This window comes from Mesorhizobium sp. P2_H9, assembly GCF_056403215.1.
The window spans coordinates 228,211-342,191 of the sequence record NZ_JBFUFX010000004.1; the positions used below are offsets into that span (position 1 = coordinate 228,211).

General features: G+C 62.9%; 101 protein-coding genes, 1 tRNA gene and 3 pseudogenes (1 of these 105 running past the window's edge). 58 read left to right on the top strand and 47 right to left on the bottom strand.

Annotated features, from left to right (window positions below; all coding sequences use genetic code 11):
- From AC1DXN_RS09345 to AC1DXN_RS09365, 5 genes are all read left to right on the top strand, one after another.
- A protein-coding gene (locus tag AC1DXN_RS09345) for a [protein-PII] uridylyltransferase (RefSeq protein WP_477275678.1) crosses the window boundary here: on the top strand, positions 1-2,003 show its 3' portion. It extends 799 nt beyond the left edge of the window; 2,003 of the gene's 2,802 nt are visible here — the last part of the coding sequence; its start codon lies beyond the left edge, outside the window; it ends in the stop codon at positions 2,001-2,003.
- A 46-nt stretch (positions 2,004-2,049) separates the two neighbouring features.
- On the top strand, positions 2,050-3,657 hold the full coding sequence (murJ, locus tag AC1DXN_RS09350) for a murein biosynthesis integral membrane protein MurJ (RefSeq protein WP_477275680.1): 1,608 nt from the start codon (positions 2,050-2,052) through the stop codon (positions 3,655-3,657).
- A gap of 118 nt (positions 3,658-3,775) precedes the next feature.
- Positions 3,776-4,843 carry a tryptophan--tRNA ligase gene (gene trpS / locus AC1DXN_RS09355; RefSeq protein ID WP_477241269.1) on the top strand — a complete coding sequence of 356 codons (1,068 nt, stop codon included), beginning with the start codon at positions 3,776-3,778 and terminating at the stop codon, positions 4,841-4,843.
- A gap of 104 nt (positions 4,844-4,947) precedes the next feature.
- Complete coding sequence (locus AC1DXN_RS09360; RefSeq protein WP_477241267.1) at positions 4,948-5,439, top strand: universal stress protein; 492 nt, start codon at positions 4,948-4,950, stop codon at positions 5,437-5,439.
- 279 nt (positions 5,440-5,718) lie between these two features.
- On the top strand, positions 5,719-6,288 hold the full coding sequence (locus AC1DXN_RS09365) for a NifU family protein (protein ID WP_477241265.1): 570 nt from the start codon (positions 5,719-5,721) through the stop codon (positions 6,286-6,288).
- Between the two features lie 242 nt (positions 6,289-6,530).
- On the opposite strand, the gene AC1DXN_RS09370 is transcribed toward AC1DXN_RS09365, so the two are convergent.
- Entirely contained in the window at positions 6,531-7,148 is a 618-nt protein-coding gene (locus AC1DXN_RS09370) for a L,D-transpeptidase (protein WP_477275682.1), read from the bottom strand.
- Positions 7,149-7,373: 225 nt separating this feature from the next.
- Between AC1DXN_RS09370 and cueR the strand changes: the two are divergent.
- Positions 7,374-7,798 (top strand): annotated as a pseudogene (gene cueR, locus AC1DXN_RS09375) (Cu(I)-responsive transcriptional regulator).
- A 712-nt stretch (positions 7,799-8,510) separates the two neighbouring features.
- Here cueR and AC1DXN_RS09380 read toward each other — a convergent pair.
- A complete protein-coding gene (locus AC1DXN_RS09380; RefSeq protein ID WP_477275684.1) occupies positions 8,511-8,753 on the bottom strand; it encodes a hypothetical protein in 243 nt (80 codons plus the stop codon).
- Between the two features lie 117 nt (positions 8,754-8,870).
- Between AC1DXN_RS09380 and AC1DXN_RS09385 the strand changes: the two genes are divergently transcribed.
- From AC1DXN_RS09385 to AC1DXN_RS09395, 3 genes are all read left to right on the top strand, one after another.
- On the top strand, positions 8,871-9,371 hold the full coding sequence (locus AC1DXN_RS09385; protein ID WP_477241258.1) for an MmcB family DNA repair protein: 501 nt from the start codon (positions 8,871-8,873) through the stop codon (positions 9,369-9,371).
- A gap of 468 nt (positions 9,372-9,839) precedes the next feature.
- Positions 9,840-10,586, top strand: a complete 747-nt coding sequence (locus tag AC1DXN_RS09390; protein WP_477275686.1) for an SDR family NAD(P)-dependent oxidoreductase — start codon at positions 9,840-9,842, stop codon at positions 10,584-10,586.
- Positions 10,587-10,628: 42 nt separating this feature from the next.
- A complete protein-coding gene (locus AC1DXN_RS09395) occupies positions 10,629-11,672 on the top strand; it encodes an RNA polymerase subunit sigma-70 (protein WP_477275688.1) in 1,044 nt (347 codons plus the stop codon).
- Here AC1DXN_RS09395 and nhaA read toward each other — a convergent pair.
- From nhaA to AC1DXN_RS09420, 5 genes are all read right to left on the bottom strand, one after another.
- A complete protein-coding gene (gene nhaA / locus AC1DXN_RS09400; RefSeq protein ID WP_477275690.1) occupies positions 11,656-12,843 on the bottom strand; it encodes a Na+/H+ antiporter NhaA in 1,188 nt (395 codons plus the stop codon). The two genes, AC1DXN_RS09395 and nhaA, sit on opposite strands and share 17 nt — an antisense overlap.
- A 309-nt stretch (positions 12,844-13,152) precedes the next feature.
- Complete coding sequence (locus AC1DXN_RS09405) at positions 13,153-13,716, bottom strand: ActR/PrrA/RegA family redox response regulator transcription factor (protein WP_477275692.1); 564 nt, start codon at positions 13,714-13,716, stop codon at positions 13,153-13,155.
- Positions 13,717-13,780: 64 nt separating this feature from the next.
- Positions 13,781-15,106 (bottom strand): ActS/PrrB/RegB family redox-sensitive histidine kinase, encoded by a 1,326-nt coding sequence (locus AC1DXN_RS09410; protein ID WP_477275943.1) that lies wholly within the window; start codon positions 15,104-15,106, stop codon positions 13,781-13,783.
- A gap of 32 nt (positions 15,107-15,138) precedes the next feature.
- Positions 15,139-17,703 (bottom strand): ATP-dependent helicase HrpB, encoded by a 2,565-nt coding sequence (hrpB, locus tag AC1DXN_RS09415; RefSeq protein WP_477275694.1) that lies wholly within the window; start codon positions 17,701-17,703, stop codon positions 15,139-15,141.
- A gap of 93 nt (positions 17,704-17,796) precedes the next feature.
- Complete coding sequence (locus tag AC1DXN_RS09420) at positions 17,797-18,687, bottom strand: DMT family transporter (protein WP_477275696.1); 891 nt, start codon at positions 18,685-18,687, stop codon at positions 17,797-17,799.
- A 26-nt stretch (positions 18,688-18,713) separates the two neighbouring features.
- On the opposite strand from AC1DXN_RS09420, the gene AC1DXN_RS09425 reads away from it, so the two are divergent.
- The 16 genes from AC1DXN_RS09425 (at position 18,714) to AC1DXN_RS09500 (ending at position 33,697) form a co-directional block, all read left to right on the top strand.
- Entirely contained in the window at positions 18,714-19,403 is a 690-nt protein-coding gene (locus tag AC1DXN_RS09425) for a PIG-L deacetylase family protein (RefSeq protein ID WP_477275698.1), read from the top strand.
- Between the two features lie 278 nt (positions 19,404-19,681).
- Positions 19,682-21,013, top strand: coding sequence for an ABC transporter substrate-binding protein (locus tag AC1DXN_RS09430; protein WP_477275700.1), 1,332 nt, complete (start codon positions 19,682-19,684; stop codon positions 21,011-21,013).
- A 107-nt stretch (positions 21,014-21,120) separates the two neighbouring features.
- Complete coding sequence (locus AC1DXN_RS09435) at positions 21,121-22,068, top strand: carbohydrate ABC transporter permease (RefSeq protein WP_477275945.1); 948 nt, start codon at positions 21,121-21,123, stop codon at positions 22,066-22,068.
- Positions 22,065-23,015: a carbohydrate ABC transporter permease gene (locus tag AC1DXN_RS09440; RefSeq protein ID WP_477241238.1), complete on the top strand. Its 951-nt coding sequence runs from the start codon at positions 22,065-22,067 to the stop codon at positions 23,013-23,015. The genes AC1DXN_RS09435 and AC1DXN_RS09440 overlap by 4 nt, the downstream gene beginning before the upstream one ends.
- Positions 23,012-23,218, top strand: a complete 207-nt coding sequence (locus AC1DXN_RS09445) for a hypothetical protein (RefSeq protein WP_477241236.1) — start codon at positions 23,012-23,014, stop codon at positions 23,216-23,218. The genes AC1DXN_RS09440 and AC1DXN_RS09445 overlap by 4 nt, the downstream gene beginning before the upstream one ends.
- Positions 23,219-23,221: 3 nt before the next feature.
- Positions 23,222-24,334, top strand: a complete 1,113-nt coding sequence (locus tag AC1DXN_RS09450; RefSeq protein WP_477241235.1) for an ABC transporter ATP-binding protein — start codon at positions 23,222-23,224, stop codon at positions 24,332-24,334.
- Positions 24,327-25,340: an ABC transporter ATP-binding protein gene (locus AC1DXN_RS09455; RefSeq protein ID WP_477275703.1), complete on the top strand. Its 1,014-nt coding sequence runs from the start codon at positions 24,327-24,329 to the stop codon at positions 25,338-25,340. Before AC1DXN_RS09450 ends, AC1DXN_RS09455 begins: the two co-directional genes overlap by 8 nt.
- 70 nt (positions 25,341-25,410) lie before the next feature.
- Positions 25,411-27,054 carry a dihydroxyacetone kinase subunit DhaK gene (locus tag AC1DXN_RS09460; protein ID WP_477275705.1) on the top strand — a complete coding sequence of 548 codons (1,644 nt, stop codon included), beginning with the start codon at positions 25,411-25,413 and terminating at the stop codon, positions 27,052-27,054.
- Between the two features lie 79 nt (positions 27,055-27,133).
- Positions 27,134-27,733, top strand: a complete 600-nt coding sequence (gene dhaL / locus AC1DXN_RS09465; RefSeq protein ID WP_477275707.1) for a dihydroxyacetone kinase subunit DhaL — start codon at positions 27,134-27,136, stop codon at positions 27,731-27,733.
- Positions 27,730-28,119 carry a dihydroxyacetone kinase phosphoryl donor subunit DhaM gene (dhaM, locus tag AC1DXN_RS09470; RefSeq protein WP_477241227.1) on the top strand — a complete coding sequence of 130 codons (390 nt, stop codon included), beginning with the start codon at positions 27,730-27,732 and terminating at the stop codon, positions 28,117-28,119. Before dhaL ends, dhaM begins: the two co-directional genes overlap by 4 nt.
- 21 nt (positions 28,120-28,140) lie before the next feature.
- On the top strand, positions 28,141-28,443 hold the full coding sequence (locus AC1DXN_RS09475) for an HPr family phosphocarrier protein (RefSeq protein WP_477241225.1): 303 nt from the start codon (positions 28,141-28,143) through the stop codon (positions 28,441-28,443).
- Positions 28,427-30,013 carry a phosphoenolpyruvate--protein phosphotransferase gene (ptsP, locus tag AC1DXN_RS09480; protein ID WP_477241224.1) on the top strand — a complete coding sequence of 529 codons (1,587 nt, stop codon included), beginning with the start codon at positions 28,427-28,429 and terminating at the stop codon, positions 30,011-30,013. Before AC1DXN_RS09475 ends, ptsP begins: the two co-directional genes overlap by 17 nt.
- A gap of 8 nt (positions 30,014-30,021) precedes the next feature.
- A complete protein-coding gene (locus AC1DXN_RS09485) occupies positions 30,022-30,447 on the top strand; it encodes a hypothetical protein (protein ID WP_477241222.1) in 426 nt (141 codons plus the stop codon).
- 33 nt (positions 30,448-30,480) lie between these two features.
- Positions 30,481-31,467: a dihydroxyacetone kinase subunit DhaK gene (dhaK, locus tag AC1DXN_RS09490; RefSeq protein WP_477241220.1), complete on the top strand. Its 987-nt coding sequence runs from the start codon at positions 30,481-30,483 to the stop codon at positions 31,465-31,467.
- A 263-nt stretch (positions 31,468-31,730) separates the two neighbouring features.
- Entirely contained in the window at positions 31,731-32,753 is a 1,023-nt protein-coding gene (locus AC1DXN_RS09495) for a nucleotidyltransferase family protein (protein WP_477241218.1), read from the top strand.
- Positions 32,750-33,697 (top strand): formyltransferase family protein, encoded by a 948-nt coding sequence (locus AC1DXN_RS09500; protein ID WP_477275709.1) that lies wholly within the window; start codon positions 32,750-32,752, stop codon positions 33,695-33,697. The genes AC1DXN_RS09495 and AC1DXN_RS09500 overlap by 4 nt, the downstream gene beginning before the upstream one ends.
- Before the next feature lie 48 nt (positions 33,698-33,745).
- Here the strand turns inward: AC1DXN_RS09500 and AC1DXN_RS09505 are convergent, their stop codons facing one another.
- The 5 genes from AC1DXN_RS09505 to AC1DXN_RS09525 all read right to left on the bottom strand — a co-directional run bounded on the left by AC1DXN_RS09505 (position 33,746) and on the right by AC1DXN_RS09525 (position 37,726).
- Positions 33,746-34,732 carry a serine kinase gene (locus AC1DXN_RS09505; RefSeq protein WP_477275711.1) on the bottom strand — a complete coding sequence of 329 codons (987 nt, stop codon included), beginning with the start codon at positions 34,730-34,732 and terminating at the stop codon, positions 33,746-33,748.
- Complete coding sequence (locus AC1DXN_RS09510; RefSeq protein ID WP_477275713.1) at positions 34,729-35,163, bottom strand: lasso peptide biosynthesis B2 protein; 435 nt, start codon at positions 35,161-35,163, stop codon at positions 34,729-34,731. Before AC1DXN_RS09510 ends, AC1DXN_RS09505 begins: the two co-directional genes overlap by 4 nt.
- Positions 35,163-35,450 (bottom strand): PqqD family protein, encoded by a 288-nt coding sequence (locus tag AC1DXN_RS09515; protein WP_477241212.1) that lies wholly within the window; start codon positions 35,448-35,450, stop codon positions 35,163-35,165. Before AC1DXN_RS09515 ends, AC1DXN_RS09510 begins: the two co-directional genes overlap by 1 nt.
- Before the next feature lie 615 nt (positions 35,451-36,065).
- The gene (locus tag AC1DXN_RS09520; RefSeq protein ID WP_477275715.1) at positions 36,066-36,893 is read right to left on the bottom strand and encodes a DUF2259 domain-containing protein; all 828 of its coding nucleotides are present in this window, start codon (positions 36,891-36,893) and stop codon (positions 36,066-36,068) included.
- Positions 36,894-36,907: 14 nt separating this feature from the next.
- On the bottom strand, positions 36,908-37,726 hold the full coding sequence (locus AC1DXN_RS09525; RefSeq protein ID WP_477275717.1) for a DUF2259 domain-containing protein: 819 nt from the start codon (positions 37,724-37,726) through the stop codon (positions 36,908-36,910).
- A gap of 146 nt (positions 37,727-37,872) precedes the next feature.
- Here AC1DXN_RS09525 and AC1DXN_RS09530 point away from each other — a divergent pair, with 146 nt between their 5' ends.
- Both AC1DXN_RS09530 and AC1DXN_RS09535 read left to right on the top strand, forming a co-directional pair.
- On the top strand, positions 37,873-39,780 hold the full coding sequence (locus AC1DXN_RS09530; protein WP_477275719.1) for a propionyl-CoA synthetase: 1,908 nt from the start codon (positions 37,873-37,875) through the stop codon (positions 39,778-39,780).
- 225 nt (positions 39,781-40,005) lie between these two features.
- Complete coding sequence (locus AC1DXN_RS09535) at positions 40,006-40,707, top strand: metallophosphoesterase family protein (protein WP_477241204.1); 702 nt, start codon at positions 40,006-40,008, stop codon at positions 40,705-40,707.
- A 53-nt stretch (positions 40,708-40,760) separates the two neighbouring features.
- Here AC1DXN_RS09535 and AC1DXN_RS09540 read toward each other — a convergent pair whose 3' ends face one another.
- From AC1DXN_RS09540 to AC1DXN_RS09565, 6 genes are all read right to left on the bottom strand, one after another.
- A complete protein-coding gene (locus AC1DXN_RS09540; protein ID WP_477275721.1) occupies positions 40,761-43,139 on the bottom strand; it encodes a polysaccharide biosynthesis tyrosine autokinase in 2,379 nt (792 codons plus the stop codon).
- A gap of 176 nt (positions 43,140-43,315) precedes the next feature.
- Entirely contained in the window at positions 43,316-44,212 is an 897-nt protein-coding gene (locus tag AC1DXN_RS09545) for a UTP--glucose-1-phosphate uridylyltransferase (protein WP_477241200.1), read from the bottom strand.
- Positions 44,213-44,288: 76 nt separating this feature from the next.
- The gene (locus AC1DXN_RS09550; RefSeq protein ID WP_477275723.1) at positions 44,289-45,242 is read right to left on the bottom strand and encodes a glycosyltransferase family 2 protein; all 954 of its coding nucleotides are present in this window, start codon (positions 45,240-45,242) and stop codon (positions 44,289-44,291) included.
- On the bottom strand, positions 45,232-46,176 hold the full coding sequence (locus tag AC1DXN_RS09555) for a glycosyltransferase family 2 protein (protein ID WP_477275725.1): 945 nt from the start codon (positions 46,174-46,176) through the stop codon (positions 45,232-45,234). Before AC1DXN_RS09555 ends, AC1DXN_RS09550 begins: the two co-directional genes overlap by 11 nt.
- Positions 46,176-47,156 carry a glycosyltransferase family 2 protein gene (locus AC1DXN_RS09560; protein ID WP_477275727.1) on the bottom strand — a complete coding sequence of 327 codons (981 nt, stop codon included), beginning with the start codon at positions 47,154-47,156 and terminating at the stop codon, positions 46,176-46,178. The genes AC1DXN_RS09555 and AC1DXN_RS09560 overlap by 1 nt, the downstream gene beginning before the upstream one ends.
- 13 nt (positions 47,157-47,169) lie before the next feature.
- Positions 47,170-48,342, bottom strand: coding sequence for a glycosyltransferase family protein (locus AC1DXN_RS09565; protein WP_477275947.1), 1,173 nt, complete (start codon positions 48,340-48,342; stop codon positions 47,170-47,172).
- A 304-nt stretch (positions 48,343-48,646) separates the two neighbouring features.
- Between AC1DXN_RS09565 and AC1DXN_RS09570 the strand changes: the two are divergent.
- Positions 48,647-49,648 (top strand): annotated as a pseudogene (locus AC1DXN_RS09570) (polysaccharide pyruvyl transferase family protein); the annotation flags it as partial.
- 273 nt (positions 49,649-49,921) lie between these two features.
- Here AC1DXN_RS09570 and AC1DXN_RS09575 read toward each other — a convergent pair.
- The 9 genes from AC1DXN_RS09575 to AC1DXN_RS09615 form a co-directional block, all read right to left on the bottom strand.
- Positions 49,922-51,385: a lipopolysaccharide biosynthesis protein gene (locus tag AC1DXN_RS09575; RefSeq protein WP_477275729.1), complete on the bottom strand. Its 1,464-nt coding sequence runs from the start codon at positions 51,383-51,385 to the stop codon at positions 49,922-49,924.
- Positions 51,382-52,551: a glycosyltransferase gene (locus AC1DXN_RS09580; protein ID WP_477275949.1), complete on the bottom strand. Its 1,170-nt coding sequence runs from the start codon at positions 52,549-52,551 to the stop codon at positions 51,382-51,384. Before AC1DXN_RS09580 ends, AC1DXN_RS09575 begins: the two co-directional genes overlap by 4 nt.
- A 220-nt stretch (positions 52,552-52,771) precedes the next feature.
- On the bottom strand, positions 52,772-54,013 hold the full coding sequence (locus AC1DXN_RS09585; RefSeq protein WP_477275731.1) for a glycosyltransferase: 1,242 nt from the start codon (positions 54,011-54,013) through the stop codon (positions 52,772-52,774).
- 224 nt (positions 54,014-54,237) lie between these two features.
- Positions 54,238-55,317, bottom strand: a complete 1,080-nt coding sequence (locus tag AC1DXN_RS09590; RefSeq protein WP_477241188.1) for a glycosyltransferase — start codon at positions 55,315-55,317, stop codon at positions 54,238-54,240.
- A gap of 30 nt (positions 55,318-55,347) precedes the next feature.
- Entirely contained in the window at positions 55,348-56,679 is a 1,332-nt protein-coding gene (locus AC1DXN_RS09595; protein WP_477241186.1) for a UDP-glucose dehydrogenase family protein, read from the bottom strand.
- 60 nt (positions 56,680-56,739) lie between these two features.
- The gene (exoK, locus tag AC1DXN_RS09600) at positions 56,740-57,609 is read right to left on the bottom strand and encodes an endo-1,3-1,4-beta-glycanase ExoK (protein WP_477241184.1); all 870 of its coding nucleotides are present in this window, start codon (positions 57,607-57,609) and stop codon (positions 56,740-56,742) included.
- A 156-nt stretch (positions 57,610-57,765) separates the two neighbouring features.
- Positions 57,766-58,167: a hypothetical protein gene (locus AC1DXN_RS09605; protein ID WP_477275733.1), complete on the bottom strand. Its 402-nt coding sequence runs from the start codon at positions 58,165-58,167 to the stop codon at positions 57,766-57,768.
- 127 nt (positions 58,168-58,294) lie between these two features.
- Positions 58,295-59,317: a glycosyltransferase family 2 protein gene (locus AC1DXN_RS09610; protein ID WP_477241180.1), complete on the bottom strand. Its 1,023-nt coding sequence runs from the start codon at positions 59,315-59,317 to the stop codon at positions 58,295-58,297.
- Positions 59,318-59,358: 41 nt separating this feature from the next.
- A complete protein-coding gene (locus tag AC1DXN_RS09615) occupies positions 59,359-60,486 on the bottom strand; it encodes a nucleotidyltransferase family protein (protein ID WP_477275735.1) in 1,128 nt (375 codons plus the stop codon).
- 521 nt (positions 60,487-61,007) lie between these two features.
- On the opposite strand from AC1DXN_RS09615, the gene AC1DXN_RS09620 reads away from it, so the two are divergent.
- The 6 genes from AC1DXN_RS09620 to AC1DXN_RS09645 all read left to right on the top strand — a co-directional run bounded on the left by AC1DXN_RS09620 (position 61,008) and on the right by AC1DXN_RS09645 (position 66,743).
- Complete coding sequence (locus AC1DXN_RS09620) at positions 61,008-61,160, top strand: lasso peptide (protein WP_477241176.1); 153 nt, start codon at positions 61,008-61,010, stop codon at positions 61,158-61,160.
- 131 nt (positions 61,161-61,291) lie between these two features.
- Positions 61,292-61,591 (top strand): PqqD family protein, encoded by a 300-nt coding sequence (locus AC1DXN_RS09625; protein ID WP_477275737.1) that lies wholly within the window; start codon positions 61,292-61,294, stop codon positions 61,589-61,591.
- The gene (locus tag AC1DXN_RS09630; protein ID WP_477275739.1) at positions 61,575-61,991 is read left to right on the top strand and encodes a lasso peptide biosynthesis B2 protein; all 417 of its coding nucleotides are present in this window, start codon (positions 61,575-61,577) and stop codon (positions 61,989-61,991) included. Before AC1DXN_RS09625 ends, AC1DXN_RS09630 begins: the two co-directional genes overlap by 17 nt.
- Before the next feature lie 3 nt (positions 61,992-61,994).
- Positions 61,995-63,911, top strand: coding sequence for a lasso peptide isopeptide bond-forming cyclase (locus AC1DXN_RS09635; protein ID WP_477275741.1), 1,917 nt, complete (start codon positions 61,995-61,997; stop codon positions 63,909-63,911).
- Positions 63,908-64,891 carry a phosphoenolpyruvate carboxykinase (ATP) gene (locus tag AC1DXN_RS09640; protein ID WP_477275743.1) on the top strand — a complete coding sequence of 328 codons (984 nt, stop codon included), beginning with the start codon at positions 63,908-63,910 and terminating at the stop codon, positions 64,889-64,891. The genes AC1DXN_RS09635 and AC1DXN_RS09640 overlap by 4 nt, the downstream gene beginning before the upstream one ends.
- Before the next feature lie 7 nt (positions 64,892-64,898).
- Entirely contained in the window at positions 64,899-66,743 is a 1,845-nt protein-coding gene (locus AC1DXN_RS09645; protein WP_477275745.1) for an ABC transporter ATP-binding protein, read from the top strand.
- A 26-nt stretch (positions 66,744-66,769) separates the two neighbouring features.
- On the opposite strand, the gene AC1DXN_RS09650 is transcribed toward AC1DXN_RS09645, so the two are convergent.
- The gene (locus AC1DXN_RS09650; RefSeq protein ID WP_477241164.1) at positions 66,770-67,117 is read right to left on the bottom strand and encodes an exopolysaccharide production repressor protein; all 348 of its coding nucleotides are present in this window, start codon (positions 67,115-67,117) and stop codon (positions 66,770-66,772) included.
- Positions 67,118-67,650: 533 nt separating this feature from the next.
- On the opposite strand from AC1DXN_RS09650, the gene AC1DXN_RS09655 reads away from it, so the two are divergent.
- The 3 genes from AC1DXN_RS09655 (at position 67,651) to AC1DXN_RS09665 (ending at position 70,960) form a co-directional block, all read left to right on the top strand.
- Positions 67,651-68,328 carry a sugar transferase gene (locus AC1DXN_RS09655; protein ID WP_477275747.1) on the top strand — a complete coding sequence of 226 codons (678 nt, stop codon included), beginning with the start codon at positions 67,651-67,653 and terminating at the stop codon, positions 68,326-68,328.
- Between the two features lie 204 nt (positions 68,329-68,532).
- On the top strand, positions 68,533-69,702 hold the full coding sequence (locus tag AC1DXN_RS09660; RefSeq protein WP_477275951.1) for a polysaccharide biosynthesis/export family protein: 1,170 nt from the start codon (positions 68,533-68,535) through the stop codon (positions 69,700-69,702).
- Positions 69,703-69,871: 169 nt separating this feature from the next.
- Entirely contained in the window at positions 69,872-70,960 is a 1,089-nt protein-coding gene (locus AC1DXN_RS09665; RefSeq protein ID WP_477275749.1) for an acyltransferase family protein, read from the top strand.
- A gap of 19 nt (positions 70,961-70,979) precedes the next feature.
- On the opposite strand, the gene AC1DXN_RS09670 is transcribed toward AC1DXN_RS09665, so the two are convergent.
- On the bottom strand, positions 70,980-72,257 hold the full coding sequence (locus tag AC1DXN_RS09670; protein WP_477275751.1) for an O-antigen ligase family protein: 1,278 nt from the start codon (positions 72,255-72,257) through the stop codon (positions 70,980-70,982).
- 353 nt (positions 72,258-72,610) lie between these two features.
- On the opposite strand from AC1DXN_RS09670, the gene AC1DXN_RS09675 reads away from it, so the two are divergent.
- The 3 genes from AC1DXN_RS09675 (at position 72,611) to AC1DXN_RS09685 (ending at position 75,858) form a co-directional block, all read left to right on the top strand.
- Complete coding sequence (locus tag AC1DXN_RS09675; RefSeq protein ID WP_477275753.1) at positions 72,611-73,534, top strand: TIR domain-containing protein; 924 nt, start codon at positions 72,611-72,613, stop codon at positions 73,532-73,534.
- 185 nt (positions 73,535-73,719) lie between these two features.
- Complete coding sequence (locus AC1DXN_RS09680; protein ID WP_477241152.1) at positions 73,720-74,466, top strand: SDR family NAD(P)-dependent oxidoreductase; 747 nt, start codon at positions 73,720-73,722, stop codon at positions 74,464-74,466.
- A gap of 81 nt (positions 74,467-74,547) precedes the next feature.
- On the top strand, positions 74,548-75,858 hold the full coding sequence (locus AC1DXN_RS09685) for a glucoamylase family protein (RefSeq protein WP_477275755.1): 1,311 nt from the start codon (positions 74,548-74,550) through the stop codon (positions 75,856-75,858).
- On the opposite strand, the gene AC1DXN_RS09690 is transcribed toward AC1DXN_RS09685, so the two are convergent.
- The 4 genes from AC1DXN_RS09690 to AC1DXN_RS09705 all read right to left on the bottom strand — a co-directional run bounded on the left by AC1DXN_RS09690 (position 75,849) and on the right by AC1DXN_RS09705 (position 79,173).
- On the bottom strand, positions 75,849-76,433 hold the full coding sequence (locus AC1DXN_RS09690) for a DUF1349 domain-containing protein (protein ID WP_477241148.1): 585 nt from the start codon (positions 76,431-76,433) through the stop codon (positions 75,849-75,851). The genes AC1DXN_RS09685 and AC1DXN_RS09690 overlap by 10 nt on opposite strands.
- A gap of 40 nt (positions 76,434-76,473) precedes the next feature.
- Positions 76,474-77,913 (bottom strand): aldehyde dehydrogenase family protein, encoded by a 1,440-nt coding sequence (locus AC1DXN_RS09695; RefSeq protein WP_477275757.1) that lies wholly within the window; start codon positions 77,911-77,913, stop codon positions 76,474-76,476.
- A gap of 192 nt (positions 77,914-78,105) precedes the next feature.
- Positions 78,106-78,591, bottom strand: a complete 486-nt coding sequence (locus tag AC1DXN_RS09700) for a hypothetical protein (RefSeq protein WP_477275759.1) — start codon at positions 78,589-78,591, stop codon at positions 78,106-78,108.
- Positions 78,592-78,873: 282 nt separating this feature from the next.
- Positions 78,874-79,173: a DUF1236 domain-containing protein gene (locus tag AC1DXN_RS09705; RefSeq protein WP_477275761.1), complete on the bottom strand. Its 300-nt coding sequence runs from the start codon at positions 79,171-79,173 to the stop codon at positions 78,874-78,876.
- Positions 79,174-80,418: 1,245 nt separating this feature from the next.
- Between AC1DXN_RS09705 and AC1DXN_RS09710 the strand changes: the two genes are divergently transcribed.
- Positions 80,419-80,895: an Hsp20 family protein gene (locus AC1DXN_RS09710; RefSeq protein ID WP_477275763.1), complete on the top strand. Its 477-nt coding sequence runs from the start codon at positions 80,419-80,421 to the stop codon at positions 80,893-80,895.
- A gap of 69 nt (positions 80,896-80,964) precedes the next feature.
- A complete protein-coding gene (locus AC1DXN_RS09715; RefSeq protein ID WP_477275765.1) occupies positions 80,965-81,429 on the top strand; it encodes a hypothetical protein in 465 nt (154 codons plus the stop codon).
- A 336-nt stretch (positions 81,430-81,765) separates the two neighbouring features.
- Here AC1DXN_RS09715 and AC1DXN_RS09720 read toward each other — a convergent pair whose 3' ends face one another.
- The 3 genes from AC1DXN_RS09720 to AC1DXN_RS09730 form a co-directional block, all read right to left on the bottom strand.
- On the bottom strand, positions 81,766-81,954 hold the full coding sequence (locus AC1DXN_RS09720; protein WP_477275767.1) for a hypothetical protein: 189 nt from the start codon (positions 81,952-81,954) through the stop codon (positions 81,766-81,768).
- Between the two features lie 1,067 nt (positions 81,955-83,021).
- On the bottom strand, positions 83,022-83,885 hold the full coding sequence (locus AC1DXN_RS09725) for a class I SAM-dependent methyltransferase (RefSeq protein WP_477275769.1): 864 nt from the start codon (positions 83,883-83,885) through the stop codon (positions 83,022-83,024).
- A 34-nt stretch (positions 83,886-83,919) separates the two neighbouring features.
- Complete coding sequence (locus AC1DXN_RS09730; RefSeq protein ID WP_477275771.1) at positions 83,920-84,567, bottom strand: TetR/AcrR family transcriptional regulator; 648 nt, start codon at positions 84,565-84,567, stop codon at positions 83,920-83,922.
- Between the two features lie 280 nt (positions 84,568-84,847).
- On the opposite strand from AC1DXN_RS09730, the gene AC1DXN_RS09735 reads away from it, so the two are divergent.
- Both AC1DXN_RS09735 and AC1DXN_RS09740 read left to right on the top strand, forming a co-directional pair.
- Positions 84,848-85,741: an NAD(P)/FAD-dependent oxidoreductase gene (locus AC1DXN_RS09735; protein WP_477275773.1), complete on the top strand. Its 894-nt coding sequence runs from the start codon at positions 84,848-84,850 to the stop codon at positions 85,739-85,741.
- A 22-nt stretch (positions 85,742-85,763) separates the two neighbouring features.
- A pseudogene (locus tag AC1DXN_RS09740) lies at positions 85,764-85,885 on the top strand (isoprenylcysteine carboxylmethyltransferase family protein); the annotation flags it as partial.
- Between the two features lie 112 nt (positions 85,886-85,997).
- On the opposite strand, the gene AC1DXN_RS09745 reads toward AC1DXN_RS09740, so the two are convergent.
- Positions 85,998-86,073 (bottom strand) — tRNA-Ala (locus AC1DXN_RS09745).
- A 165-nt stretch (positions 86,074-86,238) separates the two neighbouring features.
- Positions 86,239-86,628: a TIGR02300 family protein gene (locus tag AC1DXN_RS09750; RefSeq protein ID WP_477275775.1), complete on the bottom strand. Its 390-nt coding sequence runs from the start codon at positions 86,626-86,628 to the stop codon at positions 86,239-86,241.
- Between the two features lie 195 nt (positions 86,629-86,823).
- Here AC1DXN_RS09750 and aroA point away from each other — a divergent pair, with 195 nt between their 5' ends.
- The 3 genes from aroA (at position 86,824) to rpsA (ending at position 91,011) form a co-directional block, all read left to right on the top strand.
- Positions 86,824-88,182 carry a 3-phosphoshikimate 1-carboxyvinyltransferase gene (gene aroA / locus AC1DXN_RS09755; RefSeq protein WP_477275777.1) on the top strand — a complete coding sequence of 453 codons (1,359 nt, stop codon included), beginning with the start codon at positions 86,824-86,826 and terminating at the stop codon, positions 88,180-88,182.
- A 281-nt stretch (positions 88,183-88,463) separates the two neighbouring features.
- Positions 88,464-89,108: a (d)CMP kinase gene (cmk, locus tag AC1DXN_RS09760; protein WP_477275779.1), complete on the top strand. Its 645-nt coding sequence runs from the start codon at positions 88,464-88,466 to the stop codon at positions 89,106-89,108.
- A gap of 205 nt (positions 89,109-89,313) precedes the next feature.
- A complete protein-coding gene (gene rpsA / locus AC1DXN_RS09765; RefSeq protein ID WP_127259581.1) occupies positions 89,314-91,011 on the top strand; it encodes a 30S ribosomal protein S1 in 1,698 nt (565 codons plus the stop codon).
- Positions 91,012-91,110: 99 nt separating this feature from the next.
- Here rpsA and AC1DXN_RS09770 read toward each other — a convergent pair whose 3' ends face one another.
- The 4 genes from AC1DXN_RS09770 to AC1DXN_RS09785 all read right to left on the bottom strand — a co-directional run bounded on the left by AC1DXN_RS09770 (position 91,111) and on the right by AC1DXN_RS09785 (position 95,335).
- The gene (locus tag AC1DXN_RS09770) at positions 91,111-91,818 is read right to left on the bottom strand and encodes an SDR family NAD(P)-dependent oxidoreductase (RefSeq protein WP_477241090.1); all 708 of its coding nucleotides are present in this window, start codon (positions 91,816-91,818) and stop codon (positions 91,111-91,113) included.
- A 117-nt stretch (positions 91,819-91,935) separates the two neighbouring features.
- Positions 91,936-92,733, bottom strand: a complete 798-nt coding sequence (locus AC1DXN_RS09775) for a capsular polysaccharide synthesis protein (protein WP_477275781.1) — start codon at positions 92,731-92,733, stop codon at positions 91,936-91,938.
- Between the two features lie 164 nt (positions 92,734-92,897).
- The gene (locus AC1DXN_RS09780) at positions 92,898-94,490 is read right to left on the bottom strand and encodes a 5-guanidino-2-oxopentanoate decarboxylase (protein WP_477275783.1); all 1,593 of its coding nucleotides are present in this window, start codon (positions 94,488-94,490) and stop codon (positions 92,898-92,900) included.
- Positions 94,487-95,335: a dimethylarginine dimethylaminohydrolase family protein gene (locus AC1DXN_RS09785; RefSeq protein ID WP_477275953.1), complete on the bottom strand. Its 849-nt coding sequence runs from the start codon at positions 95,333-95,335 to the stop codon at positions 94,487-94,489. Before AC1DXN_RS09785 ends, AC1DXN_RS09780 begins: the two co-directional genes overlap by 4 nt.
- Positions 95,336-95,555: 220 nt before the next feature.
- Between AC1DXN_RS09785 and AC1DXN_RS09790 the strand changes: the two genes are divergently transcribed.
- From AC1DXN_RS09790 to AC1DXN_RS09810, 5 genes are all read left to right on the top strand, one after another.
- The gene (locus tag AC1DXN_RS09790) at positions 95,556-96,368 is read left to right on the top strand and encodes an ABC transporter ATP-binding protein (protein WP_477275955.1); all 813 of its coding nucleotides are present in this window, start codon (positions 95,556-95,558) and stop codon (positions 96,366-96,368) included.
- Between the two features lie 53 nt (positions 96,369-96,421).
- Positions 96,422-97,216, top strand: coding sequence for a transporter substrate-binding domain-containing protein (locus AC1DXN_RS09795; RefSeq protein WP_477241082.1), 795 nt, complete (start codon positions 96,422-96,424; stop codon positions 97,214-97,216).
- A 139-nt stretch (positions 97,217-97,355) separates the two neighbouring features.
- Positions 97,356-98,069 (top strand): ABC transporter permease, encoded by a 714-nt coding sequence (locus AC1DXN_RS09800; RefSeq protein ID WP_477275957.1) that lies wholly within the window; start codon positions 97,356-97,358, stop codon positions 98,067-98,069.
- Positions 98,069-98,878: an ABC transporter permease gene (locus tag AC1DXN_RS09805; RefSeq protein WP_477275784.1), complete on the top strand. Its 810-nt coding sequence runs from the start codon at positions 98,069-98,071 to the stop codon at positions 98,876-98,878. Before AC1DXN_RS09800 ends, AC1DXN_RS09805 begins: the two co-directional genes overlap by 1 nt.
- Positions 98,879-99,022: 144 nt before the next feature.
- Entirely contained in the window at positions 99,023-100,024 is a 1,002-nt protein-coding gene (locus AC1DXN_RS09810) for an Ldh family oxidoreductase (RefSeq protein WP_477275959.1), read from the top strand.
- A 53-nt stretch (positions 100,025-100,077) separates the two neighbouring features.
- Here AC1DXN_RS09810 and AC1DXN_RS09815 read toward each other — a convergent pair whose 3' ends face one another.
- Positions 100,078-100,530: a hypothetical protein gene (locus AC1DXN_RS09815; RefSeq protein WP_477275786.1), complete on the bottom strand. Its 453-nt coding sequence runs from the start codon at positions 100,528-100,530 to the stop codon at positions 100,078-100,080.
- Positions 100,531-100,668: 138 nt separating this feature from the next.
- Here AC1DXN_RS09815 and AC1DXN_RS09820 point away from each other — a divergent pair, with 138 nt between their 5' ends.
- Positions 100,669-100,950: a hypothetical protein gene (locus AC1DXN_RS09820; RefSeq protein ID WP_477275788.1), complete on the top strand. Its 282-nt coding sequence runs from the start codon at positions 100,669-100,671 to the stop codon at positions 100,948-100,950.
- Positions 100,951-101,157: 207 nt separating this feature from the next.
- A complete protein-coding gene (locus AC1DXN_RS09825; protein WP_477275790.1) occupies positions 101,158-102,132 on the top strand; it encodes a complex I NDUFA9 subunit family protein in 975 nt (324 codons plus the stop codon).
- 59 nt (positions 102,133-102,191) lie between these two features.
- On the opposite strand, the gene AC1DXN_RS09830 is transcribed toward AC1DXN_RS09825, so the two are convergent.
- A complete protein-coding gene (locus AC1DXN_RS09830; RefSeq protein ID WP_477275792.1) occupies positions 102,192-103,568 on the bottom strand; it encodes a cytochrome P450 in 1,377 nt (458 codons plus the stop codon).
- A gap of 168 nt (positions 103,569-103,736) precedes the next feature.
- Between AC1DXN_RS09830 and AC1DXN_RS09835 the strand changes: the two genes are divergently transcribed.
- From AC1DXN_RS09835 to AC1DXN_RS09850, 4 genes are all read left to right on the top strand, one after another.
- Positions 103,737-104,306 (top strand): NADPH-dependent FMN reductase, encoded by a 570-nt coding sequence (locus tag AC1DXN_RS09835; protein ID WP_477275794.1) that lies wholly within the window; start codon positions 103,737-103,739, stop codon positions 104,304-104,306.
- A 90-nt stretch (positions 104,307-104,396) separates the two neighbouring features.
- Complete coding sequence (locus AC1DXN_RS09840) at positions 104,397-107,027, top strand: caspase family protein (RefSeq protein WP_477275796.1); 2,631 nt, start codon at positions 104,397-104,399, stop codon at positions 107,025-107,027.
- Between the two features lie 145 nt (positions 107,028-107,172).
- Entirely contained in the window at positions 107,173-109,644 is a 2,472-nt protein-coding gene (gene gyrB / locus AC1DXN_RS09845) for a DNA topoisomerase (ATP-hydrolyzing) subunit B (protein WP_477275799.1), read from the top strand.
- Positions 109,645-109,865: 221 nt separating this feature from the next.
- The gene (locus AC1DXN_RS09850; RefSeq protein WP_477275801.1) at positions 109,866-110,771 is read left to right on the top strand and encodes a hypothetical protein; all 906 of its coding nucleotides are present in this window, start codon (positions 109,866-109,868) and stop codon (positions 110,769-110,771) included.
- Positions 110,772-110,853: 82 nt separating this feature from the next.
- Here AC1DXN_RS09850 and AC1DXN_RS09855 read toward each other — a convergent pair whose 3' ends face one another.
- Genes AC1DXN_RS09855 through AC1DXN_RS09865 form a run of 3 tightly spaced genes read right to left on the bottom strand, consistent with a single transcriptional unit; the run spans position 110,854 to position 113,963 of the window.
- Positions 110,854-112,260, bottom strand: a complete 1,407-nt coding sequence (locus AC1DXN_RS09855; RefSeq protein WP_477275803.1) for an NAD(P)(+) transhydrogenase (Re/Si-specific) subunit beta — start codon at positions 112,258-112,260, stop codon at positions 110,854-110,856.
- A gap of 6 nt (positions 112,261-112,266) precedes the next feature.
- Positions 112,267-112,692: an NAD(P) transhydrogenase subunit alpha part 2 gene (locus AC1DXN_RS09860; protein WP_477241060.1), complete on the bottom strand. Its 426-nt coding sequence runs from the start codon at positions 112,690-112,692 to the stop codon at positions 112,267-112,269.
- Entirely contained in the window at positions 112,692-113,963 is a 1,272-nt protein-coding gene (locus AC1DXN_RS09865; RefSeq protein ID WP_477241058.1) for a Re/Si-specific NAD(P)(+) transhydrogenase subunit alpha, read from the bottom strand. Before AC1DXN_RS09865 ends, AC1DXN_RS09860 begins: the two co-directional genes overlap by 1 nt.
- Positions 113,964-113,981: the final 18 nt, after the last annotated feature.

Sequence of the window (113,981 nt, forward strand, 5' to 3'; positions counted from 1 at the left end):
TCGACAAGGGCGTCTTCACGGAAGGCGAATACCGGGAATTCCAGAAGGCCGAGGATTTCCTGTGGGCGGTGCGCTGCCACATGCATTTCCTCACCGGCAAGCCTGAGGAGAGGCTGCATTTCGACATCCAGCGTGAGATCGCCGAACGGCTGGGCTACACCACCCATCCGGGCCTGTCGGCGGTCGAGCGCTTCATGAAGCACTACTTCCTCGTCGCCAAGGATGTCGGCGACCTGACCCGCATCTTCTGCGCCGCGCTCGAGGAGGAGCAGGCCAAGCATGTGCCGGGCTTCAACCGTATCTTCCTGACTTTCTCCAGGCGCAAGCGCAAGCTGGCCGGCACCTCCGATTTCATTGTCGACAATCACCGCATCAACATTGCCGACGACACTGTGTTCGAGCGCGACCCGGTCAATCTGCTCAGGCTGTTCTGGTTTGCCGACAAGCATGGGCTGGAATTCCATCCCGACGCGCTGAAGCTGCTGACCCGTTCGCTCGGCCTGGTCAACAAGTCGCTGCGGCGCGATGAGGAAGCCAACCGGCTGTTCCTCGACATCTTGACCTCGGACCGCAACGCCGAGCTCAACCTGCGGCGCATGAACGAGGCCGGATTGCTGGGCAGGCTGATCCCGGATTTCGGCAAGATCGTCGCCATGATGCAGTTCTCGATGTACCACCACTACACGGTGGACGAGCACCTGATCCGCTGCATCGGCGTGCTGGCCGAGATCGAGCGCGGCGACGGCGAAAAAATCCATCCGCTTTCCCACACGCTGATGCCGGGGCTGAAGAAGAGCCGCGAGGCGCTCTATGTCGCGGTGCTGCTGCACGACATCGCCAAGGGACGGCTGGAGGACCATTCCGAAGCCGGCGCCCGCATCGCGCGGCGCATCTGCCCGCATATGGGACTGTCGCCGGCCGACACCGAAACCGTCGCCTGGTTGGTCGAGAACCACCTCGTCATGTCGATGACGGCGCAGACCCGCGATCTCAACGACCGCAAGACGATCGAGGATTTTGCCGCGATCGTGCAGTCGGTCGAACGGCTGAAGCTGCTGCTCATCCTCACCGTCTGCGACATCAGAGGCGTCGGGCCGGGCGTCTGGAACGGCTGGAAAGGCCAGTTGCTGCGCACGCTCTACTACGAAACCGAACTGCTGTTGACCGGCGGGTTTTCGGAAGTGTCGCGCGCGACGCGCACGGCGGCTGCCCGCGAGCGACTGGCCGAGGCGCTGTCCGCTTGGCCGGAAAAGGCTCGCAAGCGCTATGTCGGCCAGCATTACGAGAACTATTTGCTGACGGTCGATCTCCCCGACCAGCTTCGCCATGCCGAATTCATTCGCGAGGCGGATGTGGCCGGCAAGAAGCTCGCGACCATGGTCAAGACCCACCAGTTCGAGGGGGTGACCGAGATCACCGTGCTGGCGCAGGACCATCCGCGCCTGCTCTCGGTCATCGCCGGTGCCTGTGCGGGAGCCGGCGGCAACATCGTCGATGCGCAGATCTTCACCACCTCCGATGGCCGGGCGCTGGACACCATCCTGATCTCGCGGGAGTTCGACCGCGACGAGGATGAGCGCCGCCGCGCCGAGCGCGTCGGCAAGCTGATCGAGGACGTGCTGTCGGGCAAGAGCTGGCTGCCGGAGATGATCGAGAAGCGCACCAAGCCGCGGCGCGGCGCCAAAGTGTTCAAAATTCCGCCGCGCGCCGAAATCCGCAACACGCTGTCGAACCGGTTCTCGGTGATCGAGGTCGAGGGGCTGGACCGGCCGGGCCTGCTGTCCGAGATCACCGGCGCGCTGTCCGATCTGTCGCTCGACATCGCCTCGGCCCACATCACCACGTTTGGCGAAAAGGTCATCGACACCTTCTATGTCACCGACCTGACCGGCCAGAAGATCGACAGCCCGGCGCGCATTACGGCCATCCACAACCGGCTGATCGCGGCGCTTGAAGGCATCGCGCCCGAGCGCGGCGGCAAGGCCAAGGCGGCCGCCGAGTGATCGTCACCATCACTTTGTCCCAATCCCACAGGCAGTCTTCACCCGCATGAGCCTTGTCAGAAAATTCGCGACGGTCGCTTCCGGCACGCTGATGAGCCGTGCGCTCGGTTTTGGCCGCGAGATGCTGATGGCCGCCGCACTCGGCACCGGGCCGATCGCCGACGCCTTCAACGCCGCCTTCCAGTTTCCCAACACCTTTCGCCGGCTGTTCGCCGAAGGCGCCTTCAACGCCGCCTTCGTGCCGCTGTTTGCGAAGGAGATCGAAACCCACGGCACCGAGGGCGCCAAGCGCTTTTCGGAAGAAGTGTTCGGCGTGCTGTTTACCGCACTTTTGGCGCTGACCATTGCCATGGAACTGGCGATGCCGCTGATCGTGCGTTACCTGGTGGCGCCCGGCTTTGCCGACACGCCGGGAAAATTCGAGATGACGGTCACGCTTGCGACCATCATGTTCCCCTACCTGATCTGCATGTCGCTCGGTGCCATGATGGCCGGCATGCTGAACTCGCTGCGCCGCTACTTTGCCGCCGCGGTGGCGCCGGTGTTCCTGAACGTCATCCTGATCGGCGTGCTCGGCTATTCCTGGTACAAGGGGTTGGATGCCCGCGCGGTCGGTTTTGGCCTGTCCTGGGGCGTGCTGGCGGCGGGGCTGGTGCAATTGGCGATCGTCTGGGTGGCGGTGCGCCATGCCGGCATATCGATCGGCTTTCGCCGGCCGAAGATGACGCCCAGCGTCAAGCGGCTGTTGATCCTGGCGCTGCCGGCGGCGATTACCGGCGGCATCACCCAGATCAACCAGCTGATCGGCACGGCGATCGCCTCGGCGCAGGACAGCGCGGTCTCCTCGCTCGCCTACGCCGACCGCATCTATCAATTGCCGCTCGGCGTCGTCGGCGTCGCTGTCGCCATCGTGCTGTTGCCGGAACTGTCGCGGGCGCTGAAATCGGGCAATCTGATCGAGGCGGCCAATCTGCAGAACCGCTCGGTCGAATTCACGCTGTTCCTGACCTTGCCGGCGGCCGCCGCACTTTGGGTGATGTCCGAGCCGATCGTGCGGCTGGTCTATGAGCGCGGCGCCTTTGCCGCCAACCACTCTACACCGACCGTGGCAGCGATCCTGGCGATCTTCGGCCTCGGCCTGCCGGCCTTCGTGCTGATCAAGGCGTTCACCCCCGGCTATTTCGCCCGCGAGGACACCCGCACGCCAATGATCTTCGCCGCCATCTCGGTGGCGGTGAACGTCACCACGGCGCTGACGCTGTTTCCGTCGATGGGCGCGCCGGGCATCGCGGTGGCTTCGGCAGTCGCCGGCTGGGTCAACGCGATGATGCTGCTTGCCGTGCTGATCCGGCGCGGCCATTGGGGCCGCGACGTGCCGCTGATGAAACGCATTCCAAGGCTGGCGCTGTCGGCGGCGGTGATGGGCGTCGCGCTCTATTTTGCCGAGCACTGGTTCGCGGTCAGGCTCGGCCCCGGCTCGCCGCTGGTGATCAAGGCGGCGACGCTGCTGTCGCTGGTTGCCGGCGGTGCGGCGCTCTATTTCGCCACCGCTTTCGCCACCGGCGGCGCCGATTTCGGCATGATCCGGCGCAATGCCATGCGGGGCGCCGCGAAGGCACCGCCCTCCGCCGCAAAATCCGATCTCGACGAATAGGTCCCGCAACCTCACGGCGAAGGCGGTCTTGATCAGATCGCCGCCTTCGTCCATAAGCGCGCCGTCGAAAGACTTTCGCCGCGCGCGAAACGGCCCTCCACAAGCCAAGGGAACAAAAATGACCGCCTTCAAGCCACTCGTTTTTTCCGGGGTACAGCCGACCGGCAATCTGCATCTCGGCAACTATCTCGGCGCCATCAAGAAATTCGTCGCGCTGCAGGACACCTCCGACTGCATCTATTGCGTCGTCGACCTGCATTCGCTGACCGCCCAGCTCGTCCATGAAGATCTCGCCGACCAGACGCGTTCGATCACCGCGGCGTTTCTGGCCTCCGGCATCGACCCGAAGAAGCACATCGTCTTCAACCAGTCGCGGGTGATGCAGCATGCCGAGCTCGCCTGGGTCTTCAATTGCGTGGCGCGCATCGGCTGGATGAACCGCATGACGCAGTTCAAGGACAAGGCCGGCAAGGACCGCGAGAATGCCTCGCTCGGCCTGCTCGCCTATCCCTCGCTGATGGCGGCCGACATCCTCGTCTACCGTGCCACTCATGTGCCGGTGGGCGACGACCAGAAGCAGCATCTGGAGCTGACCCGCGACATCGCGCAAAAATTCAACAATGACTTTTCGGACCGGATCGCCGGCCTTGGCGTCGGCGTCGAGATGCAAATCGGCGAGGAGACGGTGAACGGCTATTTCCCGCTGACGGAGCCGATCATTGGTGGACCGGCGGCGCGCATCATGTCGTTGCGCGACGGCTCGAAGAAGATGTCGAAGTCGGACCCGTCGGACCTGTCGCGCATCAATTTGACCGACGATGCCGACACCATTTCGAAGAAGATCCGCAAGGCCAAGACTGACCCGGAAGCGTTGCCAAGCGAGCTGGACGGTCTAGCCACAAGGCCCGAGGCGGAGAACCTGGTCGGTATCTACGCCGGCCTCGCCGAGATCTCGAAGGCCGACGTGCTGAAGGCGTTCGGCGGCCAGCAGTTTTCCGTGTTCAAGCCGGCGCTCGCCGACCTGGCGGTGGAGAAGCTGGCGCCGATTGCCGGCGAGATGCGCCGCATTTCCGATGACCGCGCCTATGTCGACGCGGTGCTGAAGGATGGCGGCGAACGCGCCGGCGTGTTGGCCGAGGCGACGATGAAGACCGTGCGCGACATTATCGGCCTGCTGCAGGGCTGATCTGCATTGACTTGACCTGCACCAACACCAGAACACCGGCCGGCCGCTTGCAGCCAGCCTGTGCGGGTGGCAGATTGCGGACCGAAACCATCGACAGGTAGAATATGGTCTCCAAACGCCTTAGTCGCGAAGCCGGCCATCGCCGCAAGTTCCTGGCGATCATCGACGACACGCCGGAATGCGAGCGCGCCGTCGCCTACGCCTCGAAGCGGGCGCAGAGCACCAGCGGCGTGCTGGTGCTGCTCTATGTGATCGAGCCTGACGATTTCCAGCACTGGCTGGGCGTCGAAAAGATCATGCGCGAGGAGGCCAACGCCACGGCGCGTACCGCGCTCGACAGCTACGCCAACAAGGTACGCCAGAAGCTCGGCATCGAGCCGGAACTGGTGGTGCGCGAAGGCAAGCCGACCGAAGAAATCCACAAGCTGATCGAGGAAGACCAGGACATCGCCATCCTGGTGCTGGCGGCCGGCGCGGGCAAGGAAGGCCCAGGACCGCTGGTCGGCGCCGTCGCCGGCAAGGGCGCCGCTTTCCCGATCCCCGTCACCGTGGTGCCGCAGAACCTGTCAGATGAGGAGATCGACAGCCTCGCCTGAGGTGTGCTGATATTCAGGTGAGGCCAGCCTGCAAATGGCGGCTTCCTGTGCTTCCGGTGCTCACGTGCTTCAAGTACGCTCCGCTCCGGTTCTCGGAAGCCGCCATTCTCGGCGTGGCCTGACCCGAATCTCAACACACCTCAAAGTGCGTTGCAGAGCGCGCAAAAACATTCCGCCAGCCAGCCCATTCCGGCGACGCGTTTCGCTTGAATGTCCAGCCAATAGAGCCTATTTAGAACTATTCCAAACTAGCTGCCCGGCATGGGCACGGAGACGGCCATGTTCATCCAGACCGAATCGACACCAAACCCGGCAACCCTGAAGTTCCTGCCCGGCAAGGAAGTGCTTCTCGAAGGCACAGCCGATTTCCGCGATGCGGACAGTGCGGCAATCGCTTCGCCGCTGGCCGGACGGCTGTTCGAGATCCCCGGCGTGACCGGTGTGTTCTTCGGCTATGATTTCATCACCGTGACCAAGGACGGCCCCGACTGGCAGCATTTGAAGCCGGCAATCCTCGGCGCCATCATGGAGCATTTCATGTCGGGCGCGCCCGTCATGGCCAAGGCCGGACCCGCCGCCGAGACTAGCCAGACCGGCGAGTTCTACGACAAGGCCGACGAGGAACTGGTCATCACCATCAAGGAGCTGCTCGACACCAGGGTGCGCCCGGCCGTTGCCCAGGATGGCGGCGACATCACCTTCCGCGGCTTCGAGAACGGCACCGTGTTCCTGCATATGAAGGGCGCCTGCGCCGGCTGCCCATCTTCGACGGCGACGCTGAAGCACGGCATCCAGAACCTGCTCCGCCATTTCGTGCCGGAAGTGCAGGCGGTCGAACAGGTTTCTTAAGACCCTTTGTTTCTTACGCAATTCCGGACGGAAAACCGCTGCACACTTTTCCTGGAATTGCTCCAATCACCTTCGAGCAGACAACAAAAAACCGGGCCGAATTGCCCGGTTTTCTGTTTGGGACGTCCGTTGTTGCCTAGACGGTCCGCGTACGAAGGTAATCTTCTACTTTGACCAAGATCTTGCCCGAAAACCGGTTTCCACTTTTCGCTTACGCGGACCTCCGGTTCGGGATCATGGTCCTACATCACAATGACCTTGGCGCCGACCGAGGCGCGGTCATAGAGGTCGATAATGTCCTGGTTCATCAGCCGGATGCAGCCTGACGACATTGCCTTGCCGATCGAGTTCCACTCCGGGCTGCCATGCAGGCGGTAGCCCATGTCGCCGCCCTTGTTGAACAGGTACATGGCGCGTGCGCCGAGCGGGTTCTTCAGGCCAGGCTCCATGCCATCGGCAAACTTGGCCAGTTCCGGCTGGCGCTGAATCATCTGCTTCGGCGGCGTCCAGGTCGGCCATTCGCGCTTCAGCGCGATGTGGGCGGTGCCGTGCCATTCAAAGCCTTCGCGGCCGACGCCGATGCCGTAGCGTATCGCCCGGCCGTCGCCCTCGACGAAGTACAGGAACTTGTTCTGCGTATCGACGATGATGGTGCCCGGCTTTTCCGAGGTGTCGTAGTTGACCTCCTGCCGGTGATACTTCAGCGGCACCTTTTCGATCGGGATGCGCGGCAATTGATAGCCGGCATCGGTGACTGCGCCGTAGTTGTTGGTGAACAGCTGCGCACCGATGGTGCTGCAACCCGAGATCGCGGTCGACAACGCAAGAGCGGCAACGATTGCAAGTGACTTCATGCGCATGAAAATGTCCGATGCCCGACCCTGATGTAGCGGCACGAGTCGGCCGCTTTTGTCAGGAACATTCATGCTGGCATTTGCTTTGCTTGCCAAGCGCGCGATGCCCATATGCAAGAGCTTACGTGCCGGTAAGCTCACAACTATGGCATTTTGGCAACAGGCCTCACAGGATTGTGAAGGAAATTCAATGGGTGGTCCCGCCAGACACCTGAGAATTGAGGAACCACTATGAATGTCGGTGGTGCCGCGCAACGTTCCGGACTGCCGGCCAAGACCATCCGCTACTACGAAGAGATCGGCCTGATCGCGCCGGCGCGATCAGGCAATGGCTACCGCGATTAATTCAGGCGACGACATCCATCGACTGGCCTTTTTGCGCCGCGCCCCGCAATCTCGGCTTTTCAATCGACGATTGCCGCCAGCTGATGGCGCTCTACCAGGACCGCAGCTGCGCCAGCCACGACGTGCGCGAAATCGCCGCCGCCCATGTCAGCGCCATCGAGGAAAAGGTGCGCGAATTGCAGCCGATGCGCGTGACCTTACAAAAACGGATCCACGCCTGCCACGGCGACGACAGGCCGGATTGTCCGATTTTGGACGATATGGCGGGGGCGGTGTTGCTCAACGAAAAAGGTGCTTCGGCATCGGCATAGGACCGCGTCGACGCGTCTGAGCACCGCCGATTGACTTAATTGCGCAATTGCTAATATGCCTATAGTTTAATCAACGCGGGGGGCGGCCCAACCCCAACCCGCAGTGGCCGGTGCGGCCTCCGCACCCCCGAGGTAAACCGCACCGGCCATTACCCTAAAGATTGGATTGGTGGAGTAGGCTGGCAAACCCAACGCCTTCGCCGGAGCAGAGTCGTCGACGAACCGACGCGTAGATGTTGGAATCAAAACCCGAGAGCGACTGCCACCTTCACTTCCCAGCAAAAGAACGCGCACGATAGTTGCGACGCCTGCTGAAACCATAGTTCTCCTCCCCCAAGAGTAGGAACTTCCATAGCGCAAACGGCCCACTTCTCGGAAGGCGAGCCGCTGCATGAAGCCTTAGCGCGCGCCAACCGTATATGACAATTGACTAAAATGCGGAACGTCCAATGGACATTCGCGGAACCAAAGCGGTAACGTCAGACCTTTGCGGGTAGAGCGCAAGACTTTAGCCCCCTGCCGTCTCCTAGTGAAGAACGGAAGCTGATCGGCACGACACAGGGTCGCTCCGGGATCAATACCAGACTGGACCCAGCCGAGTATGGTGCGATCACGGAAGGTCGAACCGGAGCCGGGTTTGTCAAGTATTTAAAGACGCGCCGTTCATCCGGTGGAACGGTACGGGACCGGTTCGGCCGTGATTGATTGTCCACTAGGTGCGAAGCTGCGCCTTCGCTTCCAAGGCGGCTTCAACAAAGCGATCAAGCTCGTCTGGCTGCATCGAAAAGCTGTATGATTCTGACGACGTATTGAGAGCCAAACGGAGTATTCGTTCGCCTTCATCATGCTCGTAGATTTTGAATGAGAAGGTGAAGTAGCGGCCCTTAACGTCTAACCGCTTAATGAGCTTGGCCGACCAGAACCGCCGCCAACTCCTTGCCAGTGATACAAACAAGCCCACCGTCCTCGTTCGGAGATTGAACCTAACGATCGGCGGTGGGGTCTGTCAAATATACAATCGCCGCTACAGAAGGGGTTCAAACCGTGAACAAACTCTGGCATGATGCCGGCCATGCCGATCATTTCCCCGATTCCGCTCAACCCTCTGATCGATGGCCGCCAATCGGAACGCGCCATGCTGGTGCGGCGCGGCGTGCAGCGGCTGCTCATGCAAATGGGCATGCATGTGCTGCCGGAACTGTCGCTGGCCACCGGCCGCCGCGCCGACCTCGTGGCGCTGACCCGCCAGGGCGACATCTGGATCATCGAGATCAAGTCGTCGATCGAGGATTTCAGGGTCGACCGCAAATGGCCCGACTACCGGTTGCATTCCGACCGCTTCTTTTTCGCCACCCATCCCGGCGTGCCCGCCGAGATCTTCCCGGAGGAATGCGGTTTCATTCTCTCCGACGGTTACGGCGCCGAGATCATGCGCGATGCGCCGGAGCACCGCATGGCGGCCGCAACGCGCAAGGCGCTGATGCTGCGGATTGCGCGGGCCGGTGCGTCGCGGCTGCTGGCGGCGGAACTCGCCGGCGTTTCGGTGCCGGCGCTGGAGGGTGAGAGCGAATAGGTTTCATGCTGTCTCCAGCCGTGATCCCAACCACCGCAACTAAATCCGGCCTTCTCCGTTAGATCAATGTCGGTTCAGTCTGCCTTCGAGCCAAGGTCCGCTCGTAAGATACCTGCCGGCAGGTTTTCTTCGCTCGTAGGAACGGAACTGCTTTTGAAACGACCTGCTCTGACGCGAACACTGCTGGAATACGCTATCCTCGCGACCCTGATCGGGATGGCAATATGGTTCGGTCTTTCGTATTTTCCATCCGCCTATAGCTGGATGTGACGCCAGCACCCGACGCGAAAGGCCCACCTTGCAGGAGTGAGCAGGTTTCGCTGCCGATATCCGCCGCACTGGCCGATGCTCCGCCGCCTGCCGATAACCGCGAAAAATATTTTATCCCGCACCGATGATTTCCGCTCCCCTGCGCTGTCCTGATCAATAGGCGCTGGATGGTCCAGCGGCCGGAAAGCGAGGTGATCCATGCGATCGTTACAAGGTCAAAATGTCGTCGTCGTCGGAGGCAGCCGGGGTGTCGGCCGCTCAATCGTGGAGGCAGCACTTGGCGAGGGCGCGACGGTGCTTGCCGTTGCCCGCGGCGCAGCCGCCCTGAAAGAACTCTCCTGGGAAAGACCCGGCGTGAAGACTCTTGCGGTCGACGCGACGAAGGAGGTCGCGCCCGAAGTGGTTTTCGACACGTTTGCGCCGGATGTGCTGGTGATCTGCGCAGGCGCCCTTGCACCCTCCACGCCTTTGCAGGAGCAGAGCTGGGAGGTCTTCTCCGCAAACTGGGAAACTGACGTCAAGGCGGCATTCCTGTTCTGCAAGGCTGCGCTCAACGATCCGCTCAAACCGGGGACCCGAATTGTGCTGATCTCCAGTGGCGCAGCCTTGAGCGGCGGACCACCGTTCGCCGGCGGCTATGCCGGCGCAAAACGCATGCAGATGTTCCTGGCCGGTCATTGCCAGAAGGAATCGGATCGGCTTGGACTGGGCCTGCGCTTCATGGCGCTCGCACCGGCTCGCATCATGCCAGGGACCGGCGTCGGCGATGCCGGCCTCGATGGCTTTGCTGCGTATCTGGGCATCCAGCCTGCAGAAATCCTCGCCAGCATGACCGACATGCAGACGCCGGCCGATGTGGGACGCGCGGTGGTCGCGCTCGCCACCGGGAAATCGGAAGGAAGTTCCTTCACGGTCAGCGGCAGCGGACTTGCGGCAGCGGCCTGAGGCGCTCAGGATGCAAGGCAATTTCAGCACCGCAGGCTGCCTATGACAGATGCTCCTGGCCCTGTTGAGCCACTGGGCCGACCGATCCTCGATCGGCCGGCCTTCGAGCGTCTCACGGCTGCCCACCGCCGCGAGCTCAAGCTCCATTGCTACCGGATGATGGGTTCGCTGCACGAGGCGGACGACCTTGTCCAGGATACGTTTCTGCGGGCCTGGCGCGGGCGGGCGCAGTTCGACGCGCGCGGCTCGCTGCGCGGCTGGCTCTACACGATCGCCACCAACAGCTGCCTCAACGCGCTCAAGGCGAGGTCGACGGCGCAGCGCCTTCTCCAGCAGCCCGAACGGTCGCCCTCGCGCGGACCGGCCACAGGCGGGCCGGCGCCAGAGCTCACCTGGCTGGAGCCCTATCCGGACGCGGAGCTTCCGGACCTCGTTGACGGCGAGCCCGGTCCGGAAGCGCGCTATGAAACGCGCGAGGCCGTGCAACTGGCCTTCGTCGCCGCGATCCAGCTGCTGCCACCCAGGCAGCGGGCCGCCCTTTTGCTGTGCGACGTGCTGGGGTGGTCGGCGCTCGAGACGGCACAATTGCTCGGCGGGTCGACCGCGTCGATCAACAGCGCCCTGCAGCGGGCTCGCGCGACGCTTGGCGCGCGATATCCTCGGGGACGTCCCCTGCATCGATCGCAGCCCAGCCGCCAGGAGGCGCTGCTGCTCGAACGCTACATGCGGGCCTGGCAGGCCGCCAGTCTCGACGGCTTGATCGAACTGCTGCGCGAGGATGCCAGCTATCACATGCCGCCGTGGCGGGACTGGTACCAGGGACGCGAGGCAATCCGAGGTTTCTTCGAGACCGTCTGGGGCAATTTCACCGGCTACCATGCTGTCGCCACCGGCGCCAACGGCCAGCCCGCGGTTGCGGTCTACGCGCGCCGCCACGGGGATTTCGTGTGGCGAGCCCAGTCCCTGCACGTCATCGAGCCTGCCGACGACAGGATCGCCTTGCTGACGGTCTATGTCGGTCCGCTCGGCCAAGACTTGTTTACGGCCTTCGGCCTGCCGCTTGTCTGGCCTAATCCTCGTCGGTAGCCTCGCCCGCGGCCGGCGCCAGGAGCAGCATGGCGGCGCCGAGGAGGGCGGCGATGAAGGAGCCGGCGAGGATGCCGACCTTGACCGCGTCCTGCAGCGCCAAATCATTGGCGAAGGCGAGCAGGCCGATGAACAGGCTCATGGTGAAGCCGATGCCGCACAGCAGCGAAATGCCCACCATGTGCAACCAGCCGGCGTTGGCCGGCAGGTCGGCGACACCAAGGCGGATGGCAATCGCGGAGGAGCCGAAGACGCCGACCAGCTTGCCGGCGACGAGGCCGGCGGCGACGCCGAGCGTCAGCGGCTCGACCAGGGCGGCAGCGCTCAAGCCGGCGAGCGAAACACCGGCATTGGCAAAGCCAAAGATCGGGATGACGAAGAAGGGCACTAGTCTGTGCAGGCCGTGCTCGAGCCGATGCAGCGGCGAATGGTCGAGGTCATGGCCGCTGCCGGGGAAAACCTTGAGCGGGATAGTCAGCGCCAGCGCCACGCCGGCCAGTGTGGCGTGCACCCCTGATTTCAGCACCAGCACCCACAAAACAATGCCGAGCACGATATAGGGCAGCAAGATGAGTACACGCATGCGGTTGAGCACGACGAGCACGGCGATGACGGCGAAGGCAGCGCCGAGATAGGCGAGCGACAGGCCGTTGGTGTAGAAGATGGCGATGATGATGACGGCGCCGAGATCGTCGATGATGGCAAGCGCGGTGAGGAAGATTTTCAGCGACGCCGGCACGCGGCTGCCGAGCAGCGACAGCACGCCAAGCGCAAAGGCGATGTCGGTGGCGGTCGGGATCGCCCAGCCGGAGAGTGCTGCTGAATTGTTGCGGTTGATGGCGACATAGACCAGGGCCGGCACAACCATGCCGCCGGCTGCCGCAACGCCCGGCAGGACACGCCGCGGCCAGGTCGAGAGCTGGCCATCGAGCATCTCTCGCTTGATCTCCAGGCCGACCAGCAGGAAAAACACCGCCATCAGCCCGTCATTGATCCAGTGCGAGACGCTGAGCGGCCCGACATAGGCATGGAGAGCGGCAAAGTAGGTCTCGGCCAGCGGCGAATTGGCGACGATCAGGGCGAGCGCCGCGGCCACCATCAGAACGATGCCGCCGGCCGCCTCGCCATCGAGGAACTCGCGAAGGATGGATTTTGGCCGCTCGTCGCGCATGTGTTCTCCGTTGCCGGGTCGGCGTTGTTGGCGATGATGCGCAGGCGCCGCTGTCGACGCAAGGCGCCTGTTTCACGTCGCAGATCGCAAACCTTGGAGACTGGCTGAAACGTTTATCACTTCGTCATTCTATGGCGGAGCAAGGAGCGAAGCGACGCGGCGCAGACCATAGAATCCATGCCGGGGCCCCCGAGCGCCGCTTCGGTACAGAATTCTGCTCCGTGGCACTCCACGGCTGACGTCGCGGCATGGATCCTAGGGTCTGCGCTCCGCTTCGCGTCGCTCCGCCCTAGGATGACGACACTGGTCTCAGCGCGGTGCGCGCTTGGCCAGTATCCGCTGCAGCGTGCGGCGATGCATGTTGAGGCGGCGCGCGGTTTCCGAGACGTTGCGGTCGCACATTTCGTAGACGCGCTGGATGTGTTCCCAGCGCACGCGGTCGGCCGACATCGGATTTTCGGGCGGCGCGGCGCGTTCGCCGGCGGTGCGGGTGAGTGCTGCAAAAATGTCGTCGGCATCGGCCGGCTTCGACAGATAGTCGATGGCGCCGAGCTTGACCGCCGTCACCGCGGTGGCGATGTTGCCATAGCCGGTGAGGATGATGGCGCGGGCGTCGTCGCGCTTCTCGCGGATGGCGGCAACGACATCGAGACCGTTGCCGTCGCCGAGCCGCATGTCGACCACCGCATAGGCGGGCGGATTGGCGCGCGCCTTGGCCACCGCCTCCTCGACGCTCTCGGCGGTGTCGACCACGAAACCCCTGGTTTCCATGGCGCGGGCAAGGCGCGTGAGGAATGGCTTGTCGTCGTCGACGATCAGCAGCGAGGTGTCCTCGCCCTCAACCATTGCACCAATTGTCTCGTCGCCTGTCATCGTCTTTGAAAATCCTGCTGCCTTAATTTTACGCAGATATCGTTCCGAAGCGCCATTGTCCAATTTACGCTGTATCAAACATGCTGGCCGAAGCCGATTCAGGATTGAGGAAGACGCTGCGCGGCCACGCTATATGCACGACGGCGCCCTCGCCCAGCCCGCTCGAATTGCGGAAATCGAGCGTAGCACCCGAGCGTTCGAGCAAGGTCTTGGCGATGAAAAGCCCGAGGCCGAGGCCGCCGCCAGCCTCGGTGCCCTGGCGCGTCGACATATAGGGCTCGCCGATGCGGTCAATGATTTCGGGCGGAAAGCCCGGCCCGTCGTCGATGATCGAGAAGGTGACAGCAGCCTCGTCCCAATCCCAGCGCACGGTGACGGTCTTGCGGGCGAAATCGACGGCATTCTCGACGAGATTGCCGAGGCCGTAGATGACGCCGGGATTACGCTGGCCGACCGGTTCCGGGCCGATGCGCTCGCCCGGCCGCAGTTTGATCGAAATGCCGAAATCGCGGTGTGGGGCGGTCACCTCCTCGACCAGCGAGGTCAGCGGCAGCCGGGAAAGATGCGCCTCGCCTTCCGATGACAGGCTGGTCAGGCGCTTGAGTATTTCGCGGCAGCGCTCGCTCTGCGAACGCAGCAGCGTCACGTCCTCACGGTATTTCGGGTCATTGCCAAGCGCCTTTTCCATCTCCTTGGCGACCAGCGTAATGGTGGCGAGCGGCGTGCCAAGCTCGTGTGCGGCGGCGGCGGCGAGACCGTCGAGAGCCGACAGATGCTGCTCGCGCTGCAGCACCAGCTCGGTGGCGGCGAGCGCGTTGGCGAGCAGGCGGGCTTCCTCGGCGACGCGGAAGGCGTAGATCGCGGTGAAGGCGATCGAGGAAAACACGGCCATCCAGATGCCGGCGACATAGACGAACGGCATCGCCAGCGGCACGTCCTCGTGCCAGGGCAGCGGCGAATGGAAGAAGACAAGCAGGCTCGCCGCCGCGATCACCAGTGCGCCGAGGACGGCGGTAAGGCGCAGCGGCAGCGACGCCGCCGAGATGACGACCGGCACGGTCAGCAGCACCGAAAACGGATTGGTGAGGCCGCCGGTCATGTAGAGCAGGCCGGCAAGCTGCAGGCTGTCGAAGGTCAGGATGCCGAACGCCGAGAGCGGGGTCAGCCGATGCGCCGCCGGATAGCGGAAGGTCAAGAGCAGGTTCATCCAGGCCGAGCAGGCGATCAGCGCAAAGCAGATGCTGACCGGCAGCGGGAATTTCAAGCCGTAGGCGACGACAAGCACCGCCAGGCTCTGACCGACGATGGCCAGCCAGCGCAGCCGGATCAGTGTGTTGAGGCGCAGCCGCTGGCTTTGCTGGAAGTCGGGTGTGCGCAGGATCTTGATCATCGCCAAGGATTATAGCCGGGAAAGGACAAACGCTAGGTGCCACGCGGTTTTGCGCGGGCGGTGGCGGTGGCAAGCAGCGGATTTTCCGGCCAGACATGCCTGGGGTAGCGGCCGCGCATGTCGGCGCGCACGTCGGCCCAGGAGCCGCGCCAGAAGCCGGGCAGGTCGCGCGTGGTCTGGATCGGCCGGTGCGCCGGCGACAGCAGTTCGAGCGTCATCGGCACGGTGCCGTTGGCTATTGCCGGATGCCGGTCGAGGCCGAACAACTCCTGGACGCGGACCGCCAGCACCGGCCATTCGCCGTCATAGCGGATCGGCACATGGCTGCCGGACGGGGCGTCGAAATGGGTCGGCGCCAGCGTGTCGATCTTGCGCTGCAAGTCGTGCGGCACCAAGGCCATCAAGCCCGACGAAAGCGCACCCGAATTGATCGCGGAAAATGACGCTGCGCCGGAGAGAAACGGCAGCAACCAGTCGTCGATACGGTCGATAAGGGCTGTGTCCGAAACATCGGGCCAGGGCGCACCGAGGCCGCGATGCAGCCAGCCGAGCCGCTGCCGCAGCGTCTCGGCCTCCTTGCCCCATTCGAGCAGTGACAGCCCATGCTGGCGCAAGGCGTCGAGGATGGCGCGGTCGGCGTCGGCACCGGACGGCGCCGGCAGCATGCGTTCGGACAGTGCGATGGCGCCGAGACGAACGGTCTCGCGCACGCGCACCGCGCGCTTTTCACGGTCGAAACTTGCTTCGCGGCGGGTCTCAACCTTGTCCGCGAGCGCGGCGCGAATGTCGGTCTCATCGACCGGAGCGGCCGCGGTGATGCGCGCATTCTGTGCCTTGCCTTGCAGGTCAGCGACGACGAGCCAGGTCTCGCCGGCCAGCGAATCGGCGGCGTCGAGCATGGCGCCCGAGCCATTGGCCAGCACGAAACGGCCGCGCTCGCCACGCGCTTTGGCGATACGGTCCGGCCAGGCATGGATCAGGAGGGAGCCGGCTCCACCCTCCGGAGGGTCGGCGAGCGAGCCTTGCACGGCAAGGCGACGGGGTGGGGTCGCCGGTGGCGTGCCCGAACCGACCCCACCCCGATCCGCTTCGCGGATCGACCCTCCCTTCGAGGGGGAGGGTAAAGCCTGTTTGGCCAGCCGCTCGGCAAGCTGGCGCGCGGCGGTGGCGCGTGGCGATCTCTCGGAGCGAAACCGCATCAGCCGGCGTTCGAGGTCGGCGCCGTCGCCACCAAGGCCGCGCTCGGTGAGCAGCACGGCGAGCATGGCCGCCTCGAAAGCATGGCCGGCCTTCGCCGCTTCGGCGACCATATGCGCCAGCCGCACCGGCAGTGCCAGTCTGCGCATCGCAGCGCCTTGCTCGGTCAGGCGCCCTGCTCCGTCGACCGCGTCAAGCGCGACAAGCAGCGCGGCTGCCTCGTTGAGTGCCGGAGTTGGCGGCGGGTCGAGGAAGGCAAGGCTGGCCGGATCGGCGACGCCAAAGGCAGCGCAATCGAGCACCAGCCCGGAGAGGTCGGCCTCGAGGATTTCCGGCGGCGTAAAGGCGGGCAGTGCCGCCGTCTGCTCGGAACGCCACAGGCGGACGGCAACACCGGGCTGCGTGCGCCCGGCACGACCGGCACGCTGGTCGGCGGAGGCTCTGCTGACCCGCACTGTCTCCAGCCGCGTCAGGCCGCTGGCCGGCTCGTAGCGCGGCAGCCGCGACAGGCCGGAATCGATGACGACGCGCACGCCGTCGATGGTGATCGAAGTCTCGGCGATCGATGTCGCCAGCACCACCTTGCGGCGACCGGGCGGCGGCGGCTTGATCGCCGCGTCCTGCGCCTTGCCGTCGAGCAAGCCGTAGAGCGGCACGATGTCGGTGTCGGCGCCAATGCGTCCCAGCAAGCGCTCGGCGGTGCGCTCAATCTCGCGTTGGCCGGGCAGGAAGGCAAGCACGCTGCCGCTCTCGTCGGCGAGAGCGGAGCGGATCGCCTTGGCCATGGCGTCTTCGATGGGGATGCCTGCCGGGCGCTCGTCGTAACGTATGTCAACCGGAAAGGCGCGACCCTCGCTCTCGATCACCGGCGCGCCGGAAAGCAGTTTGCCGACACGCGCACCGTCGAGCGTCGCCGACATGACCAGCAAGCGCAGATCGGGCCGCAACGCGCCTTGCACATCGAGCGCCAGCGCCAGGCCGAAATCGCCGTCGAGCGAGCGCTCGTGGAACTCGTCGAAGAGCACCGCCGAGACACCCGGTAACTCGGGGTCGTCGAGAAGCATCCGCGCGAGCACGCCTTCGGTGACGACGAGGATTTTCGTCCGCGCCGAAGTGCGGTTTTCCATGCGCATGGCGTAGCCGACGGTGTCGCCGGGCTCCTCGCCGAGCAACTCGGCCATGCGCCGCGCCGCAGCGCGGGCGGCAAGCCGGCGCGGCTCGAGCAGGATGATCTTGCCGGTGCCAAGCCAAGGCGCGTCGAGCAGCGCCAGCGGCACCAGCGTCGTCTTGCCAGCACCCGGCGGCGCCACCAGCACTGCGCTGTTGCCGCGACCAAGCGCTTCGCTCAACGCCGGTAGGACGGCGGAAACCGGAAGTTCTGGCAGAGGTTTTCTGGTCATCGTCCCACGGACGTGTTCATCCAATCGCGGCACATAAGCAGCGTCCGCATATCAGCGGCGATGGCTGCCGCGCAACTGATCGAGCTGGCTGGATCAAAGCCGGGTCCGCGAAAACGGGTTCCAGCGCACCGTGCCCAGCCTCGCCTCCTCGCGCACCATGGTCAGCAGGCCGGAACCGCCGACGACCGCGAGGCCGACCAGCGACAGAAAATCCGGATATTCCTGGAAGAACAGCGCGCCGAGGATGACCGCCCAGACGATCTGCGAATAATGCGTTGGCGCGACCCGGTTGGCCGGGGCGTATTTCATGGCCAGCAACTGCAGCAATTGTCCGCCGGCGGTAAAGGCGCCGGCCATCACCAGCCACACCAACTGTCTTCCATCCGGAATGGTGAACGAGGTGGCGGCGGCACCGATACCGTTGAACAGCAACCCATAGCCGATCAATACGCCCAGCATGGTCGTGCGCTTTTCCTGCTGGGCGAGCGAGCGCATCAGGATGACGCTGGTGGCGGCGAGGAAGGCGATGGTGAAGGCGGCTAGATGGCCGAGATGCAGTTCGCGAAAACCCGGCCTGACGACCAGCATGACACCGGCAAAGCCGGCGACGACCGCCAGCCATCGCCACGGGCCGACCTTCTCTTTCAGGATCAGCGTGGAAAGAATTGTGACGAACAGCGGCGCCAGGAAGATCAGCGCATAGACTTCGGCCAGCGGGATGGTGGTGAAGGCATAGACGCTGAGCACGCCGGACGCGATGCCCGCCCAGGCGCGCGCCTGCACCGCCCAGGGCCGTTTGGTGCGCCAGAAATCGCGCCAGCGTTCGCCGTTCGGCCGGGTGAAGAGCAGGAAACAGCCGGAAAACAGCGTCGAGAAGAAGCCGATCTCGAACACCGTGAACTGCCCACCCAGACTTTTGACAACGGCATCGCTGCACGAATAGCTTGCATAGGCGATGAGGGCGAGCAGGATTCCGTTCGTCACGATTTTCCATTTCCGGGGAGAGCAGTGTGAAGGTACTGGCGCTCGGTGCGCATCCTGACGACATCGAGATTTTCATGTTCGGTACGATGGCCGCCTATGCCACGCAAGGCGCAGAACTGATTTTTGCCATAGCCACGGACGGCGCCAAGGGCGGCAAAGGCGCTCCCGGCTCACTCGTCCGCGCGCGCCGTGAAGAGGCGACCGCGGCGGCAGCCTTGCTTGGCGTGACGCCGCACTTTCTCGACTTTCCGGACGGCGAACTGGTTGCGGATTCGGCATTGATCGGCGCTCTCAAGGCGCTGATCGGCGCGGTGCAACCAAACCTGGCGATCACCCATGCGCCGAACGACTATCATGGCGACCATCGCGCGCTGTCGGATGGCGTGCGCATCGCGACGTCTTTCGCGGTGCCGGTGCTGCATGCCGACACGCTCGGCGGCACCGGTTTTTCGCCGACGCACTATGTCGATATCTCCACCCATTTCGATCTCAAGGCGAAGGCGATCCGGGCGCACCAGTCGCAGGATCCCGAGCGCTTCGTCGATGCGGCGCGCGTGCAGAACGCCTTTCGTGCCGGCCAATGCAATGGCGCGGCAGGCTCTTTTGCGGAAGCTTTTCGCTTCGAACCGGTGTTCCCCTTCGCCGACATCCGTGCCCTGTTGCCGCCGGCACCGCCGGTCCGGACGGTGATGGTCAGCACCAAAACGGTCACGTGATCGGTTCGCAAGCGCGCCGAGACCTCTGACCGACCCTTCGATTCTCATCGAACCCTGCCTTGTAAAACTTAGGCTTTTTCCGGTCGGCAGCCGGCCTCGCCGTATCATGTTGCGGTGCAGCGACGAATTCGCTTGCGTTGTTTAGTAAAAATTGCATCACTAAACAAATTACTAAACATCTGCCGCGCCGCTGCGTCGCCATGTTTGGGCCCCGGAGGAGAGGGGTTGAAGGCTCTTGAAACCGTCATCCGGACGCGTTTCGCAAATGGGAGGAAGGCATGAAATCGACTTTGAAACTGGCGTTGGGACTGGCCTCGGCGATGTCTGCCTCGGCGGGCTTTTCGAACGCCGCGCATGCAGAAGATCTGACGCTTTGCTGGGCCGCCTGGGATCCGGCAAACGCACTTGTGGAACTGTCCAAGGACTTTACCAAGGAAACCGGCATCGGCATGAAGTTCGAATTCGTGCCATGGACCAACTATGCCGACCGCTTCCTCAACGAACTGAATTCGCACGGCAAATTGTGCGACCTGATCATCGGCGACAGCCAGTGGATCGGCGGCTCGGCCGAGAACGGCCACTACGTCAAGCTGAACGACTTCTTCGACAAGGAGAAGATCAGCATGGACGACTTCGTGCCGGCCACCGTCGTCGGCTATTCGGAATGGCCGAAGAACACGCCGAACTACTGGGCGCTGCCGGCCATGGGCGACGTCGTCGGCTGGACTTATCGCAAGGACTGGTTCTCCAAGCCGGAACTGCAGAAGGAATTCAAGGAAAAGTATGGCTGGGATCTCGGCCCGCCGACGACCTTCGACCAGCTGAAGCAGATCGCCGAATTCTTCCAGAAGCGCGAGATCGACGGCAAGACCGTCTATGGCGCCTCGATCTATACCGAGCGCGGCTCCGAAGGCATCACCATGGGCGCCATGGACGTGCTCTACAGCTTCGGTTTCAAATACGAGAACCCCGACAAGCCCTACGAGATGGAAGGCTTCGTCAACTCCGACAAATCGGTCAAGGGCCTGGAATTCTACAAGGCGCTTTATGACTGCTGCACCCCTCCCGGCGCTTCGAACAGCTACATGGGCGAAGGCGTCGATGCCTTCAAATCAGGCCAGGTGGCGATGCACATGAACTTTGCGTTCACGTGGCCGGGCCTGCAGAAGGACGAGAATGTCGGCGGCGACAAGATCGGCTATTTCGTCAATCCCAAGGGTCCCGATGGCGACCAGTTCGCCCAGCTCGGCGGCCAGGGCATCTCGGTGGTGTCCTATTCCGACAAGCAGGAATCGGCGCTCAAATACATCAAGTGGTTCGCCAACAAGGACGTGCAGGCCAAGTGGTGGTCGCTGGGTGGCTATTCCTGCCTCAACGCGGTCGTCAAGGACCCGGCCTTCCCGGCCAGCCAGCCCTACGCGCAGACCTTCCTCGACTCGATGGCCATCGTGAAGGACTTCTGGGCCGAGCCTAGCTACGCGCCGCTGCTGCAAGCGTCACAGAAGCGCTTCCACGACTATGTCGTTGCCGGCCAGGGTTCGGCCAAGGATGCGCTTGATGGCCTGGTCAAGGACTGGACGCAGGTGTTCCAGGACGACGGCAAAATGTAACGGCTCCTCCCGAGCCTGACCCGAGCGTCCCGTGCCACCCTTGGCACGGGACGCAGTTCAGATAAATTCCATTGTCGAGACTTGACGTGACCGAAGCAGGACTCACCATGCTCAATCGGACTGCGGACAGCGTTGCCCGGGCGACCCCGGAGCCGTTGGCGCGCAAGGTCCGCGGCATCAGCGACAAGGGCCTCGCCTGGCTGTTCATCTCGCCGACGATGCTTTTGCTTCTGGCCATCAACATCTTCCCGCTGTTCTGGGCGATCTATCTGTCCTTCACCAACTATCGCGCCAACCGCCCCAACGAGATGGTGAAAAACCTCGGCTTTGCCAACTATCAGCGCATCCTTGGCGACAAGGACATCTGGATCGCCATGCAGACGACGGCGCATTTCGTCTTCTGGACCATCCTGCTGCAGACGGTAATCGGCTTCACACTGGCCTGGCTGATCGACCGCAAGTTCCGCGGCCACGCCTTCTGGACCACCATCATCCTGGTGCCGATGATGCTTTCCCCGGCGGTGGTCGGCAATTTCTGGCGCTTCCTCTACGAGCCGCAGATCGGCCTGTTCGCCTACGCCGTGTCGTTTGTATCAGGCATTCCGCCGACAGAGATCAGCATGCTCTCCAACGTATCGCTGGCGCCGTGGTCGATCGTCATCGTCGACACCTGGATGTGGACGCCCTACGTGATGCTGATCTGCCTCGCGGGCCTACGCTCCATCCCCGAATACATCTATGAGGCGGCCGAGGTCGACCGCGCCTCCAACTGGCGGCAGTTCTGGTCGATCACGCTGCCGATGGCGCTGCCCTTCATCATGCTGGCGGTGCTGTTTCGCGGCATCGAGAACTTCAAGATGTTCGACATGGTCAACCTGCTCACCGGCGGCGGGCCGGGTTCGACCACCGAGGTCGCCTCGATCACGCTGAAGCGGCAAGCCTTCGAAAGCTGGCGCACGGGCTATTCCTCGGCCTTCGCCATCATCCTGTTCGTCGCGGTGTTCGGCCTCGCCAACATCTACGTCAAGGCGCTCAACAAGGTGAAGCAGAGATGAGCCTGACATCAGCCCATTCGGTCGTCGCGCCTAGCGCAAATTCGAAGCGGATCGCCGGCGCCATCATCGTCGCCTACGCGCTGATCTCGATCGTGCCGCTGCTGTGGATCTTTGCCACCAGCTTCAAGACGCCGCCGGATTCGATCGCCTATCCGCCAAAAATCCTGTTTCAGCCGAGTCTCGAAGGCTACTGCAACCTGTTCACGACGCGGACGCGGCAGACGCCGGAATACATCAACTCGCTCGGACCGGCGACCGGTTTCTGCGACGAGACCACGCGCAAGCGCAACATGGTGATCGCCGGTCCGTCCAACTTCCTGCCGCGCTTCCTCAACTCGTTGATCATCGCTTTCGGCTCGACCTTCTGCGCAGTCTTTCTCGGCACGCTGTCGGCCTATGGCTTCTCGCGCTTCAAGGTGCCGCTGGCCGATGACCTTCTGTTCTTCATCCTGTCGACGCGCTTCATGCCGCCGATCGCGGTCGCCATCCCGATCTATCTGATGTACCGCGAGCTCGGCCTGTCGGACACGGCACTCGGCATGATCCTGCTCTACACGGCGGTCAACGTGTCGCTGGCGGTGTGGCTGCTGAAAGGCTTCATCGACGAAATCCCGCGCGAATATGAAGAGGCGGCGATGATCGACGGCTACACGCGGCTGCAGGCCTTCTGGCGCACCGTTTTGCCGCAGGCGACAACCGGCATTGCCGCAACCGCCATCTTCTGCCTGATCTTTGCCTGGAACGAATATGCCTTCGCCGCGCTGCTCACCTCCGGCACCGCACAGACAGCGCCGCCCTTCATCCCGACCATCATCGGCGAAGGCGGCCAGGACTGGCCGGCGGTGGCGGCCGGTACGACGATCTTCCTGGTGCCGATCCTGGTCTTCACCATCCTGTTGCGCAAACAGCTGCTGCGCGGCATCACCTTCGGCGCGGTGCGCAAATGACAATGATCAAGCCAGTAAAACGCAAATCGCGCTGGCCGGTGTGGGCCAGGCGCGGCCTCATGGAAAACATTGCGACGGCGCTGATCGCCATCGGTTTCCTGATGCTGTTCCAGCCCTTCGCGCTGTCGCTCTACACCTATTCCTTCATCACCATGCTCGCCGGCACCGTGATGTTCATCATCGTATCGAAGTTCCCGGAGTAGACGATGGCTGAGATCAGGGTTCAGCATCTGAGAAAAGCCTTCGGCGATTTCGTCGCCGTGCAGGACTCCAACTTCGTCGTCGAGGATGGCGAGTTCTTTGTCATGCTGGGGCCGTCGGGCTGCGGCAAGACGACGACGCTCAGGATGATCGCCGGGCTCGAACTGCCGACCGGCGGCGAGATCCTGCTTGGCGGCGACGACGTCACCATGCTGCGGGCCCGCGAGCGCGACATCGCCTTCGTGTTCCAGCTGTTTGCGCTCTATCCGCACATGAATGTGCGCAAGAACATCGGCTTTCCGCTGCTGGCGCAAGGCATGCCGTCGGCCGAAATCCGCCAACGGGTCGAGGAGACAGCAAAACTGTTGCGCATCGACCATCTGCTCAACAAGTCCGTCTCCGGCCTTGCCGGTGGCGATCGCCAGCGCGTGGCGCTCGGACGAGCCATCGTGCGGCGGCCAAAATGCTTCCTGATGGACGAGCCGCTCGGCACGCTCGACACCGAATTCCGCGATTTGATGGTGCATGAGCTGCGCGAGCTGCACAATCGCATCCACGCCACCACGGTCTACGTCACCCATGACCAGATGGAAGCGATGTCGATGGCCGACAAGATCGCGGTGATGAACCACGGCGTCATCGAGCAGTTCGGCACGCCGCGTGAGATCTACGACCGGCCGGCAACCATGTTCGTCGCCGACTTCATCGGCTCGCCGCCGATGAATTTTTTGGGCTTCGGCGGCGGATTGGCCAAGGGCGCCACGGAGGTCGTCGTCCAGGGCGCCAAAGTGGCGGTGCCAGAGGTGCGCGAGGATATCGCACCTAGCGACATGGCGCTTGGCATCAGGCCCGAACACATCCGCTTCGACGACGCCTCGAAACTGCGCGGCGCCATCTACGGCACCGAATATCTCGGCACCACGCAGATCGTCGCGGTGGAGACGGCAGACGGCATCATCAAGGCACGGGTGCCAGCCGAAATCCGGCTCGCGGCGGGCGATCATGTCGGCCTGACGCTGAGCAGCGCGCGGCTGTCGCTGTTCGAAAAGGGATCCGGCCGCGCCGTGCGCACCGCGATCCATGATTCAGCCTCTCAAGGGAGAGCGCAGCATGGCTGACGTGCACATCAGAAGCGTGAGCAAAAGCTTTGGCGAGCAGGTCGCCGTGGACAATCTCGACCTGCACATCGCCGATGGCGAATTCGTCGTGCTGCTCGGACCGACAGGCGCCGGCAAAACGACGACGCTGCGGCTGATCGCCGGGCTGGAACGGCCGGACGGCGGCACCATCCATATCGGCGGCCACAATGCCACGACGCTGTCGCCGGCCGAACGCGACACCGCTTTCGTGTTCCAGCAATATTCGCTCTATCCGCACCTCTCGGTGTTCGACAACCTCGCCTTTCCGCTGCGCTCGCCAGCGCGAAAAATGCCGGAGGAGCAGATCCGCCGCCGTGTCGAGGATGTCGCCAAGATGGTGCGCATCCACCACAAGCTCGGCAACCGCTCGACCAAACTGTCGGGCGGCGAGATGCAGCGCGTCGCCATCGGCCGCGCGCTGGTGCGCAAGCCGTCGATCTATCTGATGGACGAGCCGCTGTCGTCGCTCGACGCCAAGCTGCGCGCCGATCTCAGGCTCGAACTGAAGCGCATCCAGACCGAGCTTGGCGCCACCATGCTCTATGTCACGCACGACCAGATCGAGGCGATGACGATGGCCGACCGCATCGGCATCCTCAATGACGGCGTGCTGGTGCAGATCGGCACGCCGCGAAATATCTATTCGGAGCCGGCGAACCTTCATGTCGCGGCACGGCTCGGCCAACCGGCGATCAATCTGCTGCCGGCCGGCCTGCTACCGGATGGCGGCACGCCGGCGGGAACCAAGACCATTGGCGCGCGCACCGAACATCTGTCGATCGAGAAGGCGGCGAATGGCCATTCTGATGGCGTCGTCGACTGGGTCGAGCATCTGGGCGACCAGAACCACCTGCATGTGACGGTGGGGAGCAAGAAACTGGTGACGCTGACCGATCCCGATACGGATCTGGCGCAAGGCGACAGGGTGATGATCCGCTACCGCTCGCCGCTGTATTTCGGTGCGGATGGGCAACGGCTGATGTGAGTGGTTTGCGGGTGTTGTCGCATGGGCAATGCCGGATTCTGACTGACGATTGCGGGACTGGACGAATTCGATGAAGCATTTTTTCAATCGCAAGGAAACGATCGTCACCGAGGCGCTGGATGGCTTTCTCGGCACGATCGGCGCCGGTGACCTTGCCCGCCTGGACGGCTATCCCGAAGTCAAGGTCGTGCTGCGCGCCGACTGGGACAAGTCAAAAGTCAGCGTCGTTTCCGGCGGCGGCGCCGGGCACGAACCGTCACACGCCGGCTTCGTCGGCAAGGGCATGCTGACGGCGGCGGTTTCAGGCGAAATCTTTGCCTCGCCGAGCGTGAAAGCGGTGCTGGAGGCCATTCGCGCAGTCACCGGTCCCGCCGGATGCCTGCTGATCGTCAAGAACTATACCGGAGATCGCCTGAACTTCGGACTGGCGGCCGAGAAAGCGCGCGCTGAAGGCCTTCGCGTCGAAATGGTGATCGTCGCCGACGACATCGCCTTGCCCGACATTGCCCAGCCGCGCGGCGTCGCCGGTACCTTGTTCGTGCACAAGATCGCCGGTTATCTGTCGGAGACCGGCCAAGACCTCGCGGCGATTGCCGCAGCGGCACGCGCTGCCGCGGCGGACATCGTTTCCCTCGGCCTTTCGCTGTCGTCCTGCTCGATCCCCGGTCAGCCGCACGAAGAGAGATTTGGCGACAATGACGGTGAGCTCGGCCTCGGCATTCATGGCGAACCGGGGGTTGAGCGGATCGCAGTGCAAAGCGCCGACAGGCTTGTCGCGATCATGCTGGAGCGCCTCGCCGCGCGGCTCGATCCGGCCAGCGACTATGCCTTGCTGATCAACAATCTCGGCGCCGTGCCGCCGCTTGAAATGTCGCTTCTCGCCAATGCGGTGCTGGTGTCGCCGCTGGCCAGGACGGTGACGCTGACGATCGGACCCGGGCCGCTGATGACGGCGCTCAACATGAACGGATTCTCCTTGTCGCTGATCCGGCTCGATGCAGCGCGCGAAGTCGCCTTGCGCGCGCCTGTCGGCCCGCATGCCTGGATGCCGGCAAAGCCTGTTCTTCCGCTGATCGTGGTGCCGGCGGCGAAGCCGGTCGCTCAAGTCGGGGCAAAAAAGGCCAGCGCGGATGCCCGCACAAGACGCCTTGTCGTCACGATCTGCGAAAGGCTGATCTCGCTCGAAGAGACGTTGAACGCGCTGGATGCCAAGTCGGGAGACGGCGATACCGGATCGACGGTGGCGACCGGCGCGCGCAGCGTCCTCGACAAGGTTGACACGCTGCCGCTTGCCGACCCAGCCGCCACGCTCGCCGCGCTGGGCGACATCTTGAGCGCGTCCATGGGTGGCTCCAGCGGGGTGCTGTTGTCGATCTTCTTCACGGCGGCGGCGCAAGCACTGGATGGCGGCGCAGCGCTGCCTAGGGCGTTGCTTGCGGGGCTTGAACGGATGACCTTCTACGGTGGCGCAAGGCTTGGCGACCGCACCATGATCGATGCCCTGGAGCCTGCCCTGAAAGCGCTCGACGCCGGTGGCCTGGAAGGCGCTGTCGCGGCGGCTCGCCAGGGCGCCGAAGCCACCGCCGCCATGCGCAAGGCAAAGGCCGGGCGGTCCGCCTATATCGGCAGCCAGCTTTATGGCGTTGTCGACCCCGGCGCCTGTGCCGTGGCCGAAGTCTTCGCGGCCGTCTCCGCATTGTACGAAGCGGCCTGACGGGGGGACTATGCTTGGATCGACGGAAAGGGCACCTTCCCACACTGCCGAAAGGGCAGGAATCAAGGGCACAGGTGACATGACATTGGACCTTTCCAGGCTGGTTGTGGTCGCAGCGGACACGATCGCGGTACATGCCGACGAACTGACCGCGCTCGACCAGGCGATCGGCGACGGCGACCATGGGCTGAACATGAAGCGCGGCTTCGAGGCGCTGCGCACCGAGGCCGACGCGTTCGCGGCAAAACCATTGCCGGAAGCGCTGAAGGCGATCGGCACCAAGCTGGTGATGACCGTCGGCGGCGCCTCGGGGCCCTTGTTCGGCACGCTGTTCATGGCGCTTGGCAAGGAGATTTCGGCTGCGCCGGATCGCGCCAATCTGACGGCTGCCTTCGGCAAGGCAATCGAAGCCGTGGCGGCCAGGGGCAAATCGCAGGTCGGGCAGAAGACCATGCTCGATGTGCTGCAGCCGGTGCATGAGGCGCTATTACAAGGGAAGACGGCTGTCGAGATCGTCGACATCGCCGATCGGGCCGCCGAGGCCACCGTGCCGATGAAGGCCTTGCGCGGGCGCGCCTCGTTCCTCGGCGACCGCTCGGTCGGTCATATGGACGCCGGCGGGCGCTCGACGGCGCTGCTGGTGCGGGCTGTCGCGACAAGCATCGAGGGGCACGCATGAGCAATGTCGGCATCGTCATCGTATCGCATTCACCGCTGGTCGCCGAAGGCACGGCGGACATGGTGCGCCAGATGGTCGGCGACGAAGTGCCGCTTGCATGGTGCGGCGGAAACGGCCATGGCGGGCTGGGGACAAGTGTCGAAGCGATCATGGGCGCCATCGACAAGGCCTGGTCGGAGGCAGGGGTGGCCATCCTCGTCGATCTCGGCGGCGCCGAGACCAACTCGGAGATGGCGGTCGAGATGATCGGCGAGCCGCGCGCGCAGAAGATCATCGTCTGCAATGCGCCGATCGTCGAGGGCGCGGTGATGGCGGCGACGGAGTCCTCCGGCGGCGCCTCGCTCAGGGAAGTGGTGGCGACGGCGCACGAATTGTCGCCGTCGTGAATGAACAGGAATTTTGACAGCATGTCCGCATCTGCCGAAGCCACTGTCCTGATCACCCACGAGGTGGGTCTGCACGCGCGCCCTTCGGTGAAGTTCACCAAGCTCGCCAAGACGTTTTCGGCCGAGGTCGAAGTGGCGCTCGCCGCCAACGGGCCGTGGTTCGACGCCAAGAGCATCGTCAAGGTGATGGCGGCCAAGGCGCCGAAAGGTACGCTGCTGCACATCAGGGCCAAGGGCGTCGGCGCCGGCGAGGCGGTCGGTGCGCTGGTCGAACTGGTGCGGCGCGACTTCGACGAGGACGCGGACCATGTCCGAACCGCTTAGGCTGCAAGGCATCTCGGCCTCGGCCGGCTATGCCGAAGGGCCTTTGTTCGATCTCGACCGGGCCACCGCGCCATACGCCGGCAAGGCGACCGCGGCGGAAGAAAAGGCCGCGCTCGAGACCGCGATCGGCGTTGCGACGGGTCGGCTTGCCGCCTTGATCGAAGCAAGCGAAGGCGATGCCGCCGACATTCTCGAATTCCAGCTCGCCATGCTGGAGGACGATGCGCTGATCGGCCCGGCTTTTGCTGCGATCTTGTCCGGTATGCCAGCGGATATGGCGTGGCGGCAGGCGCTCGACGCCGAGATTGCCGGCTATGAAACGTCGGACCAGGACTATTTCCGGGCCCGCGCGGCCGACATGCGCGACATCAGGGACCAGGTGCTGCGCGCGCTGACCGAGGACGGCGATATTGCCGTGCCGGCCGGCGCCATCTTCTACGGCGACGACATCGCGCCGACGCGCTTTCTGGAAACCGACTGGAGTTCAGGCGGCGGCATCGCATTGAAGGCCGGCAGCACGGCCAGCCATGTCGCCATGCTGGCACGCTCGCGCGGCGTGCCGATGGTTGTGGGACTCGGTGCTTCGCCGGCTCATCTTGCCGGGATAGCCCTGCTCGATGCCGAGCATGGCGGCATCATGCTTTCGCCGTCCAAGGCCGAGATCGAGGCGTTCCGCCGCTCGTCATCGTCCTTCGCGGCGCGCCGCGACCGAGCGGAGACCTATCTGGCAAAGCCGGCGGTGACGAAAGCCGGGACAGCGGTGCGGGTGCAGGTCAACATCGCCGATCCATCCGATGTCGACGGCATCGATATTTCGACCTGCGACGGTGTCGGGCTGATGCGCACCGAATTCCTGTTCGGCAAAACGCTGCCGGACGAGGAAACGCAATATCGCGCCTATCGCAAAGTGCTGGAATGGGCCGGCGACAAGCCAGCGACCATCCGCACCGTCGATGCCGGCGGTGACAAGCCGGTGCCCGGTTTCACGGTGGAGGAGACCAATCCGTTCCTCGGTTTGCGCGGCATCAGGCTGTCGCTGGCGCGGCCGGAGATCTTTCGGGTGCAGATCCGGGCATTGCTGCGCGCCGCCGTCCACGGCAATCTGAAGGTGATGTTCCCGATGATCACCATTGCTGACGAATATGCGCGTGCCGCCGCGCTTTTCGCGGAAGAGCAGGCCGGGCTCGCCGCGCGCGGTATCGCGCAAAAGATGCCGCCACTCGGCATCATGGTGGAAGTGCCGTCGGTGGCTATCGCGCCGGAGGCGTTTGCCGATGTTGCCTTCTTCTCGATCGGCTCCAACGACTTGACCCAATATGTGATGGCGGCTGCCCGCGACAATGCCGCGGTCGCGCATCTGAATTCGGTCCGGCATCCGGCCGTGCTTCGGCTGATCGCTTCAGTCGCCGCGTTCGGGAGCTCGCACGGAGTTCCGGTCAGCCTGTGCGGTGATGCCGGCGGCGATCCGGCGTCGATACCGGTGCTGCTCGAAGCCGGCCTGCGTGATCTCTCCGTCGTGCCCGCACAGCTCGCCATGGCCAAGGCGGCCATCGCGGACGCCGCGATCTAGGCGCCGGCATGGTCGAAAAAATCCCCGAACCCGGTTCCGAAGCGGCGATCCGCGCCTACAAGACGATCCTGTCGCAGGTCATCGACCAACGCCCGTCCGGCATGCGCCAGCGCCTTGCCGATGCGCTGGGAAAACACCGCAGCTTCGTCACCCAAATTTCCAGCCCGACCTATTCGGTGCCAATCCCGTCCAAACATTTGCCGGCTATCTTTTCGGTCTGCCATTTCAGCCCAGCCGAGCGCGATCATTTCCTCGCCGCCTATCATCAGGCGCATCCGGGAAAGATGTCGGTGGCATCAGGCTTGCGAAAGACGCGGCATGTCTCGCTGATCGTTCCCGACTTCGGCGACGACAAGCAGAATGCCGCGCTCGACCGGGCGGTCAATGATTTCATCCAGAAGATCACCAGCATCACCGGCAAAGGTGGCGGCTGATCGTCTCATGCGCATTTGTGTCGGGAGGACACCATGAAGAAATTCCTGAATTCGGTGGAGACGGTGCTGACCGAAAGCCTCGATGGCTTCGTCGCCGCCCACGCCGATATTCTCGTGCTTGGCGACGAGCACAAATTCGTCCGCCGCACGGATCTGAAGCCGGGCAAGGTGGCGCTGATCTCGGGCGGCGGCTCCGGCCATGAGCCGCTGCATGGCGGTCTGGTCGGGTACGGCATGCTGGACGCCGCCTGCCCCGGCCAGGTGTTCACCTCGCCGACGCCGGACCAGATGCTGGCGGCGGCAGAGGCCGTCAACACCGGCGCCGGCTGCCTGTTCATCGTCAAGAACTACGAAGGCGATGTGATGAATTTCGAGATGGCCGCCGAAATGTCGGAGGGCATTCTGCAAATCGTCACCAATGACGATGTCGCGGTCGAGAACTCGTCCTATACCACCGGCCGGCGCGGCGTCGCCGGCACGCTGGTGGTCGAGAAGATCGTCGGCGCCGCGGCCGAGCAAGGCATGGCACTGGAGCCCTTGAAGGCGCTGGGCGAGCGCGTCAACAACGCGACGCGCTCGATGGGCGTGGCGCTGACCAGTTGCACGGTGCCTGCGGCGGGCAAGCCGACCTTCGCCATCGGCGACGGCGAAATGGAATTCGGCGTCGGCATTCATGGCGAGCCGGGCCGCCGGCGCGACACATTGAAGAGCGCTGATGCCATTGCCGAAGAAATCTGTGCCGCGATCCTGGGCGATCTCGGCAATGCCGCGAAAGGCCCGGCGCTGCTGTTCGTCAACGGCTTCGGCGGCACACCGCTGATGGAACTTTACCTGATGTACAACAGCGCCCGCAAAATCTTCGAGACGCACGGGGTGAAGGTCACCCGCTCACTGGTCGGGTCCTATGTGACGTCGCTAGACATGGCCGGCTGCTCGATCACGCTGACCATGCTCGACGCGGAAACGACGGCCCTGTGGGATGCGCCCGTGCATACGGCAGCGCTGCGCTGGGGCATGTAACCGGGAGGCTAGCGCCGACCGACTATCGTCGGTCAGCCTGCGGGGCCTGATGGACCCCCACCCGCTGTAACGCCGGACAATTTTCCGGCTTTGCGCAGGACAGGCGCCTCATATTTCTTCTTGATCATATCAATGCCCCTTGTTTTGCAACGGGGAGTGTAAGAATGGGCCCGTTAAAGTCAATTCAGGCGCACTGGCTTCCGCCGTGCTTTTCTGCGACCATCTTTCGATAATCCCTTTAATCCGTACCGCTGCCCGGGTTCATGCTGCCACCACTTACGCCTGCCGAAGAAAAGCTGCTGCTGAACTATGCGGACCCCGAGGCGCCGTTGGCCGGAGGCGACCTCGCGGCAAAAACCCTGTCGGCCCTGCTGGCCAATGCCGAATTCCACGGCATCCTGCCGATCATGCTGCGCAAGCTGCAGGAGCGTGGCGACGCCCATCTGCCTCAGGACGCCGGATTGATGGAGACGCTGTCCGACCTGCGCCGGAAGTCGACGCTGGTCACCGGCCAGTCGATGCTGCTGCAATACCATGGCGACCGCATCATGAAGGCGCTCGCCGCAGGTGGCATTGCGGCACGCATCGTCAAGGGCCCGGTCTTTGCACGGACGCTGTACAGGCACGTCGCCGACAGGCCCTTCACCGACATCGACATCCTCGTCGACCCGGCGCATCTGCCCGACGCCAACCGGGTGATTGCGGCATGCGGTTTCGAGCTTGGCAGCGACGAAGCAGAATCCAACGACCTGCAGGAGTTCAAATGGCTCGAGAAGGAGAATCCGAGCCTGATGATCGAGCTGCATGGCAATCTGGTGCATGATTCCGGCATGCGGCGGCGATTGTCGCTGGGTTTCAAGGAATTGCGCGTGATCGACGGCGAGGCAACCGACACGCCGGCCGCCATGCTGACCATCGCCATCGTCCATGCCGCCGGCGGGCACAAATTCCACCGGCTGCAGCTGTGCGTCGACGTGCTGCAGGGCGTGCGTGCCCTGCGATCGCCGGACGCGGAAGCGAGCCTGCTCGAGGCAGCGCGGATGACCGGCATCGAGCTCGAACTGGCAACCGTGCTCAACGTCACCGGCCGGCTGTTCGATGAAAGACGTGCACTCGACATTGCCGATCGGATCAAGCCCGATCTGGGTATCCGGCTCGCCAGGCGGCTGATCACCCGGGATACGCTGCTTGGCGTCAATTCCAGGGACAAGATGCGCTCGCGCCTGCGCCGCGACGCCTTTCGCTGGATCCAGAGACTTGCCAAAGCCAAGCCGCACTTTGCATGAGCCCGGACAAGCCGATTTCGGCGGTTTTCATTCTCGAAATCACAGCCGTCACCGGACCAATGCTGGCCGGTTGGGTGGAGAAAGGCCATCGCATCGCCGCCATCATTGTGCCTGCGCCGCGCCGGAACAAGCGCTTCAGCGTTGGCACCTGGCGGCGGCGCCTGAGGCGCAAACTTGCGCTCAGGAGCAATCTCGGCGGCACACAAGTCCAGTTGATCGAGTTCGGCCGGCCGCATGACTGGGACGCGCTTGCCCGGCAACTTGCCGGTGTCGGGGCCGACGTTCTTGTCTGCTTCGGCTTCAGCGCCCTCATACCGGATACTGTGCTGAACCTGTTTTCCAAGGGCGGACTGAACCTGCATCCGGCGCTGCTGCCGCATTACAAGGGGCCGCATCCGATCCACCGGCTCATCATCGACGGGCAGCATGAAACCCATGGCGGCGTGACGCTGCACAAGATGACGTCAGGCTTCGACGAAGGCGACATCCTGGCCCAGATTGCCTTTTCCAGCCAGGATTGGAGTTCCGCGGCAACTGTCTCGCGGGCACTGGCGAGCGCAATGAAGACGCTGGTGACGGAGTTCGCGCCCGAACATTGCACGGGCGCGCTGATCGGCAAGCCGCAGCCGACGGGGGATTTCACCTGGGCGCAACTCGCCCGCGCGCCGCTCGTCATCGACAACAAATGGTCGAGCGACCATGTCGCGCGCGTGTGGCGTGTTGCCGGACGCAATGTTGCCATCCACGTGCTGGTGAATGGCAGGCTGGTGCGGCTGGCGCAGCCGATCCGTCGGCTTGGGCCGGCGACAGGCGAGGCGCCGGTCAGACACTGGGGATGGGTCGTATTCGATTGCGCCGACGGTCGCTTTGCCCACCTCGTCTACAATGGTTTCTCCAAGCTGCTGGTGCAATCGCAGCGCATAGTGAGCCGGCTTCGCACCTGACGCTGACCCTTCGAAGAGCGGTGCAGAGAAGATTGAGACCGCTTAGCGCTATTCCGCCAATGCCGCGCGGATCAGCGGCGCGGCGTCGGCCGGCGTGGCCCCGACTTGCAGCGTAAAGGTTGGAACGGCCAGAACCAATTTGGTGATCGTCGCCATCCGGCGCTTCTGCAGCGGCAACAGGCCGGTCATGCCAGTCCTGACATTGTCCGCGGCCAGCGCCACCATTGCGTCGGTTTTGGCCATGGCGACCAGCCGGTTCTGGCCATCGGCCGAGCGGGCGAGATGGAAGAGTGCCGCGACCGGCCTGGGCCCCGTGTCCTCGACGCGTATGATCTCGCGCAGGCGTTCGAGCGAGACGGCCTGCTCGCCATTGCGATCCCAGGAGAGGCCGAGACATGGCTGGACGAGCGGGATCATCTCGGCGGTTTTGCGATGGATCTTGGCAGCCCGCGGCAGGCCCCATGCGAGAGCCTTGCCCGAAGCGAGGTTGAGGACCATGGCATCGTCCGAACAGAGGCCGAACCCTTGCGAGGCCAGCGCCAGCGACGTCGTGCTTTTGCCGGTGCCGCTCGGCGCATGGATCAGTACAAGAGCATCGCTGCCTGGCAGCGTCAGCCCGGCGGTGTGCAGCATATGCTGGCCGCCGGCATCGAGTGCGGCATCGAGCACCAGCATCCACAGCGTCCAGACAATCTTCGTATCCGGGCGGACGTAGATCCTGGCCCAGCCTTCGCCGGCATGGATCGAGCATGTCTGGCTGCCGGGGAAAATCAGATGGATGACGGCGCCATTGTCGATCATCCGGCAATGGCCGTCCTCGGGCACCTCGCCATCGAAAGCGAGCGAGCCATCCGGCGATTCCGGCAAGGATTCTGTCTCGCCGATATCTATGCGAAAGCTCGGCTCGGCCGTTTCGCTGACGCGCAGGCTGGCAACCATTTTGTCGAAATCCCGCCAAAGATCGGGGCTTTCGGCGGTGATGCCGATGACCTGTCCGTTGAGGGCATAGCGGCCTGAGGCGGCGGGTCTGGTCAAGCGGCGTGCGCCTTTCCGGCGTCGGCATGGTGGCGATAGATTTCCACCATGCCGGGAAGGCTGTCGCTGACCACCGGCCGGCCGTCGAGGCAGACCCAGCAATGCGCCGCAATGCGCGGTGCATGCATCGACTTCGGATCAACGCCGAAGCGCAAATCCGGATCGAAGCCGGCAAAGCGCAGGAAGCGATGCGCCAGCAAGCCTTCCCGCAGGCACCGGCGGTCGCGCATCAGCCATGGATGCCGGACCGTACGGTTGACGCTGGCGACGATGTAGGCGGACGGCAGACCGCGATAGGGTGTCGACGAGGAGAGCGGCGCCCATTTGAGCACGGCTTCGAAATTGCGGTGGCCGATCAGGACCGGCATCAGCCGGGCGCTTGCCCACAAATGACCGCGAAACAACGCGCGCAACAAGGGACCGTCCGCCATCATGCGCCCGGGTCGGCGAGGATACCTTCCGAGACAAGCTCGGCCGCCAGTTCTGCCATGTCCTGATCGAGCGTGCCCTTGTCGATCTCGAACTCGTCGGCGAGCAGGGCGACAATCTGGTCGAGGCTGCGGTCGCCGTCCACCTTGTCGAGGAAGGCCTCGGTCGTGCTGTTGCAGGTGTAGAGCTGGCCGCTACGCGCCAGAAGCACCACGGCGCCGTCGCCGACATGCTGGACCGAGGCGTCGTCCACCAGCCGCAGAACCGTCTCAGATGCAATTTCGACCACGGACCCGCTCCAAATAGGCAAGTTTTGCTGGAGAGCAATTAGCGCGGCAACGCCGCACTGTCCATTGTCCGGCGGCATCGTAGCACGGGCACCGACAGTTTCGCCAGATTCAGATCCGTTTGAACCAGCAAAGCAAAAGCCCGCCTCGATCCATGAAGCGGGCTTCTGGAATGGCACTAGAGATCAGTGTGAACTCGGAGACGCAACTATCTGAGACAGCTTCTCGCGCTTGCTCAACACAGGCTTTTCATAAGTTTTCTTCACAAGACCCCCCTGAAATCGTCGGTGAACTGCACGTGCCAGCCGGCACGGCGCATTGTCAAGCAGGCGAGGCAGATTCGGACGCAGTATTGCCTTCCTTACCCAGAGTAAGCTATGGAGTCGGCCGGGTGTTTGGGAGACAGAGTATGCGTTACAATTGGGATCGGGCCCCAACAGGGTTCGAGCGTCACAGGAAAGCCTTGGCTGCGGCCATACTGATCGCCGGTGGTGTTGGCCTCATGCTCGCGGCATTGCCGCTTTAGGGCGACCAGGAATCATTGACCAGCATGGATGCCGCTCCGTTCAGGAGCGGCCTAATCGCGCGCGGATGCCTGCGCGCAGGACGACGCTTTTTCAGCGCGCTTGCCCGGTCACCGCAATGAAGCGGCGATCGCGCCCCTCAAACCCCTGGCTGAAGCGCTGCACCAGCACGGCAATCACAGCCGGCTTGCCATCCGGGGTGAATTCATAGGATTCCGACAGGCTGTAGGAGGTCGGGCAATTGCGCGACCCCGGTACGGTCTTGTCCTCGTGCAGCAGCTTGAACGGCTTGCCATCCTGCCCTTCCAGCGTCAGGCGGAAACCGAGCGCCTTGCCGGTTTTGTCGCCTTGAAGTGCTGAGCCGCCTTGCTGCGTCTCGTCGAAACTTGCCGAGCAATCCGTTTTGCTGTCGGCCAGGATCTGCTCGAGCTGGATGGTTGAGATCTCAAGTTCGTCATAGAGCGGCGAGAGCCATTTCTGCGAGACCTGTTCGAGGCGGGCGATGTCGTTGTAGTCGACCATATCGTCGGGAAAAGTGAACTTGTCGGAAGCCGTGCGTTCGCCGCGCGCCGCGATGGCGTATTTGGCGAGGATCGGCGCCGCTTGCGCCGCGGCCTGCGCCCGCGCCTGCTCCAGGGTTAGTGTCGACTCCTCCGACTCGTCGACGACAAGAATGGGTTTACCGCCAACGAACTGGTCGGTGCTTGTGTCGATGATGTCGATTTCCGAATAGCCTGAATCCGAGGCTCCGGCGTCGAGCGTGCCGTATTGCTCGAAGGCGAAGTAGTTGCCGTCGGGCGAAAAGCCGATGATACCCCGTGCCGCGGCATCGCCGGCCTGAGCGGTTCCGGCAGACAATGCCAAACCCGCACCAAGAGCCGCCACGAGCAGCGGCCATGCGATGATTCGTCGACGAAGCATGTCCTCCGGCTCCTTCATTTCACCAGGGCGGTCACCGCCATGAAGCGGCGGTCTGGGTCTTCCATGACATATTCGAAGCGTTGCACGAGCACCGCAAGCGCGATCGAATTGTCGGCGAGCCGCAAGGCATGCACTTCCGCCAGGCCGAAGCCCAGCGGGCAGCCGTCACTCGCCCGCGGAGACTGGCTGGCGCCAAGCGCCAGCGGCTGCTTGCCGGCGCGCTCCAGCGTCAGGCTGAAGCCTTTGCCGCTGTAGCCATAGTCGGCGCACGTGCCTGCGGCCGTATCGACGGCAAATTCGTGCAGATCCACATGCGCGCCGACCCCGAATGCCGAGGCATCGAGCGGCGTTGTCGCGACCGCCGCTTGCTGCAATGCCTTGACCACCGGCGATTGCCGCCCGTCGGTCTCGTCGGCGATGGCAAGCGTGGTCTCGCGCGAGCGGCTGGCGGCGACGCTGCCAAGCTCGATGCCGGCAGTGTCGATGCCGAACCGGGCGAGCAAGGGCGCCGCCTGTTTCTTCGCTTCAAGCCGGACGATAGCGAGCGGATCCTGGTTCGGGTCCTGCAAAAGACTGTCGTCGACCGTGGTGGTGTCGGCGACCAGCGGCGTGCCGTCGACGGGCCTGCTCGTGGCAAAGTCAATCACGTAGGTTTCCGAGTAATCCATGCCGGCGACGCTTTCCGTGCCGTATTGCTCGAAGGCGAAGTAGCGGCCGTCACTGGAAAAGCCGAGCGGATCGACGGCGGCGCCATCGCCCGCTTGGGCGGAGGACGCCATCACCGAAAACAGCGCCGCGAACGCAGCCCGCCCGATCCCGCATCGCAAAATCATTGGGTTCCACCCCCATTCCAACCCCGGACCATGCTGCCTTGCATTTGCGGCCAAGGCGAGGTCGGCGAAAGACGAAATTGCACATGGCGGGGAAAAACAGCTAGGCTCTTTCCAAAGACGGCAAATCGTTCGCGGAAGGAAGTTGGATGGCGTCACGCTATCACGAGGTCTATGACGGCTGGCAACGCGACCCGGAAAAGTTCTGGGCTGACGCGGCCAAAGCCATCGACTGGTATTCGCCCCCCGACAGCGTGTTCGATGCCAGCGCTGGCGTCTATGGCCGCTGGTTCAATGGCGCCACCTGCAACACCTGCTACAACGCCATCGACCGTCATGTGGCCGGCGGCCGTGCCGACCAGGTCGCGCTGATCCATGACAGCGCCATCACCGGAACGGTCAAGAAATTCACTTATGCCGAGCTGAAACGCGAGGTGGTGGCGCTGACCTCGGTGCTGAAGAACCGCGGCATTCGCAAAGGCGACCGCGTCATCATCTACATGCCGATGGTGGCGGAAGCGGCCTTCGCCATGCTGGCCTGCGCCCGCATCGGCGCCGTGCATTCGGTGGTCTTCGGAGGCTTTGCCTCGCACGAGCTTGCCACCCGCATCGACGACGCCAAGCCGAAGCTGATCATCTCAGCCTCCTGCGGCCTGGAGCCGGGACGCGTCGTTGCCTACAAGCCGCTGCTCGACACGGCCATCGAGCTGGCGCGGCACAAGCCCGATGGCTGCCTGATCCTGCAGCGCGACCAGCTGCGCTGCGAACTGAAGGAGCACTACGACATCGACTTTGCCGACGCCGTTGCCCGCGAGCGGGCGGCCGGCGCCAATGTCGATTGCGTTCCGGTGCTGGCCACCGATCCGCTCTACATCATCTACACATCCGGCACGACCGGTCAGCCAAAGGGAATCGTGCGCGACAATGGCGGCCACATGGTCGCGCTGAAATGGACGATGGAAAACGAGTTCGGCGTCAAGCCGGGCGAGGTGTTCTGGGCGGCGTCCGACGTCGGCTGGGTGGTCGGTCACTCCTACATCGTCTACGGGCCGCTGCTGCATGGCGCGACAAGCATCCTGTTCGAGGGCAAGCCGGTCGGCACACCCGATGCCGGCACCTATTGGCGGGTGATATCAGAGCACGGCGTGGTGGCGCTGTTCACCGCGCCGACCGCCTTTCGCGCCATCAAGGGTCAGGACCCCAAGGGCGAATTCGTGCCGAAATACGACCTGTCGAAATTCCGCACCCTGTTCCTGGCCGGTGAGCGTGCCGACCCGGAAACCATCAAATGGGCGGAGCAGAAACTGAACGTGCCGGTGATCGACCATTGGTGGCAGACCGAGACCGGTTCGCCGATGACCATCAACCCTGCCGGCCTCGGCCTTTTGCCGGTGAAATACGGCTCGCCCGGCGTGCCGATGCCCGGCTACGACATTCGCGTACTCGACGATGCCGGCCATGAGGTGCCGCGCGGCACGCTCGGCAATGTGGTGGTGAAGCTGCCGCTGCCGGCAGGCTGCCTGCCGACGCTGTGGAACGCCGATGACCGGTTTCGCCAAGCCTATCTCGACGAATTCCCCGGCTTCTACAAGACGGCCGATGCCGGCATGGTTGATGCTGACGGCTATCTCTATGTCATGGCGCGCACCGACGACATCATCAATGTCGCCGGCCACCGGTTGTCGACCGGGGCCATGGAAGAGGTGCTCTCGGCGCATCCCGATGTTGCCGAATGCGCCGTCATCGGCATCGCCGATGCGATGAAGGGCCAGATCCCGCTCGGCTTCGTCGTGCTCAATGCCGGCGTCGACCGCGATGCCGGCGCCATCGAGAGCGAGGTGGTCGCCCTGGTGCGCGAACGGATCGGTCCGGTCGCCGCGTTCAAGACGGTGGTGACGATCAAGCGCCTGCCCAAGACGCGCTCCGGCAAGATACTGCGTGGCACCATGCAGAAGATCGCCGACAAGGAAGCATGGACCATGCCGGCGACCATCGACGACCCCGCCATCCTCGACGAGATCGGCGCGGCGCTGAAGGGACGTGGCATAGGGCTGTAGGAAACCGCCCGGCCGCCATGCCATGACACGCCGGCTTTCGATGGCGGCCTGTCGCTGTTATGGAATTTCCAACGCCAGGCATGGTATCGACGTTTCGCAAGCGTGGGGTGGCAGCGCGCTTCAACACCGAGATCCATTTCAGCAGGTATCGAGCCCCAATCCGTGGCCTTGTTTCAGCGATCGAGAAAACCCAGAACCGCGGCGCGCGAGCGCCTGGAAATGGATATGCAGGATACGGTCGTCTACGCGATCGGCGACGTGCATGGCTGCTACAAGGAACTCCTGGCGCTGGAACAGAAGATCCTGCTCGATGCGCTGCCCTTCCGCGGGCGCAAGATCATCATCATGCTTGGCGATTATATCGATCGCGGCATTCAGTCGGCGCGCGTGCTCGATCATCTGATCGCGCCGCCGCCGAGGGGGTTCCTGCGCGCCTGCCTTGCAGGAAACCATGAAGTTGCGATGCTGAACTACCTCGACGGCCATCTTTCAAGGGAACTGTGGCTGGCGGCTGGCGGCCTCGAAACCCTGTTCTCCTACGGTCTCGACCCGGCGCGACTGGTCGATCTCTATGGTTCGAGCGAAGAGGTCGACCAGCGCATAAGGGAGGCTATTCCCGCCGGCCATGTCAATTTCATGCGCACGCTGCCGGTCCTGATCTGCTCAAGGAAATTCGTCTTCGTTCACGCCGGAATCAGGCCGGGCATCGATCTCGCCGAGCAGGACGAGGACGACCTGCTCACCATCCGCTCGGAGTTCTTTGAGGCCGCGCATCTTCTCGACCGCTGGGTGGTGCATGGGCACACAGTGGTAGACACTCCAAGGCTCGAAGGGCGCCGGCTCGACATCGACACCGGCGCCTTCCAAAGTGGAAGGCTGACGGCCGTCAGGATCGCCGGCAAGCATGGCAAGCTGATATTTTCTTAGGTCTCTGGCTTACAGCGCCGCGGCGCTGCAAGCCATTTTGAGCTCGCGCAGGGCTAGGCCGCAGCCCTCGTCCGCACTTCCGATTTCTCCAGATAATAGCTCGAATATTTGTCGAAGAATTTTTCAGAGCCGCCGAGCGATCCGTATTTTGCCAGCTTCTTCAGATCGACCTTGTTGAGGACGACGCCGACGATCTTGTTGGCAACATAGGGTTCCTGTTCCAGCATCGACCGCACCATGGCGCGCGGCGTGCGCCCCCACTCGGTCACCAGCACGAAACCATCGGCCAGCGGCGCGAAGGCCTTGGCATCGACCACGGGACCCAGGGGCGGCAGATCGACGACGATATATTCGAACGTCTCCTTGGCGTTCTCGATGAAACGCCGCATTCCAGCCGAAGAGAGAAGTTCGCTCGTATGCGAGAATTGGCCACGCAGCACGGCCGGGATGATCGCCAGTTTTGTCTGCCGGTCGATCTTGCCGACCGATTGCCAGGTCTGGCCGTTGACCACCGCTTCCATCAGCCCTTGCTCTGTTTCCATGCCAAGGTTGCGGCTGAGGCCGGGATTGCGCAAATCGCCGTCGATCAGCAAGGTTTTCGCGCCATTGGCGGCAAGCAATCCCGCCAGATTTGCGGCGATCGTCGACTTGCCTTCGCCAGGCAGCAGTGAGATCACGCCGATCACCCGGCTGCCTTGCCCTTCCATCACCACATCGAAGGCGATCTTGGCGTTGCGGAGCGTTTCGGAGAACATCGATGCCGGCGCGTCGACGCTCACCCGCATGCGTGCCCGCCTTTCGGCGGCTGACAGCGCGTTGGTGCCTTTGACATCCGCCTGAGCGTCGTCGGTTTCCTTTCCGACCTTGCCGCCGATCGTTGGCAGGTAGCCGAGGAATTTGAGGCCGACGCGATCGCGAACATCCTCGCCGGTTCTGAAGAACCGTTCGTTGAATTCGTTCAGGCCGCCGAAGCCGGCGCCGAGCAGGAGGCCGAGCACGAGCGTAAGCGCCAGCACCTTGGATGTGCGCGGGCCCGCCGCCGACATCGGCGTTGTCGCATCGGAGATGATGCGGACCTTGCCGACCGGGAAAGACTGCTGCTGCGAGGCTTCCTCATAGCGGCTGAGGAACGTCTGGTAGAGCGTGGTGAGCGCCGTCGCCTGCTGATCCAGATCGCGCAATTTGACCTGCGACTGGTTATCGATGGAACTCTTGCCGGCCGCATCGGCGATCTTTTGCCGGAGCGCCGTCTCGCGCGAGAGAGCAACCTCATATTCGTTGCGGTAACTTTCGGTCAGCTGCCGCAGTTCGCCGAAGATCTGCGTCGACAGGTCGGCCTTCTCCTTGGCCAGCGCAACGGCCTGGGGATGTTCGGCACCAAAATTGGCCGTGACATCCTGAAGTCGCTTGGCGACGGTGAGATAGCGGGTCTTGAGCGTTGCAATCACCGAACTGGCCGGCTGGTCGCTCGATATTGCGGAGTCGTTGAAGGCGTTTTCGGAGCCGCTTTCCACGATCGTCTTGTACTGCTGGTAACGGGCGCCGGCACGAGCGGTATCGGCCTGCGCAACGATGAGCTGGGCGTTCAGGTCAGACAATTGCTTGTCGCTGATCAACTGGCCATCGCTGCCGGCAGACAATCCATGCTCGGCCTTGAATTTCTCGACCGCCAGTGATGCTGCCTGCGAGCTTTCGCGGAGCTCGGTGAGCCGGCCCTGCAGCCAGACCGCCGCCCGTTCGGTGGCGTCAAAGCTCGCATTGAGCTGGTCGGCGAGATAAGCCTCGGAATAGGCCTTGGTGATTGCGGTCGCGAGCGCAGGGTCCGTCGACTGATAGCCAAGGTCAATCACGTAGCTGCGGCCGTTGCGCTGCGCCAGTATTTCGCTCTGCAGCTTGAGGATTGCGTAGTCGCGGCGTGCCGTGACCATCATGGCCTCACGCGTCGCAGCGTCGACATTTTCGAGACCGGGGATATCCGGGCCAGAACTGCTTCGGAAATAGCCAACCAACCCGCGCGCAAAGCCGATGCCCTTCGCCAGCGCCGACACTGGCGGGTTCATGAACGCGTCGTTCTGGTCAAGCTTCAGCTTGTCGACGACCACCGCCGCCAGCCTTGCCGAGTTGATGATCTCGATCTGGCTGAGCAGGGCGGCGTCGGTCTGCATGCTGACAGACGCGGCAGAGACTTCATCAACGACCTTGTTCAGTCCCTCGTCGATCAGAACGCTGGCAACCGACACGTAGGTTTTGGGGGTGGTCTGCAGATAGAGCACGCCTAGACAAAGACCGATGACCGCACACACCGCCACCACCTTGGCCTGCCGCATAGCCATGCCAAGCAGGCGCTCGATGTCGATGAAGTCCTCGCCGTTTCCCGTATCTGAGTTCGGCAATGGCATCCTCTTGTCGAGAGGAAAGTTGGCATAGTTCATCTTCGGTCCAATTCTAGGTTGCAGGCGCTAGAGCAAGATGGGGTCGCGCCCCATCGGCTCCGAGGCCTCGAAGATCGGGGGCAAAGCATGCGACGCAAACTTCATGCCAGATAGAGTGCCGGCCAAGCGCGGCAGCATGTGTAGCGTCGACACGCTATGCTCCCAAAAGATGGGCATTATGCGGCTTCTTCCTGGCGCTCATGCGACCGCACGAACTGCTGCAGCATTTCGAAGATCGGACCCTTCATGTCGTTGCGCGCCAGCGCGAAGGCGATATTGGCCTCGATGAAGCCTTCCTTCGAACCGCAATCGAACATGCGGCCTAGGAAAGGCTGGGCGAAGAAGGACTGGCTCTGCGCCAGGCGAACCATGGCGTCGGTGAGCTGGATTTCATTGCCGGCGCCGCGCTGCTGGTTGCTCAGCAGCGAGAAAATCTCGGGCTGCAGGATGTAGCGGCCATTGATGTAATAGTTCGACGGTGCGTTGGCGGGCGCCGGCTTTTCGACCATGGCCGTCACCTCGAAGCCCGTGCCGACCTCGGCGCCACGGCCGACGATGCCGTATTTGCTGGTCTCGCTCGGCTCGCAACGCTCGACGGCTATGACGTTGCCGCCGGTCTGCTGGTAGAGATCGACAGTTTCGGCGAGGCAACCGCGACCGCCAAAGGACACCATGTCCGGGAGCAGCAAGGCGAAGGGCTCGTTGCCGATGACCTCGCGCGCGCACCACACCGCATGGCCGAGACCTTGCGGCGACTGCTGCCGGATGAAGCTGGTGGCGCCGGCCACGGGAAGCAGGCTTTCAAGCGACTGCAGCTGCGCTTTCTTGCCGGTCTGTTCCAGCGTTCCGATCAGTTCAGGGTGCAGGTCGAAATAGTCTTCGATGACAGCCTTGTTGCGGCCGGTGACGAACACGATGTGCTCGATGCCGGCTTCGAACGCTTCGTCCACCGCATACTGGACCACAGGCCTGTCGACGACCGGCAGCATCTCCTTCGGCATCGATTTGGTCGCCGGCAGGAACCGTGTTCCAAGCCCCGCCACCGGTATGACTGCCTTCCTGACTTTCTGCATCGCATATTCCTTTTGAGAGGATCGACTTCAACTATCGCTGGCTATGAAAAACCATTTCTTCACCTGCCCGCACTCTTCACCTCCCCATGCCCACGGCGAACTGTGCCGCTACCCTTTTCAGCCGGACGGCGATCGGCATGCTCATATGCCTGACCGCCGCCGGATCACTGAGCGCGGTCCGKATCGCCTTGAGCGGTGACCGCGCCTTGATGTGCTGGACCAGCGACAGAAACGATGCCGCCTTGCGCAGACTGCGGCTGCGCCTGGCGAAGGCGGCTTGCGCCTCCGGATCCATGGAGTGGGTCTGGGCGAAGACGGCATCGGCCTTGCGCATCGCCTCGACGTGGTGAAGCTCAAGCACGCGGGAAATGGAGCCGGTGCGGATATGGTAGACATAGCCGGTCGTCGGCTCGACCACGCATGTGCCGCCCTTGGCCAGAGCGTTGGCAAGCAGGATGTAATCTTCGCCGATGATCAAATTTTCATCATAGCGAAGCCCGTTTTCGTTCAGAAACCGGCGCTGGAAGATCGGCTTGAGATAGCCGAAATTGAATTTCGATTCGAAAACCACATTGCAGCCGATGAAGTCGGCGAGCGAGATTTCGCGCAAGCCTCTGAGATAGTCGGCCGGAAACATGGTGTCTTCGGCGACACCGTCCTCCTCGCGCACGACCTGAAGGTTGTCGACGGCGATCTCGGCGCCCGCCTTCTCCGCACGCGCGATCATGGCGGAAATCCGCCCGGGATAGACGGCATCGTCGGAATCGAGAACCGCGACCCACCTGCCGCTGGCAAGCTCGAGGCCGGCATTCCTGGCGCCGCCGGGACCACGATTTGCGCGAAGCGCCACGACCCGCACGACATCTTGCGGATAGGACCGAGCCACATCGAGCGTTCTGTCGCGCGACTGGTCGTCGACGACGATGATTTCGACAGAGACATCCTTCTGTGCGATGGCGCTGTCGATTGCCCGGCCGAGTGTTGCCTCGGCGTTGTAGGCGGCGATGACAAAGCTGACGTCAGGCTGCACGCTTGCCCCCTTGCTGTGGCGAGGACAGGCCGTACTGGCGAATTTCGCGGACGCCGACGAGGCCGCTGACGACGCCGACATGCATGATGCCGCGCAGCACGCTGCGGTTCCGGCGCACCGGACTGACGGCGGTCACGATTGCCGCTGCGAAGCAGAAAGCCGCCTTGGCCGATGCAAGTCCGACTTGCCCAACCCGCCGGATGCCGTGCGCATTGCTTCCCAACAAATGGCCATGCGTCTGCCCGAAGCGGAAGCGGCGGCGGCTGAGCCAGTCGAAGGCGGCCCTGGCGCGCGGCACCACCTCCTCGACCCAGGCCTCCGGGGCAAACGCGATCGTGCCGCCGGCCTTGACCATGCGATCGAAAAACTCGGTGTCCTCGCCGCCTGTCTGGCCACGCGCCAGGCTGAAGCGTCGGCCGGCAAGGCTGTCGTCGCCCATCCTGAGCAGGACGTTGCAGGTGTAGCCGGTGCGGATCTCGCCCTGCACCCAGACCGGCAGCGTCGAATGGAAATCACCGTTGCGCATCCAGTCCGGCGCATCGGGTCCATAAAGTGCCCGCACCGGGCCGAGCACGGCGGTAGCGTCGTCCACTTCGGCCGTCGCGACCAGTTCGGCCAGCCATCGCGACGATGCGGTTTCGTCGTCGTCGATGAAGGCGACAAAATCCGATGCGCTGGCGTCAAGGCAGGCGTTGCGTGCGATCGAGATGTTGCGCGCCGGGGCGTGCCGATAACGGATCGGCAGCTTCAATTCCGCAGCCAGCGTCGTCACCAGCGCCTGCGCCGTCGGCGTATCGTCATTGTCGGCGACAATGACGCCGACATCGAACCCCGAAGGCATGTCCATGGCAGCGATCGAACAAAGCGTGTCGGCAAGCTCCGGCCGCCGGAACGTGCAGATGCAGATATCGATCGAGCGGTTCTTCGCGGCCATCATGCCACCCCGCGTTGCAATCTGGCGCGGAGAAGCTGCAGCCAGAAGCCTACGGACCAGCCGAAATGCATGACCATCGCCGAGACGCCGACCAAAGCGAAGCCAGGATTGCGCTGGCGGATGGCCGTAACAGCGCCATAGCCAAGGCAAACCGCCGCCCAAAGCAGAAACGGCACCGCCGCCAGCCAGTGGATGAAGGACAAGGCCGCGAGCAGGACCACCGGAAACACCAGCAGCGGAATCATCTGCCGCACCTTCGGCACCATGCGGTGCTTGAGCACGTTCTTGGCGCGGCCGCGGCCATAGCCGAGATACTGGAAATAGAGGCCCTTCAGCGACGAGCGCGGATAGTAGATCATCTGCGTCTTGCCGCTCATCCAGATCCGGTGGCCGGCCTGACGCAGTCGATAGTCGAACTCGGCATCCTCATTGTGGCTGAACGTCTCGTCATAGCCGCCCACCGCGGTGAAGGCCGATATCCGGATCAGCGCGTGGTGGCCGTGGTCGACCCATTCTCCCGCAGACAAATGGCGGTGCTTGGAGCCGCCGGTGCCGAGCTTGGAGTTCTGCGCCGCCGCAACCGCTTTCTGCACCGCGCCACTGCCGCTGGTCCGCATCGAGACGACGACCGAATCGGCACCGGTGGCCAGCGCCTCCTCGACCAGGCGGTCGCAGAAATCCTCGGGATAGCCGCCATGCGCATCGATGCGGATGAGGTAGTCGGCACCGTTGCCGAAAGTGGCGACGGCGAGATTGATCGCCGCGCTCTGGATGCGCCTGGGGTTGTGGAGAAGCGCGACCTGCGGATCTTTCGCGGCAACCGCCTCGACGATGGCCAAGGTGCCGTCGGTGCTGCCACCATCGGCGACGACGATGTGGGCGCCGAGCCTTCCGGCCGCAGGCCGGAGTTGATCGAGCAGCGCACCGATATGCGCAGCCTCGTTCAGGCACGGTATGACGATCAGGTTTGAGGGGAGCATATCCTTCGCCATCCTATGCCAACGCCTCGGCAGCAAATGAGTTCGGCACGGCGGCCAGTCCGCGCAGCTTGTCGACGAAGGCCCGGCAATCGCTGCGATCGTAGCTCCATGTCCTGGGGTTGCGGGCAAGAACGCGCGCCTTCAATTTGCCGAAACGTTCCTCTTCCATTTTGCCAAGCACTGCCACGAGCGCTTCGGGCGTTGCCTGCGGGAGAAGGATGCCGATGTCCTGCTGGTTGAGGAACCGCCCGGTCTCGGTGTTGCCCATCGAGATCGGCACGGCGCCGAAGCGGCAGCCCTCATAAAGGCGGTTGGGAAGCAGCCATTCGGAGTTCTGGCCTTCCTCGAAGAAGTCGATCGCCCAGGAAAAATGCACCTCGTTGTAGATCGCCGCCATATCCTCTGGGTTGCGGTAGGGGCCGCGAAACGAGAGCCAGGGTTCGGATTCGACGAAAGCGTGGAAATCCGGAAATTCGGACAGTGCCGGGCGCCCCCTAAGGACGATCTCGAAACGTCCGTTGAGCCGGCGGGTGAATTCGGCCAGCAGCGCCAGCGAGCGGCGGCAGCGCAACGCGCCGAACCAGCCGATCCGCCAGGGCGGCGCGACAGGATTTTCCACCTTGAACCGATCATCCACCAAGGCCGGTGCGCTTTCGAAATATTTGTTTTCGATCAGCTCCACAGGTGCCGCGACCTGGCCAAAAGGCTTGAAATAGTTGGCGATGAAGGCCGGCGAACTGGTGACGAGAAGCTTCACATCCCGGGCCAGATAGCGCTCGGCGCCGCGCATCGCCTTGCCCAAGATGTCGTTGCGCAGCACCAGGCGATGAATATCGAGACATTCATAGACGATCGGCACGCTTGCCTGGAACGCCGCCTTGGCGCGCCGGGCAAGCGCCAGCATTTCGAGATTGCGCGCGATGATCAGGTCCGGCCTTTGCATTGTTGCGAGTTTCGCGCCGATCGAGACCGCCGCCTTGGCGACCGCCGCCAGACGCTGGGCGAATCGGCCGTCGCGCGTCGCACCAAGATCGATCGGCTGCAAGCCCTCGACGTCGACAATCGGGTTTGCGGTTCGACGGAAGCCGACCAGTGTGACCCGGGCGCCACCTGCCCTGAGCATTATGATACGTCGGCGTACCGCCGGGTCGGAGACATCGTGCACAAGGTACAAGACATGCAGCATTAAAACTCGTTCGCTGTTGGCCCACCCAGAGGAATGGTAGTACAGGTCTTGCTGCATCGCAACATTTTTGGTGCAGCGTAGCAAAAATCCACGTTTTTTGTTGCGCTGCAAAATTGATGCGTTAATCTCGGCCTTGCTTGAGTACCGCTCGGGCCGAGCGTTGGCCACCAGCCCGGTGCAACGCCCTAAATCGTGACGCGGACCGCATCGGGATCGTCCTGGCGTGTAGCATTTTCGGTCACTATTCCCGTCTTGAGCACCGCCGGCCTGGCCGCGGAATCTGCTGACGAAATGAGGTAATTCCATGAAGATCGTCGTCGAAAACACAGTCTGCCTGAACACCGGGGATGCGGCGATTCTCCTGGCGATCCGACACATCCTCAAGACTGTCGCCGGCAGCGACCTGCAATTCTCCATCTTCGACAGCCAGCCTGAGGTCGCGGCGAGGCTCTACCCGAAGAAGTCATACCCGGACCTCGAATTTCACAAGCTGCTGTCGGAGTCGCTTTTCAGGTACAAGAATGGCGATGGGCTGAAGAACCGGATCAAGCCGATCTACAACAAGATTGTTCTTCGGGCCCTGCGTTGGTTTGGCAGCAGCGCACTTGGCACATTTTTCAACGCGAGCGACCGTCGCAGCCTCGATATCTACACCGGCGCCGATCTCGTGGTCACGACAGGCGGGACCTATCTCGTTGAGAACTACAACCTCGAAAGACGCCTCAACCAGTTCCGGCTTGATGCCGTGCTCGGCAAGGATCCGGTCTTCTTCACGCAATCCCTCGGCCCGTTCAACAAAAGTTACAACCGCCAGGAATTGAGCCCGATCTTTGACCGCAGCCCGCTCATCCTGCTGCGTGACGAACGATCCAAAAACCATATCCAGGATCTGGTGAAGGACCTCGGCAAGTGCCACGTGGTGGCCGATGCCGTCTTTGCCCTGGCCGAGACCGACAGGATCGGAAAAATTCTGGCCGCCAGCCAGCCGCCGGCGCCGACAGGCCGCGTCGCCATTTCCGTCCGCCACTGGAACTATGTCAGCGACGGTGAAGGCGGCATGCGCCGCTATCTCGATTCGATCCGCGAGATTGCGACTATTCTGGTCAGGGACCATGGCAAAGAGGTGACCTTCGTCTCCACCTGCCAGGGCGTGCCGGAATACGCCCACGACGATTCCAAGACCGCACGCGCGATCGTCGCCGAGCTCGCTCCGGAGATCGCCAGCCATGTGACCGTGGACGCTGCGTTTCACACGCCTGACCAGTTGATGGCGCTGGTCAAAGGCTTCGACTTCGTGGTCGCCACGCGCATGCACATGATGATCATGTCGCTTTGCGTCGGCACGCCGGTGCTGCCGATCGCCTATGAGTTCAAGACAAAGGAAGTGGCCAAGCGGATCGGCGTCGCCGACGTGCTGCTCGACATCGACACGGTGACGGTTGCGGAAGCAAGCGAGAAGCTCGGCAGATTTGCGGGAAACCTCGACCGCTATCGCCGGGCCAGCCTGCAGGCCGTGCTCGAAGAACATGCCTCGGCAATGTCAGCCACAAATCTGCTGGCGCCGCTGATCGACGGCCGCTCAGCGGATGTTGCGCGCGGCGTTGGACAGGGTGGTGAACAACGCGCGGCGCGACTGGGGAAGGGCAAGCATGAGAATGAGACCGATCCCGTAATTGAGGCCAACCGCCAGAAAGACCGCGAGCAGGTCTGACTGGCCGGTCAGCGACGCCGGCAGCCAGTGGTAGGTGAGCCAGGCGAGCAGGGATGAGGCAATGAAAAGCCCCTGCATGACCAGGAAGTCGGCGGCCGTCACCGGGCCGACGCGATGGACCAGCACGGCAAGCACCGGAACGCGCAGCACGTAGCCGCTGATGGCATAGGCCGCGGCAACGCCGACGGCGCCCCAGTGCAAGCCGACGATGAAGGCGGCGACGGTCGTCAGTGACGAATAAATGCCCCAATGGAACATGGTCTTCGTCTTGCCCTGACAGATGAATATCCAGCCTGTGGTGCTTGAGACGGACTGGATCAGGCTGGCGATGCCCAGCCAGGCGAAAATCGGCGCCACCGGCGCCCAACCCGGGCCGAAGAGAAGCCCCACCACCTGGTCGGAGGTCAGCGTCAGCGCCGCGATGCCGGGCATGGTAACGGCCGCCAGCATCCAGTTGGTCCGCACATAGATGTCGCGAAATCGAGCCTTGTCCTCATGGATGCGGCTGAGTAGCGGCACCATCACGCGTGTCAGCGGCTGGTTGATGTTCTGCAACGGGAACAGCAGCAGCTTGTAGGCACGGTCGTAATAGCCGAGTTCGATGGCGCCGGAATATTTTCCGATGAGAATGTTGTCGAGATTGCGCGAGAAGAAATTGGCGAGATTGAAGCCGGTCAGATTGGCACCGAACGACAATATGTCGGCATCGACTTTCAGATCGGGTCGTTGCGGCGTCCACCGCGCCACCTGCCAGGCGGCGGCAAGCGCGACAATCGCCGAAACAGCCGGGCCGATGACCAGCGACCAGTAGCCAAGCCCGGCATAGGCCGCGACCGTGGCCGCCAGAAGTCCGGCGGCGGCACTTATCACATCGTTCATTGCGAGCTGGCCGAATTGCAGGTGGCGATTCATCAACGCCAGCGGCACCGCGGCAAGACTGCCGAAGAGCAGCGGCAGAGCGGAGCCAAGGGTAATGCCGGACATGCGGTGATCGCCGTAGAATGCGGCGATGGCGGGCGCCAGGCCGGCCACCACCACGGCACTGCCCAGCCCGACCAGCGCACTGATCCAGAACACCTGGTTGAGCTGCTGGTCGCTGATGTCCTTGCGCTGAACCACTGCCTGCTGGAGGCCAAGGTTCTGAAGCAGTCCGACAAAGGCCACGATCGGCCCGACGGAAGCCACCAGGCCGAAATCCTCGGGAACGAGCAGACGGGCGAGCAAGATGACGGAGAGGAACTGGATCACCATCTTGAAGCCTTGCGCGCCGATGGTTACCAGCCCGCCACGCAGGGCGACACGACCGAACTGGGGGGGCGGGTTGGCATTCATGAACTGAACCTCGTTTCGCCAAGTTGGCTGGCGATCTGTGCGAAACGTTCGTTCAGCACATCTGCGTTGAAATCCGCCTCGATCTTCTTGCGCGCGGCAACGGCGATCTGCTCGCAGGCCTCAGGATTCTCGGCGATCCAGGAAAGTTTGCCGGCCAGCGCTGCACTATCCCGCTCGGGCGCGAGAAAGCCTGTCTTGTGATCCTCGATCAGTTCGGGAATCCCCGAGTGATAGGTGCTGACCACTGTCAGGCCGGTGGCCATCGCCTCCATCAGCGAAACCGGAATGCCCTCCAGATCGCCATCGCGTGCGGCGACGCTGGGCAGCAGGAACACATGGGCATCGCGCAGGCGCTGCTTGACTTCGCTGTGCGGCCGGGCCCCGAGAAAAGTCACTCTGTCGGCGATGCCGAGATTTGCGGCGATCCCCTGCAGCTCCCCCAGCAATTCTCCGCCGCCGATCACCGAATAGACCCAGTCGCGCCGCGGCAGGCTGGCGAGCGCGCGAAGCGCATATTCGATGCCCTTCTTTTCGGTCAGGCGGCAGACCGAGATGAAAGACAGCGTGGCCTGCTCCCATGACCGCCACCGATAGTCGATCTCACTTGGACGCACCCCCATATGGTGAACCACAATTTGCGCCGGCAGTGCCCCCACCTCGATCAAGGCATCCCGGAAAAATGCGTTCACCGGCAGCTGAAGAGCGCCCTTTTCGAACACAATCCTGTAGCGTGCGAGCGTGTTGTCATGCAGCGGCTCGCCGACATCGCGGCCGTGAAATATCGTCAGCAGAGGGGCGGAAATCCTGCCGCGCTTGATGGCGCGGGCGACGCGCATGCCGTTATTGCCAAAATGGGCAACGATCACGTCGGCGTTCTGCAATTTTCGCGCATAAGCGATGTCGATCGCGGTCGAGAGTTTATCCCAGAACCTGCCGGACCACCTCCTGAGCAGCGGGCGGTAGCGACCGAGGCCACCCCACCAGCACACGACCTTTCCAGGCAGCGCCTGCCAGCGCGCATCGTCGATATTGCTGTCCTTGCCAAAGGACGTCTCGTTGCAGACAACGCCGACCTCCATGCCGCGCTCAAGGCAGCCGGCTATCTGGTCAAGGACGAAAGTCTCGGACAGTGAGGGAAACTTGTCGACTACGAAGCAGATCTTCATCGGCAAGATGCGCTCGTGCGGCGATCCGGCGTGCCCCTGACAAAAGCCGGGCGGGAAACATCGTGCCCGAGGCACAAGACATGCAGCATGAAACTCTACCGCTGTTGGCCCACCCGCAGGGACATTAGTACAGGCCTTGCTGCACTGCAACATTTTTGCTGCAGCGTGGCGAGATTTCCCTCGACGCAGCGAGGATGCCGATCAGTCCCGAGGCGCAGTGTCAGCCGGCAGATGAAGGATCCACCAGGCCCTCGGCAACGCCTAGAGGCCTTGCAGGCTGAGGTGCAAGGCTTGGCGCGGCCAGTTGGGTAACGATCTGCGCAAAACGTTCATTCAGAACATCTGCGTTGAAGTCGTCCTCGACCTTGCGGCGTGCGGCAAGCGCGATGCGTTCGCATTCCTGCGGATGTTCGGCTGCCCAGGCAAGCTTGCCGGCAAGCACTGAAACGTCTCGCTCGGGCGCAAGCAACCCTGTCTCCCCATCCTCGATGAGCTCAGGGATTCCCGAGTGATGCGTGCTGACCGCAATCAACCCGGCGGCCATGGCCTCCATGAGCGCAACCGGAATGCCTTCCATGTCGCCGTCGCTGGCAGTGACGCTTGGCAGCAAAAAGAGATGCGCCATGCGAAGCCGTCTTTTCACCTCCATGTGGGGGAGGCTGCCAAGGAATGTTACGCGAGCGGTCAAGCCCAGCTCTGCGGCCAGCGTCTCCAGATCCGTCCGCAACGGACCGTCGCCGACAATGTCGTAGCGCCAGTCCAGCTGTGGATGGGACGCCGTCAGGGAGGCCAAGGCGCGCAAGGCGAACTCGACGCCTTTCTTCTCCACCAGGCGGCAAACCGTCGTCACGATCAGCTGGCTGCCTTCCCACGATTCCCAGCGATAGCTGACTTCGCGCGAATCAATTCCCATGTGGTGGACCGTGGTGTTGGCCTGGGACGCACCGGCTTCGAGCAACATCCTGCGGAAGAAATCATTGACCGGCAGGTTCAAGCTGCCGTGCTTGATGAGCCCGGCATATTGCGTTGCCAGCACTGCCTGTCGCGACGGGATCGCGACGTCTGCGCCGTGAAAGATGGTAATGATCGGCGGCTTGAGGGACTTCCATTTCTTCAGTGCGGCTGCTCTTTCGCCGTTCTGTCCGAAGTGGGCGACAATCACGTCACAGCGGTTCAGGCGGCGTGCAAAGACGATGTCGAGAACGGTCGAAGCCTTGTATCGCAGGCGCGGCGGCAACCGGCGTACAAAGGCGCTCAGTCCACCGGCCCATCGCCACCAATGCTGGGTTCTGGCGACCAGCGTCGCCATCGGCTCGCTTTGCCGGTCGATCCGGTCGTCACCTTTCGTCCTGTCGCACACGACCTCCACCTCGAAGCCCCGCGCCAGCAGCCCAGCCATCTGGTCCACGACAAAGGTTTCCGAAAGGAGAGGAAATTCGCCCACGACAAAGCCAACGCGCATGACCCGCCCAAAAGGTTGGGGCTTGGCTGGACCCCCAAGCGGTCCACATCGCACAAGCCCTAATGTAGACGGGCAGAATACACGTTGATTGCTGCGTTGCCACAAAAATGTTGCACCGCAGCAATCAAAAGTGATCCGGACCCGGCAACACCTGCAACCGGCTCAGGGGCTTGGCGAGACTTGCTGTCGCCCGGCGGCGTCAGCTGAATTTCAACGCGACACGTTTAGGCGGCGCGCTCCAGGCCGACACGCCTGGCGCTGTCGAGAACGTCCATGAACGTAGCAAACTGACGGCCTGGGTTCATTTGCGACCGCTCCGAAAACTCAAGCGCCGCCACCGACAGCCGCTTGTACTCGGCCTCGTCGCTCCACAACCGCCTGACCGCTGCGACCCAGTCGGCGAGCGGGGCGTCGTAGTCCAGGATCACGCCGCCAGAGCCGATCGCTTCCGGCAGACCGCCGCGCCGCGAGCCGACCACGGGAATGCCGCTGCAATGCGCTTCCGAGGCCACCCTGCCCCAGGCCTCTTCCCATTTGCTGGGCGCCAGCAGGATCTTGGTGCGGCCGTAGACCGTCTTCATGTCGCTGGTGCGGCCTTCCAGCTTGACGTTTTGTAGGGGAGAGATTGTTGCTTCGATCCGGGCCCGATGATCGTCGTCGAGCTTCCAGCTTTCGACGAACAGGAATGGGATCTCGGGACAGGCGGCGGCAATGCGCACTGCAAGGTCGAAGCCTTTTTCCTCATAGGGGTTGATGAGCGTGACAAACTCACCGGTCGTCGGTGTGCTGTAGAACGCGGGATTGATGGTCGGCGGAATGACCGTCGAATCGATGTCGAACCTTGCCTTGTAGGTGCGCGCGGTGAACTCGGAATTGGCGATATAGAGCGCCGATTGCAGTTCGCGCAGGTCACCGGCCAGTTCGTGGAATTCGACATTCCTCAGATAGACGACGACAGGCACGCCTTCGGCCTGCAGCGCTTTGCCGATCGGAACCGAGTTGTGGCATTGCACCACGGCGACATCCGGCCTCAGCTTTTCAACCGCGAAGCCGGCGGCTTCCCAGGGAAACCAAGCCCGCACCACCGGATAGCCCGGAAAATTGTCGATGACCGCGCGCTGACGCAGCAGCTTCATCTTGGCGCGCGCCCTGAAGCCGAACATGCCTTCGCCGAACAAAGCTGCCAGAACGGAAGCCTCGTGACCATTCTCGCGCAATTGTTCGACCAGATGGTGGGTGCTCGACTGAACGCCACCGCTGAATTGCGGCGTGTAGCCGGCGCCGCCTGCAAACAGAACTTTCATGAACCTGGCTCCTCGTTGTGCCCCCTGCCGTCAGGCCGCAACCCTGCCGATCGAGTGGTACTCTATGCCGTGGCGGGCGATGACCTTGGGGTCGTACAAATTGCGACCGTCGAAGATGATCGGCGTGGTCAGCGCATCCTTCAGCGCGTCGAAGGACGGCGCGCGGAAGCTCTTCCATTCGGTGGCGATCAGCAGCGCATCGGCGCCGCGCAGTGCCGCCTCCTTGGTCCCGCACAAAAGCAGGTCGTCGCGCAGCCCATAGATGGCCTGGCATTCCTGCATCGCCTCGGGGTCGAAGGCCTGCACATGGGCGCCGGCCTTCCACAGCGCTTCCATCAGGACGCGCGCCGGCGCCTCGCGCATGTCGTCGGTGTTGGGCTTGAAGGCCAGGCCCCACAAGGCGAAGGTCTTGCCTTTGAGATTGCCTTTGAAATAGCGGTTCACCTTGTCGAACAGCACCGACTTCTGCTCGTTGTTGCGCTCCTCGACGGCGCGCAGCAGCTTGGCGTCGAACTTGACGCCTTCGGCGGTCTTGATCAGGGCGCGCACGTCCTTGGGAAAGCACGAGCCGCCATAGCCAAGACCGGGGTAGATGAAGTGGTAGCCGATGCGCGGATCGCTGCCGATGCCCTTGCGCACCTCCTCGATGTCGGCGCCCAGTTGCTCGGCCAGATTGGCCATCTCGTTCATGAAACTGATCTTGGTCGCCAGCATGCAATTGGCCGCGTATTTGGTGAACTCGGCGCTGCGCACATCCATCACGATCATCTTTTCGTGGTTGCGGTTGAACGGCGCGTAGAGCTCGCGCATCACCGCCTCGGTGTCTTCGCTCTCGGTACCGACGATGATGCGGTCGGGCTTCATGCAATCGGCCACCGCGGAACCTTCCTTGAGGAACTCCGGATTGGAAGCCACGTCGAACGCCAGATCCTCGCGCCCGCGCGCCTTCAGCGTCTCGGCGATCTTGGCCTTTACTTTTTCGCAGGTGCCGACCGGCACGGTCGACTTGCCGACGACGATCTTGGGCTTGTCCATTTCCCGGCCGATGGTCTCGGCGACCGCCAGCACATATTTGAGATCGGCCGAGCCATCCTCGCCGGGTGGAGTGCCGACCGCGATCATCTGGATCTCGCCATGCTTGACCGCAGCCGCGGCATCGGTGGTGAACTTGATGCGGCCGGCGGCGTGGTTCTCCCTCACCAGGTTTTCGAGCCCGGGTTCGAAAATCGGCACGAGGCCCTGGTTGAGCCGCTCGACCTTGCCCGCATCGATATCGACACACACCACCTGGTGTCCGACTTCCGCCAGCACCGCGGCCTGCACGAGGCCGACATAGCCTATTCCAAAGACGGTCAAATTCATTCGGTTTGGTTCCTGTTCATAACCTTGAACCGTGTCTGGTCGACCGGTTCAGATGCTCTTTCATTTTATGCTGCATGCCAGCGATTCCGGGAACTGACAGGGCTCACCCAACGCCGTGAACGCGACGCGATCGACTTGCATCGTAACCTTGCGGCCCGGATCCGAAAAAGGACCCATCCAACTGGTTAGCGTATCACTGCCCCAGAGACTGAAGAAAATCTTTTGCGGATGGGTCGGCAGTTCCGCGGGGTTCGTCACTTCCTGGACAAGCTTGCCATTGACGTACCAGCGCAGCCGGTCCTTTTCCCAGACGAAGCCATAGTCGTTGAAGGCCTTGTCGGTGCCGCCCTCGACCTCGGCAAGCTTCTCGTTTTTCGGCTTGCCCAGAATGTAGCTGTTCACTTGAACCTTTGATGTGTCCTTGGTCAGCACCTCGAAGTCGATTTCATCCCAGGGCTGCTTGTCGGCGGGGCCGATGTAGGAAAAGAAGGCGGCGTTGAGGCCGGAGCCGGTGTCAGTCTTCAAGCGCGCCTCATAGACCCCGTAGCCGTAGCGCTTCTTGGTCTGGATCTCGCCGCAGGCAAACTCGCGATCCTTCAGCTTCCGCTTCTCGAAACCAAGCACCACCATGCCGTCGGATAGGCTGACCAGGCTTTTCGACCAGGTGCAGTTCTGATGAGCGCCGTTCGTCCAGCCGTCGGAAACGTACCACCGCTCGCGATCGAAACTGGTGAAATCATCGACGAATGATGGCGAGCTCGGCATATCCTGAGCGCGAGACGGGATGGGGCCTGCAACCAGGCTTGCGAGAGCGACCAGCAGAAACGCTGCACCCGAGCACAGTCGCCGCAGGGGGCCCTGCTGGATCTGCCGCCAGGCCGGCATACCATCGGCCATGGTGATCGAGGTCTTCTTCGGATCTGCGTTCATACCAAACTCACCTTTGCGTTGTGTGCCCCCAACCCAAAGTCTCCAGTTGACCCGCCTGCAAAGCGGGCCTCCCTTGATCCTCCGTGCCCCAAACTCCTTGTGTTTCCGTGCCAGATTTTGGCGTCCGGAGCGGACGCCGACACAGGACCTACACCGTCAAGCCGCGCCGGCACCGGTACGCTTGCCGAATTCGGCTTCCGCCGTTGAACCTTGCGGTCCGTTCTCGACGACCATCGCATCCAGCGAATGGCGCAGCTCCCTCATCAAGCTGTTCTGATGCGCCAGTGCGGCGATGCGCCGTTCGCAATTCAGGATCGAGTTCGTCAGTTCGCTGACCTCGGACGCCCTTGAGGAGGACGCCGAGCCATTCTCCATCGCCTCGACCAGAAAGGCCGCGTTGGTGGCCTTTGAGCGATAGCGATTCTCAAGCCCGGTCTTCTCCGCAGCGATCTCGGCGGCAATCTGATCGAACAGCCTTGCCAGGCGATCGAAGCGCGAGAGATCGGTCTGCCGGTCCCGGGCCGGGTCTCTTGACCTGAAGCCAAATATCGAAGCCATCCGGTTGGCCTTTCAAAATTGCTGCACCGCAACATACAGTGCCATCCCCAGGACAAGTAGGCAACCTCCCAGTTTCGGAAAGGCAATTTTTTCGACGTTGCGGCCACTGTCGCTGGCAACAGTGAGGCTACTTTTCCGCAGGCGCGCTGGTCCCGGCCATGAGGAAGCGCATGGGCTGCACCTGTTTCTGCGTCGTGGCAAAACCGGCGCGACGAAACAGCGCGTCCAACTTGTCGGAGGCCACGCCGCGAACGATGGGAATGAGGTTTGATTGACTGGCGAAGGCATAGGCCGCGGCCGACGCCAGACCGCGCTCGGCCTTGACGTCGAGGAAGTTGCGCAGCCGGTATTTGTCGCGCACATGCCGCTCGTGGCGTCTCAGCACAGCCTTCGAGCCTTCCGGCAAACTGCCGATCTCAAGCAGCGCCAAGTCCGCATCGGCCAGACGCTTCAAATCCTGCGTCTTGTGCCGGCCACTCAGCGAATCAGCGCGCACGATGGCGCCATAACCGCAGGAGCGGATGACCTTGAAACGCGCGCCGCGGGCGACCGCCCGCGCATAGAGCTCGTAGTCTTCGCCCAGGCGCAGGTTTTCGTCGTAGCGCAGCCCATGCCGGTCCAGGAAGGCCCTGGAGATGACCGGCTTGAGGAAACCCAGTTCGCCGCGCTGCACACGCCGGCTGGAGATGTTGCCTTCGATAAACTGTTCGAAGTCGAGGAACTCCGGATCGGCCGAAAAAGACGGGGCGACGATCTTCGAGACATCGGTGGCCGCATCGTCCCTGATCAACATGATGTTGTCGGCGGCGAAATCCCAGTCGGCGCTGGCAAACAGGTTGTGAAACCTGCCCTCGAGGAAGAAATCATCGGCGTCCAGAATGCTGATGAACGGCGACTTCGACCCGGCGATCGCGGCGTTGCGGGCAAAGGAGGGGCCTCGATTGATGTCGAGACGCATGACCGAAAGCCTGCCGCTGCCATCGTCGGCGGCGCGGGCCACTTTGGCGGTGTCATCGGTGGAGGCGTCGTCGACGACGACGACTTCCGCCACCTCCGGCTCGCGCAGCGCCGAGGCGATGGCGGCCGGAATTGTCCGGGCGGCATTGCGGGCGGCGATGATCACGCAGACCTGGGGTTCTGTCGGGGACATAGATTCACCTTTCGATTGCAAGTCGTTCCGTACCCCCATGCTCATTGACGTTGCGGCCGCTCGAAAAGACGCCGGCTGAGATCGGCGGACGCGGCCCAGCCGGCCTCGGTCAGATAGCGAACGGGTTCGCGACCGCACAGTTCCCACAGCACCGTGCGCCGCTGGGGCCATCGCAAGGACGACAGCCAGGGCGCAATGACCATGTGGAACAGATCTTCATTGCCAATGCGCGACAGAATGCGGGTGGCCCGCTCCGACAGAAGCGTGCCGGTGCCGCCAAGCAGTACGTCGGCGGCGCGCAGGCCGAGCAGCAGCGTGTCGGCCAGCCCCTGCTCCGCGGCGTAGTCGAGCACATTTTGCTGCTCGGCTTCGCTCAGGCGGCTGGCGCTGGCCCTGATATCGCAGACATAGCCTGCACAGGGTTCGCGATTGAAAAGCGCCTTGGCGACGCTGATGCAGGAAAGCAGCAAGGTGTCGGAAGCCGAGATGAAAGGCATGCTGGCGCCGGCGATGGCGACAGAGCGCTTGCGCCGCAGAAAGCCATCGGTATCGCGCGGACTCGGCGAACCGGGCTGCTGGAGCCGGTAGTGGAGATCGACGGTGGAGGGCTTTGGCCCGCTCTCGCGCACCATATGCTGCTCGCCCAGAAAGCGAACCCACCAGACGGAACGGGACTTGCCGGCGACCTCGTAGCCAATCGAGCGGAGCGCTTCACGGGCTTTGAAAAAACCGGTCGGCGACACCAGGATGTCGACATCCCCGGAAGGCTTCATGAAATGGTCGCCATAGAGCAAATGCTGCTGAAACGGACCCTTCAGGAAGACGAAATCGATATGCTTGTCGCGCAGCACCTTGTCGATCGCCATCGAGTCCATGATGCAGGACGAGTTCATCGAAACCGTGCGCCTGCGATAGGTGTCGAGCCATTCAAACAACCCGGGCGGCGCTTGGGCTGCCGGCGTGCGCGACAATGCCTTCAGAACGAAGGTTGCAACCTTGTTGAGCCTGGCGATGTCGGCGACGCTGGCAGCGGAGATGGCCGGCACAGACGTTGTGCCGGCGCTCGACCCCGAAGCGAAATAAAGCCTCAGGCACGCTTGCACATAGGCGAATTCATCGGCGCAGTCGGCGGCACGCAGTCTTTCGTAGGAACCTTCCTGCAAGGCCATGTTGCGCAAAGTCTCCGGAAAAATGTTAGCACGCGGTGTTATATTGCAACTGCGAAGGAAAGCATCGCCAAAATCGTTCCCGGCGTCCAGTTTTTCCTTCAGCGCACATTTCCTTGCAACCAGAGCGTTTACAGGCACAATCCCGTAGGCGGGCGGAAAGCGCGGCCAAAATCCCGACCGCTGTTGGGAGATGCAACCGCAAATCGGTCGGGATTTGCACTATTTTGGAGCATATTTCGAGTTGCTTAAAAAGTAATCACTTTTAGAGAAACATTTATCGTAATTAAATCAGGTGCTTATTTAGACGGCACAGATGCGCCGTTGAATTCGTTTGTGAGGCGTGGCTAGGATGTGACTGCCAACGGTTTGATCACTGTGGGAGGCAAGCGCAACCAACAATTGATTAACCGTTGGTAAATCAGGCTTGACTCATACACAACGCACATGCAGCTATTGCAATGCAGCATAGAACGCGCTGCCGGCACTCGACAGGCCGTTTCCAGTCCTTATTGGAGAGTAACATGGAACAGAATGTTGAAAAGCAAGAGTACGAAACGCCAAGCCTGACGGTTCATGGTTCTATTGAAACCATCACCCAGGGCGGCGGCGGCAATACGGCCATTGACGCGGCGTTCCCCGCGCACACGCCGATCAGCCAACTCACGTTCTCTTGAACTTACTTTCGTCTCAGAGTGACGACGTTGGGGCTCTGGACGCGAGTGATAATGGAGGGCCGGGGGACAAGATCACCCGGCCCTCTCCCTCCCCTGGAACTCCCGAAGCGTATTGTAACCGAGGTTTTAGGATGAGCTGGAATCCATCAGACGACGATCGCGTCAGCGCGACCGAGGATGCCGTAGCCTGCGAATTCGGCACCGGGCTGGCGATCCTCGACCTGAAGTCCAACATCTATTACAGCCTGAACAGCGTCGGAGCCTATATCTGGGAGCTGATCCAGGAGCCAAGGCCAATCTCTGAAATCCGTAGCGCCGTGCTCGCGCGCTACAATGTCGACCCCGCGCGCTGCAAGGCCGATGTCGACGGATTGCTGAAGGGCCTGGCCGATTCAGGACTTGCGAGGCTCCACCATGAGGAACTTGCCTAGGGTTCTCTCCCTCAGTGGTTCGGAAATGCTGTTTCTCGCCCGCTGCCTTCTGGTGGTCGCGGCAGTACGGCTGGGGCTGACACTGCTCTCCTACAATCACATTCGCCGCATGGTGACGCGGCTGGATGCGCAGCAGCCGGCCGGCATCGGCGATCTGCGGCGCGTCGCCTGGGGCGTGGCCGCAGCGGCTCGACTTGTCCCCTATGCCAGCTGCCTCACCCAGGCGCTTTCCGGGCAATATCTTCTTGCCCGCCAGGGCAACGCTTCCAAAATACGCATCGGCATCGAACGTGACACCGGCACGCAACTGAAAGCGCATGCCTGGCTGATGAGCGGCGACCAGATCGTGCTCGGCGGCTCGATCGACAGGTTCGCCCATCTCGTCGACCACGGTCAGTAGCCGATGAGCGGCGTCGCTGGAATTCTGCTCAGGCAGGGGCTCGCGCCGGCGGCAGCCGCGGCCGACATCCAGCAGATGCTTGCGCGCATGCATCACCGGGCTCGTGACGGCAGTTCGTGGTGGACCGACCCAAGCGTCGCTCTTGGCCACGCTTGGCTCAACACGACGGACGAAGCCGGCCCCGGCCCGCTGACCATGGGCGGCGGCAAACTGGCGATCACCGCCGACTGCCGGCTGGACAATCGCGACGAATTGCTGGCGAGACTGGGCATCAGGGACAACTCGGTTGCCGATGCCACATTGCTGATGCGTGCCTATCTGCGCTGGGGCGAGGCCTGTCCCGTGCATCTGCAAGGCGACTTCGCCTTCGCCATCTGGGACAGCGAACGCCAGACGCTGTTTTGCGCTCGCGATCATTTCGGGGTCAAACCCTTCTACTACCATTCGAGTGACCGGCGTTTCGTCTTTGCCTCGGAGATCGGGCCGATCCTCGGCGTCGACGGGGTCAGTGCGCGCGTCAGCGACCATCAGATATCAGGGTTTCTGGCCGGACTTCCGGACGATCCGCAGTCCACCCACTACAGCGAAATCTTCCGCTTGCCGGCCCGCCACAGTCTGACGGTCACGGGCAGCCAGGTGGTGCTGCGCCGGTACTGGCAGATCGAGCCGTCGCAAAGGCCGATGCGATCGGATGCCGCCGAGGAATTTCGCCATCTGTTTTCACAGTCGGTCCGCAACCGGATGCGGGGAACCTCGGCGGTCGGCGCGATGCTGAGCGGCGGCCTCGATTCTTCCTCGATCGCCTGCGTCGCCGGCCTGCAGAATGCCGCTGAGCGAAGGCCGCGACTGCCCACCTTCTCGTTGATCTTCGAGAAGGGCTCCTCGATGGATGAACGTCCCTTCATCGATGCCGTGCTGGAGCAGAAAAAGGTCGACGGGACGCTGATCGCCGTCGGCAACTACGCGCCGTTCGCGGAGTTCGACCGCATCCTGGAAGAGCAGGAAGGAACCTTCCTGGCGCCGGGCCTGTCGCTGACCCGCAGCATTTACAGGACTGCCGGGGCGAAGGGCATCAAGGTGCTGCTGGACGGCCATGGCGGCGACGAGGTCGTTTCGCAAGGCCATGGCCATCTGCACGAACTTGCCAATGCCGGCAAATGGATGGAGCTGTGGCGCGAGATGCGCGGCGCCGCCGACACCTATGGCGACGGCATGCTCGGCCTGTATTTCCAGTTCCTGACCATTTACGGGCCGGCATGGCGCATCGCCAAGCTCAGACATGCGGCAAACCGCATCCTCAACAGGATGCGCGCGCCGACGCCACGCGGTGGAAGCTGGCGCGATCTGATCAATCCGGACCTGGCCAGGCGAACCGACCTTGTCGAAAGATTTCACAGGGCGGGCTATATGCCGCCAAGCGTCAGTGCCAGCGAGTCCTTGACGCATCGCTGGATCCTTTCAAACGGCTATGTGCCGCATGCGTTCGAGGTTCTCGACAAGGCCGGAGCCAATTTCGGCGTCGAGCCACGCTATCCGTTCTGGGACAAGCCGCTGGTCGAGTTCTGCCTGGCATTGCCGGGTGAGGAAAAGCTGAATCGCGGCTTTGGCCGCTATGTGCTGCGCCGCGCCATGGAGGGCGTGTTGCCGGCTGCGGTTCAGTGGCGGCGCGACAAGATCGATTTCACCGCCAATCTCGTCAACGGCATGCTCGGCAACCACCGCGATCTCCTGGAGCAGGTGCTCGTCTCCGATGCCAGGCGCATCGCGCCCTATGTCAACCTGCCAGTGGTGACCGCCGCCTATGCGCGGCTGCTGCGCCAGCCGGACCAGGCAGCGCCGCTGGATGTCCAATATGTCTGGCGCTCGGCGTCGCTGTCGCTCTGGCTGCGTCAACTCCAGCACGGTGGGAGTCCCGCATGATGCCTCGCAACACACTGCTCGCCGCTGACCTACATGACCAGGTCCATCCGCAAGGCCAAGCAGTGAGACAACGTCGCTTCTACAAGGCCTACGGCCTGACGATCAGTTCGGACGTGGCGTTGCCCGAGCTGGAGCCGGCCGAGCCGGCTGAGGCCGACATCATGATCGCGGTGGGTCCGATCAACTTGCCAGCGCCTTCGCTCGAGGCCGGGACCGCTTTTCGGTTCGAGCCAGACTGGCAATATCTGGCATGGCCGGCGGTCGGCGCATTTCTGATCAGCGATGCCTGCCGGATCGACGTGGATCCGGCGCCGGGGATCGACGACCAATTGATCGCGTTTCCGCTGCTAGGACCGGTGCTGGCGCTGCTGCTGCATCAGCGGGGCCTGCTCGTCCTTCACGCCAGCGCCATTGCCGTCGGCGGCAAAAGCGCGATCTTCATGGGCGACAAGGGCGCCGGCAAATCAACCACGGCGAGCGCGATGATCCGTGCCGGGCATGGATTGCTCACCGACGATGTCGTGGCGCTCGATCTGGCCGCCGAGCCGATGATCGTTCCGGGCTTTCCGCAGCTCAAGCTGGCCGCCGATGCCGCCGCCGCCATCCCGATCCGGCAGGCGGAAGTGCGCCCGCAAGTGCATCCCGCGATCGACAAGACCCAGCATCGGCTGCATGGCGGATTTTCGAGCGACACGATACCGGTGACGAGGATCTACATCCTCGAGCGCGGCGAGAAGGCAGCGATATCGCCACTGCCGGGCCTTGGTGCCTTGCCGGCAATCATCAAGTTTTCCTACGTGACACGCTTCGGCCGCCCGGCCCTGGTCGGCGACTTCGCCGCAACGCATCTTCGTCAATGCGCCCGGCTGGCCGACCATGTCGGCGTGTGTCGCCTTGAAGTGCCGACCGGCCTCGATCGCATCGGCGAAGCCGTCGATCTGATCGAGAAGGATCTGGCGGCCGACAATCGGCGGCGGTGAGCAAAGCATGGCTGGATCCTCACCCTTTCGCCTGTCGCTGTTGCGGGAAGTCGCCGGGTTCGGCTCCGTAGTCGCTCGGATCGGCGGGCGGAGGGCCTGGACGGCATTGATCTTCCTGATCCTGGGAAGCCTGACCGAAGGCATCTCGATCCTGCTTCTTGTTCCTCTGCTGCATCTGGTGGGGCGGCCCGATCAGAATTTCGCGATCAAGCTGCCTGACAACGACATGGTGCGCTGGCTGGTGCCGGATGGGACGCTGCAATTGACGACGGTGCTTTGCATGCTCGTCGGGCTGGTCACGCTGCAAGCGGCTTTCAACCGCTTCAGATCCGTTTACATGGCCGGCCTTCTGCTCGATTTCATCAACCGCCTGCGCATGAACCTGTTCGAGAGCATCGGCAAGGCGCGCTGGGGGATATTCGCGCGCATGCGAAGTTCCGACCTCGACCATGCGCTGACCGGCGACATCGACCGCGTGCAGGCGGCGGCCTTCTCGCTGATGATGCTGGTGCAGATCGCCGTGCTTCTGGCCGGCTACCTCGTGGTCTCGCTGTTCATTTCGCCGATAATGACATCGGTCGCCATCGTGATCGGCGTGCTGACGTTTGTTGCGCTACGGCCGTTTCGAGCCCGGGCCACGGCATTCGGCCGGGTCCTGACGACCAATCGCCAGGAGCAATACCGCACGGTCTCGGAGTTTATCGGCGGCATCAAGGTGGCCAAGAGCCTGAACGTCGAGGCGAGCTATTTCGCGCAGCTCCAGTCGACGCTGGAACGGATGAAGACCGACAATATCAACTATGTGCGCAACAGCTCGATCGGCACCGCCCTGTTCCAGGTGGCCAGCGTCGTGGGCCTGAGCCTGTTCGTCTACATCGCGCTGGTTCGCTTCCACCTTTCGCTTGCCGAGATCGTCGTCCTGCTACTGGTTTTCATGCGCATTGCGCCGCGTTTCATGGACATGCAGACGCAGGCCCAGCAAGTTTTGATCAATTTGCCGGCCTACACCTCGATGCGCGACTTGCAGACGCGTTTCGACGCCGAGCGCGAGCCGGCGAATGCCGAGCCGCAGGCGAATGGAAAGCTGTCGCTCGACAAGGGTTTGAACATACGCAACGTCTCCTTCGCCTATGGCGACGGCACCGGCAAGCCGGTGGTGAGCGACATCACCTTCGGTCTTCCCGCCGGCAAGGTGACGGCGCTTATCGGCCCTTCGGGATCGGGCAAGAGTACGATCGCCGACATGCTGCTTGGCCTGCTCGAGCCGACGCAAGGCAGAATTCTTGCCGACGGCATCGAGATCAGTGCCGCCAATCGCCGGCGCTGGCGCGATCAGGTGGCGTATGTGCCGCAGGATGTGTTCCTGCTGCACGAAACGATCGCCGCCAATCTGCGCCTTGCCGCGCCACAGGCCAGCAATGACGATCTTTGGAAAGCACTTCGATCGGCGCATGCCGCGGAGTTTATCGAACGGCTCGAACACCAACTGGACACGGTGGTCGGCGACCGTGGCGTCCGGCTCTCGGGCGGTGAACGCCAGCGTATAGCGCTGGCGCGGGCGCTGCTTCGCAAGCCGTCTCTGCTCATCCTGGATGAAGCGACCAGCGCACTCGACTGGCAGAACCAGTCGTTGATCGCCAAGTCGATCGATGGGCTGCGCGGTTCGATGACGATCCTGACCATTGCGCACCGGCCATCGATGATCGCCTTCGCCGACTGGGTCGTGGCCATGGAAAACGGCCGGATCGTCGAGGTCGGGCAGTATCAGCGGCTGAAGGAAAAAGCCGGAAGCCGATTGTCCCAGATGCTTTCAGGCGAGCAATCCGAGCGGGAGCCGGCCGACGCGACCTGAGGTTGCTGCGCAGGCTTCGAGCAATATCAGTGAAGGCTTCGCCTTGCGGTGAATTTCTCGCCTTCGGTGGCTTTGTCCGCGCTCAGGTTTCTTTCGGCTTCACGGGCCTTGTCGGCCGACGTCGGCGCGCTCCTGGCAACCATGACGTAGACCATCAGGAAGTAGCCGACCTGAATGATGACCGCGCAGATGACAACGCGAATCAATGTTGTGGCAAGCGACGCGCCGTCGGCATAGGACCATGCCACCACGATCGCGAGGGCGAAAAGCATTCCGACGATGAATTTTGGCAGTGACATGACCGGCGGCCCGTCAACCAGCCCGAGCATGCAAAAACGACGACTTACCCACCCGAGTATCTCCCCATTCGCCATGCGGGCTTATCAGTTTGCCCGCTGTCGGCCGGTTGCTTCCGGCCTTCCCAACCTATCGAGACTCTAACAGAAATAATTTGCGACTCTATTAAGGCGGGAAACTGACGGCAAGGCCAGACGCAATTAATTTTGAATCGGCTTCCGGGTTGGACTCTGCCATGCTGCGATGCACACACAGGCATCATGGCCAACCTCGAGATATCGATCCTTCACTAGTAAAAGCCCCAATATTTACTAGTATTTTATGCGAATTGCCTTACACTTTGCACCACATTAGAGCCCCGTTATGTTTCTCGGCCAGCGTCGAAGAACGATTCGCCCAAAAATGGCCTTGAAAAGACACTAGATTTCCTGGTTTTGCTCATATATTGTCACAAACGTGCCGCAAAGGCGAAATTTTGTGCACGGCGCGTTTATTATTTAGTCAATTCATGACGCGACTATTTCAGCGGCATGGGAAATTGTGTGTTGCGCTGCAGCATTTTTTTGATATCTTGCCGTAAACCATTCGTTGAACGTATGGAGTTTACGGCATGAGGGATATCGCTAAGTCGGCCAATGCGGGCTTTTCGCAGGTCGGCATTGATTTTCCGCCACCAATCGGCGGTCTGCTCAAGCGCAGTTTTGATATTGTTGGTTCACTGGTCGGCTTGGTAGCGCTCAGCCCGCTGTTTGTGATGGTTGCGCTTTTGGTCAAGCTGTCCGACGGCGGCTCGATTTTCTACGGTCATAAGCGGATCGGCAGGGGAGGACGTATCTTCCCGTGCCTCAAGTTCCGCACCATGGTTCCGGACGGCGAAAGGGTGCTGGCCGCCTATCTTGCGGCCAATCCCGACGCCAATGCGGAATGGATGGCGACTCGCAAGCTGAAGAACGACCCGCGGGTCACCCGTGTCGGAGCCGTTCTGCGCAAGCTCAGCCTCGATGAATTGCCGCAGATCATCAACATCCTGCAGGGCGATATGAGCCTTGTCGGACCTCGTCCCGTGGTGCGCGACGAGCTTGAGATCTATGGCAGTGCCGCGGTCTACTATTTGAAGTCGCGCCCCGGCCTGACCGGGCTTTGGCAGGTCAGCGGACGCAACGACGTTTCCTATGACAGTCGCGTCGCGTTCGACCGCCACTATGTCGAGAACTGGTCGTTGTTCGAGGATGTTCGCATCATCATCAAGACCGTGCCTGCCGTGTGGATGTCGCGCGGATCCTACTGACCGGGCGGCAGCCGCCCTGAGCCGCCCATTCCGGTGCGGCGATGCCGACAGCAAGCTCATCGGGCGATGGGGCCAAAGCGGATCGGAAACGTTCAGTTGAAAACAGATATTCTCGACCTCTTGCGTACCGGCAATCCTGCCGGTCGTTTGGTGCCGGCCCGCCTCACGGCCGCCTGCCTCGCTTTGTCCCTCGCTTTCCCGCAGATGGCCGCAGCAGACGAATATCGTCTCGGCTCGCAGGACAAGCTCAATATCCGTGTCGCCGAATGGCAGACGGTCGAGGGCACGTTCCGCGACTGGACGGCTGTAAACGGAGAATACTCGGTCGGCCCCGCTGGAACCTTGTCGGTCCCGTTCGTGGGCGAACTGCCGGCAGCCGGCAAGACCACTTCGGAGATCGCGGCCGCGATCGGCCAGGCATTGCAGCGTAAGCTGGCGCTTGCGGACAAGCCGGAAGCGTCGGTCGAAATGGTGCAGTTCCGGCCGTTCTACATTTCAGGCGAGGTGCAGTCACCCGGCCAGTTTCCTTACGTGCCCGAGCTGACAGTGCTCAAGGCGATCAGCGTTGCCGGTGGCATAAGGCGCAATGCCGATTACGGCCCCCAGATCGGCAAAGACCTGGTCACCGCCAAGGGCAATTACGACATTTACGAGGACCAGCAGGTTCGCCTGCTTGTCAGGCGAGCCCGCATCGATGCCGACATCGCCGGCAAATTGAGCTTCGATGTGCCGAAGGAGATCGCAGACGATCCGCGGCTGCCGGCTATCGTCGCCGATGAAATGGCGATTCTGACGTCTGACCAGAACAAGCTGAAGCTGAAGTTGCAGGCGCTCGATGAGCTGAAGGGCGTTTTGCAGGCCGAAATCGAATCGCTGCAAAAGAAGATCGTCAATCAGCAGCGACAGGTCGACCTGGCCAAGCAGCAACTCGACAGCATTGGCCCGCTGGCGCAGAAGGGCTTGATCGTCAACACGCGCGTGCTGACTTCGGAGCAATCGATCGCCAATCTTCAGGGCCAGGTCCTGGACTATGAAACGGCCATCCTTACCGCCAAGCAGTCGATCAGCAAGGCGACGCAGGACGCCATCGATGCCCAGAACACCCAGAGTTCGAGCCTTGCCGCCGACCGCCAGCAGACCGAGACGGATCTGAACGAAGCCACGTTGAGGGTGGGCATGCAAAAAGGCCTGATGGCCGCGGCATCGGATCCCGCAACGACGGCTGCCATCACGAGCGGCGCAGAACCGACCTTCCTCTATTCGCTGATACGCATTGTCGACGGCAAGACGAGCGAGATCGCCGCCAAGGAGGACACTCCAGTGCTGCCGGGCGACGTGATCAAGGTCAAGCTGGCGCCGACAGCCAGCCAGTAGGCATGACAATGATCAGCCAGCAGGCATGACGATTGTCGGCCAGTAGGCAACGCCCGGCGTCATCGACGCCGGCCGGCAGGAACTGAGAAGGCAGCATCGAGTGCCGCCCAGCCGGGCGCAGGAGACCAGCTGTAGACCTCGCGCAGCGATCCGCTGATGAAGGCATAGAATGCAGCCGGCACCCCGCCACGTGTACCTCAATCTCGACGCGCTGCGTGGCGTGGCGGCGATCAGTGTGATGCTCTATCATTTCTCGCCGTTCATCACCGACGGCAAGGTGCTGCCCTCGAGCTATCTCGCGGTCGATCTGTTCTTTCTGCTGAGCGGGTTTGTCATCGCTCACGCCTATGACCGGAAGATCGAAACCGGGATGGGGTTCGGCACTTTCCTGCTGATCCGGCTGATCCGTCTCTATCCGCTTTACCTTGCCGGTACGCTGCTGGGCTTTTTCTATCTGCTGATCAAGAACCGGCTGATCCCTGCGGAGTACCTGCCGCTTTCGGACATCGCCGTCATGCTGACGACGGGCATGTTTTTCATTCCGCTTGTCGGCAGCGCCTATCACACGATCTTCCCGCTCAACCCCGCCTCCTGGTCGCTGTTCTTCGAGTTCATCGTCAACATCGCCTATTTCCTGCTGTTCTTCGCGCTGCCGAAAAGGCTGCTGACAGCGCTCATCGCCGGCAGCCTCGCGCTGCTGGTCGTGGCGGCGGCCGTGGCCGGCACGCTCGACTTCGGCATGACCGGACAAACCATCATCAGTGGCTTGCCGCGCGTGTGCTTCTCGTTCTTTCTCGGCGTGCTTTTGTGCCGATCGATCGGACGCTATCAGGGCAGGCTGGGCTTCCTGCAAACCGGCTACTTCGCCGAGATCGCGCTTGTGCTGACGCTGGTGATCTTTGCCATCGCGCCGCATGGCGCCTTGCGCCCGGTCTATGACCTGGCCTGCGTGGTGATCTTGTTTCCGATCATGGTCGTGGTTGGAGCGCTGGCGCCAACCCATGCGCGCGCCGCAAAGCTCTACAGCTGGCTCGGGCGGATCTCCTATCCGATCTATATCATTCACACGCCGCTGCTGATGATCATCGCGGGCGCCGGCAAGGCCGTGTCCATCGATCCGTTCGCGAACCACCCGTGGTTCGGCATCGTCATGGCCCTGGCCGTGATCGCCATCGGCGACATCGCTACGCGCCTCTATGACGAACCGGTGCGGCGGTTCCTGCAGCGGCAGATGCTGCGCTCGCGCGCCATCGCCTGAGCGCTGCCCCGTCCCTATCTCATTGCGTGCGTTCAGCCATTTTCGGTTTCGGTTCCTGGATGGCAATCCAGGACCGTTGCGGCAGCACCGCCGGCACTTCGCGCAACTTGAACAGGCTGTAGTAGACGACGAATGACGCGGTGAAATAGGGGCCGAGGATTTCGACCTCGAAGAAGGAGCGGAGCAGCATCAAGCCCGCCGCCCCGGCAAGGACCACCGAATCAGCCCGCCAGTCGCGAAAGATTACGGACGACACGTGTCCATAGAAGGACCGCAGGATGACCAAAGCGATCAGCGTCACGCCGACAAAACCGAGTTCGACCAACGTCTCGATATAGGTGTTGTGGAAGTGGAAGCCGGTGCGGGTCGAGATGTAGAACTCGGCCCACAGCCGTTCAGCCTCGGCGAAGCCCTGCACCCAATAGGCGGCATAGCCATAGCCGAGGATGGGGAATTGCTGGGCGGCTTGCCAGCCCTGCTCCCAGAGATAGGTTCGCCCGGTGAGCGTCGAATCCTTGCCGAAGATGCCGAGCACGAAATCCAGCAGACCAAGGTTCAGGGCGGCAAAGACTGCCCCGACCAGCGTGCAGGTACCGACCGCGAACAGCACCCGTCGGTAGCGGCGCGACAGCACCTTGCTCATCGAGAGCAGGATGACGACCGCCAGCGCCGCCGGCAGCGACGCCACCGAGGTGGCGGAATGCGCAATGGCCAGCATATAGACCGAAAGCAGGCCTATCGGCGCCGTCCAGACCAGACTTGGCCAGCCACGCCGGTAAAAGACGACGAAAACGAAACAGAGATAGATGCCGAGCGACGAGAAGAAGCCGACCTGGTTCTTGGAGCCGAAAGCACCGACGAAATTGAAGGTTCCGTCGAGAACGTCCTCGGCGTAGTTGCCGACTTTGAGCGAATAGAGCAGGACGACAAAAATCCCGATTAGCGAGCCCACCACCAATGTTCGGACGCTGACCGTGCGCGCGGCGATGTAGGCACACAAGATATGCGAGAAGTACTGAAGTCCCGCTCGCGCGGTGATGCCTGGCGCATGCGACCAGAAGACCGACAAGCAGATATAGGCCGCGAATGTCAGCGGCAGCCAAGCGTCGGAGAGATGGCGCAGAAACCGCCGGTAATCCACAAGGATGAGCGGCAGCCAGACCGCATAATAGGCCAGGATCAGGATCGGGCCGAAATTGGTGGAATAGGCGAAGGCAAAAACCGAAACAGCAACAGCGAAGCTGCCATAGACGGCGTTCTTTTCCGGTTCCACCAGCAAGGATTTTGGAATCTTCATATCTGTATCGGATTTCTCATCCACGCAGCCTTTCAATCGGGCGCAAGCGCCGATCGGCGATTTATCCGCGAGATGCCGGCACGGCGGGCATCTATTGTGCAGTGCAATATGACTTATCGTCCTATTGCCTGCCGCTCAACGACAAAAGTGTCACGGGCAAATGTGTCAGTAGCCGGGACCATGCACCACAGGAATGGCGCGAATGCGGCTCGCCTGGCACAAAAAGGTCAGTTCGCTGCCGCGTCACCGACGGATGCCGAATCGACCTGTCCGCCATCATGGCGTTTGCTGTCATCAATGAGATGAATACAATATGCGAAAAGTGATCCGCATATGCTGGCTGGAGGGAACGGATGGATAAACCTCGAATCTTCCTGGGTTCGTCGGGAAAGCAGCAGAAGCTGCTTCAGGCGCTGACACGCGGGCTCGACGACGTTGCGCATGTGGAACCCTGGACGACATCCTTCAATCCCGGGACCTCCACCCTGGAGCGCCTCCTCGAGCTCACGCGTGAGGTCGACTTTGCCGCTTTCCTGTTTGCCCAGGACGACTGGACGAGCGCGAGCGTGCCGGCATCGGCGGCGCCGGTCTCCGCTCAAGCGTCTCCACGCGACAATGTGGTCTTCGAAGCCGGTCTTTTCGGCGGAGTCCTCGGAATGCGCCGAACGTTTATCCTGCATGCGAACGGCTCCAAGCTGCCAAGCGATCTCCTCGGCCTGACCTCGGTCCGGTATGGCGACGCGACGACTGCCGCGGAGATGAGGGTGGTCAACCAGAAGCTGCGCAAGGCAATCGAGAACGAGAGCCGCGTCGCTCGTATCGAGGGCCTTTGGTGGCAGTTTTCCCTGTCGGAGCGCACGGCCAAGGAGCCATCCGCCGTGAGCCTTTTGCGGATCTCGCGAGACCGTGACGGTGCGCTGGAGCTCACCGGTCGCTCATGGCAGGAGAGCGGCAGTCTATCAGCCAGATACTGGAGCGAAGCGACGAAGGAGAGAAAGCAGACTCCCGGCATCTTCTACTACTGGAACGGAGAGCGGCCGATGGACGCGAATGCGCCGCAGCTGCACGGAACCGGGGAGATCCTGCTTGAGTCCGCCGAGCGCGCATCAGGCTACTTCACGACGCGAGCCGAAACAAACCCGGAGCTGAATGCGCGCACCTCCGGTGTCTATCTGCGCGCCGATCCCGAAGACCTGGCTATTCTGGACGGGCGCGACAATCAGCGGCGAGTGGAGCTGATCGCCGAGCGGCTGAGCGATTGGAAATCGATCGCCTGAGAATTCCGTGCGTTTGGGGACCCTGGCGCTTCGCCTGAGCCATAGACCCAGCGCCGTATGGAGAGATGTCGCCAAGAGCGCCTCTCGATCGCTGGCCCACCAGTATCCCGTTTGGCGGCTCCAATCCCGCCTTGAACTTGTCCGCACGTGACTTCACAGTCGCCGCCGATCGGGAGGATGATAGCATGCGTTTTGCAGGACGGTTTGCCGGACGCTCGGCCGTGATCACTGGCGGCGCCTCCGGAATCGGCCTGGCCGTGGCTCAGAGACTTGTCGAAGAGGGCGGACGTGTTTGTGTCTGGGATCGCGACCCCGCCCAGATCGAACATGCCAAGGCTGTTGTCGCGGATTTGCAGGGCGTGACCATCGACGTTTCCGATCCAGTCGCGGTTGAAGACGCCGCGAAACGCGCGATCCAGGGGCTTGGCGCGGTCGATATCCTCGTCACCAGTGCCGCCATCACCGGACCGAACATGACCACCTGGGAGTATTCCATCGACGACTGGCGCCGGGTCATCGACATCAACATCAATGGCGTCTTCTTTTGCAACAAGGCACTGGTGCCGCATATGCTCGAACGCAATTACGGCCGGATCGTCAACATCGCGTCGATTGCCGGCAAGGAGGGCAACCCCAACGCCTCGGCCTACAGCACGTCGAAGGCGGCGGTGATCGGCATGACCAAGTCGCTGGGCAAGGAGCTGGCCAGGACCAAGGTGACGGTGAACTGCGTCACGCCGGCGGCGGTGCGCACGGCGATCTTCAACCAGATGAGCCAGCAGCACATCGATTTCATGCTGTCGAAAATACCGATGGCGCGGTTTGGCGAGGTCGAGGAGGTGGCAGCACTGATCGCATGGATCGCTTCCGAGGAATGTTCCTTCACCACCGCAGCGGTGTTTGACGTTTCCGGCGGCCGGGCTACCTATTGAAGCAAGTGAGGCGCGATTTGCCACCGAGAGCTGTGGCCGTCCGCCCGGAGTTTGCTTTGCTTGCCTGGCGTTGACCCTCCTTTGTCCGACGAAGAACTGCTCGACCGCTTCCAGCACGCGGCCTTCGGCTATTTCCTGGAAACCGTGAACCCGGAGAACGGGTTGGTCGCCGACACCTCGCGGCCGAATTGGCCGGCAAGCATCGCGGTCGTCGGCTTTGCGCTGTCCTGCTATCCGGTCGGGGTCGAGCGCGGTTGGATGACGCGCGAAGCTGCGATCAAGCTGACGCTTGCCACACTGCGTTTCTTCCACAACAGCCGGCAAGGCAATGGCGATGACGTCACCGGCCACAAGGGTTTCTACTACCATTTCCTCGACATGCAGACCGGCCTGCGCACCTGGCGCTGCGAATTGTCGATGGTCGACACGGCGCTGCTGATGGCCGGCGTGCTGGTGGCCGACGCCTATTTCCGAGGCGACAGCGAAGACGAGGTCGAGATCCGCGACTTGGCGGACGTGCTCTACCGGCGCGTCGACTGGCGCTGGGCGCAAGGCCGACGCCCAACCTTGCGGCAAGGCTGGAAACCAAAGAGCGGCTTTCTGTATTCCGACTGGGAAGGCTACAACGAAGCGACGATCCTCTATGTGCTGGCGATGGCCTCGCCCGACAAACCGGCCTCGGACGACAGCTATGAAGCGTGGACGTCGACCTATCAGTGGGAGACGATCTACGGCCGCGACGTGCTTTATGGCGGGCCGCTGTTCATGCACCAGTTCTCGCATGCCTGGATCGACTTCGCCGGCATCCGGGATGGATTTATGCGCGACAAGAACTCCGACTATTTCGAAAACAGCCGGCGCGCGACCTATATCCACCGCGACTATGCGCGGCAGAACCCGCTTGGCTATGACGACTACAGCGAGGAGCTGTGGGGCCTTTCGGCGGGTGACGGACCCGGCAATTTTCGCGCCGGGATCGCACGGCGGCCGCGCAAGTTTTTCAGCTATGCGGCGCGTGGCGCGCCCTTCGGCCCCGACGATGGGACGATTGCGCCATGGTCTTGTCTGGCATCGCTGCCCTTCGCCCCTGAAATCTGCCTGCCGGCATTGCGGCAGCTGCAAGAGCGCTACCCCCAATTGATCGACAATTTCAGGATGCCGAGCGGCTTCAACCCGACGCTGGCGAACCGGCGAAATTTTGGGCCGAGCGGCTGGATATCGGAAGGGCACTACGGCCTGGACCAGGGCATCGTCGTGCTGATGATCGAAAACCACCGCTCGCGCCTGATCTGGGAGCTGATGCGGTCAAGTCCGCCCATTCGTCTTGGCCTCAGCAGGGCGGGCTTCACAGGCGGCTGGCTGTCGCAGCCGGCGCGCGCTCCTCAGTCATGAAGATCCCTGGGGATTGCCGGGCCGACCGAAAAATCCGTGAAAGTGACCTCGAAGCCCTCGCGTTGCGGCGAACAGCACATCATGCCGACATCGGCCGACTTCGAGGGCGGGAAATAGGCAAGCCGCACCGGCTTCCAATGGCCGTCGGCCGCATCCAGATACTGGACACGGATGGTTTCGGCATGGCGGGTCAGACGGATCCTGACGCCGTTCGGATCGGCCGCAATGCTGACCAGCGACCAGTCGGAGGTATCGTTGGTGACGACGACAGAGAAATACGCCTGCCCGTCGGTGTATTCGATGCCGGCCTTGATCCAGTGCGTTTCGCTCAGCCGGACCATCAGCCCGGCCTGGTCGTAGAGCACCTCATAGCGCCCCTTGACCGTGACTTCGGCGCTGAAATCGCCCTCGACCGACTGATAGAGGAAGTGGCCATTGTCGCGCCAGAAGCCGTAGAAGGTTTCGCGCCAGAAGTCGGTTTCCTTGCCGGTGCGCACATGGACCGCGTTGTCGCCGAAAGCGTGATGCGGCGGCGGGTTGAGCCAGGTCAGGTTCGCATGGTGAGATGATGTCATCCGTTGCTTGCCTGCCTGGTCCGTCCTGCCGCCGGATTGATCAGCCGGCAAATGTGTAAGCGGTCTTCACCGTGGTGTAGAATTCCACCGCGTAGCGACCCTGTTCGCGCGGACCGTAGCTCGACCCCTTGCGGCCGCCGAAGGGAACATGGAAATCGACGCCTGCCGTCGGCAGATTGACCATCACCATGCCGGCTTCCGAATTCCGCTTGAAATGCGTGGCGTGCTTGAGGCTCGAGGTGCAGATTCCGGACGTCAGGCCGAACGGCGTGTCGTTGGCCACCGCCAGCGCTTCGTCATAGTCCTTGACGCGGATGACGTTGGCGACCGGCCCGAAAATCTCTTCGCGCGAAATGCGCATGGCGTTGGTGGTTTCGGTGAAGAGCGTCGGCTGGAGATAGAAACCGGGCGTTTCGCGGTCGAGCCGCTCGCCGCCGAAGGCGAGGTTGCCGCCCTCCTTGCTGCCGATGGCGATGTAATCCTCGTCCTGCTTCAGCTGGCTGCCGTCGACGACCGGGCCGATATGGGTTTTCGCATCGAGCGCATCGCCGACGACCAGCTTGCTCATGCGATCCTTCAGAGCCTCGACGAAGCGGTCGTGGATTCCGTCCGTTACGACCAGGCGGGACGACGCGGTGCAACGCTGGCCGGTCGAGAAATAGGCGCCGTTGACGGCGCAATCGACAGCCACAGCAAGGTCTGCGTCGTCGAGCACGACGAGCGGGTTCTTGCCGCCCATTTCGAGCTGGAACTTGCGCATGTGCTCGACGCTTGCCGCGGCGACGCGTTTTCCGGTGCCGACCGAGCCGGTGAAGGTGATGGCGTTGAGGTCCGGGCTGTCGAGCATGGCCTGGCCGACCACCGAGCCCTTGCCCATGACAAGGTTGAGAACGCCCTTGGGCAGGCCGGCGCGGTGCAGGATGTCGACGATGGTCCAGGCGCTCTCCGGGACCAGTTCCGCCGGCTTGAAGACGATGGTGTTGCCGTAGGCGAGCGCCGGCGCAATCTTCCACGCCGGAATGGCGATCGGGAAATTCCACGGCGTGATGATGCCGACCACGCCGACGGCTTCGCGGGTGATCTCGACCCCGACGCCCGGCCGCACGCTGGGGACCAGTTCTCCGGCCAGGCGCAACGTCTCGCCGGCAAAGAAATCGAAGAGCTGGGCGGCGCGAATGGTCTCGCCGATGCCCTCGACCAGCGTCTTGCCTTCCTCGCGCGCCAATGACCGGCCGATTTCATCCTTGCGCGCCATGATCTCGTCCGACGCCTTCTTCAGCACCGCATGGCGCACCAGGGGCGCCGAGCGCGACCAGGCGGGAAAGGCGGCTTTCGCCGCGGCAATGGCTTGCAGGGCCTGCTCCGCACCGGCCGAGGCATATTCGCCAACCACGTCGCCTGTGTTCGAAGGGTTGATGTTGCGGGAGCCGGCCTCGCCCACCCACTCGCCGTCGATCAGATTTTTACGAAACAGGGTCATCGTCTTTCCTTGTAGGTTCGCTGGTGGCGCCGTCTGCCGGGGTCATCTATCACCCAGTCATCTGTCGCCCAAGCCATTTATCAGACAAATAGCGATAGAGTGATGACGTTTCAAATCGAATAGCCGATGCCGCGCGCCAGCGAAAGCCTGCGTGTCACCCTGGCAAGATGGCCGGAACGAGATCGGTTCCCGTCAGCCCGCAAAGGACCAGAACAGGCAGGCCAGCGTCGCGACGGCAAAGACAACAAGGAACAGGCTTCTGAGCAGGATATTGCGCCGCAGCTCATTCATGATGAAATGGCACCCGACGATGGCGGCGACGAACAGGAACCGCCAGTTCAGCAGTGCCCACAGGGCGCCGCTCTGACCGAACGCCCATCTGGTGACAAGGCAGCCGACAATGGTGGCGAACAGGGCGATCGTCGCCCAGAAGATCACGTCCGCGGCATTGGTCAGGACGACACCGGCGGCTCGAATGGGCAGGATCATCATCAGCATGGCGCTGAAAAAGTAGACGGCGGCGAGCGGGATAAACGACCCGGCATCGGCAATGCCGTCCAGGCGTTTCACGCCGGTCACGCCGTATGGGTAGCCATGCCTGGCAACAGCCAGGCTGAGCGCCATGAGCAAAGCCGCCAGCACGGCAACCAATGCGAATGAAGTGAGGGCCTTGCTCATGCCGTTCCCTGAAGAGACGAATCAAACAAGGACGTTTTTAGCCCACGACAGCGTCGCCCGCTCTGGAAAAGAGCGACCCCTATTTACCTCTCGACATTTTCGCCGTGGCGTTGAAGGCCACGACCCATCATTTGCCGCAAGTCAGGAATGCGCAGCCGCCGGCAACCGCCAGCCCGCCTCCGGTCAGGGCGTGTATCGTCAGAGGGTTTTGAGAAGTCGAGACCGTCAAACGCGCGCGCCCGTCGCCATTTCGGGCGACGGGCTGCAGCCGTTTTGCTGGGCTCAGTCGTAGACTTTTATGATCGTGTGCGTGCTCGGATCAACGACCACCGTCCGATTGTCGATCACGGTGTAGCGGTACTTCACATTGGGAACTTCATGAAGCTCCACCGTATCGGGGAGAGCGGTGCCGACATTCAGTTCCACGCCCGGGAGCTTCAACGAAGCCAGAGGCTGCTTCTTCACATACTCCCGAATGACCGTTTCCTGTTCCGGCTGAATGATGATGTCTTCGGCCGCGGCTGCGCCGAGACCAACAAGCAACAAGACCGCTGCAGCGGTGCTGGCAAGATGGATTCTCATATTCTGCTCCTTTTCTGGACTCTGGCAGAGCGATATCGGCTCCGCGTTCAACCAACCTGACCTGCGAAAAAATGTTCCCCAAATTGGACTTCGGTCGGATGCAAAGCCGGGCCTAAGTCTGACGATGACGAGCAAAGGTCTCACCTAGCGCGCCGGTCGGAACGAGGCCCGTCTGCAGCCGTTGTTCACCTCAAGTTTAATGGGAGGAATTGATGGATAGGAGTGTTGGGCAGGCGCGCTGGTTGCTTGCGCCAATCTTTGCTGTGGCCATCACCGTTATGGCGATTGGATTGGCCCTTGGCTGACAGTTTGCACATTGGCGCAACTGTGTCCCGTTCCTGCGCTGATAGGGGTTCGCCCGCTATGGCGGGATGGCGAGCGAACCCTCACTTCGGAGAGGAAGAGAAGGACCTAATGTTCAAGGACAAGGAAACCCGATTTTGGGAAACTGGGCTGGTCCTGGCGGTGCCGCTCACGGTGTTGATCGCAAGCCTCCTTGGACTGATATGAATGACACGTGACCATGCAGAAGGAGAAGGCGGCCGGCGCATCTATCCCGCCAAGGATGCTGCCAAGGTCACCGCAGCTGCCGAGGCCGCGAAGTTTGCCTTCGTCGAGGCTGCCAAGGGGAAGGCGCCAATCCCCCGCGTTAGACTGCGGCGCCGGTCAATACTCTTAGGTGGCGCCTCACTCGCTGCCGTTTTGAGCCTTTTGATGTACTTGTTAAGCGCGGGCTAGATACGGCCCAAGGAAGTCCCAGGCGCGGGCGCCGACGAGCGTAGCGCATTGCAGACGCTTCCGGCCCAGGCCTGATGGACAACGCCACCTTGTCGAGCATGCCGAGCGCTTCGCCGGGCCGTACCGTTTGCACTAGTCCCCCCGTTGCCGAGCTCCCAGTGTGAGCGCGGCAAAGGCCACTGAGGGTTTTCAATCGCCCTTTTTTGGCTGCCTCTCGTCAGGCGCCAGGAGGACCGCAAAAAAGGGAACCCGCGCATCGGAGGACTGTAGACGATGTATATCCGCTGAGTGCTTTTCATGGCCACATTGTGTGGCGGCCGCAGTGTCTCACCAATGCGGACGACCGTTAAAATCGCGCCGTGCAAAAATTTTTGGCGTGGCCTCTTGAAGGGTCTTTCGGCCATTCCCAGATCGTTTGCCGTCGAGGCCTGAGGCTCGGCGAAACAGGCGTCGCATTGACCCTGCGGCGCTGCTTGTAACCCATGTTGCTTTACGGAGGATATGGCTATGAGAAGCTTTGATTATGCCCCCCTTTACCGCACGACGGTCGGCTTCGATCGTCTCTTCGATATGCTCGATAACAGCGTGCGGTCGGACTGGCCGCCCTATAACATCGAGAGGACCGGCGACAACGACTATCGCATCACCATGGCAATCGCCGGCTTCAGTCCCGAGGAGGTCGAGCTCACACAGCATGGCGCTGAGCTGATCGTAATCGGTCAGAAACAGCCCGAAGGGAGCGATCGGCAGATACTCCACCGAGGGATGGCGATGCGCAACTTCAAGCAGGTCTTCAGGCTGGCCGACTATGTGAAGGTCGCGAACGCGACGTTGGAGAACGGCCTGCTGTCAGTGGACCTGGTGCGCGAAATTCCCGAGGAACTGAAGCCTCGCCGCATCGGTATCGGCACCTCGGCCGACAAAGAACCTGTTCAGAAAAAGCAGATTAGCCAGGATACCGAACACCAGCGTAAGGTAGCCTGAACTATCAGCAATCAGTCTGCGGTCCCGCCTCCCGGCCTAGCCGGGGGGCACAGATTGCGGAGAATGGAGATGACAACCGGATCTGAATTCTTTTTGCAAACCAAAGCAAGCAGGGCGGCTGAAGACATCATGGCGCAAAGCCTTGCCCACCCCGAGGATGTCCTCGACCACCCCGCTATGAGCGTCACCGAAAAACGTGCGTTGTTGGCGTCCTGGGCATCAGACGCACGTGCCGTCCCAGGTTTGCCGATACTGCGCCAATTGGATGACGGGTCGATCGTAAAAGTCGACGAAATCCTTCGCGCTCTGAAGGCTCTCGACGGTCAGCAGCAACTCGAACCATGCCAAGATCGGACTGGCAAGTCGTGGCGCCCGCCCTTCGGTCGGCGGCCCCGCAAGAAGTGGACGTCGTGGATACCTCAGCGCCGGACGGATGACGACAATGATCCTCCACCGTGCCCAGCATTAGCCGTCATTCCTCCGAAGAAGGGCGGTGGTGGGACAAATGCCTATCCCGAATTGGCAATGGCATAGAGGCGGAGTCGGGCGTTCGATCGCTGGCGGCCAATCAGGCTTTCGGCGATCGAACCCCAAATAGGCATGGGTAGGCCTGCCCGCCTGATAGCACCGGGTGATGTTCAGGCCGCGCGATCTGAGGCTTGGGCGGTATCAGGATCGGCGAGATACTGGGGGGCTGAGACCGCGTCAGCCACCCGCCGCCGGTTCGGGCCGGATGCACCAGCGATGGCCGATGACCTCAAACTGAAATGCGTCAAGTGCGGCAGCAAGAAAGTCGGCCTGATCTGTACGCCCGACGCGCGGCCGAACGCCTACCGCAAGGCAACGGGCGGTTAGGCGGCAAAGATGCGCCTACTTCCGCATAATCCATTCCGGCAAGCCGGCGTCGACCGTCGAGCGGCCGGTATATTCGCGGATCAAAAGCAGGGCGTGTTGACGCCATCGATCTTCGGGAATGCTCTCTTCGGTGACGGATTTCCTGAAGGCGCTGCGCAGCACCGCGCAGTCGAAAGCAGATATCGAAACACCCTCTCTTCCCATGGTGCAACTCCCGCCCAAGGGTCGCAAAAATGGTGACCTCGAAATAATAAATCCGTGCTGTAGCGGGTTCAATAGGATTTGAAGTGCCCCAGTTCGGAACGTTAGCTGTCGCTAAATGTTGAGGGGCGCGGCAGGTGACTTACATCGCCTGCCGAAGATCGGGTCTCGTACACCCGATCGGCCCGCGCCTACTCCGCCAGAGGGCGCGGGCTTTCGGCACGCACGGCAGGCAAAGGACGGCAGCGCCCGTTGGCCTTTAGTGCCAGAGAGACCAGGGACCTCGGTCTGAATTGAGCGATTGCTAATATGCCCATAGATTGCTTGGCGCGGGACGACCCCAAACGACCCAAAGCCCCGCAATGGCCGGTGCGGCGCGTTCACCCGAGCATCTACCGCACCGGCCGTGCCCCTAAGCAGGGCGTGTCCCATTTCGAGAGTGAATTGCAGGCATCAATCTTGCACCGCAGGCTTTGCCGGTTAATCCCGGTCCTGGTCGCGTAATCTGATCAGGTTGTAGGCTCGTCGGGCTTGAGGCGGTTGGGGTCTTCGCCCGGCGAGTTCTACCGAGGCCTACTGCTCAGCGGCCCGGCAGTCCGTTGGGGTGGCATTCGACTGACCGCCGGGCCTGACTGGCTCAGGCGGGCGAGCCAGCTAAAGCTGACCCTAATATTAGCAACTATGCGGAAGAACCCTGTTTGGACGTTTTCCCCTGCTAATGGCCGAGCACCCTTGTAGGGCTATTGGCAACCGCCGTTCATCCGGGGAAACGGGACCCTGGTCGAGCGCACTGGTGCGCAGCGTTGGCAGGGAAACGGGTGGCGAAGCCACTAGGGCCGGAGCCACTCCAAAGCCTCGCAAAGTGTGAGGCTTAGGACGATTTCCCTTAGGCCACGACCCATCATTTGCCGCAGGTCAGGAATGCGCAGCCGTCGGCAACCGCCAGCCCGCCTCCGGTGCGACCTGGGACCCGCTGCCCTACCTCCTCTGCGTTCCGGCCGCAGCGGCGCGTGGTCGATCGCGTCACGGCCGACGCCGAGCCATCGAGACGGGGCGTCTGTTAATCCCTGTCAACTTGCCGGTTTGCGCGCCGTGACGATCCACGCCGCGCCGTTGATCATCACCGACCGGTCGCCGGGGCAGTCCGCGAAGACGGCACGAACCGCGGCCGAGGCGCGGGCGCGGATATCGTCGGGCTGATCAGCGAGAGAGCGCGCCAGCGGGCCGACCTCGAGTGTCATCTTCACCGCGTCGTCGAGCGCCGCGTCCCGCGTCTCCCCCTTGCCGAACGGGATGGAGGCATCGAAGGGCGCGATAGCGACATCGGTGAAGCCAGCCACCGTTAGAATACGCGCCACCCGGCCCTCGTCGCCAAACGAGAACGGGCCGGGCGCTTCGCGGCCGGGCGGCGTCATCGGCGGGAGGATGCCCTTCATCGCGCCCATCGGCAAGCGCACCCAATCGTTCTCGGCCATGCCGCGCCAGCAGACGAAAGCGACCCGCGCGCCCGGCTTGAGCGCACGGCGCATATGTGTGAAGGCCGCCGCAGGATCGTCGAAGAACATCACTCCGAAGCGCGAGAACAGAATGTCGAACGCGCCCTGGGGCAATTCGGCGCTGCTGGCGTCGGCCACCTGGAACACGGCCGGCGTATCGTGTGGCGCCAGCACGCGCGCTCTGCCGATCAGCGGTTCCGATATGTCCACGCCCAGCACATGGCCCCCCGCGCCGACGCGGGCGGCCAGATCCAGACTAGTCGCTCCCGCGCCGCAGCCGACGTCCAGCACGCGTTCGCCCATGGCGGGCGCGGCGACTTCGATCGCGGCCTGGCCGAACACCGCCATCATGGCATCGAGCCGAGCCTGGTAAGTGACCCAGCGCTCCCCGCTTTGGCCTTTCCAGTCGGCTACCTGATAAACATTGTTCTCTGTCATGCCAAATCCTTCGTTCAGATCCGTCTTACCCAGGCTATCCGCCCGCGTGGTGGTTCCCACCGTGTGCGGCGACGAACAAGGCGACGGCGGACCGGCAATAGGATTCGATTTCGTTGTCGTCCTCTGCTCTCGCCTCATCGAAACGTGCGATAATCAGGAGATCGGATCCTTTGATAAGCGCGGCAAACAAGCGGGCGGACCGGAGAGGATCGGGCACGTTCAGAACCGCCTTAGCGTGCAACTGACGCAACAGGGCCTCGATTTGGGCGATGACATAGGCGGGGCCGGCTTCGTATTGGAGCTTGCTTAACGACTTTTGATTCGTCTTGTCGGCCATGATCATGGCTTCGACACTGCGGACGTCCGGGCTCAACAGCGTGCGAAGCAGGGTTGATCCCGCCGCCATGAGCTGATCTTCGGCCGAACCGTCGACGCCTTCAGAAAGCGCCTGTGGTACAAACTGATGGCAGTGGGCCGCGATGGCCGCGCCGAACAGCGCCTCCTTGTTCTCGAAGTGACGATAGATGCTGAGCTTGGATATCCTCGCTCGCTGGGCGACCTTGTCCAATGTCGTCGCTTGAAAACCCAATTCCACAAAGAGTTCGTACGCGGCGTCGACTATCGTTTGGCCAAGCGCCTCGTTGGCGGGCCGGCCGCGCCGGCCCTGGCTGTTTTCGGTCACGACAATTCCAGTCCTTGACAGTATCCTAATTCTTGAATTACGATACCATATAGTATCTAAAAGGTGCAAGCCAATGCGTAGGTGTCCTCCAAATCAAGTTTCTCCGGGCCGCCCGGCGATATCGAATGCGGCATCGTCCGGCCGGTCAGCACAGTGATGGGCGACTTTCTCGTCGATGCCGAAGCTCTGCTCGCTGCCCGTCTCGAGCGCGTATCGTTGGACGCTATTTCGTGCCAGGCCCAGCCCAACCCCCTCCATCCACAACACGGAGCCCATCACAATGGATGACGTCATCATCATCGGCGGCAGCTTTGCCGGCCTCGCCGCCGCCCTGCAGCTCGGCCGCGCCCGCCGCAAGGTCACCGTTCTCGATACCGGCCTGCCGCGCAATCGCTTCGCCGGCCACTCGCATGGTCTGCTTGGCCACGATCACAAACCACCGCTGGACATTCTAGCCGAGGCGCGGCGGCAGCTGGCGCGCTATCCCACGATCAGGCTCGTCAGTGCCCGGGCCGACAGCGTCTCCGGCGCCATCGACAATTTCTCCGTCCGCACTGGCGATGGCGAAAACCTCGGCGCACGCCGCCTGATCCTGAGCTATGGCATCGTCGACCAGATGCCTGATATTCCGGGCTTTGCCGAAGGCTGGGGCTCGGCCATCGTGCCCTGCCCCTATTGTGACGGCTTTGAAGTCGCCGGCCAGCATTGGGGCCTCGTCTGGTCAGGCCGGCAGTCGCATAATCAGGTCAGGCTGTTCCACGATTGGACCGACAGGTTGACGGTCTTCGCCGATGGTCACGACATTCCGCCCGATATCCGGGCCGATCTGGCGCGTCGCAACGTACCTGTCGTCGAGGGCAGGATCACCGGGATCGCCCATAACGGGCGCCATAGCGCAACCGTCAAGCTCGATAGCGGCCCCAATGCCGCGGTCGACATCCTCTTCGCCCATCCGCGCAACAAACCGTCCGCAAGCCTGCATGAATCACTGGGCCTCGCCACGGTCGATACACCCCTCGGCGTCGTGCTCAAGGTCGACGAGCGCCGCGAAACCAGCATGCCCGGCATCTACGCCGCCGGCGACCTCACCAACCCCCTCTTGCCCTCGGTCACCACGGCATCATGGCAAGGCGCGATGGCGGGCATCTTCGCCCAGCAGTCGATGCTGGCTTGAGAGCACAGATTGGAGGATGAGCATGGCCGTCGAACCGGACAGCGAGGGTGTGCGCTTCCCTCCGCCCTTGCTCTATCTGGGAGCCCTACTGTTGGGCAGGCGGCGGAGCGGTTCGTCACCCTCCGCTCTGTCGGCATCGACTGGTGACCTTGCCGATATATCGGCAGGGGTCACCTGTTACCCCTAACGTTACCCTGGTAACAAAAAGGCCGGTCCTTTGGGAACCGGCCATATCACTTAAGTGATTGAATTTGTTTGGTGGAGCCAATCGGAATCGAACCGACGACCTCTTGAATGCCATTCAAGCGCTCTCCCAACTGAGCTATGGCCCCACTTCCGGCAGTTCGCCGGCGCCGTTTCCGGCGAAGAGATCCGGCGCGGGTTGAGACCGCGCCGTTAGTGCAGGCGGCTTCTAACCCCGCCTTCCCTGAATATCAAGCCTGCAAGAACCGCTTTTTCGTCACGGCCCAAGAAAGCAGGCAAGTGCTTGCGGCGGATCAGACTTCGTCGTCGTCGTCGCCAACGCCGATCATGTCGGCGACATCGTCGTCTTCTTCCTCTTCGTCGGCGAGGAAAGTGTCATCCTCGTCGTCGCCGAGGTCGACCTCGTCCTCGTCGTCGCCAAGATCGGGAAGATCGTCGGCCTTGACGTCATCGTCCGCCTCTTCGAGCGGAACGATCTCGACGCCCTCTTCCTCCTCGGCGTCGACTTCCTTCTCGGCAACTTCCTCTTCCTCTTCGATGGCGGCGATCTTGCCTTCCTCGAAATAGGAGCGCGGATAGCTCTTGCCGGTATAGGGCGAGACGATCGGGTCCTTGTTCAGGTCATAGAATTTTCGACCCGTCTCGGGGTCGATGCGTTTGGTGCCAAGTTCGGTTTTTGCCACGGCAAGCCTCGTCGATAAAAGTTTGGTCCCCATAACCACAGTTTGCAGCGCTGTCAAAGACTAAAGCCAGCGTCATAAATCCCGGCTTTGCTGGACCTCGCGCAAGGGGATGACCATTTCGGTCCGCCGTGATACGAGACCGCGCAAACCAAAAGAAAACGGCCGGCTGCCGGCATTTTCATCCAGGGAAAGACCATGTCGCACACTGCCGCCCCAAAGCCGGCCACCGCCCGCAAATCATCAGCCCTTTCGGGTGCCGCTCGCGTACCCGGCGACAAGTCGATCTCGCACCGCTCCTTCATGTTCGGGGGTCTCGCTTCCGGCGAAACCCGTATCACCGGGCTGCTGGAGGGCGAGGATGTGATGCGCACGGGTGCCGCCATGAAGGCGATGGGCGCCCATATCGAGAAGCATGGCACTGAGTGGGTAATCCGCGGTACCGGCAATGGCGCGCTGTTGCAGCCGGAAGGCCCGCTCGATTTTGGCAATGCCGGCACCGGCTCGCGCCTCACCATGGGCCTGGTCGGCACCTACGACATGGAAACCACCTTCATTGGCGACGCCTCCTTGTCCGGCCGGCCGATGGGCCGGGTGCTCGAGCCGCTGCGGCAGATGGGTGTGCAGGTGCTTAAAGCCACCCCCGGCGACCGCATGCCGATCACGCTGCGCGGCCCCAAACACGCCGCACCCATCACCTACCGCGTGCCGATGGCCTCGGCGCAGGTGAAGTCCGCCGTGCTGCTCGCCGGCCTGAACACGCCGGGCATCACCACCGTGATCGAACCGGTGATGACGCGCGACCATACCGAAAAAATGCTGAAGGGCTTTGGCGCCAATCTGTCGGTCGAGACCGACGAGCGCGGCGTCCGCCATATCTTCATCGAAGGCCAGGGCAAGCTCACGGGACAGACCATTGCGGTGCCGGGCGATCCCTCCTCGGCCGGCTTCCCGCTGGTGGCGGCACTGATCGTACCGGGTTCGGACATCACCATCGAAAACGTGCTGATGAACCCGACCCGCACCGGACTTTTGCTGACGCTGCAGGAAATGGGCGGCAGGATCGACATCCTCAACCCACGCAATGAAGGCGGCGAGGATGTCGCCGACCTGCGCGTGCGTTACTCCGAGCTGAAGGGCGTCACCGTGCCGCCCGAGCGGGCACCGTCGATGATCGACGAGTACCCGGTGCTGGCGGTGGCCGCCAGCTTCGCCGAGGGCAAGACGCTGATGCAGGGGCTGGAAGAATTGCGGGTCAAGGAATCCGACCGGCTGTCAGCTGTCGCCAACGGATTGAAGCTCAACGGCGTCGACTGCACCGAAGGCGAAGCCTCGTTGGCAGTGCGCGGCAGACCGGGTGGCAAGGGCCTCGGGAGACACCCCAATGGTCCGGACACGACCGTCCAGACCCATCTCGACCATCGCATCGCCATGAGCTTTTTGGTGATGGGGCTGGCGACGGAGAAGCCTGTTACCATCGATGACGCCGCGATGATCGCGACCAGCTTTCCGGAATTCATGGGGCTGATGAAGGGACTGGGCGCGGAGATCGAGTGACAGTTGATGGCAATCGCATACCTTGGAGATTGGCGTCCGACATCGCTCCCTTCGTCATCCTGGGGCGAAGCAAGGAGCGAAGCGACGCGGCGCAGACCCCAGGATCCATGCCGTGACGCCAGAGCGTCGCGACGGTGCAGAATTCTGGTCCGTAGCACTCTTCGGCAAATGTCACGGCATGGATCCCAGGGTCTTCGCGACGGAGCTACGCTCCTGCTTCGCCCTAGGATGACGAAGTCGCGAGGGCTGAATGCCAAGCCTTGCGAAGTGTTGGTCCGCCAATGACCTTCACCATCGCCATCGACGGTCCGGCCGGCGCAGGCAAAGGCACGCTGGCCCGCCGGCTGGCCGACCACTATCGGCTGAACCTGCTCGACACCGGCCTCACCTATCGCGCCGTTGCCTACGCGCTGCTTCAGCACGCGCTGCCGCTCGACAATGTCTCCGCGGCCGAAACCGCTGCGCGGCAGGTCGATCTGGCAAAGCTCGACCGGGCGGTGCTGTCGGCGCATGCGGTCGGCGAGGCCGCCTCGAAGGTCGCCGTGTTCCCGACTGTACGGCGCATCCTGGTCGAAAAGCAGCGCGACTTTGCCAAAACGCCGCCGGGCGCGGTGCTCGACGGCCGTGACATCGGCACCGTCGTTTGCCCCGACGCCGACATCAAGCTCTATGTGACGGCGAGTGCCGAGGTGCGGGCACAGCGGCGGCTGGCCGAGATCGAAAGCATCGGCGGCACCGCCAATTTCACCGAAATCCTAGCCGATATCGTGCGGCGCGACGAGCGCGACATGGGCCGCGCCGACTCGCCTTTGAAGCCCGCCGCCGACGCGCACTTGCTTGATACCAGTGAAATGGCTATAGAAGCCGCGTTTCTGGCGGCGAGAGCGATCATCGACGACGCCCTCGCCAAGAGAGACAAGGCCTGAGCCGGGTTTTCCACGCGCTGCCGATTGCCGGTGGCGACAAAGATACCCATATCGGGCACGAACCAGCCTGCCAGCATTCTTCATGCGCCGGAATTGCCGCTTAGAAAGCGGCCAAGGGCTTTTTGCCCGGAACGCCGGCAGGCTAACGCAACGCTAACCCACGGCGCCCGTCCCGCGACAGATGCGGGGCACTCCAGGAGAAACTATGTCAGCTGCAAATCCCACTCGCGATGATTTCGCGAGCCTGCTCGAAGAATCATTTACCGCCGGCCATTCCGGCGAAGGCCAAGTCGTCAAGGGCATCATCACCGCCATTGAAAAAGACATGGCGATCATCGATGTCGGCCTCAAGGTCGAAGGCCGCGTGCCGCTGAAGGAATTCGGCGTCAAGGGCAAGGACACCACCCTCAAGGTCGGCGACACGGTCGAAGTCTATGTCGAGCGCATCGAAAACGCGCTTGGCGAAGCGATGCTTTCCCGTGAAAAGGCCCGCCGGGAAGAGAGCTGGGTCCGTCTCGAAGAGAAGTTCACCAAGGGTGAGCGCGTCGAAGGCGTCATCTTCAACCAGGTCAAGGGCGGCTTCACTGTCGACCTCGACGGCGCCGTGGCCTTCCTGCCGCGCAGCCAGGTCGATATCCGCCCGATCCGCGACGTCTCGCCGCTCATGCACAACCCGCAGCCCTTCGAGATCCTCAAGATGGATCGCCGCCGCGGCAACATCGTGGTGTCGCGCCGCACCGTGCTCGAGGAAAGCCGTGCCGAACAGCGTTCGGAAATCGTGCAGAACCTCGAAGAAGGCCAGGTTGTCGAAGGCGTCGTCAAGAACATCACCGATTACGGTGCGTTCGTCGACCTCGGCGGCATCGACGGCCTGCTGCATGTCACCGACATGGCATGGCGCCGCGTCAACCATCCGACCGAGATCCTCAACATCGGTCAGACGGTCAAGGTGCAGATCATCCGCATCAACCAGGAAACCCACCGCATCTCGCTCGGCATGAAGCAGCTCGAGAGCGATCCGTGGTCCGAGATCGGTACCAAGTTCCCGATCGGCAAGAAGATCAAGGGTACCGTCACCAACATCACCGACTACGGCGCGTTCGTCGAGCTGGAGCCAGGCATCGAAGGCCTCATCCACGTTTCGGAAATGTCGTGGACCAAGAAGAACGTGCATCCCGGCAAGATCCTGTCGACGACGCAGGAAGTCGACGTGGTGGTGCTCGAGGTCGATCCGGCCAAGCGCCGCATCTCGCTCGGCCTCAAGCAGACGCTCGAGAATCCGTGGCAGGCTTTCGCCTCGAGCCATCCGGTCGGCAGCCAGGTCGAGGGCGAGGTCAAGAACAAGACCGAGTTCGGCCTGTTCATCGGCCTCGAAGGCGACGTGGACGGCATGGTCCATCTCTCCGACCTCGACTGGACCCGTCCGGGCGAGCAGGTGATCGAAGAGTACAATCGCGGCGACATGGTCAAGGCGCAGGTGCTCGACGTCGACATCGACAAGGAGCGCATCTCGCTCGGCATCAAGCAACTGGCCAAGGATACGGTCGGCGAAGCGGCGACTTCCGGCGAACTGCGCAAGAACGCGGTCGTCACCTGTGAAGTCACCGGCATCAAGGATGGCGGTCTGGAAGTGCGGCTGGTCGACAGCGGCATCGAGACCTTCATCAAGCGCAACGACCTCAGCCGTGACCGTGACGAGCAGCGCCCCGAGCGCTTCTCGGTCGGCCAGAAGCTGGACGCTCGCGTCATCGCCTTCGACAAGAAGACCCGCAAGCTGCAGGTCTCGATCAAGGCGCTGGAAATCGCCGAAGAGAAGGAAGCAGTCGCACAGTACGGCTCGACCGACTCCGGCGCTTCGCTGGGCGACATCCTGGGCGCCGCGCTGAAGAAGCAGGGCAGCTAAAAGACAACGACGCCGCGCTCGTCGCGCGGTCGTCATTCGAAATGAAAAACCCCGCCGGAGCGATCCGGCGGGGTTTTTCTTTGAACTGTTTTTTTGAGTTCAAGCCCTGCCGTAAAGCGGCACCAGCGTGCCGCTCATCGCCAGATTGGCCGGCGAGGCGAGATAGGCGATCGCCTCGGCGGCCGCTTCCAGGCTGACCCATTTGGTGAAATCGGCATCCGGCATGTCGGCGCGGTTGGCCGGCGTGTCGAGCGTCGATGGCGCGACAGCGTTGACCAGGATGCCCTTGTGCTTCAGCTCCTCGGCCATCGCCACCGTCATCGCGGCGACCGCCGCCTTGCTGGCTGCGTAGGCGACGCTGCCGGCGCCCTTGCGCGGCTCCAATGCAGCCCGCGCGGCGATGTTGACGATGCGGCCCGCCGTGGCGGATGCCAGCATCGAGCGCACCGCGGCGCGACAGCACAGGAAGGCGGTGCGGGCATTGGTATCCATCATCTCGGCAAAGGAAGCGGACTCGATCTTTTCCACAGGTGCCGAGGCAAAGCCGCCGGCCAGATGGATGGATCCCCACAGACCTGGAACCTGGCTGTAAAACGCCTCGACCTTGGCGGGGTCGGAGAGATCGACATTGTGCACCAGCCGGACGCGATCGTCGGCCGCGAAGGGGAAGTGCGAAGGCGCCGCGGCATGGGCATTGGGGACATGGCAGATGGCGCCCTCACCCAGCAGCTTGCCGACAACCGCGCCGCCGAGAGCCCCGGTGCCGCCGGTCACCACAATATGCTTGCCATCAAGTGTTTGCGTCATCTTCGACCGCTCCTGTTATTTTTTTATGCTTATGCCGCGCCGGTGGCAAAGGTCGCGCCTTTCGCATGATTGCTCAACTGAAATATCGACATGGCAGGGTCGCTTCTTTGCATCGCTTCAAGTCGTCGGCCAACCAGCGACGATCGCGTCCCAGAGCAGATGCTTGCTGGTCTCCGGGCGCTCGGCCCAGTGGGTGAGCTTGTGCAGCCAGAAACGATCGAAGACGGCGCGATGGGCGACTTCATCGAAAGGCTCGAAGAGCAGCCATTGCAGCTCATGTGGTCGATCCGCGCTGACCTGGGGCATGCGCAGGAAATCATGCCGAAGCTGACGGTGCAGGAGAAGCGAAGCCTCTAAGTGGTGCGGGAACATGAAATATTGGTGAAGCGTGTCGTACGTCTTCCAGTAATCCGCCAAGCCGTGCAGCACGGTCTCGACCAGCGGATGTCCCTTGCGGGCGTGAATGAAGCAGGTTTCCACAAGCCGGGCGTGGCGATTGGTTTCGCGCAGGATGTAGAAATCCTCGCGCTCGATTTCGGCGGGAACGGGCTGCCGCAACAGGATCGTCGCGTCGAGCCACGTCCCGCCATGACGGTGAAGCAGGCTGAGGCGAACGAAGTTGGAAAAGTGCTGACTGCCCATCAACTGGCGCCGGCGCTTGTCCCAGATGTGGCCTGGCAGGTCGACATGGTTTTCAATAGTCTTGTCGTCGAGCACGACGAGTTCGCGGTCGCCCTTGTGACGCTCCACGGATCGCAGGCATGCCTTGATCACCGGTGGCGCCTCGTCGACGCCTTGCGCCCAATATTGCCATATCGGGCCGAGGCCGCCGGTCGGCTTGCTGGTGGAGCACCATTGCGAATGGTCGACGGCGATATGACGGGAACGCCAGTCGCGCTTTCGCGCGTAGGTCATGCAAAACTTCGCGGCACGCCTTCGCAACGGCCAGGGCAAGGCGCGTGAGGACGCCACCCAGCGCGGCGCGGCCAGATACGGAATTGTCAGCGGATCGCGGATCGGCGTCGGCTCGCTGAAAAACGAACGCGCCGGCCGGTCATCGCTATCCCCTGTCACAGGGCTCAATCCACGGTAATTTCGATGACGTGCGGTTTTCCGGTTGCCCGCGCGCGCTTGAGGGCGACCGCCAGTCCATCGATGTCGGCAAGCCGCTCGGCGGCGATGCCATAGGCTTCGGCCAGCTTGCAGAAATCCGGCGGAGCCGGCGATACGCCAACCGGCTCGACGCCGACATCGAGCATCGAGGTTTCGATCTCGCGGTAGCCGCGATTGTTCCAGACGACAAAGATCACCGGTGCCGCCGCATCCAGTGCCGCGCCGAGTTCCGGCAAGGTGAACTGAAAACCACCGTCGCCGGTAAGACAGACGACCGGCACACCCGGCATGGCAAGGGCGGCTCCGATCGCCGCCGGCGGGCCATAGCCGAGCGCGCCAAAACCAGTGGCGGCGTTGAACCAGCCGCCCGGGCGATCGTGGTCGTAGTAGAGATTGGCGGCGTAGACCGGTTGGGTCGAATCGCCGACGATCATCGAGCCGGGCAACGCATCGCGGATCGCCTCGACGGCGTACGTCTGCGCCTGCAGCGTCGAGCTGAGCTCGGCAAACGCCGCTTGCCGCGTTGCCGCGGCGCGGGCCGCGCCGTCGCCGGACACTGCCGGGGCCGTGCCGACTTCGGCAAGCAGCGCTTCGAGAGCAGCGCTGCAATCGGCCTGGATCGAAACCGTCGCCGGCCGGCGGGCAAGCTGGTCGGCGCCGATGTCGATGCGGATCAAATTGGCCGGCAGCACAAAGCCGCCATCGCTGTAGCCATCATAGTCGGTCGGACCGAACTCCGTGCCGGCGGCGATCACCAGATCGGCGTCTGCCATCAGCGCCCGCACCGCCTTCAGGCTGGGGCTGGCCGGCACGCACAATGGATGGCGATGCAACAGACCGCGGGCATTGGCCGTCTGGACGACTGGCGCGCCGAGCAATTCGGCCAGGCGTTGCAGCGGCGCTTCGGCCCGGCTGGCGCCACCGCCAGCCAGGATCAGCGGGCGGCGCGCGGCCGCGACAAGCTTTGCCGCCTCGGCGATGGCAGCTGTATCCGGCGTGGGTGGTGCTGCGTTGCTCAGCAACGCGACGAGGCCGTCGGCCGGCTTGACCATGACATCCGTCGGGATCTCGATATGCACCGGGCCGGGGCGCGCGGACGAAAACAGCGCGAAGGCGCGGGCCAGCGCGCCGGGCAGTTCGCCGGCGTCGGTGACCCGCTGCGAAAACAGCGCCACCTTCTCCATCATGCCGCGCTGGTCGGGCAGTTCGTGCAGATGGCCGAGCCCCTTGCCCAGCGTCGGCGTCGCATTGACGCCTGAGATCACCAGCATCGGCACCGAATCGGCGCGCGCCTGGCCCATGGCGGTGATGGTGTTGGTCAGCCCCGGTCCGGTGATGACGAAGGCGACGCCCGGCCTGCCGCTGGCCCGCGCATAGCCGTCGGCCATGAAGCCGGCGCCCTGCTCGTGGCGCGGCGTGACGTGGCGGATGTTCGACCGCGCCAGTCCGCGATAGAGCTCGACCGTGTGCACGCCGGGAATGCCGAAGACGGTATCGACGCCATGGGCTTCGAGCAGGGAAATGAGCGCTTCGCCGACGGTCGTCCCAAGGGTCGTCATTGTCTGAGCACCGGGCGCGTGAGGCAGGTTGGACCGCCCTCGCAGGCGATGCACAGCGCATCCGCCTCGAAAGTCGTGACCGTGCAGCCGGCGGCCTGCATGGCTGCAGCGGTCTTGGGAAAACCGGCAACGGCGATCACCTGGCGCGGCGCGGTCGGCAGCACATTGAGGCTGAGCCCGTTGGAGGCATGGAACTCGCCGGCGTCGCCTTGGATCAGGCGAATGCCGCGCGCGTTCAGCATCTGGTAGAAGGCGGCCGGCAGAAGCGGCGCGTAGACCAGCGCCAGATCGTCGGAGAGCGGGCTGATCACCGACATCAGATGCAGGCAGGCTTCCTCGCCGTGCCACAGCGGCAGGTCGAAGCCGAAAACCTCGATGCCTTTGGGCGAGAGCAGATCCGAGAGCTGCCGGATGCCGTCCTGGTTGGTGCGCACACCGCGGCCGACCGCCAGCGTGTTGGCATCCACCCAGACGCAATCGCCACCCTCGACCTGGCCGGGAGGATCGATGCGGCCGAGGATGGGTACGCCCATGCTGATGTAGGCCGCCTCGTGCAAGCCGGGTTCGGGCCGGCGCAAGGCCTTGCCCATGGCCAGAATGATGGCGCCGTGATCGGTCATCAAGGACGGATCGTGGGTGAAGACGGAATCGGCAAGACCGTCATCGGCGTCGGTCAGCCATTCGATCTCGGCGCCGGATGAGGCGACCAGCCTCGCCAACACCTCATGCTGGGCGGCTGCCTTGTGTGGGTCAAAGCCCGGGCCATAGTGCCACTCCGGCGCCTTGGCGTGACGCATGGCGCTGGCGGCGGAACGCATCAGCACACGCTGCAGCGTCCCGGCCATGGACTGTGACCCGTAAGTTTTGCCCACTAAACTCTCCTGAAAATCCCCTTCCTGCCAATAGCCACTCAGCAAGCCGTGATCAATGGTCCAAAAACCATGGTTGACGGAGGCAAGCGGAACGGTCCATCTTGAGCATGGGAACTCTGTCCAGTGACGGGTGATGGGTAAAAAAAATCGAGCAGCGACGAGTCCGGCCACTCCGCGGAGCGCCGGCAAGATGATGGCGCAGGGTACTTCATCCGCACTGAAACACACCGCGCAGGACGGCGCCGCCGAAGCCATCCATGTCGAGAACCTGCACAAGAAATTCGGCCAACTGCATGTGCTGAAGGGCGTTTCGCTGTCGGCGCGCGACGGTGAGGTGATCGCCATCATCGGCGGCAGCGGCTCCGGCAAGTCGACGCTCTTGCGCTGCATCAACTGCCTGGAAAACCCGACCAGTGGCATCATCCGCGTCAATGGCGAGGAAATCCGGCTGAAGGCAGACAGCCACGGCCACACCATTCCGGCCGACCGCAGGCAGATCGAACGCATCCGCTCCAAGCTCGGCATGGTGTTCCAGAACTTCAACCTGTGGAGCCATATGACGCTGATCGAGAACGTCATCGAGGTTCCGGTGCATGTTCTGGGGGTCAAGCGCGATATCGCCATCGCGGAGGCCGAAAAACTGCTTGCGCGCGTCGGCCTGGCCGAAAAGCGCGACGTCTATCCGGCCTATCTCTCGGGTGGCCAGCAGCAGCGCGCGGCGATCGCCCGGGCGCTCGCCATCAATCCGCGCGTCATGCTGTTCGACGAGCCGACCTCGGCACTCGACCCGGAACTGGTCGGCGAGGTGCTGAGGGTGATCGGCGACCTGGCGCGCGAAGGCCGCACCATGGTGCTGGTCACGCACGAAATGAAGTTTGCCCGCGAGGTCGCGACGCATGTCGTCTATCTCTACAACGGGCTGGTCGAGGAAGAAGGGCCGCCGGAGCAGATCTTCGGCGCCCCCAGATCCGAAAGGCTCAAGCAATTCATCCGCAACATCGGCTAAGCCGAGGCGGACGAAAAGACCGGGGAACCAACAACAAACTGGGAGTTTACGAAATGAAGACCGTTTTGAAGACATTTGCCGCAGCGCTGCTGCTCGGCGTCGCCGCAATGGGCGTGGCCAAGGCCGATCCGGTCAAGATCGGCGTCGCCGCTGAACCCTATCCGCCCTTCGCCTCACCGGACGCCTCCGGCAAGTGGGTCGGCTGGGAAATCGAGTTCATCGATGCCGTCTGCGCCGAAGAGAAGCTCGACTGCGTCATCACCCCGGTCGGCTGGGACGGCATCATTCCGGCGCTGACGACCAAGAAGATCGACGTCATCGCCGCCTCGATGTCGATCACCGCCGAACGCGAAAAGACGATCAGCTTCTCCGACAAATACTACAACACGCCGACCGCCATCATCGGCCCGAAGGACCAGAAGTTCGGTGCCACGCCTGACGACCTCAAGGGCAAGGTCATCGGCGTGCAGGTGTCGACGGTGCATGCAGTCTATGCCAAGAAGCACTTCACCGGCGCCGCCGAAATCAAGGAGTATCAGACGCAGGACGAGGCCAACCAGGATCTCGCCGCTGGTCGTCTCGACGCGGTGCAGGCCGACTCGATCGCGCTTGGCGAGTTCTTGAAATCCGACCAGGGCAAGGCGTGCTGCGACCTGAAAGGCATGGTCGAGCAGGATCTCGAGGTTCTTGGGCCAGGCGTCGGCGCCGGCATCCGCAAGGAAGACACCGAGCTGAAGGACAAGATCAACGCCGGCATCAAGGCCATCCGCGCCAACGGCAAATATGAAGAGATCTCGAAGAAATATTTCGATTTCGACATCTATGGCAGCGACGCGCAGTCGAACTGACCGCGCTTGAGCGAATGACCATACGGCCCGCCGTATGGTCATCCATGAAAGCTTTCCGCTGGCGGATGTCGCCAGCGGTTGAGCCAGCCATTCGGGGGCGACGCTGATCGACGCATTTCTTTCGGCCTCGGCGGCCGGCATCATCGAGCTTCTCTCCCCCACGCCACCCGGCTGGGGTGGTAAGCTCCTGCTCGGCCTTCTGCATTCGCTCGAGATCGCGCTCGGCGCCACCTGCCTCGGTCTTATGATCGGCACTGCCGGCGCCTTCGGCAAACTCTATGGCGGCCCCGTGGTGCGCGACCTGCTCGCGGTCTACACCACTGTCGTGCGCGCCGTGCCGGAACTGGTGCTGATCCTGCTACTCTACTACGCCGGCACCGATTTGATCAATCAGATGCTGGCGGCTATGGGCTACCAGCGCATCGACATTAGCGGACTGGCGGCCGGCATCTTCGTGCTCGGCTTCGTGCAGGGCGCCTATTCGACCGAGGTCATACGCGGCGCGATCCTTGCCATTCCGCAGGGGCAAATCGAAGCGGCGCGTGCCTACGGCATGTCGCCCGGCCTGATGCTGAGGCGCATTACGCTGCCGGCGATGCTGCCCTTCGCCATACCGGGGCTCGCCAATCTGTGGCTGATCGCCACCAAGGACACCGCTCTTCTGGCCGTCGTCGGCTTCGAAGAACTGGCGCTGGCGACGCGGCAGGCGGCGGGCGTGACCAAGGCCTATTTTACCTTCTTTTTTGCTGCAGCCCTCCTCTATCTTGTGGTGTCTTTAATCTCGAACTTCCTCATCGGTCGCGTCGAGGCCCGATCCAAGCGCGGCATGCCTTCGCTCAAGGAAGCGCGCTGATGGCCGGCGAAGCTGCCATCATCAATGTCGCCGCGCGGACTTCGCTGTGGCTGCAACCGCACCGTATCGTGCTGATCCTCATCGCGCTTGGACTGGTTCTGGCGGCCGCCTTCTTCATGCGCTGGGACTGGCTACCGCAATATTACGAAATGGGCTTGCTCGGCATCTGGCGCGCGCTGTGGATCCTGGCTGTCACCTGCTTTCTGGGCTTCCTGCTGGCCGTGCCGCTCGGGCTGGCGCAGGCTGCCGGCTCCTTCTGGTTCGCTGCACCGGCCAAGGCCTTCTGCACCGTCATCAGAGGCACGCCGCTGCTGATACAGCTCTGGCTGCTCTACTACGGGCTGGGCTCGCTGTTTCCGCAATATCCCTGGATACGCGAGTCGTGGATGTGGCCGTATCTCAGGCAAGCATGGCCCTATGGCGTGCTGGCGCTGACCTTGTCGTTCGCTGGCTATGAAGGCGAAGTGATGCGCGGCGCCTTTGCCGGCGTGCCGAAGGGCCAGCTGGAAGCGGCCCGTGCCTTCGGCATGAGCCGCTGGAAGACTTTTCGGCGCATCTGGCTGCCGCAGGCCGTCTACCGGGCGCTGCCGACGCTGACCGGCGAAACCGTGCTGCAACTGAAGTCGACGCCGCTGGTGGCGACGATCAGCGTCATCGACATCTTCGCCGTCTCGTCCAAGGTGCGGCAGGATACCTACCTGACCTATGAACCCTTGCTGCTGCTGGCGCTGATCTACATGACGATCACGGGCATTCTGGTCTTCGCCTTCAGCAGGATCGAGGCGCGGATCCCGAACAAGATCGGCTAGAGTCGGACGGGTTCGTAACCCGAGTTTGCAACGGCGGACTTGTCCGCCGTTTTTCTTGCAGTTGCGGACGATTTTCAACACAAACACCACCTCATGTGCTGTTAGACCCACCCAACCAGTTATCGCAATAGCAGGACGGCCATGATGCAACTCAGTCTCGACCAGGCAAAAGGACTGTGCCGGATGGCGGCGCTCGGCGCCGGCGCCAATGAGGAAGCGGCGCAATCGCTGACCGCCTCGATCATATCAGCCGAGGCGGAAGGGCTGTCGACGGTCGGGCTGTCGCATTTCATCGACTATCTCGAGGCGCTGGAAGCCGGCCGCATCGACGGCAATGCCGACCCGGTGATCACCCGGCCGGCGCTGGCGGTCTATCTCTCCGATGCGCGCGGCGGCCTGGCGCATACTGGCTTCGATCGCACCATCGAGGACCTCGCCAAGGCGGCAAAACTGTTCGGCGTCGCCATCTTTTCGCAGAAGAACGCCTATACTTGCGGCGCGCTCGGCTATTTCACCGGAAGGCTGGCGGCATTGGGAATGGTGTCCTTCGCCGCGACCAACGGGCCGGCCGTGCTCGCCGGCTCGGGTTCGATCAAGCCGGTCTACTGCACCAATCCGATGTCCTTTGCCGCTCCCGCCGCCGACGGCGCGCCGCTGGTCATAGACCAGTCGTCGAGCGCCACCGCCTTCGTCAACATCCGCAAGGCGGCCGAGGACGGCAAGAAAATTCCCGAAGGCTGGGCGCTGGACGTCAGCGGCAATCCAACCACCGATCCCGCCGCCGCCATGAAAGGCGCCATGCTTGCCTTTGGCGGCCAGCGCGGCGCCAACATCGCACTGATGGTCGAGGTGCTGGCAGCCGGCCTGTCGGGCGCCAACTGGTCGCTCGATGCGCCATGGTTCAGCGGCGGACCGGACAGCCCCGGAACCGGCCTGTTCGTGCTTGCCGTCGAGCCCAAGCTGCTCGACCCGGACTTCGAGCAGCGTATGAAGGATCAGCTCGACCGGCTGCGCCGGCGCTATGGCGTGCACGTGCCCGGTCGCGCGCGGGCCGAAGCGGCGGAGAAGGCACAAGCGCGAGGCATCACAGCGCCCAAGGCGGTGATCCAGCGCATTTCCGAATTCGCCGAGCGCTATTCCGCCTGAATAATTTCTTCGTCCAATAATTGGCTGGCGCCTGCCGATCCGGCAGCGCGACCCTACTTGCCGCAGTGGTGATCGTTGATCTTGTTCAACGCATTCGCATCCGGTCCTACCTTGTCGTAGGAGCACGCTCCAGCCGACGTCGTGAGCAGCATCTGATCATAGTAGCGCGGGCCGCCGAACAGGATGTCGATGATGTTGCCATCGGCGGGAACGTAGCGCTCGGGTTGAGGTTTCTGTCGGTGATGCCGTTCGCCCGCGAACGCCGCGGCGCAGACGCTGCTGCCTATTGCGAAAGCGAGAGCGACGGTCGCAACGCGTTTTGTCGTCATCGGCAATATCCTCCATTCGGAATCACAGCATAAAATCGCCAGCCGGACAAAAGTTCCGAGGGCACTGAACCCGGTCGCCTCCACGGTTGATTGATCTTGATCGGCGGGACCAGCCGGGCCTTGCGGCGAGGCGGCGTGCATTTTTTGCGAACGCGCTTGAACCTTTCTGCGGGTCACGGCGACCCATCCTTGTCCAGGGCGAGGTGAGCTCGCCCGATCACCGAGGGGAACAACAAACTCGTATCGAGATCCTACTTCACGTGAAGGGTGCGTCCCTTCGCGCCTCGGAAACCCACCCAATCAAAGGAAATCATCATGACCAACACCAAGACCACCTTCCTGACCGCTGTCCTTCTGCTCGGCTCCTTCATGGGCGCCACCCAGGCCGCAACGCTGAAGAGCGCACCAGTCAAGCCGTCCGCGCCAGGCGTCATTGCCGCGCCAAGCGGCGGCGCCACCGAGGATCACTATTGCAAGAACGGCCACGCCAAATTCGCCAATTGCAGCGCCGACTTCATCGCGGCCTGCAAGCAGGTAGGCGGCACCATGTCGGATGTTCAGGGTTGGGGTGGGCGTACTTGCTTCACGCCCTCCTGATACCGTCTCAGGTCAGGTCCGTCGGCCCCTGACACCGCATGGAGTCACCCGGAAAACCCCGCTTCGGCGGGGTTTTCTGCATTTTGCCGACCCGCGGAAGGGCATGTTCCAAGCCAGGCTGCCGGCGACCTCTGGTCGCTCTTTGCCTTTGGCGCGAAACGGATTAAGAAACGGCTTCAGCCAAGCTTTCGAGCGCCGGAGCCAGCCATGACCGAAATCCTGCAGACCCCCAAGCTCGTCGTCGTCTTCGGTGGGTCAGGCTTTGTCGGCCGCCACGTCGTGCGGGCGCTGGCCAAGCGCGGCTACCGCATCCGGGTCGCCTGCCGCCGGCCCGATCTCGCCGGACATCTGCAGCCGCTCGGCAATGTCGGCCAGATCCAGCCGGTGCAGGCCAATGTGCGCATGCGCTGGTCGGTCGACCGCGCCGTGCAAGGCGCCGACCATGTCGTCAACCTGGTCGCCATCCTGCATGAGGGCGGCCGGCAGAAATTCGGCGCCGTGCATGAGTTCGGCGCCCGCGCCATCGCCGAAGCCGCGCGCTCGGTCGGCGCCGGGCTCACCCACATCTCGGCGCTGGGTGCGGACGCAAAATCGCAGTCTGACTACGCACGCACCAAGGCGCTCGGCGAAAAGGCGGTTCTGGAGACGGTCGCGGATGCCGTCATCTTGCGGCCGTCGATCAATTTCGGGCCGGAGGATGGCTTCTTCAACCGCTTCGCCAACATGGCGCGCTATTCGCCGGTGCTGCCGCTGATCGGCGGCGGCGGGACCAAGTTCCAGCCGGTCTATGTCGGCGATGTCGCCGAAGTGGTGGCGCGCTCGGTCGAAGGCAAGGTCAAGGGCGGCCAGATCTACGAACTCGGCGGACCGCAGGTGCTGACTTTCAAGGAGTGCATGCAAGAGCTGCTTGCCGTGATCGAGCGCAAGCGGCTGCTGGTGCCGGTGCCGTGGTGGGTGGCGAACCTGCAGGCGTCGATCCTCGGCCTGTTGCCCAATCCGCTGCTGACCAAGGACCAGGTGATGCAGCTGCGCGAACACAACATCGTTTCGGATACGGCCACCAAGGACAACAGGACGCTGACCGGCCTCGGCATCCAGCCGCAGTCGATCGGAACGATCCTGCCGAGCTATCTCTGGCGTTTTCGCGCCGCCGGCCAGTTCCAGCGCCGGCCCGCCGCTTAGTTCAGCGTACCTGCCCAAAGGCGTTTTGAGATTGGGGTCAGGCCGGCATCACCTGAAATTCAGCGCGCCTTGCGCGGCGTGACCTGCATCGGCAAGCCGCCCTGCGGCTGCGTCGTCAGTTTCTGCACCGGCCACGGCTTGGTGTCGGCTGTGCTGTCGAAGCGGAAGCGCGACAGCATGACGGCCAGCGCGATGATCGCCTCCTGCATGGCAAAGCTGGCGCCGATGCAGACGCGTGGGCCGGCGCCGAACGGCAGATACTGGAAGCGGTCGATCTTTTCGCGGTTTCCCGGATGGAACCGCTCCGGCATGAAGGCGTCAGGCCGGTCCCACAGCTTCCTGTGGCGATGGACGACCCACGGCATCACCAGCACCGCGGCATGCTTAGGTATGTAAAGGTCGTTCCAGGTCTCCGGTTCGATCGGCTCGCGGTTGATCGACGGCGCAGGCGGATAGAGCCTGAGCGCCTCGTCGAAGGCGGCGCGGGTGAATGGCATGGCGTCGAGCCATTTCGTCGGGTCGGGCTCGCGCGCCAGCACCTGATCGATCTCGCGCTCAACCCTGTCGCGCTCCCACGGTGATTCGGCGAGGCAATAGAGCGTCCAGCCCAGCGCCCGCGCGGTGGTTTCGTGGCCGGCGCCGATGAAGGTGATAATGTTGTCCTCGACCTCGGCCCGCGTCAGCCCGTCCGGCCCTTCGGCCTTGAGCAGAAGCGTGAGAAAGTCCTGCGGCACGGTATCAGGGTCGCGCTTGATCCTCTCCTCGCGCAGCTTGACGGTGTCGGTGACGATCTTGCGGAAATAGGCCATGGTCTTGCGGCCACGGATGCGGGTCAGTCGCGGCAGCCAGTCGGGCGCCCGCAACAGGTCGAGCGGATCGACGCGGCCCATGGTCTCGAACAGGCGGTCGATCTCGTTGGCGAAACTGCCCGGCTCGCCTGCGATCTCGCCGGAAAACAGCGTCTCGGCCAGGATGTCGTAGGTGAGCAGCGTCATGTCATGGGCGATGTCCGAGGTGGCGCCGCCCTCGTAGCGGGTGACGAACTCCTGCGTGCGTTTCAGCATCGGCGCGGCGAAGCCAAAGATATGGCGCGGCGTGAACACCGGCGCCATAGCCTTGCGCGAGCGCTTCCACACCTCGCCTTCCGCGGTCAGCAGGCCGTCGCGCAGGATCGGCCGCAGGATCATCTGGCGCACCGTCGCCATCTTGTAGTTCTTGGCGTTGTCGATCAGCACATGGCGGATGAGGCCGGGATCGTTGGCGACGATCAGATGGCCGCCGACGCCATTCGCCGAGATCCAGGGTTCGTTGTAGGTGTGCTCGCCCCACAATTCGAGCGGATTGCGGTAGACGATCCGCATCATCTCCAGCGTCGAAGGCGGCGTCGTGCGCGGCTTGGGCGCCGGCGGCACGAAGGGGGCGGGTTGCGTGTCCATGAGGTACTCCGGACCCAATGTAGTGAGCCGCAAAGCAGGCGTCCATGTGACCGAACAGCAAGGCCCCTGCTCTCCTAGATGTGACCGGTTACCGCGAGGTGCCTTCTTGTCGCTGCGAGCGGCATGGCTTAGGTGGCGGTCACCAACAGATACCGTCAGGAGCCCACCTTGAAGCACCAGTTGAACATCATCATCGGCAGCACGCGGCCGGGCCGCGCCGGGCCAGTTTTTGCAGAGTGGCTGGAGGGTTTCGCGCGCGAACACGGAAAATTCGAGCCGATGCTGACCGACATCGCCGCGTTCCACCTGCCGGTGCTGGACGAGCCGCATCATCCAAAACTCGGCAAATACGAGAAGGACCACACGAAGGCCTGGTCGAAGGCGATCGACGCCGCCGACGCCTTTGTCTTCGTGGCGCCGGAGTATAATTATTTCGTCGCTCCGGCGATCGTCAACGCGATCGATTATCTCTTGCGCGAGTGGAAGTACAAACCCGCCGCCATTTTCAGCTATGGCGGCGTCTCCGGCGGCCTGCGCGCGGCGCAGGCGCTCAAGCCACTGCTGACCGCGGTCGGGGTGATGCCGATCCCCGAAGGAGTCGCGCTGCCGATGTACCAAAAACTGCTCGACGAGAACGGGGCTTTCAACGCCAGCGAACAGGTGGTTGGCGGAGCCAAAGCGATGCTGGACGAGCTGTTGCGCTGGACCGACGCGCTGAAGCCGATGCGGGCTGCCTGAAAGAGCCGGTTTTCGGCCAAAAGCTAGGCTTGCTCATGCCATAAAGAGGTGGAATGTTCGCGCAAATGAACGAGCCGGGGGCGGTTCGACTTGCGCTTGCTGTTTGCCTTGCTGCTGATCTTGTCGGCGACTGCCACGGCCGTGGCGGAGCGGCGCGTTGCTCTGGTCATCGCCGATGACGACTACCGGCTGATCCGGCCGCTCGCCAATCCGGTCCATGACGGCGAGGCGATGGAAACCGCTTTGAAGAAGCTCGGCTTCGAAGTCATTCTCGAAACCAACCGCGATCTGAGACGCATGCGCCGTGCGCTTGACGATTTTCGCGAGGACGCCAAGGGCGCCGACGTGGCGCTGGTGTATTTTTCCGGCCACGGCGTCGAGATCTCCGGCGACAACCGGCTGCTGCCGGTCGACGCAGACGCTTCCTCGCTCGACGCGTTGGAGAAGACCAGCCTGCCGCTGGAAGAGGTGCGCGATGCGGTCGCCGCCTCGGCAAAGGTCGGGCTGATCGTGCTCGACGCCTGCCGCAGCGATCCGTTCGCAGACGCCAGTGGCGAAGGGCGCGGTGCGACATCGCTGGCCAAAGATGTCACTGAGAAGGTCAAGCCAGGGCTCGGCCGCATCGGGAAGGCGGAGAACATCCTGTTCGCCTTTTCGGCGTCGCCCGGCGAGACGGCTGCCGACGGCAGCGGTGCGAATTCGCCGTTCACGGCGGCGCTGACCAAATATCTCGGCACCGACGGACTCGAAATCCGCTCGGTGCTGACCCTGGTGCAGCAGGAGGTCTATGATCTCAGCCGCGGCAAGCAGCTGCCCTATGTCGAGAGCGGCCTGCCGCAGCTGTTCTTTGCCTCAGCGGCCAAGGAGCAATTGCCCGAACGTGAACGGCTGCTGCTCGCTATGGCCGATGTGACGCCGGAGATGCGCGGCCAGGTCGAGCAGATTGCCAGCGATGCCGACATGCCGCTGGCGCCGCTCTATGGCGCGCTGATCAGCACCGATACCAGCCACCTCTCCGGCGAGAGCCTGGACGCCAAACTGCGCGAGGCGGCTGATGCCTTCGTCAAGGTGCGCGACGACATGAAGACGCTGGCTGCCGACGACCCGAAGGTGAGCGAACTGCGCCGGCAGGCCGAAGAGCAGTTGTCGCTCGGCGCCTTCGATGGCGCACGCGTGATCCTTGCCAAGGCCGCCGACATCGACAATGTCTCGCGCAACAGTTTGAAGGCCAAATTCGTCAGCCGCACCCTTTCCGAGGCGGCCACGCGGTTTCTTTCCGGTGGCGCAGCACGCGCCAATCTCGACTACGCTACCGCCATCAGCGACTACGAGTCCGTGCTGGCACTCTATGGCGAGGCCGGGCAGACCTCGCTCAGCCTGGAACAGGCCGACCGCCAGAGCCGCACGCTGGAGGAACTCGGTATTCTCTACACAACCGTTGGCAATACCGACGCCGCCGGCCGTGCCTTTGCCGCATTGTTGGCCAATCTCGAGCAGCGGTCGCGTCAGGAAACCGATCCCAGCGTCAAGCGCGATCTCGCCATCAGCCATATCAAGCTCGCCAACATAAAGATGGCGCAAGGCGACCTGCCGATCTCCCTGGAAAACTATGAGGCGGCCAGGGACATGCTGCAGGACCTGACCACAGGCGCGCCGGACAAGAAAGACTGGCTCGGCGATCTTGCCATGGCCAACGACAAGATCGGCAACGTGCTGGCGACGCAAGGCGATGTGGGCGCCGCCGCCCAGGCCTACCAACAAAGCCTGGCAATCAAGCAGCAGCTGGCCGATGCGGAGCCGGACAGCGCCTATCGGCTGCGCGACCTGACCATTACCTATGACGAAATCGGCGATCTTGCCCGCACCGCCGGCCAACTGGATGGCGCCCAGACCGCCTTTGAAGAGAGTCTGAGAATTCGGCTGGCGCTGGCCGAGAACAAACCCGATGACGCTGAGCGCCAGCGCGCCGTCTCCGTCAGCCACGACAGGATCGGGGATGTGCTGCGCGAGCGCGGCGACCCCGCCGGCGCGCTGACGGCCTTCAACAAGAGCCGGGCGATCGCCGAAGAGCTGGTGCGCCGCGACCCCAACGATACCGATTTGAAGCGCGACCTGTCGGTCAGTTACGCCAAGATCGGCAATGCGTACAGCGATCAGAAGGATTGGCCGCCCGCACTGGAGTCCTACCAGCAGGCGCTGGACATAGCGCGTGATCTTGCCGCCACCGATCCCGGCAACACCGACTGGCAGCGCGGCCTGTCTGTCTCTCTCGACAAGGTTGCGAGCGTGCTGGATGCCCAGGGCGACGTCAGCGGCGCATTGCAAAACTATCAGGACAGTCTTGCCATAGCCGAGCGGCTGGCCAAGCTGGACCCAGCCAATTCCGACTGGCAACGCGACCTGGCGATCACCCTGCAGAAGATCGGTTATCTGGAGACCGACCGGCGTCACTTTGAGGGTTCCAAAACGGCCTTCGAAGCCAGCCTGGCTATCGCCAAGAAATTGGCCCAGTCCGATCCGAACAATGCGATCTGGCAGGCTGATCTGGCACGCGCCTACATCGCCTATGCTTATGTGGCGAAAGATCCGAAGGCGGCGCTGACCAAGGCGCTCAACCTGACGCTGGAGCTTGACCGGACCGGGCGGCTGGCGCCCGGAGACCAATTCATGATCAAATATTTGCGCAACCTTCTCGCCAAATCCGGGGCCCGAAAAAAATAGCCGGCTGCCAGCCCGGGATTCGGCCCGGAAATGCCCGCAAACCTTGGAAAAACCGCCTTTCGCGCCTATATCTAGACAATATCAGGGGCGCGATTCGGGGCCGATTTTTCGCGCTGTACAAGCGGCATCTAGACAACAGGTTTTCATGAGCGACCAGACCGAGAACACCAACGGCGCCGAAGCCGAATACGGCGCCGATTCCATCAAGGTTTTGAAGGGGTTGGATGCCGTCCGCAAGCGGCCGGGCATGTATATCGGCGACACCGACGACGGCTCCGGCCTGCATCATATGGTCTATGAGGTGGTCGACAACGCCATCGACGAGGCGCTGGCAGGCCATGCCGACCTGGTCACCGTGACGCTCAATCCCGATGGTTCGGTGACGGTTATCGACAATGGCCGCGGGATTCCGACGGATATCCACACCGGCGAAGGCATTTCGGCGGCCGAAGTGATCATGACGCAGCTGCATGCCGGCGGCAAATTCGACCAGAACTCCTACAAGGTGTCGGGCGGCCTGCACGGCGTCGGCGTGTCGGTGGTCAACGCGCTGTCGGCCTGGCTGAAGCTGAAGATCCGCCGCAACGGCCAGATCTTCGAGATGAGCTTCACCCACGGCAATGCCGATGCGCCGCTGAAGGCGACAGGCAGCTACGAGCAGGACAAGCAGCCAGGGACTTATGAGGGCCGCAGCGGGAGCGCGATCACGTTCTTCCCGTCGTCCGAAACCTTCACCATGGTCGAGTTCGACTTCGGCACGCTGGAACACCGGCTGCGCGAGCTCGCCTTCCTCAATTCCGGCGTGCGCATCATTCTGACCGATGCCCGCCATGCCGACATCGTGCGCCATGAATTGCACTATGATGGCGGTCTGGAAGAGTTCGTCAAATATCTCGACCGGGTCAAGAAGCCGCTGATCGACAAGCCGATCGCCATCAAGGCCGAGCGCGACGGCATCACCGTCGAAGTCGCCATGTGGTGGAACGACAGCTACCACGAGAATGTTTTGGCCTTCACCAACAACATCCCGCAGCGCGACGGCGGCACCCATCTGGCTGGTTTCCGTGGCGCGCTGACGCGTCAGATCACCGGCTACGGCGAATCCTCGGGCCTGACCAAGAAGGAAAAGGTGGCGCTGATCGGCGACGATTGCCGCGAGGGCCTGACGGCTGTGCTGTCGGTSAAGGTKCCCGATCCGAAATTCTCCTCGCAGACCAAGGACAARCTGGTCTCGTCAGAAGTCCGTCCGGTGGTGGAGGGTCTCGTCAACGAGGCGCTCGGCACCTGGCTCGAGGAGCACCCCAGCGAAGGCAAGGTGGTCATCGACAAGGTCATCCAGGCAGCAGCAGCGCGCGAAGCCGCGCGCAAGGCGCGCGACATCACCCGCAAGAGCTCGCTCGGCGTCACCTCGCTGCCCGGCAAGCTGGCCGACTGCCAGGAACGCGACCCGGCGAAATCCGAAATCTTCATCGTCGAGGGTGACTCGGCCGGCGGCTCGGCCAAGGGTGGCCGTTCGCGCCAGAACCAGGCCATTCTGCCGCTGCGCGGCAAGATCCTCAATGTCGAGCGCGCCCGTTTCGACCGCATGCTCGGCTCCGAGATGATCGGCACGCTGATCACAGCGCTCGGCACCTCGATCGGCAAGGATGAGTTCAACGCCGACAAATTGCGCTATCACAAGATCATCCTGATGACCGACGCCGACGTCGACGGCGCCCACATCCGTACCTTGCTGCTCACCTTCTTCTTCCGGCAGATGCCGGAACTGATCGAGCGCGGCCATCTCTACATCGCCCAGCCGCCGCTCTATAAAGTGACGCGCGGCAAGAGCTCGCAATACATCAAGGACGAGAGCGCCTTCGAGGAGTTCCTGATCGGCTCGGGGCTGGAGGAGGCGTCGCTTTCGCTCGGTTCGGGCGAGGTGCGCACCGGACAGGATCTGCGCAGCGCCATCGATGACGCGCTGGCGGTGCGCCAGCTGATCAACGGCCTGCACACGCGCTACAACAGGGGCGTGGTCGAGCAGGCGGCGATCGCCGGCGGCCTCAACCCGGATGTGTTTACCGATCTCGCACGCGCCAACGCCATGGCCGAGCGTGTCGCCAAGCGTCTCGACATCATCGCCGAGGACACCGAGCGCGGCTGGACCGGCCGCATGTCGACCTCGAATGAGGGAACCGGCGGCTATGTGTTCGAACGCACGGTGCGCAGCGTCAAGGAATTCGCGCATCTCGATCTCGGGCTGATCAATTCGGCGGATGCGCGCCAGCTCGACCGCTATGCGCCGCGCCTCACCGAGGTCTATGGCGAGCCGCCGGTGCTGCGCCGCAAGGACGTCTCGGAAACCATCTCGGGACCGCTGGCGCTGCTCAACGCCGTGTTTGCCACCGGCCGCAAAGGCCTGACCATGCAGCGCTACAAGGGCCTCGGCGAAATGAACGCCGAGCAGCTGTGGGAAACCACGCTCGACCCGAATGTGCGCTCGCTGCTGCAGGTCAAGGTCAATGACGCGACCGACGCCGACAGCCTGTTCTCGCGGCTGATGGGCGACGAGGTCGAACCGCGGCGCGAGTTCATCCAGGAAAACGCGCTGTCGGTCGCCAATCTGGATATCTGATATCGAAGCATTGGCGCGGCTCACCGCGCCATCGCCTGATCCAACGCAACAAAATCATTGAGCGCCGGCGGGAACAGAAGCCCTTCCAAGACATTGTGACAACATCGATCACAATTTCTCAAAGGAGGTCTTCATGGGACGTGGTATCTTGCTCTGGTTGCTCGGGATTCCGATTCCAATCATCATTCTCATCATGCTTTTCGTGCGATAGGGGGCCTTAAATGCAGTCCACCCTATCGGCTGTCGACGTTTCCGCGTCCACCGAATCCTCTTCCACCGCCGTCAGCTGGGGGCCGATCATCGCCGGCGCCTTTGCGGCTTCGACGCTGACCTTCATCCTGATGCTGCTCGGCTCGGGGCTCGGACTGAGCATGGTTTCGCCATGGTCCGGCTCCGGCGCTTCGATCACCACCTTCGCGGTTTCCACCGCGATCTGGCTGGTCATCGTGCAGTGGCTTTCCTCAGGAGTCGGCGGGTATCTCGCCGGCCGGCTGCGCACCAAATGGGTCGGCATCCACACGGATGAGGTCTATTTCCGTGACACCGCGCATGGCTTCCTGGCCTGGGCACTGGCGACACTGCTCGTCGTCGGCGTGCTTGGCTCGGCGCTGTCGGCGGCGGTCGGAACCGGCGTGCAAGCCGTGTCCACGGGGGCCTCGGGTGCCGCACTCGGTGCTTCAGCAGGTGCCTCAGCGAATGCTGGCGGAACCGACAATGCGACATCCTATCTCGTGGATTCGCTGTTCCGTCCGGCCGATGCAACCAAGCTAGCAACCGCCAATCCGGACGGCGATGCCGCGGCCCAGGCCTCGCGCATCCTGATCGCCAGCGCTGCGGCGGACGAGATTTCGGCCGACGACAAGACCTATCTGTCGCAGCTGGTGGCTGCCCGCACCGGTCTGTCAGAAGCCGATGCCAAGGCACGGGTCGATGCGCTGGTTGCCAAGGTTGAGGACGCCAAGGTCAAAGCAAAACAGGTTGCCGACACCGCCAGGAAAGGCAGCGCGACGTTTGCGCTGCTTGGCGCACTGTCGCTGGTCATCGGCGCTTTCATCGCCAGTGCCGCGGCCGCCCTTGGCGGCAGGCAGCGCGACGACGAGGAAGCAATCCTGCTGACCAGTCGCTGAGCGGGCTCTCATCCCGAAACAGAAAAGCCCGGCTTCAGCCGGGCTTTTCTGTTTCGAAGGGTTGGCTGGGCGGGAAAACGGCTCAGTGATCCATCGCCTTGACGATTTCTTCGGTCATCTTCTTGGCGTCGCCGAGCAGCATCATGGTGCCGTCCTTGTAGAACAGCGTGTTGTCGATGCCGGCATAGCCGGAGCCGAGCGAGCGCTTGACGAACAGGCAGGTGCGCGCCTTGTCGACATCGAGGATAGGCATGCCGTAGATCGGCGACGACTTGTCGTCGCGGGCCGAAGGGTTGGTGACGTCGTTGGCGCCGATGACATAGGCCACGTCGGCCTGCGCAAATTCGGAGTTGATGTCCTCGAGCTCGAACACTTCGTCATAGGGCACGTTGGCTTCGGCCAGCAGCACGTTCATGTGGCCGGGCATGCGGCCCGCGACCGGATGGATGGCGTATTTGACGTCGACGCCGTTGGCCTTGAGCTTGTCGGCCATTTCGCGCAGCGCGTGCTGGGCCTGGGCGACCGCCATGCCGTAGCCGGGCACGATGATGACCTTCTGCGCGTTCATCATCAGGTAGGCGGCATCGTCGGCCGAGCCCTGCTTGACCGTGCGCTCGATGCCGTCATCGGCAGCTGCCGCCGTCTCGCCGCCGAAGCCGCCGAGAATGACGGAGATGAAGCTTCGGTTCATGCCCTTGCACATGATGTAGGACAGGATCGCACCGGACGAGCCGACCAGCGCACCGGTAATGATCAGCGCCAGATTGCCGAGCGTGAAGCCCAGCGCCGCCGCGGCCCAGCCCGAGTAGGAGTTGAGCATCGACACGACCACCGGCATATCGGCGCCGCCGATCGGGATGATCAAGAGGACGCCGAGGAGAAGCGAGGCCGCGACGATCAGCCAGAACACCAGCTTGGACTCGGTGGTAACCAGCAGGATGATCAGCACGACCAACGCGATGCCAAGGGCGGCGTTGATGAAGTGGCGACCGCCGATCATGATCGGCTTGCCCGACATGCGGCCGTCGAGCTTTAGGAAAGCGATGACCGAGCCGGTGAAGGTGATGGCGCCGATGGCGACGCCAAGGCTCATCTCGATCAGCGCCTGGGCGTGGATATCGGCAACGGTGCCGATGCCGAAACTTTCAGGGGCATAGATCGCGGCGGCCGCCACCATGACCGCGGCAAGGCCGACGAGGCTGTGAAAGGCGGCGACCAGCTGCGGCATCGAGGTCATGGCGATGCGCCGCGCGGTGACCGCGCCGATGGAGCCGCCGATGGCGAGGCCGAGGACGATCAGCCAGTAGCGGCCGGCCGACGGGACAGACGGGGCCGCCAGTGCCAGCGTGGTGGCGATGGCAATGCCCATGCCGATCATGCCGTAGAGATTGCCCTGGCGGCTGGTGGTCGGATGCGACAGGCCGCGCAGCGCCATGATGAACAGGACGCCGGACACTAGATAGAGGAAGGACGCGAAGTTGGCGTTCATGGCGCTCTACTTGTCCTTCTTCTTGTACATGGCCAGCATGCGCTGGGTAACGAGGAAGCCGCCGAAGATGTTGACCGAGACCAGCATCAGCGCGACGAAGCCGAAACCGGCGGCAATACCGGAGGCGGCGATGCCGACCGCAAGCAGCGCGCCGACGACGATGACCGAGGAAATGGCGTTGGTGACGGCCATCAGCGGCGTGTGCAGCGCCGGGGTCACTGACCAGACGACATAGTAGCCGACGAAGATCGCCAGGATGAAGATGGCGAAGCGGAAGACAAAAGGATCGATGGCGCCGCCGGACAAAGCGTGCGCGGCATCGCCCGCGGCATCAGCGCCACCTGGGGCGGTGGCCAGGTTCTGCACCGCAAGCCGGACGGCGGCGGAGGCCTGATCGAGCTGGTCGAGGGCTTTCTGCAAGGTCTGGTCCATCACGCAATCCCCTTGGACTTGGACGAAGGCGACTTGGGTGCTGCAGCTTTCTTTGAAGCGGCTTTCTTCGGCGCGGCTGCGTCGGCAACCATCGTCTTGGCCGGGATTGCGGCCGGCTCGACATGGGGCTGTTCCGCCGCTTTGGCAAAAGCCGGATGCACGACCTTGCCGCCGTCGGTCAGCATGGTCGCCTTGACCAGATCGTCGTCGCGGTTGATGGCGAGCGTCTTGGTGGTCTTGTCGACCAGCGTTTCGACGAAGGCGAAAAGGTTGCGGGCATAAAGCAGCGAGGCGGAAGCGGCGACGCGGCCGGGTACGTTGAGATGGCCAACGATCTTGACGTTATTGGCGGTGGTGACAACCTGACCCGGCACGGCGCCCTCAACATTGCCGCCGCGCTCGACCGCAAGGTCGACCAGCACCGAACCCGGCTTCATCGAGGCGACCATGGCCGACGAAACCAGTTTTGGCGCCGGCCGGCCGGGGATCAGCGCCGTGGTGATGACGATGTCCTGCTTGGCGATGTGCTCGGCGGTCAGCGCAGCCTGCTTGGCCTGATATTCTTTCGACATCTCCTTGGCATAGCCACCCGCCGTCTCGGCCGCCTTGAACTCCTCGTCCTCGACGGCGAGGAACTTTGCGCCGAGCGAGGCGACCTGTTCCTTGGCGGCGGGGCGCACATCGGTGGCAGTGACGACAGCACCTAGCCGCCTTGCCGTGGCGATGGCCTGCAGGCCGGCGACACCGACACCCATGATGAAGACCTTTGCTGCCGGCACCGTGCCGGCTGCGGTCATCATCATCGGCAGTGCCCGGTCATATTCGGAAGCGCCGTCGATCACCGCCTGGTAGCCGGCGAGATTGGCCTGCGACGACAAGACGTCCATCGACTGGGCGCGGGTGATGCGCGGCATGAATTCCATCGAGAAGGCGGTGACGCCGGCCTTGGCAAGTGCTGCCACAGCCGCATCATTGCCGTAGGGATCCATGATGGCGATGACCGTGGTGCCCGGTTTGTAGGCCTTGAGTTCCGCTTCGCCTGGCCGGCGCACTTTCAGCACCACATCGGCCCTGGCGGCATCGCCGGCCTTGCCGATCGAAGCGCCCGCCTTGGCGAACTCCTCGTCGGGAATGCGTGACCTGGTGCCGGCTCCGGTTTCGACAACCACGTCGAGACCCAGAGCCGCCAGCCGCTTCACCGTATCGGGCGATGCCGCAACACGCGGCTCGTTGGCGTCGAGCTCACGAGGGATGAAAACCGTCTGTCCCACCGCATGATCCTTTCGGCT

Excerpts from the sequence above, each read along its gene's own strand:
- AC1DXN_RS09660 (WP_477275951.1), top strand. The coding sequence starts at position 68,533 with ATGGCCGCAGCAGACGAATATCGTCTCGGCTCGCAGGACAAGCTCAAT.
- AC1DXN_RS09540 (WP_477275721.1), bottom strand. The coding sequence starts at position 43,139 with ATGAACTATGCCAACTTTCCTCTCGACAAGAGGATGCCATTGCCGAAC.
- AC1DXN_RS09640 (WP_477275743.1), top strand. The coding sequence starts at position 63,908 with ATGATGCCTCGCAACACACTGCTCGCCGCTGACCTACATGACCAGGTC.
- AC1DXN_RS09610 (WP_477241180.1), bottom strand. The coding sequence starts at position 59,317 with ATGTCCCCGACAGAACCCCAGGTCTGCGTGATCATCGCCGCCCGCAAT.
- AC1DXN_RS09590 (WP_477241188.1), bottom strand. The coding sequence starts at position 55,317 with ATGAAAGTTCTGTTTGCAGGCGGCGCCGGCTACACGCCGCAATTCAGC.
- AC1DXN_RS09510 (WP_477275713.1), bottom strand. The coding sequence starts at position 35,163 with ATGGCGGACGGTCCCTTGTTGCGCGCGTTGTTTCGCGGTCATTTGTGG.
- AC1DXN_RS09665 (WP_477275749.1), top strand. The coding sequence starts at position 69,872 with ATGCAGCCGGCACCCCGCCACGTGTACCTCAATCTCGACGCGCTGCGT.
- ptsP (WP_477241224.1), top strand. The coding sequence starts at position 28,427 with ATGTCCGAACCGCTTAGGCTGCAAGGCATCTCGGCCTCGGCCGGCTAT.
- AC1DXN_RS09830 (WP_477275792.1), bottom strand. The coding sequence starts at position 103,568 with ATGGACACGCAACCCGCCCCCTTCGTGCCGCCGGCGCCCAAGCCGCGC.
- trpS (WP_477241269.1), top strand. The coding sequence starts at position 3,776 with ATGACCGCCTTCAAGCCACTCGTTTTTTCCGGGGTACAGCCGACCGGC.
- dhaK (WP_477241220.1), top strand. The coding sequence starts at position 30,481 with ATGAAGAAATTCCTGAATTCGGTGGAGACGGTGCTGACCGAAAGCCTC.
- AC1DXN_RS09820 (WP_477275788.1), top strand. The coding sequence starts at position 100,669 with ATGACCAACACCAAGACCACCTTCCTGACCGCTGTCCTTCTGCTCGGC.
- AC1DXN_RS09625 (WP_477275737.1), top strand. The coding sequence starts at position 61,292 with ATGAGCTGGAATCCATCAGACGACGATCGCGTCAGCGCGACCGAGGAT.
- murJ (WP_477275680.1), top strand. The coding sequence starts at position 2,050 with ATGAGCCTTGTCAGAAAATTCGCGACGGTCGCTTCCGGCACGCTGATG.
- AC1DXN_RS09445 (WP_477241236.1), top strand. The coding sequence starts at position 23,012 with ATGACAATGATCAAGCCAGTAAAACGCAAATCGCGCTGGCCGGTGTGG.
- AC1DXN_RS09635 (WP_477275741.1), top strand. The coding sequence starts at position 61,995 with ATGAGCGGCGTCGCTGGAATTCTGCTCAGGCAGGGGCTCGCGCCGGCG.
- AC1DXN_RS09455 (WP_477275703.1), top strand. The coding sequence starts at position 24,327 with ATGGCTGACGTGCACATCAGAAGCGTGAGCAAAAGCTTTGGCGAGCAG.
- AC1DXN_RS09710 (WP_477275763.1), top strand. The coding sequence starts at position 80,419 with ATGAGAAGCTTTGATTATGCCCCCCTTTACCGCACGACGGTCGGCTTC.
- AC1DXN_RS09810 (WP_477275959.1), top strand. The coding sequence starts at position 99,023 with ATGCAACTCAGTCTCGACCAGGCAAAAGGACTGTGCCGGATGGCGGCG.
- AC1DXN_RS09775 (WP_477275781.1), bottom strand. The coding sequence starts at position 92,733 with ATGACCTACGCGCGAAAGCGCGACTGGCGTTCCCGTCATATCGCCGTC.
- AC1DXN_RS09715 (WP_477275765.1), top strand. The coding sequence starts at position 80,965 with ATGACAACCGGATCTGAATTCTTTTTGCAAACCAAAGCAAGCAGGGCG.
- rpsA (WP_127259581.1), top strand. The coding sequence starts at position 89,314 with ATGTCAGCTGCAAATCCCACTCGCGATGATTTCGCGAGCCTGCTCGAA.
- AC1DXN_RS09580 (WP_477275949.1), bottom strand. The coding sequence starts at position 52,551 with ATGAAGATCTGCTTCGTAGTCGACAAGTTTCCCTCACTGTCCGAGACT.
- AC1DXN_RS09545 (WP_477241200.1), bottom strand. The coding sequence starts at position 44,212 with ATGCAGAAAGTCAGGAAGGCAGTCATACCGGTGGCGGGGCTTGGAACA.
- dhaM (WP_477241227.1), top strand. The coding sequence starts at position 27,730 with ATGAGCAATGTCGGCATCGTCATCGTATCGCATTCACCGCTGGTCGCC.
- aroA (WP_477275777.1), top strand. The coding sequence starts at position 86,824 with ATGTCGCACACTGCCGCCCCAAAGCCGGCCACCGCCCGCAAATCATCA.
- AC1DXN_RS09790 (WP_477275955.1), top strand. The coding sequence starts at position 95,556 with ATGGCGCAGGGTACTTCATCCGCACTGAAACACACCGCGCAGGACGGC.
- AC1DXN_RS09365 (WP_477241265.1), top strand. The coding sequence starts at position 5,719 with ATGTTCATCCAGACCGAATCGACACCAAACCCGGCAACCCTGAAGTTC.
- AC1DXN_RS09370 (WP_477275682.1), bottom strand. The coding sequence starts at position 7,148 with ATGCGCATGAAGTCACTTGCAATCGTTGCCGCTCTTGCGTTGTCGACC.
- AC1DXN_RS09385 (WP_477241258.1), top strand. The coding sequence starts at position 8,871 with ATGCCGATCATTTCCCCGATTCCGCTCAACCCTCTGATCGATGGCCGC.
- AC1DXN_RS09495 (WP_477241218.1), top strand. The coding sequence starts at position 31,731 with ATGCTGCCACCACTTACGCCTGCCGAAGAAAAGCTGCTGCTGAACTAT.
- AC1DXN_RS09405 (WP_477275692.1), bottom strand. The coding sequence starts at position 13,716 with ATGACAGGCGACGAGACAATTGGTGCAATGGTTGAGGGCGAGGACACC.
- AC1DXN_RS09360 (WP_477241267.1), top strand. The coding sequence starts at position 4,948 with ATGGTCTCCAAACGCCTTAGTCGCGAAGCCGGCCATCGCCGCAAGTTC.
- AC1DXN_RS09855 (WP_477275803.1), bottom strand. The coding sequence starts at position 112,260 with ATGAACGCCAACTTCGCGTCCTTCCTCTATCTAGTGTCCGGCGTCCTG.
- AC1DXN_RS09475 (WP_477241225.1), top strand. The coding sequence starts at position 28,141 with ATGTCCGCATCTGCCGAAGCCACTGTCCTGATCACCCACGAGGTGGGT.
- AC1DXN_RS09595 (WP_477241186.1), bottom strand. The coding sequence starts at position 56,679 with ATGAATTTGACCGTCTTTGGAATAGGCTATGTCGGCCTCGTGCAGGCC.
- AC1DXN_RS09565 (WP_477275947.1), bottom strand. The coding sequence starts at position 48,342 with ATGCTGCATGTCTTGTACCTTGTGCACGATGTCTCCGACCCGGCGGTA.
- AC1DXN_RS09535 (WP_477241204.1), top strand. The coding sequence starts at position 40,006 with ATGCAGGATACGGTCGTCTACGCGATCGGCGACGTGCATGGCTGCTAC.
- AC1DXN_RS09435 (WP_477275945.1), top strand. The coding sequence starts at position 21,121 with ATGCTCAATCGGACTGCGGACAGCGTTGCCCGGGCGACCCCGGAGCCG.
- AC1DXN_RS09770 (WP_477241090.1), bottom strand. The coding sequence starts at position 91,818 with ATGACGCAAACACTTGATGGCAAGCATATTGTGGTGACCGGCGGCACC.
- AC1DXN_RS09825 (WP_477275790.1), top strand. The coding sequence starts at position 101,158 with ATGACCGAAATCCTGCAGACCCCCAAGCTCGTCGTCGTCTTCGGTGGG.
- AC1DXN_RS09390 (WP_477275686.1), top strand. The coding sequence starts at position 9,840 with ATGCGATCGTTACAAGGTCAAAATGTCGTCGTCGTCGGAGGCAGCCGG.
- AC1DXN_RS09450 (WP_477241235.1), top strand. The coding sequence starts at position 23,222 with ATGGCTGAGATCAGGGTTCAGCATCTGAGAAAAGCCTTCGGCGATTTC.
- AC1DXN_RS09690 (WP_477241148.1), bottom strand. The coding sequence starts at position 76,433 with ATGACATCATCTCACCATGCGAACCTGACCTGGCTCAACCCGCCGCCG.
- AC1DXN_RS09700 (WP_477275759.1), bottom strand. The coding sequence starts at position 78,591 with ATGAGCAAGGCCCTCACTTCATTCGCATTGGTTGCCGTGCTGGCGGCT.
- AC1DXN_RS09630 (WP_477275739.1), top strand. The coding sequence starts at position 61,575 with ATGAGGAACTTGCCTAGGGTTCTCTCCCTCAGTGGTTCGGAAATGCTG.
- AC1DXN_RS09785 (WP_477275953.1), bottom strand. The coding sequence starts at position 95,335 with ATGGCCGGGACGCTGCAGCGTGTGCTGATGCGTTCCGCCGCCAGCGCC.
- AC1DXN_RS09680 (WP_477241152.1), top strand. The coding sequence starts at position 73,720 with ATGCGTTTTGCAGGACGGTTTGCCGGACGCTCGGCCGTGATCACTGGC.
- cmk (WP_477275779.1), top strand. The coding sequence starts at position 88,464 with ATGACCTTCACCATCGCCATCGACGGTCCGGCCGGCGCAGGCAAAGGC.
- AC1DXN_RS09440 (WP_477241238.1), top strand. The coding sequence starts at position 22,065 with ATGAGCCTGACATCAGCCCATTCGGTCGTCGCGCCTAGCGCAAATTCG.
- AC1DXN_RS09805 (WP_477275784.1), top strand. The coding sequence starts at position 98,069 with ATGGCCGGCGAAGCTGCCATCATCAATGTCGCCGCGCGGACTTCGCTG.
- AC1DXN_RS09695 (WP_477275757.1), bottom strand. The coding sequence starts at position 77,913 with ATGACCCTGTTTCGTAAAAATCTGATCGACGGCGAGTGGGTGGGCGAG.
- AC1DXN_RS09655 (WP_477275747.1), top strand. The coding sequence starts at position 67,651 with ATGAGGGATATCGCTAAGTCGGCCAATGCGGGCTTTTCGCAGGTCGGC.
- AC1DXN_RS09860 (WP_477241060.1), bottom strand. The coding sequence starts at position 112,692 with ATGGACCAGACCTTGCAGAAAGCCCTCGACCAGCTCGATCAGGCCTCC.
- dhaL (WP_477275707.1), top strand. The coding sequence starts at position 27,134 with ATGACATTGGACCTTTCCAGGCTGGTTGTGGTCGCAGCGGACACGATC.
- AC1DXN_RS09645 (WP_477275745.1), top strand. The coding sequence starts at position 64,899 with ATGGCTGGATCCTCACCCTTTCGCCTGTCGCTGTTGCGGGAAGTCGCC.
- AC1DXN_RS09795 (WP_477241082.1), top strand. The coding sequence starts at position 96,422 with ATGAAGACCGTTTTGAAGACATTTGCCGCAGCGCTGCTGCTCGGCGTC.
- AC1DXN_RS09530 (WP_477275719.1), top strand. The coding sequence starts at position 37,873 with ATGGCGTCACGCTATCACGAGGTCTATGACGGCTGGCAACGCGACCCG.
- AC1DXN_RS09850 (WP_477275801.1), top strand. The coding sequence starts at position 109,866 with ATGCAGTCCACCCTATCGGCTGTCGACGTTTCCGCGTCCACCGAATCC.
- AC1DXN_RS09410 (WP_477275943.1), bottom strand. The coding sequence starts at position 15,106 with ATGATCAAGATCCTGCGCACACCCGACTTCCAGCAAAGCCAGCGGCTG.
- AC1DXN_RS09585 (WP_477275731.1), bottom strand. The coding sequence starts at position 54,013 with ATGCGCGTTGGCTTTGTCGTGGGCGAATTTCCTCTCCTTTCGGAAACC.
- hrpB (WP_477275694.1), bottom strand. The coding sequence starts at position 17,703 with ATGACCAGAAAACCTCTGCCAGAACTTCCGGTTTCCGCCGTCCTACCG.
- nhaA (WP_477275690.1), bottom strand. The coding sequence starts at position 12,843 with ATGCGCGACGAGCGGCCAAAATCCATCCTTCGCGAGTTCCTCGATGGC.
- AC1DXN_RS09520 (WP_477275715.1), bottom strand. The coding sequence starts at position 36,893 with ATGCTTCGTCGACGAATCATCGCATGGCCGCTGCTCGTGGCGGCTCTT.
- AC1DXN_RS09525 (WP_477275717.1), bottom strand. The coding sequence starts at position 37,726 with ATGATTTTGCGATGCGGGATCGGGCGGGCTGCGTTCGCGGCGCTGTTT.
- AC1DXN_RS09705 (WP_477275761.1), bottom strand. The coding sequence starts at position 79,173 with ATGAGAATCCATCTTGCCAGCACCGCTGCAGCGGTCTTGTTGCTTGTT.
- AC1DXN_RS09620 (WP_477241176.1), top strand. The coding sequence starts at position 61,008 with ATGGAACAGAATGTTGAAAAGCAAGAGTACGAAACGCCAAGCCTGACG.
- AC1DXN_RS09395 (WP_477275688.1), top strand. The coding sequence starts at position 10,629 with ATGACAGATGCTCCTGGCCCTGTTGAGCCACTGGGCCGACCGATCCTC.
- AC1DXN_RS09720 (WP_477275767.1), bottom strand. The coding sequence starts at position 81,954 with ATGGGAAGAGAGGGTGTTTCGATATCTGCTTTCGACTGCGCGGTGCTG.
- AC1DXN_RS09560 (WP_477275727.1), bottom strand. The coding sequence starts at position 47,156 with ATGCTCCCCTCAAACCTGATCGTCATACCGTGCCTGAACGAGGCTGCG.
- AC1DXN_RS09575 (WP_477275729.1), bottom strand. The coding sequence starts at position 51,385 with ATGAATGCCAACCCGCCCCCCCAGTTCGGTCGTGTCGCCCTGCGTGGC.
- AC1DXN_RS09780 (WP_477275783.1), bottom strand. The coding sequence starts at position 94,490 with ATGACGACCCTTGGGACGACCGTCGGCGAAGCGCTCATTTCCCTGCTC.
- exoK (WP_477241184.1), bottom strand. The coding sequence starts at position 57,609 with ATGAACGCAGATCCGAAGAAGACCTCGATCACCATGGCCGATGGTATG.
- AC1DXN_RS09460 (WP_477275705.1), top strand. The coding sequence starts at position 25,411 with ATGAAGCATTTTTTCAATCGCAAGGAAACGATCGTCACCGAGGCGCTG.
- AC1DXN_RS09555 (WP_477275725.1), bottom strand. The coding sequence starts at position 46,176 with ATGGCCGCGAAGAACCGCTCGATCGATATCTGCATCTGCACGTTCCGG.
- AC1DXN_RS09615 (WP_477275735.1), bottom strand. The coding sequence starts at position 60,486 with ATGGCCTTGCAGGAAGGTTCCTACGAAAGACTGCGTGCCGCCGACTGC.
- AC1DXN_RS09725 (WP_477275769.1), bottom strand. The coding sequence starts at position 83,885 with ATGACAGAGAACAATGTTTATCAGGTAGCCGACTGGAAAGGCCAAAGC.
- AC1DXN_RS09675 (WP_477275753.1), top strand. The coding sequence starts at position 72,611 with ATGGATAAACCTCGAATCTTCCTGGGTTCGTCGGGAAAGCAGCAGAAG.
- AC1DXN_RS09650 (WP_477241164.1), bottom strand. The coding sequence starts at position 67,117 with ATGGCGAATGGGGAGATACTCGGGTGGGTAAGTCGTCGTTTTTGCATG.
- AC1DXN_RS09670 (WP_477275751.1), bottom strand. The coding sequence starts at position 72,257 with ATGAAGATTCCAAAATCCTTGCTGGTGGAACCGGAAAAGAACGCCGTC.
- AC1DXN_RS09735 (WP_477275773.1), top strand. The coding sequence starts at position 84,848 with ATGGATGACGTCATCATCATCGGCGGCAGCTTTGCCGGCCTCGCCGCC.
- AC1DXN_RS09430 (WP_477275700.1), top strand. The coding sequence starts at position 19,682 with ATGAAATCGACTTTGAAACTGGCGTTGGGACTGGCCTCGGCGATGTCT.
- AC1DXN_RS09500 (WP_477275709.1), top strand. The coding sequence starts at position 32,750 with ATGAGCCCGGACAAGCCGATTTCGGCGGTTTTCATTCTCGAAATCACA.
- AC1DXN_RS09605 (WP_477275733.1), bottom strand. The coding sequence starts at position 58,167 with ATGGCTTCGATATTTGGCTTCAGGTCAAGAGACCCGGCCCGGGACCGG.
- AC1DXN_RS09485 (WP_477241222.1), top strand. The coding sequence starts at position 30,022 with ATGGTCGAAAAAATCCCCGAACCCGGTTCCGAAGCGGCGATCCGCGCC.